General features: G+C 68.7%; 117 protein-coding genes, 3 tRNA genes and 1 pseudogene (1 of these 121 only partly in view). 54 read left to right on the plus strand and 67 right to left on the minus strand.

Annotated features, from left to right (window positions below; genetic code table 11):
- On the plus strand, window positions 1–272 hold a 272-nt coding region (locus FFA01_RS15835), incomplete at its 5' end, for a Pr6Pr family membrane protein (protein ID WP_167627260.1).
- 50 nt (window positions 273–322) lie between these two features.
- Here the strand turns inward: FFA01_RS15835 and FFA01_RS02695 are convergent.
- Window positions 323–895, minus strand: a complete 573-nt coding sequence (locus FFA01_RS02695) for a YdeI/OmpD-associated family protein (protein ID WP_146852747.1) — start codon at window positions 893–895, stop codon at window positions 323–325.
- A 72-nt stretch (window positions 896–967) separates the two neighbouring features.
- Window positions 968–1,606, minus strand: coding sequence for a LysE/ArgO family amino acid transporter (locus tag FFA01_RS02700; RefSeq protein ID WP_244289669.1), 639 nt, complete (start codon window positions 1,604–1,606; stop codon window positions 968–970).
- Window positions 1,607–1,675: 69 nt separating this feature from the next.
- Here FFA01_RS02700 and FFA01_RS02705 point away from each other — a divergent pair, with 69 nt between their 5' ends.
- A complete protein-coding gene (locus FFA01_RS02705) occupies window positions 1,676–2,578 on the plus strand; it encodes a LysR family transcriptional regulator ArgP (protein WP_146852751.1) in 903 nt (300 codons plus the stop codon).
- A gap of 92 nt (window positions 2,579–2,670) precedes the next feature.
- On the opposite strand, the gene FFA01_RS02710 is transcribed toward FFA01_RS02705, so the two are convergent.
- Together FFA01_RS02710 and FFA01_RS02715 are read right to left on the minus strand one after the other, a co-directional pair.
- The gene (locus FFA01_RS02710) at window positions 2,671–4,407 is read right to left on the minus strand and encodes an MDR family MFS transporter (protein ID WP_146852753.1); all 1,737 of its coding nucleotides are present in this window, start codon (window positions 4,405–4,407) and stop codon (window positions 2,671–2,673) included.
- A gap of 7 nt (window positions 4,408–4,414) precedes the next feature.
- Window positions 4,415–5,086, minus strand: a complete 672-nt coding sequence (locus tag FFA01_RS02715) for a TetR/AcrR family transcriptional regulator (RefSeq protein WP_167627261.1) — start codon at window positions 5,084–5,086, stop codon at window positions 4,415–4,417.
- A 156-nt stretch (window positions 5,087–5,242) separates the two neighbouring features.
- Between FFA01_RS02715 and cls the strand changes: the two genes are divergently transcribed.
- Window positions 5,243–6,712 carry a cardiolipin synthase gene (gene cls, locus FFA01_RS02720; protein WP_146852757.1) on the plus strand — a complete coding sequence of 490 codons (1,470 nt, stop codon included), beginning with the start codon at window positions 5,243–5,245 and terminating at the stop codon, window positions 6,710–6,712.
- Between the two features lie 103 nt (window positions 6,713–6,815).
- On the plus strand, window positions 6,816–7,220 hold the full coding sequence (locus FFA01_RS02725; RefSeq protein WP_146852759.1) for a tautomerase family protein: 405 nt from the start codon (window positions 6,816–6,818) through the stop codon (window positions 7,218–7,220).
- Between the two features lie 59 nt (window positions 7,221–7,279).
- Here the strand turns inward: FFA01_RS02725 and FFA01_RS02730 are convergent, their stop codons facing one another.
- Both FFA01_RS02730 and FFA01_RS02735 read right to left on the minus strand, forming a co-directional pair.
- Window positions 7,280–8,239: an alpha/beta hydrolase fold domain-containing protein gene (locus FFA01_RS02730; protein ID WP_244289670.1), complete on the minus strand. Its 960-nt coding sequence runs from the start codon at window positions 8,237–8,239 to the stop codon at window positions 7,280–7,282.
- Window positions 8,240–8,313: 74 nt separating this feature from the next.
- Window positions 8,314–9,189 (minus strand): hypothetical protein, encoded by an 876-nt coding sequence (locus FFA01_RS02735; RefSeq protein ID WP_146852763.1) that lies wholly within the window; start codon window positions 9,187–9,189, stop codon window positions 8,314–8,316.
- A 60-nt stretch (window positions 9,190–9,249) separates the two neighbouring features.
- Between FFA01_RS02735 and FFA01_RS02740 the strand changes: the two genes are divergently transcribed.
- On the plus strand, window positions 9,250–9,927 hold the full coding sequence (locus tag FFA01_RS02740; RefSeq protein WP_146852765.1) for an NUDIX domain-containing protein: 678 nt from the start codon (window positions 9,250–9,252) through the stop codon (window positions 9,925–9,927).
- Between the two features lie 17 nt (window positions 9,928–9,944).
- Here the strand turns inward: FFA01_RS02740 and FFA01_RS02745 are convergent.
- Together FFA01_RS02745 and FFA01_RS02750 are read right to left on the minus strand one after the other, a co-directional pair.
- Window positions 9,945–10,017 (minus strand) — tRNA-Val (locus tag FFA01_RS02745).
- Between the two features lie 80 nt (window positions 10,018–10,097).
- Complete coding sequence (locus tag FFA01_RS02750) at window positions 10,098–10,571, minus strand: peroxiredoxin (RefSeq protein ID WP_146852767.1); 474 nt, start codon at window positions 10,569–10,571, stop codon at window positions 10,098–10,100.
- Window positions 10,572–10,826: 255 nt separating this feature from the next.
- Here FFA01_RS02750 and aceE point away from each other — a divergent pair, with 255 nt between their 5' ends.
- The 6 genes from aceE (at window position 10,827) to FFA01_RS02780 (ending at window position 18,551) form a co-directional block, all read left to right on the plus strand.
- Window positions 10,827–13,571, plus strand: a complete 2,745-nt coding sequence (gene aceE / locus FFA01_RS02755; protein ID WP_146852769.1) for a pyruvate dehydrogenase (acetyl-transferring), homodimeric type — start codon at window positions 10,827–10,829, stop codon at window positions 13,569–13,571.
- Window positions 13,572–13,608: 37 nt separating this feature from the next.
- Window positions 13,609–14,832, plus strand: a complete 1,224-nt coding sequence (locus tag FFA01_RS02760) for a PucR family transcriptional regulator (protein WP_146852771.1) — start codon at window positions 13,609–13,611, stop codon at window positions 14,830–14,832.
- A 110-nt stretch (window positions 14,833–14,942) separates the two neighbouring features.
- Complete coding sequence (locus FFA01_RS02765; RefSeq protein ID WP_146852773.1) at window positions 14,943–15,863, plus strand: ACP S-malonyltransferase; 921 nt, start codon at window positions 14,943–14,945, stop codon at window positions 15,861–15,863.
- On the plus strand, window positions 15,860–16,870 hold the full coding sequence (locus tag FFA01_RS02770; protein ID WP_146852775.1) for a beta-ketoacyl-ACP synthase III: 1,011 nt from the start codon (window positions 15,860–15,862) through the stop codon (window positions 16,868–16,870). The genes FFA01_RS02765 and FFA01_RS02770 overlap by 4 nt, the downstream gene beginning before the upstream one ends.
- Before the next feature lie 79 nt (window positions 16,871–16,949).
- Complete coding sequence (locus FFA01_RS02775; protein WP_055797067.1) at window positions 16,950–17,198, plus strand: acyl carrier protein; 249 nt, start codon at window positions 16,950–16,952, stop codon at window positions 17,196–17,198.
- A 114-nt stretch (window positions 17,199–17,312) separates the two neighbouring features.
- Complete coding sequence (locus FFA01_RS02780; RefSeq protein WP_146852777.1) at window positions 17,313–18,551, plus strand: beta-ketoacyl-[acyl-carrier-protein] synthase family protein; 1,239 nt, start codon at window positions 17,313–17,315, stop codon at window positions 18,549–18,551.
- Window positions 18,552–18,624: 73 nt separating this feature from the next.
- Here FFA01_RS02780 and FFA01_RS02785 read toward each other — a convergent pair whose 3' ends face one another.
- The 9 genes from FFA01_RS02785 to FFA01_RS02825 all read right to left on the minus strand — a co-directional run bounded on the left by FFA01_RS02785 (window position 18,625) and on the right by FFA01_RS02825 (window position 27,102).
- Window positions 18,625–19,116, minus strand: coding sequence for a DUF3145 domain-containing protein (locus FFA01_RS02785; protein WP_146853015.1), 492 nt, complete (start codon window positions 19,114–19,116; stop codon window positions 18,625–18,627).
- A gap of 195 nt (window positions 19,117–19,311) precedes the next feature.
- Window positions 19,312–20,961 carry a bifunctional 3'-5' exonuclease/DNA polymerase gene (locus FFA01_RS02790; RefSeq protein ID WP_146852779.1) on the minus strand — a complete coding sequence of 550 codons (1,650 nt, stop codon included), beginning with the start codon at window positions 20,959–20,961 and terminating at the stop codon, window positions 19,312–19,314.
- Window positions 20,962–21,067: 106 nt separating this feature from the next.
- Window positions 21,068–21,895, minus strand: a complete 828-nt coding sequence (locus FFA01_RS02795; protein ID WP_146852781.1) for a DUF1684 domain-containing protein — start codon at window positions 21,893–21,895, stop codon at window positions 21,068–21,070.
- Window positions 21,896–22,016: 121 nt separating this feature from the next.
- Window positions 22,017–22,649 (minus strand): FMN reductase, encoded by a 633-nt coding sequence (locus FFA01_RS02800; RefSeq protein WP_146852783.1) that lies wholly within the window; start codon window positions 22,647–22,649, stop codon window positions 22,017–22,019.
- Between the two features lie 16 nt (window positions 22,650–22,665).
- Window positions 22,666–23,793 (minus strand): LLM class flavin-dependent oxidoreductase, encoded by a 1,128-nt coding sequence (locus FFA01_RS02805; protein WP_146852785.1) that lies wholly within the window; start codon window positions 23,791–23,793, stop codon window positions 22,666–22,668.
- Window positions 23,794–24,317: 524 nt separating this feature from the next.
- On the minus strand, window positions 24,318–24,680 hold the full coding sequence (locus FFA01_RS02810; RefSeq protein ID WP_146852787.1) for a hypothetical protein: 363 nt from the start codon (window positions 24,678–24,680) through the stop codon (window positions 24,318–24,320).
- A gap of 93 nt (window positions 24,681–24,773) precedes the next feature.
- Window positions 24,774–24,850, minus strand: a tRNA-Ile gene (locus FFA01_RS02815).
- Window positions 24,851–24,867: 17 nt separating this feature from the next.
- On the minus strand, window positions 24,868–26,112 hold the full coding sequence (locus FFA01_RS02820; RefSeq protein WP_146852789.1) for a glycosyltransferase: 1,245 nt from the start codon (window positions 26,110–26,112) through the stop codon (window positions 24,868–24,870).
- Window positions 26,113–26,187: 75 nt separating this feature from the next.
- Window positions 26,188–27,102, minus strand: a complete 915-nt coding sequence (locus FFA01_RS02825) for a DMT family transporter (RefSeq protein WP_146852791.1) — start codon at window positions 27,100–27,102, stop codon at window positions 26,188–26,190.
- A 41-nt stretch (window positions 27,103–27,143) separates the two neighbouring features.
- Here FFA01_RS02825 and def point away from each other — a divergent pair, with 41 nt between their 5' ends.
- Entirely contained in the window at window positions 27,144–27,710 is a 567-nt protein-coding gene (gene def, locus FFA01_RS02830) for a peptide deformylase (protein ID WP_146852793.1), read from the plus strand.
- Between the two features lie 103 nt (window positions 27,711–27,813).
- On the opposite strand, the gene FFA01_RS02835 is transcribed toward def, so the two are convergent.
- From FFA01_RS02835 to dusB, 10 genes are all read right to left on the minus strand, one after another.
- Window positions 27,814–27,886 (minus strand) — tRNA-Asn (locus tag FFA01_RS02835).
- Window positions 27,887–28,021: 135 nt separating this feature from the next.
- Complete coding sequence (locus FFA01_RS02840) at window positions 28,022–29,041, minus strand: NAD(P)-dependent oxidoreductase (protein WP_146852795.1); 1,020 nt, start codon at window positions 29,039–29,041, stop codon at window positions 28,022–28,024.
- The gene (locus FFA01_RS02845; protein WP_146852797.1) at window positions 29,038–29,889 is read right to left on the minus strand and encodes an ATP-binding cassette domain-containing protein; all 852 of its coding nucleotides are present in this window, start codon (window positions 29,887–29,889) and stop codon (window positions 29,038–29,040) included. The genes FFA01_RS02840 and FFA01_RS02845 overlap by 4 nt, the downstream gene beginning before the upstream one ends.
- Window position 29,890: 1 nt before the next feature.
- The gene (locus FFA01_RS02850; protein WP_146853017.1) at window positions 29,891–31,570 is read right to left on the minus strand and encodes a dipeptide ABC transporter ATP-binding protein; all 1,680 of its coding nucleotides are present in this window, start codon (window positions 31,568–31,570) and stop codon (window positions 29,891–29,893) included.
- Between the two features lie 80 nt (window positions 31,571–31,650).
- Window positions 31,651–32,661 (minus strand): ABC transporter permease, encoded by a 1,011-nt coding sequence (locus FFA01_RS02855; RefSeq protein ID WP_146852800.1) that lies wholly within the window; start codon window positions 32,659–32,661, stop codon window positions 31,651–31,653.
- Between the two features lie 2 nt (window positions 32,662–32,663).
- Window positions 32,664–33,761, minus strand: a complete 1,098-nt coding sequence (locus FFA01_RS02860; protein WP_146852802.1) for an ABC transporter permease — start codon at window positions 33,759–33,761, stop codon at window positions 32,664–32,666.
- Between the two features lie 104 nt (window positions 33,762–33,865).
- Entirely contained in the window at window positions 33,866–35,488 is a 1,623-nt protein-coding gene (locus tag FFA01_RS02865; protein WP_146852805.1) for an ABC transporter substrate-binding protein, read from the minus strand.
- A 207-nt stretch (window positions 35,489–35,695) separates the two neighbouring features.
- Complete coding sequence (gene dnaG / locus FFA01_RS02870) at window positions 35,696–37,603, minus strand: DNA primase (protein WP_146852807.1); 1,908 nt, start codon at window positions 37,601–37,603, stop codon at window positions 35,696–35,698.
- Between the two features lie 109 nt (window positions 37,604–37,712).
- A complete protein-coding gene (locus FFA01_RS02875) occupies window positions 37,713–38,981 on the minus strand; it encodes a deoxyguanosinetriphosphate triphosphohydrolase (RefSeq protein ID WP_244289672.1) in 1,269 nt (422 codons plus the stop codon).
- A 128-nt stretch (window positions 38,982–39,109) separates the two neighbouring features.
- The gene (gene dusB / locus FFA01_RS02880; RefSeq protein ID WP_146852809.1) at window positions 39,110–40,267 is read right to left on the minus strand and encodes a tRNA dihydrouridine synthase DusB; all 1,158 of its coding nucleotides are present in this window, start codon (window positions 40,265–40,267) and stop codon (window positions 39,110–39,112) included.
- Window positions 40,268–40,282: 15 nt separating this feature from the next.
- Here dusB and FFA01_RS02885 point away from each other — a divergent pair, with 15 nt between their 5' ends.
- Window positions 40,283–40,822 carry an aminoacyl-tRNA deacylase gene (locus FFA01_RS02885; protein WP_146852811.1) on the plus strand — a complete coding sequence of 180 codons (540 nt, stop codon included), beginning with the start codon at window positions 40,283–40,285 and terminating at the stop codon, window positions 40,820–40,822.
- A 17-nt stretch (window positions 40,823–40,839) separates the two neighbouring features.
- Here the strand turns inward: FFA01_RS02885 and FFA01_RS15840 are convergent, their stop codons facing one another.
- The 5 genes from FFA01_RS15840 to FFA01_RS02905 all read right to left on the minus strand — a co-directional run bounded on the left by FFA01_RS15840 (window position 40,840) and on the right by FFA01_RS02905 (window position 45,819).
- Complete coding sequence (locus FFA01_RS15840) at window positions 40,840–40,992, minus strand: hypothetical protein (RefSeq protein WP_167627263.1); 153 nt, start codon at window positions 40,990–40,992, stop codon at window positions 40,840–40,842.
- A complete protein-coding gene (locus FFA01_RS02890; protein ID WP_146852813.1) occupies window positions 40,989–41,645 on the minus strand; it encodes a DsbA family oxidoreductase in 657 nt (218 codons plus the stop codon). Before FFA01_RS02890 ends, FFA01_RS15840 begins: the two co-directional genes overlap by 4 nt.
- Window positions 41,646–41,831: 186 nt before the next feature.
- Entirely contained in the window at window positions 41,832–42,797 is a 966-nt protein-coding gene (locus tag FFA01_RS02895; protein WP_146852815.1) for a putative endonuclease domain-containing protein, read from the minus strand.
- A 480-nt stretch (window positions 42,798–43,277) separates the two neighbouring features.
- A complete protein-coding gene (locus FFA01_RS02900; RefSeq protein ID WP_146852817.1) occupies window positions 43,278–44,663 on the minus strand; it encodes a glycine--tRNA ligase in 1,386 nt (461 codons plus the stop codon).
- 85 nt (window positions 44,664–44,748) lie between these two features.
- A complete protein-coding gene (locus FFA01_RS02905; protein WP_146852819.1) occupies window positions 44,749–45,819 on the minus strand; it encodes an aminotransferase class V-fold PLP-dependent enzyme in 1,071 nt (356 codons plus the stop codon).
- A gap of 81 nt (window positions 45,820–45,900) precedes the next feature.
- Between FFA01_RS02905 and FFA01_RS02910 the strand changes: the two genes are divergently transcribed.
- Window positions 45,901–46,851 carry a LysR family transcriptional regulator gene (locus FFA01_RS02910; protein WP_146852821.1) on the plus strand — a complete coding sequence of 317 codons (951 nt, stop codon included), beginning with the start codon at window positions 45,901–45,903 and terminating at the stop codon, window positions 46,849–46,851.
- Between the two features lie 34 nt (window positions 46,852–46,885).
- Window positions 46,886–47,539 carry a hypothetical protein gene (locus tag FFA01_RS02915; protein ID WP_146852823.1) on the plus strand — a complete coding sequence of 218 codons (654 nt, stop codon included), beginning with the start codon at window positions 46,886–46,888 and terminating at the stop codon, window positions 47,537–47,539.
- Between the two features lie 125 nt (window positions 47,540–47,664).
- Here the strand turns inward: FFA01_RS02915 and FFA01_RS02920 are convergent, their stop codons facing one another.
- Together FFA01_RS02920 and recO are read right to left on the minus strand one after the other, a co-directional pair.
- Window positions 47,665–48,459: an isoprenyl transferase gene (locus FFA01_RS02920; protein ID WP_146852825.1), complete on the minus strand. Its 795-nt coding sequence runs from the start codon at window positions 48,457–48,459 to the stop codon at window positions 47,665–47,667.
- Complete coding sequence (recO, locus tag FFA01_RS02925) at window positions 48,456–49,277, minus strand: DNA repair protein RecO (protein ID WP_146852827.1); 822 nt, start codon at window positions 49,275–49,277, stop codon at window positions 48,456–48,458. The genes FFA01_RS02920 and recO overlap by 4 nt, the downstream gene beginning before the upstream one ends.
- Before the next feature lie 34 nt (window positions 49,278–49,311).
- Between recO and FFA01_RS02930 the strand changes: the two genes are divergently transcribed.
- The gene (locus FFA01_RS02930; RefSeq protein WP_146852829.1) at window positions 49,312–49,974 is read left to right on the plus strand and encodes a trimeric intracellular cation channel family protein; all 663 of its coding nucleotides are present in this window, start codon (window positions 49,312–49,314) and stop codon (window positions 49,972–49,974) included.
- Between the two features lie 511 nt (window positions 49,975–50,485).
- Here the strand turns inward: FFA01_RS02930 and leuA are convergent.
- The 11 genes from leuA to hrcA form a co-directional block, all read right to left on the minus strand.
- Complete coding sequence (gene leuA / locus FFA01_RS02935) at window positions 50,486–52,246, minus strand: 2-isopropylmalate synthase (protein WP_146852831.1); 1,761 nt, start codon at window positions 52,244–52,246, stop codon at window positions 50,486–50,488.
- Between the two features lie 213 nt (window positions 52,247–52,459).
- Complete coding sequence (locus tag FFA01_RS02940) at window positions 52,460–53,128, minus strand: response regulator (protein WP_146852833.1); 669 nt, start codon at window positions 53,126–53,128, stop codon at window positions 52,460–52,462.
- The gene (locus FFA01_RS02945) at window positions 53,125–54,396 is read right to left on the minus strand and encodes a sensor histidine kinase (protein WP_244289673.1); all 1,272 of its coding nucleotides are present in this window, start codon (window positions 54,394–54,396) and stop codon (window positions 53,125–53,127) included. The genes FFA01_RS02940 and FFA01_RS02945 overlap by 4 nt, the downstream gene beginning before the upstream one ends.
- Before the next feature lie 115 nt (window positions 54,397–54,511).
- Window positions 54,512–55,456, minus strand: a complete 945-nt coding sequence (gene era, locus FFA01_RS02950) for a GTPase Era (protein ID WP_146852835.1) — start codon at window positions 55,454–55,456, stop codon at window positions 54,512–54,514.
- Window positions 55,453–56,793 carry a hemolysin family protein gene (locus tag FFA01_RS02955; RefSeq protein ID WP_182501125.1) on the minus strand — a complete coding sequence of 447 codons (1,341 nt, stop codon included), beginning with the start codon at window positions 56,791–56,793 and terminating at the stop codon, window positions 55,453–55,455. The genes era and FFA01_RS02955 overlap by 4 nt, the downstream gene beginning before the upstream one ends.
- 7 nt (window positions 56,794–56,800) lie before the next feature.
- Window positions 56,801–57,262, minus strand: a complete 462-nt coding sequence (ybeY, locus tag FFA01_RS02960) for an rRNA maturation RNase YbeY (protein ID WP_146852839.1) — start codon at window positions 57,260–57,262, stop codon at window positions 56,801–56,803.
- Window positions 57,259–58,371, minus strand: coding sequence for a PhoH family protein (locus FFA01_RS02965; protein ID WP_371859160.1), 1,113 nt, complete (start codon window positions 58,369–58,371; stop codon window positions 57,259–57,261). Before FFA01_RS02965 ends, ybeY begins: the two co-directional genes overlap by 4 nt.
- Entirely contained in the window at window positions 58,361–58,762 is a 402-nt protein-coding gene (locus FFA01_RS02970; protein ID WP_146852842.1) for a histidine triad nucleotide-binding protein, read from the minus strand. Before FFA01_RS02970 ends, FFA01_RS02965 begins: the two co-directional genes overlap by 11 nt.
- 50 nt (window positions 58,763–58,812) lie before the next feature.
- The gene (locus tag FFA01_RS02975) at window positions 58,813–59,544 is read right to left on the minus strand and encodes a 16S rRNA (uracil(1498)-N(3))-methyltransferase (RefSeq protein WP_146852844.1); all 732 of its coding nucleotides are present in this window, start codon (window positions 59,542–59,544) and stop codon (window positions 58,813–58,815) included.
- A 2-nt stretch (window positions 59,545–59,546) separates the two neighbouring features.
- Window positions 59,547–60,656 (minus strand): molecular chaperone DnaJ, encoded by a 1,110-nt coding sequence (gene dnaJ, locus FFA01_RS02980; RefSeq protein ID WP_146852846.1) that lies wholly within the window; start codon window positions 60,654–60,656, stop codon window positions 59,547–59,549.
- A 73-nt stretch (window positions 60,657–60,729) separates the two neighbouring features.
- Window positions 60,730–61,752: a heat-inducible transcriptional repressor HrcA gene (hrcA, locus tag FFA01_RS02985; protein ID WP_146852848.1), complete on the minus strand. Its 1,023-nt coding sequence runs from the start codon at window positions 61,750–61,752 to the stop codon at window positions 60,730–60,732.
- 255 nt (window positions 61,753–62,007) lie between these two features.
- Here hrcA and FFA01_RS02990 point away from each other — a divergent pair, with 255 nt between their 5' ends.
- Window positions 62,008–62,478, plus strand: coding sequence for a DUF4870 domain-containing protein (locus tag FFA01_RS02990; RefSeq protein ID WP_307725040.1), 471 nt, complete (start codon window positions 62,008–62,010; stop codon window positions 62,476–62,478).
- 5 nt (window positions 62,479–62,483) lie between these two features.
- On the opposite strand, the gene FFA01_RS02995 is transcribed toward FFA01_RS02990, so the two are convergent.
- Complete coding sequence (locus FFA01_RS02995) at window positions 62,484–63,605, minus strand: tyrosine-type recombinase/integrase (RefSeq protein ID WP_146852850.1); 1,122 nt, start codon at window positions 63,603–63,605, stop codon at window positions 62,484–62,486.
- Window positions 63,580–64,077 carry a helix-turn-helix domain-containing protein gene (locus FFA01_RS03000; RefSeq protein ID WP_146852852.1) on the minus strand — a complete coding sequence of 166 codons (498 nt, stop codon included), beginning with the start codon at window positions 64,075–64,077 and terminating at the stop codon, window positions 63,580–63,582. Before FFA01_RS03000 ends, FFA01_RS02995 begins: the two co-directional genes overlap by 26 nt.
- A gap of 134 nt (window positions 64,078–64,211) precedes the next feature.
- Between FFA01_RS03000 and FFA01_RS03005 the strand changes: the two genes are divergently transcribed.
- The 6 genes from FFA01_RS03005 to FFA01_RS03035 all read left to right on the plus strand — a co-directional run bounded on the left by FFA01_RS03005 (window position 64,212) and on the right by FFA01_RS03035 (window position 68,857).
- Window positions 64,212–64,388 carry a helix-turn-helix transcriptional regulator gene (locus FFA01_RS03005; RefSeq protein ID WP_146852854.1) on the plus strand — a complete coding sequence of 59 codons (177 nt, stop codon included), beginning with the start codon at window positions 64,212–64,214 and terminating at the stop codon, window positions 64,386–64,388.
- An 841-nt stretch (window positions 64,389–65,229) separates the two neighbouring features.
- Window positions 65,230–65,505 carry a hypothetical protein gene (locus FFA01_RS03015; RefSeq protein ID WP_146852858.1) on the plus strand — a complete coding sequence of 92 codons (276 nt, stop codon included), beginning with the start codon at window positions 65,230–65,232 and terminating at the stop codon, window positions 65,503–65,505.
- A complete protein-coding gene (locus FFA01_RS03020) occupies window positions 65,502–65,939 on the plus strand; it encodes a hypothetical protein (RefSeq protein WP_146852860.1) in 438 nt (145 codons plus the stop codon). Before FFA01_RS03015 ends, FFA01_RS03020 begins: the two co-directional genes overlap by 4 nt.
- A complete protein-coding gene (locus FFA01_RS03025) occupies window positions 65,929–66,951 on the plus strand; it encodes a hypothetical protein (RefSeq protein ID WP_146852862.1) in 1,023 nt (340 codons plus the stop codon). The genes FFA01_RS03020 and FFA01_RS03025 overlap by 11 nt, the downstream gene beginning before the upstream one ends.
- Entirely contained in the window at window positions 66,884–67,207 is a 324-nt protein-coding gene (locus FFA01_RS03030) for a hypothetical protein (protein WP_146852864.1), read from the plus strand. Before FFA01_RS03025 ends, FFA01_RS03030 begins: the two co-directional genes overlap by 68 nt.
- 150 nt (window positions 67,208–67,357) lie before the next feature.
- Complete coding sequence (locus FFA01_RS03035; protein ID WP_146852866.1) at window positions 67,358–68,857, plus strand: AAA family ATPase; 1,500 nt, start codon at window positions 67,358–67,360, stop codon at window positions 68,855–68,857.
- 108 nt (window positions 68,858–68,965) lie between these two features.
- On the opposite strand, the gene FFA01_RS03040 is transcribed toward FFA01_RS03035, so the two are convergent.
- Complete coding sequence (locus tag FFA01_RS03040; protein WP_146852868.1) at window positions 68,966–69,481, minus strand: hypothetical protein; 516 nt, start codon at window positions 69,479–69,481, stop codon at window positions 68,966–68,968.
- A gap of 79 nt (window positions 69,482–69,560) precedes the next feature.
- Between FFA01_RS03040 and FFA01_RS03045 the strand changes: the two genes are divergently transcribed.
- Window positions 69,561–70,454: a hypothetical protein gene (locus FFA01_RS03045; protein ID WP_146852870.1), complete on the plus strand. Its 894-nt coding sequence runs from the start codon at window positions 69,561–69,563 to the stop codon at window positions 70,452–70,454.
- A 74-nt stretch (window positions 70,455–70,528) separates the two neighbouring features.
- Here the strand turns inward: FFA01_RS03045 and FFA01_RS03050 are convergent, their stop codons facing one another.
- The 5 genes and pseudogenes from FFA01_RS03050 to FFA01_RS03065 form a co-directional block, all read right to left on the minus strand.
- On the minus strand, window positions 70,529–70,750 hold the full coding sequence (locus FFA01_RS03050; protein WP_146852872.1) for a hypothetical protein: 222 nt from the start codon (window positions 70,748–70,750) through the stop codon (window positions 70,529–70,531).
- A gap of 14 nt (window positions 70,751–70,764) precedes the next feature.
- Entirely contained in the window at window positions 70,765–71,358 is a 594-nt protein-coding gene (locus FFA01_RS03055; protein ID WP_146852874.1) for a DUF1275 domain-containing protein, read from the minus strand.
- A gap of 142 nt (window positions 71,359–71,500) precedes the next feature.
- Entirely contained in the window at window positions 71,501–71,815 is a 315-nt protein-coding gene (locus FFA01_RS16205; protein WP_244289674.1) for a hypothetical protein, read from the minus strand.
- A gap of 12 nt (window positions 71,816–71,827) precedes the next feature.
- A pseudogene (locus FFA01_RS16465) lies at window positions 71,828–72,013 on the minus strand (HNH endonuclease signature motif containing protein); the annotation flags it as partial.
- A gap of 417 nt (window positions 72,014–72,430) precedes the next feature.
- Window positions 72,431–72,760, minus strand: coding sequence for a hypothetical protein (locus FFA01_RS03065; RefSeq protein WP_146852878.1), 330 nt, complete (start codon window positions 72,758–72,760; stop codon window positions 72,431–72,433).
- A gap of 264 nt (window positions 72,761–73,024) precedes the next feature.
- Between FFA01_RS03065 and FFA01_RS03070 the strand changes: the two genes are divergently transcribed.
- Both FFA01_RS03070 and FFA01_RS03075 read left to right on the plus strand, forming a co-directional pair.
- Window positions 73,025–73,924 (plus strand): hypothetical protein, encoded by a 900-nt coding sequence (locus FFA01_RS03070; RefSeq protein ID WP_146852880.1) that lies wholly within the window; start codon window positions 73,025–73,027, stop codon window positions 73,922–73,924.
- Window positions 73,925–73,929: 5 nt separating this feature from the next.
- Window positions 73,930–74,484: a hypothetical protein gene (locus tag FFA01_RS03075; RefSeq protein WP_146852882.1), complete on the plus strand. Its 555-nt coding sequence runs from the start codon at window positions 73,930–73,932 to the stop codon at window positions 74,482–74,484.
- A gap of 898 nt (window positions 74,485–75,382) precedes the next feature.
- Here the strand turns inward: FFA01_RS03075 and FFA01_RS03085 are convergent.
- The gene (locus tag FFA01_RS03085; protein ID WP_146852886.1) at window positions 75,383–75,916 is read right to left on the minus strand and encodes a DNA primase; all 534 of its coding nucleotides are present in this window, start codon (window positions 75,914–75,916) and stop codon (window positions 75,383–75,385) included.
- Between the two features lie 86 nt (window positions 75,917–76,002).
- On the opposite strand from FFA01_RS03085, the gene FFA01_RS03090 reads away from it, so the two are divergent.
- From FFA01_RS03090 to FFA01_RS15855, 24 genes are all read left to right on the plus strand, one after another.
- Window positions 76,003–76,485 carry a phage terminase small subunit gene (locus FFA01_RS03090; protein WP_343862109.1) on the plus strand — a complete coding sequence of 161 codons (483 nt, stop codon included), beginning with the start codon at window positions 76,003–76,005 and terminating at the stop codon, window positions 76,483–76,485.
- A complete protein-coding gene (locus FFA01_RS03095; protein ID WP_146852888.1) occupies window positions 76,485–78,134 on the plus strand; it encodes a terminase large subunit domain-containing protein in 1,650 nt (549 codons plus the stop codon). The genes FFA01_RS03090 and FFA01_RS03095 overlap by 1 nt, the downstream gene beginning before the upstream one ends.
- A gap of 11 nt (window positions 78,135–78,145) precedes the next feature.
- Window positions 78,146–79,486, plus strand: a complete 1,341-nt coding sequence (locus FFA01_RS03100; protein WP_167627265.1) for a phage portal protein — start codon at window positions 78,146–78,148, stop codon at window positions 79,484–79,486.
- Window positions 79,467–80,312, plus strand: coding sequence for a VG15 protein (locus tag FFA01_RS03105; protein ID WP_146852892.1), 846 nt, complete (start codon window positions 79,467–79,469; stop codon window positions 80,310–80,312). The genes FFA01_RS03100 and FFA01_RS03105 overlap by 20 nt, the downstream gene beginning before the upstream one ends.
- A 63-nt stretch (window positions 80,313–80,375) precedes the next feature.
- On the plus strand, window positions 80,376–80,870 hold the full coding sequence (locus tag FFA01_RS03110; protein ID WP_146852894.1) for a hypothetical protein: 495 nt from the start codon (window positions 80,376–80,378) through the stop codon (window positions 80,868–80,870).
- A 58-nt stretch (window positions 80,871–80,928) separates the two neighbouring features.
- Complete coding sequence (locus tag FFA01_RS03115; protein ID WP_167627266.1) at window positions 80,929–81,906, plus strand: major capsid protein; 978 nt, start codon at window positions 80,929–80,931, stop codon at window positions 81,904–81,906.
- 15 nt (window positions 81,907–81,921) lie between these two features.
- The gene (locus FFA01_RS03120) at window positions 81,922–82,497 is read left to right on the plus strand and encodes a hypothetical protein (protein ID WP_146852898.1); all 576 of its coding nucleotides are present in this window, start codon (window positions 81,922–81,924) and stop codon (window positions 82,495–82,497) included.
- The gene (locus FFA01_RS03125) at window positions 82,497–82,835 is read left to right on the plus strand and encodes a hypothetical protein (RefSeq protein ID WP_146852900.1); all 339 of its coding nucleotides are present in this window, start codon (window positions 82,497–82,499) and stop codon (window positions 82,833–82,835) included. Before FFA01_RS03120 ends, FFA01_RS03125 begins: the two co-directional genes overlap by 1 nt.
- Window positions 82,836–83,104: 269 nt before the next feature.
- Window positions 83,105–83,518, plus strand: coding sequence for a hypothetical protein (locus FFA01_RS03130; RefSeq protein ID WP_146852902.1), 414 nt, complete (start codon window positions 83,105–83,107; stop codon window positions 83,516–83,518).
- A gap of 128 nt (window positions 83,519–83,646) precedes the next feature.
- Window positions 83,647–84,204: a phage tail tube protein gene (locus FFA01_RS03135; protein WP_146852904.1), complete on the plus strand. Its 558-nt coding sequence runs from the start codon at window positions 83,647–83,649 to the stop codon at window positions 84,202–84,204.
- 2 nt (window positions 84,205–84,206) lie between these two features.
- On the plus strand, window positions 84,207–84,434 hold the full coding sequence (locus FFA01_RS03140) for a hypothetical protein (RefSeq protein WP_146852906.1): 228 nt from the start codon (window positions 84,207–84,209) through the stop codon (window positions 84,432–84,434).
- An 80-nt stretch (window positions 84,435–84,514) separates the two neighbouring features.
- Complete coding sequence (locus FFA01_RS03145) at window positions 84,515–84,853, plus strand: hypothetical protein (RefSeq protein ID WP_146852908.1); 339 nt, start codon at window positions 84,515–84,517, stop codon at window positions 84,851–84,853.
- A 131-nt stretch (window positions 84,854–84,984) separates the two neighbouring features.
- Window positions 84,985–85,197: a hypothetical protein gene (locus FFA01_RS03150; RefSeq protein ID WP_146852910.1), complete on the plus strand. Its 213-nt coding sequence runs from the start codon at window positions 84,985–84,987 to the stop codon at window positions 85,195–85,197.
- Window positions 85,198–85,200: 3 nt separating this feature from the next.
- On the plus strand, window positions 85,201–87,948 hold the full coding sequence (locus FFA01_RS03155; protein WP_146852912.1) for a tape measure protein: 2,748 nt from the start codon (window positions 85,201–85,203) through the stop codon (window positions 87,946–87,948).
- On the plus strand, window positions 87,948–88,724 hold the full coding sequence (locus FFA01_RS03160; RefSeq protein ID WP_146852914.1) for a hypothetical protein: 777 nt from the start codon (window positions 87,948–87,950) through the stop codon (window positions 88,722–88,724). The genes FFA01_RS03155 and FFA01_RS03160 overlap by 1 nt, the downstream gene beginning before the upstream one ends.
- Window positions 88,724–89,827, plus strand: coding sequence for a hypothetical protein (locus FFA01_RS03165; protein WP_146852916.1), 1,104 nt, complete (start codon window positions 88,724–88,726; stop codon window positions 89,825–89,827). The genes FFA01_RS03160 and FFA01_RS03165 overlap by 1 nt, the downstream gene beginning before the upstream one ends.
- Window positions 89,827–90,609 (plus strand): hypothetical protein, encoded by a 783-nt coding sequence (locus FFA01_RS03170; protein ID WP_146852918.1) that lies wholly within the window; start codon window positions 89,827–89,829, stop codon window positions 90,607–90,609. Before FFA01_RS03165 ends, FFA01_RS03170 begins: the two co-directional genes overlap by 1 nt.
- Window positions 90,610–90,618: 9 nt before the next feature.
- Window positions 90,619–91,038, plus strand: a complete 420-nt coding sequence (locus tag FFA01_RS15845; protein ID WP_167627267.1) for a hypothetical protein — start codon at window positions 90,619–90,621, stop codon at window positions 91,036–91,038.
- A gap of 2 nt (window positions 91,039–91,040) precedes the next feature.
- Window positions 91,041–92,990, plus strand: a complete 1,950-nt coding sequence (locus FFA01_RS03175; protein WP_167627268.1) for an SGNH/GDSL hydrolase family protein — start codon at window positions 91,041–91,043, stop codon at window positions 92,988–92,990.
- Between the two features lie 60 nt (window positions 92,991–93,050).
- A complete protein-coding gene (locus FFA01_RS03180; protein WP_146852922.1) occupies window positions 93,051–93,797 on the plus strand; it encodes a M15 family metallopeptidase domain-containing protein in 747 nt (248 codons plus the stop codon).
- Window positions 93,798–93,825: 28 nt separating this feature from the next.
- A complete protein-coding gene (locus FFA01_RS03185) occupies window positions 93,826–94,149 on the plus strand; it encodes a hypothetical protein (protein WP_146852924.1) in 324 nt (107 codons plus the stop codon).
- Between the two features lie 25 nt (window positions 94,150–94,174).
- Entirely contained in the window at window positions 94,175–94,336 is a 162-nt protein-coding gene (locus FFA01_RS15850; protein WP_167627269.1) for a DUF7620 family protein, read from the plus strand.
- Window positions 94,333–94,695, plus strand: coding sequence for a putative phage holin (locus FFA01_RS03190; RefSeq protein WP_146852926.1), 363 nt, complete (start codon window positions 94,333–94,335; stop codon window positions 94,693–94,695). Before FFA01_RS15850 ends, FFA01_RS03190 begins: the two co-directional genes overlap by 4 nt.
- Entirely contained in the window at window positions 94,692–94,832 is a 141-nt protein-coding gene (locus FFA01_RS15855; protein WP_167627270.1) for a hypothetical protein, read from the plus strand. The genes FFA01_RS03190 and FFA01_RS15855 overlap by 4 nt, the downstream gene beginning before the upstream one ends.
- 14 nt (window positions 94,833–94,846) lie before the next feature.
- Here the strand turns inward: FFA01_RS15855 and FFA01_RS03195 are convergent, their stop codons facing one another.
- Window positions 94,847–95,164, minus strand: a complete 318-nt coding sequence (locus tag FFA01_RS03195) for a hypothetical protein (RefSeq protein ID WP_146852928.1) — start codon at window positions 95,162–95,164, stop codon at window positions 94,847–94,849.
- Window positions 95,165–95,394: 230 nt separating this feature from the next.
- On the opposite strand from FFA01_RS03195, the gene FFA01_RS03205 reads away from it, so the two are divergent.
- Window positions 95,395–95,703, plus strand: coding sequence for a hypothetical protein (locus tag FFA01_RS03205; protein WP_146852932.1), 309 nt, complete (start codon window positions 95,395–95,397; stop codon window positions 95,701–95,703).
- A 62-nt stretch (window positions 95,704–95,765) separates the two neighbouring features.
- Here FFA01_RS03205 and FFA01_RS03210 read toward each other — a convergent pair whose 3' ends face one another.
- Complete coding sequence (locus FFA01_RS03210) at window positions 95,766–96,353, minus strand: Rv1352/Rv1906c domain-containing protein (protein ID WP_146852934.1); 588 nt, start codon at window positions 96,351–96,353, stop codon at window positions 95,766–95,768.
- A 47-nt stretch (window positions 96,354–96,400) separates the two neighbouring features.
- Window positions 96,401–96,685: a hypothetical protein gene (locus FFA01_RS03215; protein WP_146852936.1), complete on the minus strand. Its 285-nt coding sequence runs from the start codon at window positions 96,683–96,685 to the stop codon at window positions 96,401–96,403.
- Window positions 96,686–96,729: 44 nt separating this feature from the next.
- Between FFA01_RS03215 and FFA01_RS03220 the strand changes: the two genes are divergently transcribed.
- Window positions 96,730–96,957, plus strand: coding sequence for an Lsr2 dimerization domain-containing protein (locus tag FFA01_RS03220; protein ID WP_146852938.1), 228 nt, complete (start codon window positions 96,730–96,732; stop codon window positions 96,955–96,957).
- A 109-nt stretch (window positions 96,958–97,066) separates the two neighbouring features.
- Here the strand turns inward: FFA01_RS03220 and FFA01_RS03225 are convergent, their stop codons facing one another.
- Entirely contained in the window at window positions 97,067–97,651 is a 585-nt protein-coding gene (locus FFA01_RS03225; RefSeq protein ID WP_146852940.1) for a GntR family transcriptional regulator, read from the minus strand.
- A gap of 252 nt (window positions 97,652–97,903) precedes the next feature.
- On the opposite strand from FFA01_RS03225, the gene FFA01_RS03230 reads away from it, so the two are divergent.
- Window positions 97,904–99,190, plus strand: coding sequence for a tyrosine-type recombinase/integrase (locus FFA01_RS03230; protein ID WP_167627271.1), 1,287 nt, complete (start codon window positions 97,904–97,906; stop codon window positions 99,188–99,190).
- A 333-nt stretch (window positions 99,191–99,523) separates the two neighbouring features.
- Here the strand turns inward: FFA01_RS03230 and hemW are convergent, their stop codons facing one another.
- The 5 genes from hemW to FFA01_RS03255 form a co-directional block, all read right to left on the minus strand.
- A complete protein-coding gene (gene hemW / locus FFA01_RS03235) occupies window positions 99,524–100,750 on the minus strand; it encodes a radical SAM family heme chaperone HemW (protein ID WP_146852944.1) in 1,227 nt (408 codons plus the stop codon).
- Between the two features lie 2 nt (window positions 100,751–100,752).
- Window positions 100,753–101,508: a DUF1990 domain-containing protein gene (locus FFA01_RS03240; RefSeq protein ID WP_146852947.1), complete on the minus strand. Its 756-nt coding sequence runs from the start codon at window positions 101,506–101,508 to the stop codon at window positions 100,753–100,755.
- A 4-nt stretch (window positions 101,509–101,512) separates the two neighbouring features.
- A complete protein-coding gene (gene lepA / locus FFA01_RS03245) occupies window positions 101,513–103,363 on the minus strand; it encodes a translation elongation factor 4 (RefSeq protein WP_146852949.1) in 1,851 nt (616 codons plus the stop codon).
- 286 nt (window positions 103,364–103,649) lie between these two features.
- Window positions 103,650–103,970 (minus strand): DUF4190 domain-containing protein, encoded by a 321-nt coding sequence (locus FFA01_RS03250; RefSeq protein WP_146852951.1) that lies wholly within the window; start codon window positions 103,968–103,970, stop codon window positions 103,650–103,652.
- A gap of 86 nt (window positions 103,971–104,056) precedes the next feature.
- The gene (locus FFA01_RS03255) at window positions 104,057–105,226 is read right to left on the minus strand and encodes a pyridoxal phosphate-dependent aminotransferase (RefSeq protein ID WP_146852953.1); all 1,170 of its coding nucleotides are present in this window, start codon (window positions 105,224–105,226) and stop codon (window positions 104,057–104,059) included.
- Window positions 105,227–105,471: 245 nt separating this feature from the next.
- Here FFA01_RS03255 and rpsT point away from each other — a divergent pair, with 245 nt between their 5' ends.
- Window positions 105,472–105,732, plus strand: a complete 261-nt coding sequence (gene rpsT / locus FFA01_RS03260; RefSeq protein ID WP_146852955.1) for a 30S ribosomal protein S20 — start codon at window positions 105,472–105,474, stop codon at window positions 105,730–105,732.
- Window positions 105,733–105,873: 141 nt separating this feature from the next.
- Here the strand turns inward: rpsT and holA are convergent, their stop codons facing one another.
- The 4 genes from holA to leuS all read right to left on the minus strand — a co-directional run.
- A complete protein-coding gene (gene holA, locus FFA01_RS03265) occupies window positions 105,874–106,908 on the minus strand; it encodes a DNA polymerase III subunit delta (RefSeq protein ID WP_146852957.1) in 1,035 nt (344 codons plus the stop codon).
- A complete protein-coding gene (locus FFA01_RS03270) occupies window positions 106,818–109,322 on the minus strand; it encodes a ComEC/Rec2 family competence protein (RefSeq protein ID WP_146852959.1) in 2,505 nt (834 codons plus the stop codon). Before FFA01_RS03270 ends, holA begins: the two co-directional genes overlap by 91 nt.
- Window positions 109,319–110,011 carry a ComEA family DNA-binding protein gene (locus FFA01_RS03275; protein ID WP_146852961.1) on the minus strand — a complete coding sequence of 231 codons (693 nt, stop codon included), beginning with the start codon at window positions 110,009–110,011 and terminating at the stop codon, window positions 109,319–109,321. Before FFA01_RS03275 ends, FFA01_RS03270 begins: the two co-directional genes overlap by 4 nt.
- Window positions 110,012–110,118: 107 nt before the next feature.
- A protein-coding gene (gene leuS, locus FFA01_RS03280; RefSeq protein WP_146852963.1) for a leucine--tRNA ligase crosses the window boundary here: on the minus strand, window positions 110,119–111,978 show its 3' portion. It continues 735 nt past the right edge of the window; the window shows 1,860 of its 2,595 coding nt (coding positions 736–2,595); its start codon lies beyond the right edge, outside the window — the gene reads right to left on this strand; its stop codon occupies window positions 110,119–110,121.

Genomic DNA, 111,978 nt, shown 5'->3' on the forward strand with positions numbered 1-111,978 from the left:
GGCTCGTGCTGCCCGTCGGACGCCGCCTGCCGTGGGCCGCCGGGACGATCGGCCTGATCGTGCCGGTCGTGTACAGCGTCTACTCCCTCGTCCGCGGCGCGGTGATCGGCTTCTACCCCTACCCGTTCTTCGACCCGGCGGTGCAGGGCGGCTACGGCGGGGTCGCGCTCTACCTCGGAGCGCTGATCCTCGCGCTCGCCGTGCTGGCGTTCGCCCTGCTCGGGCTGGCGCGACTCAGCGCCCGACTGGGGAAGGCTCGCTCAGGGCGCTGACGCGACCCGCGCCTCCTCGGCCCGGTGCCCCCGGCTGGGGAGCGGCGCGCTCAGCGGTAGTGCTGCTCACCGCGGGCGGCCGCCACCACCACGTCGCGGATCCGGGCCGCCCGGTTCTCGGGCCGCTTCAGCGCGGCGAGGCGGAAGAACACGCGGAACCGCTCCGTCTTCGTCAGGGACGCGAAGTACGCGCTCGCCGCGGGGTCGGCGTCGAGCGCGGCCTGGAGGTCGTCGGGGGCGACGGCGTCCTTCTGCCGGTAAGCGGCGTCCCACCGGCCGTCGGCCTTGGCGCGGTCGACCTCCGCCTGACCCGCGGGTGTCATCCGCCCCTCGTCGATCAGCCGGGCGACGTGCTCGCGGTTGATCTGCGACCAGGGGCTGTTCCTCCGGCGGGGCTGGAACGCGGTCAGCATGTGGTCGTCGTCGAGCCTGCTGCCCTGGCCGTCGATCCAGCCGTGACAGAGCGCCACGTCGAGGGCCTCGGACCACGTCATGCCCGGTGCCGTCGAGCGCACCTTCCGCAGGGTGAGCCGGACGCCGCCCGCGTCGGGCTCGCCCTCGAGGTACTCGCGCCACTCGTCGACGGTGACGTCGAGCACGGGCTTGTCCGCGAAGCTGACCATGGCAGCACTGTAGCGACCGGGCCGAGGTCAGGCGGCGGCGCTCGGGAGACGAGCCGGAGCGATGCCGCGCGGCTACGCGCCGAGCAGCAGCCGCAGGCCGAGCAGGGCCATCACCACCGCGATGATCCCGTCGAGCACCCGCCAGGCGAGGGGCCTCGCGAACACCGGACGCAGGAGGCGCGAGCCCAGACCCAGCGCGGAGAACCAGACGACGCTGCCGAGCACCGCTCCCCCGGCGAACCACCAGCGCAGGTCGCCCGCATGCTGGTTCGCCACCGAGCCGAGGAACACGATCGTGTCGAGATACGTGTGCGGATTGAGCCAGGTGAAAGCCAGAGCGGTGAGGACGGCCGAGCGGACGCTCACGGTCGGAGCCACGGCGGAACCGTCCACGACGAGCACCCCCACCGGGCGGATCGCGCGCTTCGCGGCGAACGCCCCGTAGGCCAGGAGGAACGCCGCACCCACCAGCCGCACCACCACGACGACCTCCGGCAGGGCCGTGACCAGGGCGCCGACGCCGGCGACCCCGGCGCTGATCAGCAGCGCGTCGCTGACGGCGCAGACCACGACCACGGGCACGACGATCCGGGTCACGCCGGTCAGCCCGACCCGGAGCACGTAGGCGTTCTGGGCGCCGATGGCGACGATGAGGGCGAGACTCGTGCCGAAGCCGACGAGGGCGGTGGGGAGGACGGAGGTGAGCTGCACGTCGACGACGCTAAGGCCCGGTGGGCCATTCCTCCAGGTCATGATCGCGATGCCGCATAAGCTCTGCTTATGACCCGCTTCACCATGGATCAGCTCGACACGCTGCGGGCGGTCGTCGACGAAGGCGGCTTCGAGGCGGCGGCCCGCCGTCTGCACATGACGCAGTCGGCGGTGTCGCAGCGCATCAAGCAGCTCGAGAGGGCGTCGGGGCAGGTCCTGCTCCGGCGGTCCACGCCGGTCGCCCCGACGGCGGCCGGCGACGTGGTGCTGCGCTACGCCCGACAGGTCGACCTGCTCGCGGCCGAGGCCCTCTCCGAGCTGGGCGGGGCCGAACCCTCGGCGAGCCCCACCACGCTCGCGATCGCGGTCAACGCCGACTCGTCGGCGACGTGGTTCCTGGAGGCGCTGGCCGGGATGCCGCCGCAGCTCCCGGTGGTCTTCGACCTCCGTCGAGCCGACCAGCAGCACACCGCCGCGCTGCTGCGATCGGGGGACGTGCTCGCGGCCGTCACCTCGACGCGGGAGGCCGTGCAGGGCTGCAGCTCGGAGGCGCTGGGCACGATGCGCTACCGCGCCGTGGCCAGCCCCGGCTACCGCGACCGTTGGCTCGGCGGCGTCGCCGACGTCTCGCGCCTCGACGGAGCCCCGATGCTCGTCTTCGATCGGACGGACGAGCTGCAGCACGACTTCGTCCGGTCGGCGGTCGGGTACGACCCCCGCTCGCCGCGCCACCACGTGCCCGCGTCCGCCGACTTCGCACGCGCGGCCGTCCTGGGGCTGGGCTGGGGCATGCTGCCCGAGGCGCAGGCGATGCCCGAGATCGACGCGGGCGGACTGGTCGAGCTCGCGCCGGACCGCCCGGTCGACGTCGCCCTGTTCTGGCAGCGCTGGACCCTCGGCTCCCCCGCGCTCGACGCCCTGACCGAGTCCGTGCGGACCACCGCCCGGACGGCGCTTCACCAGCGCCCCTGACATCGCACCCGCCACGCCCGCCGCACCCGCCACGCGCGACAGGCCGCCCACCGAGACGGTGGGCGGCCTGTCGTGGCGGTCGGACCCTCGGGCTACCGGTTCGCGCCGGAACCGGAGTCCGGCGTGGAGCGGGCGTCGGGCTCGTCCCGGGCCGGGGGCGCCACCGGGGCGCCGGACGCCACCGCGCCCGCCGTGGCCGACTCGCTCGCGACCGAGGTCGCCCGACCGCGGGCGGCGGCCTCGAGCTCGTCCGCCTCGGCGCCCGACACGGCCTCGCCGCGGGCGACCATGCCGGCCACGTCGCTCAACGCGATCTGCGGCAGGAAGATCGCGAGCACCAGGGCGACGGCGATGAACGGCACGAGGTAGAGGAACACCGGGGCGAGCGAGTCCGCGTACGCCTCGACGACCAGACGACGGATCGCCTCGGGCAGCTGGTTGAGCGTCGCCGGGTCGAGCGTCGCCGTGGCCGACGCCGCGTCGCCGGCCGACGCGCCCGCGTCCCGGAACACCGTCGTCAGGTTCTCGGTGAGACGACTCGTGAACATGGCGCCGAACACGGCCACGCCGAGGGCGGCTCCCACCTCGCGGAAGTAGTTGTTGGTGCTGGTCGCCGTGCCGACGTTCGCGGCGTCGACGGAGTTCTGCACGACGAGCACGACCACCTGCATGATCAGGCCGAGCCCCGCGCCGAACACGAACAGGAACACGCAGATCAGCCACAGGGGCGTGTCGGCGGTCAGCGTGGTGAAGAGGAGCATCGCGATGCCGGTGAGGATCGTCCCGACGATCGGGAAGACCCGGTATCGGCCGGTCTTCGAGATCAGGTTCCCCGACAGGATCGAGGTCCCGATCAGACCGACCATCATGGGCACCAGCAGCAGCCCCGACACCGCCGCGGAGGCGCCCGACGACATCTGCAGGAACGTCGGCACGAAGGCGATGGCCGAGAACATGCCGATGCCCAGCACGAAGCCGATCCCCGTCGCGAGGACGAACACCTTGTTGCGGAAGAACGACAGCGGGATGATCGGGTCCTCGGCACGGGACTCGACGACGACGAAGAGACCGACGGCCACGAGCACGCCCGCACCCCAGACCCAGGTCTCGCCCGCACCCCAGCCGTGGTCGGCCTGACCGCCGAACTCGGTGAAGAAGATGAGGCACGTGGTGGCCGCCGAGAGGAGCACCACGCCCAGCACGTCGATCCTCTTGGTGGCCTTCTTGCTCGGCAGGGTCAGCGCCATCCAGGCGATGACGAACGCGGCGACGCCGACGGGGATGTTGATGTAGAACGCCCACTGCCAGGTGAGGTGGTCGACGAAGAACCCGCCGAGCAGCGGTCCGCCGATGGCCGACAGGCCGAACACGGCGCCGAGCGGGCCGAGGTACTTGCCGCGCTCGGAGGCGGGCACGATGTCGGCGATGATCGCCTGAGACAGGATCATGAGCCCGCCGCCGCCGAGGCCCTGGATCGCGCGGAAGACCACGAACATCCAGAAGTCGTCCGCGAAGGCGCAGCCGATGCTGGCGAGCGTGAAGATCGCGATGGCGGCCAGGAACAGGTTCCGTCGGCCGAGCACGTCGCCGAACTTGCCGTAGATCGGCATGACGATCGTCGTCGCGAGGAGGTAGGCCGTGGTGATCCACGCCTGGTGCTCGACCCCGCCGAGCTCGCCGACGATGGTCGGCATGGCCGTCGAGACGATCGTCTGGTCGAGGCTCGACAGGAGCATGCCCGAGATGAGGGCGCCGAAGATGATCCAGATCCGCCTCTTGGTGAGGAGGAACGGCGCATCGCCCTTCGTGGTGGTGGTCGACGTGGTCATGGCGGTGTCAGCGGGCCTCTCGGTCGGTGTCGGTGGTCGGTGGGGAGAAGAGCGTGCGGGCCTGGTCGAACCAGCGCGCGAGCACGTCGTCGAAGCGGGCGGCCGGATCGTCGATCTCGAAGAAGAACTGCTCGACGGCCCGCTGGACGAGGGCCGTCGCGAGCGTGACCGCCGTGTCGACCCGGACGTCGTCGGGGGCGAGTCCCTCGTGTCGGGCGACGGCCGCGAGGATGCGCCGCTTCTGCTCGCCGCCCTCGCGGAGGATCGCGCCGAACAGCCGGGGCTCGCGCTCGAGCGCCTTCTGGAACGCGGTCGCCCGCTCGCGGGTCAGACCGATCTGCTCGATGCGCAGCACCACCAGCACCGAGAGGTCGTCGAAGACGGTCGACAGCGGCGGGAGGCGCGGGTCGCGACGCGACGACGCATACCTCTCGAGGGCGTCGTCCTCGTCGTCGTCGAGCGAGACGCCCATCACGACGTGGTCCTTCGAGGCGAAGTGGTTGAAGAACGTGCGTCGGGAGATGCCGACGGTCGAGCACAGCTGGTCGAGCGTGAAGCCCGCCAGCCCCACGTCGGCCGTGAGCCGCCGGGCCTCGGCGACGAGATCGGCGCGGACGCGGAGGCGTCGGAGCTGGGCCCTGCCGACCGTCTCGGTGTCGTGCGCGGCGGTGCCGGTCATCGCGCGCCTCCTGCTCGATCGTCGCGTCCGTGGTGGTCGGCGACGTCGCCGCGGGCGGTTGCCCGAGATGCATAATTGCACCATTCGGACCAGAGTGCAAGATCGAATCGTCGACCGCCGCGGACGCAGGTCGGTCGGCCCTGCCAGGATCGACCCATGACCTGGCGCAGGATCCTCAAGGCCTTCCCCACCGTCGTCCTCGTGGTCGACATCCTCATCAGGGTGGTGGCCGTCGTGGCGGTGCCCCGCAACCGCCGCCCCAGCTCGGCGATGGCGTGGCTGATGGCGATCTTCGTCGCGCCCATCCCCGGCAGCATCCTCTTCGGGCTGCTCGGATCGTCGAAGCTGCCGCAGGACCGTCGCGACAAGCAGCGCGAGATCAACGACCTCATCCTCGAGAACACCCAGGGCCTCGACAACCGGGCCGCCACGGTCACCCAGCCCCCCTGGTTCGGCACCGTGGTGCAGCTGAACCGCACCCTCGGCGCCATGCCCCTCATCCCCGGCAACACGGCCGCCCTGCTGCCCGACTACGCCGGGTCGATCGCCGCCATGACCGAGGCGGTCGACGCCGCCACCCGCTACGTCCACGTCGAGTTCTACATCTTCACGCGCGACGAATCGACCTTCCTCTTCTTCGACGCCCTCAAGCGGGCGCACGACCGCGGCGTCAAGGTGCGCGTGCTCTACGACCACTGGGCGACCATCCGCAACCCCCAGGGCCGCGTCACCCGGCAGTGGCTCCGCGACTCGGGCATCCGCTTCGAGGAGATGCTGCCGTTCCACCCCACCCAGGGCATGTGGCGCCGGCCCGATCTGCGCAACCACCGCAAGATCGTCGTGGTCGACGGCGACGTCGCGTTCACGGGGTCGCAGAACATGACCGACCCGAGCTACAACAAGCGCGGCAACATGCGTCGCGGACTGCAGTGGAAGGACCTCATGGTCCGCCTCGACGGGCCGGCGGCAATCGGTCTGAACGCCCTCTTCATCACCGACTGGTACAGCGAGACGGACGAGCTGCCGACGGACGCCGAAGCCGAGCCGCTGATCGAGCAGCGCAGCGGAGAGGACGCCCTCGAGTGCCAGGTCGTGCCGAGCGGGCCCGGGTTCGACGGCGAGAACAACCTGCGACTGTTCAACGCCCTGGTCTACGGGGCGCAGGAGCGGTTGATCATCGCCAGCCCCTACTTCGTGCCCGACGACTCCATGCTCTACGCCATCACGACCGCGGCCGAACGCGGGGTCGACGTGCAGCTGTTCGCGTGCGAGGTCGCCGACCAGTTCCTCGTCTATCACGCCCAGCGCTCGTACTACGAGACCCTGCTGCGCTCGGGCGTGCGGATCTTCCTCTACGAGAAGCCGACGGTGCTCCACTCCAAGCACTTCACCGTCGACGACGACGTGGCCGTGATCGGCTCGAGCAACATGGACATGCGCTCGTTCAGCCTCAACTTCGAGGTGTCGCTGATGGTCCGCGGGTCGCGGTTCGTCGACCAGGTGCGCCTGATCGAGAACGACTACCGTTCGCGCTCGCACGAGGTCACCCTCGCGGCCTGGCTGTCGCGACCGGCCGGACTCCAGATCCTCGACAACGTGGCGAGGCTGACGGCCGCCGTGCAGTGACGCCGCGCGCACCCCGACGAGGCTCCCCGGACGCCCGGAGGTCGACGGGCGCATGATGTCCCGGGGCGACGCCCCTCGCCCCGCCCCGCCGGAAAGGACTCCCATGCCGCTCATCCGCATCGATCTCGTCGAAGGCCGCACCGACGAGCAGATCGCCGCCATCGGCGACACGCTGATGGCCACGCTCGTCGAGGTCTACGGCCTCCCCGAGCGCGACCGCTTCCAGATCGTCACCGAGCACCCCGTCGGCCGGCTGACGGCCCTCGACGTCGGGCTCGGCATCGAGCGCTCCGAGCAGGTCGTCGTCATCCAGATCTTCACCCAGGCGGGTCGCACCACCGACGAGAAGCAGGCGTTCTTCGCCGCTCTCGCCTCGGGCCTCGCCGAGGTCGGCGTCGCCGGCGAGGACCTCGTCATCGGCTTCGTCGAGAACACCCCGGTCGACTGGTCGTTCGGCTTCGGACGCGCTCAGTACGTGACGGGCGAACTGGCCAAGCCGGGCAGCTGAGGCGTCCCGGCCCCGGCGGCTCGACGACGTCGGCCGAGACCGACTATCGACCGCCGGGCTCAGGTCGCGAGCGAGCGACGGAGGGTGCGGACGATCTGCGCGCGGGCGGCGCGACCCGATCGGGTGGGCAGCAACGGGTAGGCGTGCACGTCGCCCTCGCCCTCGTGCCACTCGAGCTCGACGCCGGCCTCGGCGGCGCGGTCGCGAAGGAGGTGCGCGTCGGGGTTGAGGACGTCCCGCGTCCCCGTGAACACCGTCACCGGGCCGAGTCCCGCGAACTCGCCGAACAGGGGGCTGACGACGGGATCGCGCAGGTCGAGGTCGCCCCTCCAGTGCTCGGCGAGCACGCGTCCGCCGGGCGTCCCGAGCCATGGATCGGTCGGCTGCACCTCGGGGATGCGGGGGTTGTCCCAGGTCAGGTCGAGCGCGGGGGCGATCAGCACCGTGCGTGCGACGACGACGCCCGCGTCCCGCAGCGACAGGGCGGCCGACAGCACGATCTGACCGCCGGCCGAGTCCCCCGCGAGGGCGACCGGGCCGTCCGCCGAGGCGACCAGGTCGAGGATACCGACCCGCGCCTCCTCGGCCGTGCCGTACGGGACCAGGGGGTAGATCGGCAGGACCACCGTCGTGCGGGCCTCGGCGGCGAGCTGCGCGACGAGGTGCCAGTGCTGCGACACGATCTCGCCGACCCAGCCGCCGCCGTGCGCGTAGACGACGGTGCCGCGCGAGGCGCCGTCGCGCCGCGTGATCGTGTAGACGGGCCAGCCGCCGCGCTGCTCGACGTCGACGCGGACGTCGTCGCGGAGGGCGGCGGGCGGGCCGTAGGGTGCCGGCCGGAGAGACGCCCGTCGGATGCGCCGACGCGCCCCGGCCTCGCTGACGAAGGTCCGGTTCGCCCCCGTCGCCCGCAGGAACACCGGGACCGCCGCCCGCGGAAGGACGAGCCGCGCGGCGAGGGGCACCCGGACGGCGTCCAGGGAGGTGCGGGAGAGGACTCGAGGCAGGCGCGTGGTCACGGCGGCGATGATACCCCGGCTCCGTCCCACGGGCGCGCCGATCGGTCCCCCTCGTGCCGGACCGGCCCCGACCGTCATGGCACCAGGCAGATCGTCGTGATGTCGACCGTCGGGCCGGCCCGCACGTACGACCACCGCTCGAGCCAGTCGACGACGGGGACGACCTGCTCGAAGTCGACCTGGTCCTGCTCGGCCCCGATCCCCTCGCCCGACCAGAGCTCGCGCACGCCGTCGAGGTCGGTGCGCGTGCCCGGCAGCACGTCGACCCCGTCCGGCAGCAGGGGGTCGCCGGACGCGTCGACGAGGCTGTCCGCGTGGTACCAGTAGTTCCACACGACCCCGGGATCGTCGTTGTCGAGGAGGCACTCCTCGCTCCACGCCCGGCCGTTCGAGCCGTCGTTGCCGAAGCCCTCGTCCGGGTCGCCGCCGAGCGCTCGGACGGTGTCGTCGCCGAGGGCGCGCAGCTCGACGCCCGCCTCGTCGCCCGTGTACCGCTGCTCTGCCGCGGTCGGCGGCTGCGCCGTCCGGTACAGGTCCGCCGTCGCCGCGGAGATCTGCACGACGACGACGAGTCCGCAGGTCGCGAGTCCGACCACGAGCACCAGGGTGGCCGCGACGAGGGCCACGCCGGAGAGCGACGGGTCGCGGCGCCGGGCGCGCACCTGCCCGATGAGCACGGCCAGCGGCACCCCGACGCCGATCGCCGCGCCGACGACGAGCCACACGGTGAGGCCGAGCCCGCCCGTCCGCTCCTCGGTCGGCCCGAACTCGCTCGACAGCATGGCCGACAGCTGGACGATCCACGCCACGACGAGGGCGACCGGCAAGGTCAGGGCGACCGCGACGCCGACGCCCCGACCGGTCGTCTTCGTGCGCTCGGCCGCCGCGCTCTCGACCTCCGCGCTCTCGACCTCCGCGCCGTCGCCCGGCGTCCGTGCTCGTCCGTCCATTCCAGCCCCCTGCCGACGTCCTGGCCCCATCCTGGCCCATCGGCGCGTTACGGTCGAGGGATGACCGACTCGCGAGGAGCCTCCCTGCCCGATTCCCGCGGCCGGACCGGCCTCGACCGGACGGGCCGGGAGCTCGACCGGAACCCCGACGTCGTCGTCCGCGACGTCGAGGTCACCTCGGACGGCTGGCACGTCCTCCGCCGCACGACCTTCGACGTGCGCGGGAGCGACGGGCGGTGGTCGACCCAGCAGCGGGAGACGTACGACCGAGGCAACGGCGCGACGATCCTCCTGTACGACCCCGAGCGCCGGACCGTCCTGCTCACCCGGCAGTTCCGGTTCCCCGCCTACGTCAACGACCACCCCGACGGGATGCTCGTCGAGGCCGCCGCGGGTCTGCTCGACGAGGACGACCCCGAGACCGCGATCCGCCGGGAGGCCGGCGAGGAGCTCGGGGTCGAGGTCGGCGCGCTGACCCACGTCTTCGACGCGTACATGAGCCCGGGCTCGGTCACCGAGCGCCTGCACTTCTTCGCGGCCGCCTACTCCCCCGTCGACCGGACCGGAGTGGGCGGCGGTGTCGCCGACGAGGGCGAGGACATCGAGATCCTCGAACTCCCGTTCACCGAGGCGCTCTCGATGATCGCCGACGGACGGATCGTCGACGGCAAGACGATCATGCTGCTCCAGTGGGCGGCGCTGCAGGGTGTCGTGGCCGGCCGGAGCCCGCTCCCATGACCGCATCGGTTCGTCTGTGGGCCCTACCGGGCTCGAACCGATGACATCCACGGTGTAAACGTGGCGCTCTACCAACTGAGCTAAAGGCCCCTGCGCCGGATGGACCGGGCGGGTCGTGACAAGGCTAGCGGTTCAGGAGGCGCGGGTCGCGCCTCCCTGTCGAGGTCGCCTCAGACCGTGACGGGCACCAGGGCGTCGAGGGAGGCGCGGTAGTCGTCGAGCGAGCGGGCCTGGCCGGGCTCGGTGACGAAGTGCTCGCGGATGACGCCGTCGATGTCGATCAGGAACGTGGCCCGCGTCGCGAAGCCCTTGTGCTCGAGGAACACGCCGTACTCCTTCGACACCTCGCCGTGCGGCCAGAAGTCCGCGAGCAGCGTGAAGTCGTAGCCCTTCTCCTCGGCGAAGGCGCGCAGCGTGGCCTTGGAGTCGACCGAGACGACGAGCAGCTCGACACGGTGGTCCTGGAACATCGCGAGGTTGTCGCGCAGGGTGCAGAGCTCCTTCGTGCAGGTGCTCGAGAACGCGAGGGGGAAGAAGACCAGCGCCACGGGCTTGACGCCACGGAAGTCCGAGAGCCGGATGTGCTCTCCGAACTGGTTCGGCAAATCGAAGTCGGGAGCCTGGATGTCGTTCTCCAGTGCCATGGTGCGATCCTTCCGCGTCGGCCCGGGCGGCCGGCGACAAACACGATCAGTGATACTACGCCGCACACGACCCGCCGCAAGCGCGTTCTCCCAGGGCGCGCCGAGCCTCTGTCGGTGATGGTCACTAGACTCGTGTGGTCAGGTGGAGTCTCGCTCGGAACCCGGGCGCGTGAGACCTGGCATCTGTCTGTCCACCACACAGGGTGCGACCCACACACGGTGCTATCAACACCACGAGATTGATTGAGGTCAAGGGTGACGGTAAACGACCAGGACCCGTACACGGTCGACACGACCGATCGCGATCCCGAAGAGACCGCCGAATGGCGGGAGTCGCTCGACTCCCTCGTGGCGGCCCAGGGGCACGAGCGGGCTCGCGAGATCATGAAGAGCCTGCTCACTCGATCGAGTGAGCTGCACCTCGGCGTGCCGATGGTCCCGAAGACGGACTACGTCAACACCATCGCCCCCGAAGACGAACCAGAGTTCCCCGGCGACGAGGAGCTCGAGCGGCGCTACCGCCGCTGGATCCGCTGGAACGCCGCGATCACGGTGCACCGCGCCCAGCGCCCCGGCGTCTCCGTCGGCGGACACATCTCGACGTACGCCTCGTCGGCCGCCCTCTACGAGGTCGGCTACAACCACTTCTTCCGCGGCCAGGACCACTCCGGCGGCGGAGACCAGATCTTCTTCCAGGGCCACGCCTCCCCCGGCATGTACGCCCGCGCCTACCTCGAGGGCCGTCTCGGCACCGACCAGCTCGACGGGTTCCGACAGGAGAAGTCGCACGCGTCGGGCGGGCTCAGCTCGTACCCGCACCCGCGCCTCATGCCGTCGTTCTGGCAGTTCCCGACGGTGTCGATGGGTCTCGGGCCGATCAACGCCATCTACCAGGCCCAGAACGCCAAGTACCTCACCAACCGCGGCATCAAGGACGCCTCCGATCAGCAGGTCTGGGCGTTCCTCGGCGACGGCGAGATGGACGAGGTCGAGAGCCGCGGTCAGCTCCAGGTCGCGGCCAACGAGGGTCTCGACAACCTGAACTTCGTCATCAACTGCAACCTGCAGCGCCTCGACGGACCCGTCCGCGGCAACGGCAAGATCATCCAGGAGCTCGAGTCGTTCTTCCGCGGCGCGGGCTGGAACGTCATCAAGGTCGTCTGGGGCCGCGAGTGGGACACCCTGCTCGCCAACGACACCGAGGGCGCGCTGCTCAACCTGATGAACACGACGCCCGACGGCGACTTCCAGACCTATAAGGCCGAGAACGGCGCCTATGTCCGCGAGAACTTCTTCGGCCGCGACCCGCGCGCCCTCGAGCTCGTCAAGGACTACAGCGACGACGACGTCTGGAACCTCAAGCGCGGCGGCCACGACTACCGCAAGGTGTACGCCGCGTTCAAGGCGGCCGCCGAGCACAAGGGCCAGCCCACCGTCATCCTGGCGAAGACGGTCAAGGGCTACGGCCTCGGCCCGTCGTTCGAGGGCCGCAACGCGACCCACCAGATGAAGAAGCTGACGCTCGACAACCTCAAGCAGTTCCGCGACGAGATGCGCATCCCCGTCTCCGACGCCCAGCTCGACGAGAACCCCTACCTGCCGCCGTACTACCACCCCGGCAACGACGACGAGGCCATCCAGTACCTGCACGAGCGCCGCCGCGCGCTCGGCGGCTACGTGCCCGAGCGCCGCTCGAAGTACACCCAGGTCTCGGTGCCCGAGTCGACGTCGTACGACGTCGTCAAGAAGGGCTCCGGCAAGCAGGAGGTCGCCACCACCATGGCGTTCGCCCGCCTCCTGAAGGACCTCCTCCGCTCGAAGGACTTCGGCCACCGCATCGTGCCGATCATCCCCGACGAGGCGCGCACCTTCGGCATGGACGCCTACTTCCCGACGTCCAAGATCTACAACCCGAACGGTCAGCACTACACCTCGGTCGACCGCGAGCTTCTCCTGGCGTACAAGGAGAGCCCCCAAGGCCAGCTGCTGCACGTCGGCATCAACGAGGCCGGCGCGTTCGCGGCCTTCACCGCCGTCGGCACCTCGTACTCGACGCAGGGCGAGCCGCTCATCCCGGTCTACGTCTTCTACTCGATGTTCGGGTTCCAGCGCACCGGCGACGCCATGTGGGCCGCCGGCGACCAGATGGCCCGTGGGTTCATCATCGGCGCCACCGCCGGTCGCACCACGCTCACCGGCGAGGGCCTCCAGCACGCCGACGGGCACTCGCTCCTGCTCGCCTCGACCAACCCCGCCGTCGTCTCGTACGACCCGGCGTACGGCTACGAGCTCGGGCACATCGTCAAGTCGGGCATGGACCGCATGTACGGCACCGACGAGAACGGCGCACCCACCCACGCCGACCCGAACGTCATGTACTACCTGACGGTCTACAACGAGCCGATGCAGCAGCCCGCCGAGCCCGCCGAGGTCGACGTCGACGGCATCGTCCGCGGCATCTACAAGCTCAAGAGCGCCGAGAACCTGGGCCCCCGCGCCCAGCTGCTCGCCTCGGGCGTCGGGGTGCCGTGGGCCCTCGAGGCCCAGCAGCTGCTCGCCGACGACTGGAACGTGGCCGCCGACGTGTGGAGCGTCACCTCGTGGAACGAGCTGCGCCGCGACGGCCTCCAGGCCGAGGAGTTCAACTTCCTCAACCCCGGTGCCGAGCAGCGCACGCCCTACGTCACCGAGAAGCTCCGCGGCGCCGAGGGTCCCTTCATCGCCACGAGCGACTTCATGGCGGCCGTGCCGGATCAGATCCGCGAGTACGTGCCCGGCGACTACCTGACGCTCGGCGCCGACGGCTTCGGATTCTCGGACACCCGCGCCGCCGCCCGCCGGTTCTTCAAGATCGACGGCCCGTCCGTCGTCGTGCGCACGCTGCAGGCCCTCGCCCGCCGCGGCGACGTCGACCCCGGTGTCGTGCAGCAGGCCATCGACCGGTACCAGCTCCACGACGTCACGGCCGGCACCAGCGGCTCCGCCGGCGGGGAGAGCTGACCCCGTCGTGAGTGCTGAGCGGGTCCCGGCCTCGCCGATGGAACCGTCCGCGGCCACGAAAGAGCGCACGCTCGCGTGGCTGCGGACGGTCTCCGGGGAACTCTCGACGGCGACCATCAAGCGGCTCGAGGAGACGCTGCCCTGGTACGGCGACATGCCCCCGGGGCGGCGCTCCGCCGTCGGTCTCGTCGCGCAGGCCGGGATCACCTCGTTCATCAGCTGGTTCGACGACCCCCGGTCGACCCCGTGGATCGCCGCCGACGTGTTCGGCGCGGCGCCCCGCGAGCTCCTCCGCTCCGTGAGCCTGCAACAGACCCTCCAGCTCATCCGCGTCACCGTCGAGGTCGTCGAGGAGCGCGTCAAAGACGGCGACGACTCGCTCCGCGAGGCGATCCTGCTCTACTCGCGCGAGATCGCCTTCGCCTCGGCGGACGTCTACGCCAGGGCGGCCGAGGCCCGGGGCCTCTGGGACGCCCGACTCGAGGCGCTCGTCGTCGACTCCATCCTCAGCGGCGAGTACGACGACGAACTGCCCAGCCGCATCGCCGCCCTCGGCTGGCACGGCCACGGCGAGGTCTCCGTCCTCGTCGGCACGGCGCCCCGCATGCTCGACGTCGACACGCTCCGGCGCACCGCCCGCCACCTCAGCGCCGACGTGCTCATCGGCGTGCAGGGCAGTCGGCTCGTCCTCGTGATCGGCCGTGCCGAGCAGGCCGCCGACGACGCCACCCCGACGACCGGCGCGAGCGGAGCCGGCACCGCTCCACGACCGACCTTCACCGACATCGCGAAGGCCCTCGAGCCCGGCTTCGGCGACGGGCACCTCGTCCTCGGGCACGAGGTGCCGAGCCTCGTCGACGCGTCCAAGAGCGCCAAGGCCGCACTGGCCGGCTTCGCCGTCGCCCGGTCGTGGCGCAACGCGCCGCGCCCCGCCCTCGCCGACGACCTCTTGCCCGAGCGGGCCCTCGCCGGCGACCCCGTCGCCCGCTCGACCCTCGTCAACCGGGTCTACAAGCCACTCAAGAACCACTCCACCGAGCTGCTCACGACCCTCTGGTGCTACCTCGACAACGGCCGCTCGCTCGAGGCGACGGCACGCGAGCTGTTCGTGCACCCCAACACGGTGCGCTACCGCCTCAAACGCGTCTCGGACGTCATCGGCTGGGACGCCACCGGAGCCCGCGAAGCGCTCATCCTGCAGTCGGCGCTGATCCTCGGTTCGATCGCCGACCACGACGGCCAGGTGGGTCGTCGTCGTTGACCCGGCCCGCACCTCCTCGGCTCCGCGGTTGAGACAACCGACAAGCCTCGACCGGATCTTTGGTCGAGTTGCTACACCGGACAGAGGCGCATGCGCGGCATGATGGATCAGTGATCGTTGTCGTAGCGCCCGGTCAGGGCTCCCAGAAACCCGGATTCCTCGAACCGTGGCTGGCCGACCCCCAGCTCGCCGACCGCCTCGCGTCGCTCTCCGACGCTGCAGGGGTCGACCTCGTCGCCCACGGAACCACGTCCGACGCCGACACCATCCGCGACACCGCCGTCGCGCAGCCGCTCATCGTGGCGGCCGGCATCCTCACCTCCCACGCGCTCTTCTCCCGCGTCGACCGTGCGAAGGTCGCCGGCGTCGCCGGCCACTCCGTCGGCGAGTTCACCGCCGCGGCCGTCGCCCACGTGCTGAGCGACACCGACGCGGTGGCCCTCGTCGCCGAGCGCGGACGCGCCATGGCCGACGCCGCCTCCCTGGTCGAGACCGGCATGAGCGCCGTCCTCGGAGGCGACGAGGCCGAGCTGCTCGCGCGGCTCGACGAGCTGGGCCTCTCGCCCGCCAACCACAACGGCGGCGGCCAGATCGTCGTCGCGGGCGAGCTCGCCGCCCTCGCGGCACTCGCCGAGACGCCGCCCGCCAGGGCCCGGGTCATCCCCCTCCAGGTCGCCGGCGCCTTCCACACGCGGTACATGCAGTCCGCGGTCGAACGCCTGCGGACCGCGGCGTCGGCCGTCCCGGCCGCGGATCCCGACCTGACGCTGTGGACCAACCACGACGGCACGGTCGTGGCCGACGGAGGACGCTTCGTCGATCTGCTCGTCGGCCAGGTCTCGTCGCCGGTCCGCTGGGACGCCACCATGGAGTCGTTCTCGGCCGCCGGCGTCACCGGACTGATCGAGCTCGCGCCGGCCGGCGCCCTGACCGGCCTCGCCAAGCGTGCGCTGAGGGGCGTCCCCTCGGTCGCCGTCACGACACCCGACGACCTCCAGGCCGCCGTCGACCTCATCGAGGGAGCAGCATGACCACCCCCCAGCTCAACCAGAACACGGGCGCGCAGTTCACCCGGATCTACGCGCTCGGCGCCGCCCGAGGCGAGAACGTCGTCCCGAACGCCGACATCATCGAGCCGATCAACTCCTCCGACGAGTGGATCCAGCAGCGTACCGGCGTCATCACCCGGCGTCGCGCCGGGAAGGACGTCAAGGTCGTCGACCTCGCCGAGACCGCCGCGAAGGAGGCCATCGAGAAGTCCGGCATCCGCCCCGACCAGATCGGCGCCGTCCTCGTCTCGACCATCGGCGGAGGCGTCGCCACCCCCTCGGTCGCCTCCCTGCTCGCCGAGCGCGTCGGCGCGAACCCGGCCGCCGCCTACGACATCTCGGCCGCTTGCGCCGGATTCACCTACGGCATCGCCCAGGCCGACTCCTTCGTGAAGTCGGGGCTCGCCGAGTACGTGCTCGTCGTCGGAGCCGAGAAGCTCAGCGACATCATCGACCCGACCGACCGCACCATCTCGTTCCTCCTCGCCGACGGCGCCGGCGCCGCGATCGTCGGCCCCGCAGACAGTGCGGGCATCGGCCCGACCGTCTGGGGTTCCGACGGCTCGAAGTGGGACGCCATCGGCATGACCAGCACGATGGTCGAGTACCGCGAGGGCGCCGGCGACGTCGCCTGGCCGACCCTCCGCCAGGAGGGCCAGACCGTCTTCCGCTGGGCCGTCTGGGAGATGGTCAAGGTCGCCAAGCTCGCTCTCGAGCGCGCGGGCGTCACGCCCGACCAGCTCGCGGCGTTCGTGCCGCACCAGGCCAACATGCGCATCATCGACGAGTTCGCCAAGCAGCTGCGGCTGCCCGAGTCGGTCGTGATCGGCCGCGACATCGCGACCACCGGCAACACGTCGGCGGCGAGCATCCCCCTGGCCACCCACCGCCTGCTCGAGGAGAACCCTGAGCTCAGCGGAGGGCTCGCCCTGCAGATCGGCTTCGGCGCCGGACTCGTCTTCGGCGCCCAGGTCGTCGTGCTCCCGTAGCGCGCCGCCTCGCCCCACCCCCTCGGCCTGTATAGGCTTTACCCCGGTCAACCGACACCCCCTCAAGGAGAACAACACCATGGCACTGTCCACCGAAGAAGTCCTCGCCGGCCTGGCCGAGCTCATCAACGACGAGACCGGCATCGCGACCGACACGGTCGAGATGGGCAAGTCGTTCACCGACGACCTCGACATCGACTCGATCTCGATGATGACCATCGTCGTCAACGCCGAAGAGAAGTTCGACGTCAAGATCCCCGACGAAGAGGTCAAGAACCTCAAGACCGTCGGCGACGCCGTCACCTTCATCACCAAGGCACAGGACTAGACGTCAGCTGCCCGGTCGTGCCCGCGAGGGCCGACCGGGCGCACACGTCCACGGTGCCGTCCGGCTCCCGGGTCACCGACCCGACCGGGCCGTCGCCCCTTCAGGAGAATCGTCATGACCAAGAAGATCGTCGTCACCGGCCTGGGTGCCACCACCCCGCTCGGCGGTACCGCCACCGAGAGCTGGCAGAACCTGCTCGCCGGGCAGTCCGGCATCACCACCCTCGAGCAGGACTGGGTGGCCAAATACGAACTGCCCGTCACCATCGCCGGACAGGCCCGCGTGCCCTCCGCCGACGTGCTCGACCGCCGCGAGACCAAGCGCCTCGACCCCTCGAGCCAGTTCGCCCTCACCGCCGCCCGCGAGGCCTGGGCCGACGCCGGCGCCCCCGAGGTCGTCCCCGAGCGCTTCATCGTCGACTGGGCCACCGGCATCGGCGGTGTATGGACCCTGCTCGACGCCTGGGACACGCTCCGCGAGAAGGGTCCGCGCCGCGTCCTGCCGATGACCGTGCCCATGCTCATGCCGAACGGTCCCGCCGCCGCCATCTCGATGACCCTCGGCGCCCGCGCCGGAGCCCGCACCGTCGTGTCGGCCTGCGCCTCGAGCACCGAGTCGATCGCGATGGCCTACGACCACCTGCAGTCCGGACTCGCCGACATCGCCATCGCCGGCGGCTCCGAGGCCGCCATCCACCCGATGCCGCTCGCCTCGTTCGCCGCCATGCAGGCCCTGTCCAAGCGCAACGACGACCCCGCCACCGCCTCGCGGCCCTACGACGTCACCCGTGACGGCTTCGTGCTGGCCGAAGGAGGCGCGGCGCTCGTCCTCGAGACCGAGGAGCACGCGCTCGCCCGCGGCGCACGCATCTACGCCGAGCTGATCGGCGGAGCGGTCACGAGCGACTCGTACCACATCACCGCTCCCGACCCCGAGGGCAACGGGGCCGCCCGCGCCGTCATCGCGACCCTCGAGAACGCGGGCGTGGACCGCGACCAGGTCGTGCACGTCAACGCGCACGCGACCAGCACCCCGGTGGGCGACATCGCCGAGTACCACGCCATGAAGCGCGTCTTCGGCGAGCACACCCCGAAGCTCGTCGTCTCGGCGACCAAGGCCGCGACCGGGCACCTGCTCGGCGGTGCCGGCGGCATCGAGGCGCTCTTCACGGTGAAGGCCCTGCACGAACGCGTCGCTCCCCCGACGATCAACGTCACCCAGATGGACGACGAGATCGACATGGACGTCGTCGTCGGAGAGCCCCGCGCGCTGCCCGAGGGCGAGATCGTGGCCCTCAGCAACTCGTTCGGCTTCGGCGGCCACAACGCCGTCGTCGGATTCCGCTCCGTCTGAACCACGAAGGAGGCGCGGGTCGGGTGATCACCCGACCCGCGCCTCCTCGTCTCCCGGCGTCGCGGCCGTCCGGTCAGCCGACCTTGTGGAGCCAGACCACCGGGTTGCCCTCGCCGCTGTAGCGGAACGGCTCGAGCTCGTCGTCCCAGGCCTGGCCGAGGGCGAGACGCAGCTCACGGTGCAGCTCGAGTGCGTTCGAACCGGCGATCTCCATCGCGTACCGGATGCGATCCTCCGGGACGACCGTGTTGCCCACGGTGTCGGTCTGCGCGAAGAAGACGCCGAGGTCGGGCGTGTGCATCCACCGACCTCCGTCGTGGCCGGCGTCGGGATCCTCCGTCACCTCGTAGCGGAGGTGCTCCCAGCCGCGGAGGGCCGACGCGATGCGCGCCCCCGCGCCCTCCTCGCCCTGCCACGAGAACTCGGTCCGCTGGGAACCGCCGAGGACGGGCTGGTCGACCCAGGCGAAGTTGACGGCGTGCCCGAGGGCACGACCGACAGCCCACTCGACGTGTGGGCACAGTGCACGAGGGGACGAGTGCACATAGAGCACTCCCCGAGCCATTGCAGCAGCCACGATTCCTCCATTCGGTTAGGTGCGACTTCCCCATCGACCTGGTGAACGAGTGAAACGGTGGCTTCTCGTGCTGTCTGAAATTATGCGCGGACGGGTCCGCTGCCTGAATCATCGCAGACGGACCGGCCGCATCACAACTGTGTAACTCCTGCCAATGGTCCGCGGTGCCGACCGTCGGGCGAGCTACTTCGCCTGGGAGTAGTCGTCGACGACCGCCACCGTCACCGGGAACCGCACCGGGGCCTCGCCGAAGAGCAGCCGCCCGGCCGCCACAGCGCTCTGCTCGACGATCGCGACCACCTCGTCGGCGACGTCCGCCGGACTGTGCACCACGATCTCGTCGTGCAGGAAGAACACCAGGTGCGGGGCGCCCTCGCCGCGCCCGGCGAACCGCTCGTGCAGGGCCGCGCGGGTGGCGCCCATCCAGCACAGCGCCCACTCGGCCGCCGTGCCCTGCACGACGAAGTTGCGCGTGAACCGGCCCCAGGCCCGTGCGTCCCGACCGACCGGGCCGCGATCCATCTCGGGCGGGAGGTCGGCGGCGACCGCCTCGCCCGGTCTCGGCGAGCTGCGGCCGAGGAGGGTGCTCACGACTCCCCCGGCCTCGCCCGTCCGGGCCGCGGCCTCGACGTACTCCATCGCCTTCGGGAACCGCCGCGCGAGGCGCGGCACGAGGCGGCCGCTCTCACCCTGCGTGGCGCCGTACATCGCGCCCAGCATGGCCACCTTGGCCTCGGCCCGGGTGGCCACGGCACCGCTCGCGACGATGCCCTCGTAGAGGTCGCCGTCCCCCGCCGCGGCCATCGCGACGTCGCGCGAGAGCCCCGTCAGGATGCGCGGCTCGAGCTGCGAGGCGTCGGCCACCACGAGGGTCCATCCGGGATCGGCCACGACGGCGGCGCGGACCGCCTTCGGGAGCTGCAGCGCGCCTCCTCCGCTCGTGGCCCATCGCCCGGTGACGACGCCGCCGGGAACGTAGTCGGGTCGGAACCGGCCCTGCCGCACCCACGCGTCGAGCCAGGCCCAGCCGTTCGCGACGAGGAGGCGCTGGCGCCGTTTGTACCGCAGCAGCGGCTCGACCACGGGGTGCTCGTGCCGTCGGAGCTCCCACTTGCTCGTCGAGGCGACGCCCAACCCCGCGCGCTGCAGCACCTTGAGCAGGTCGGCGGGCGAGTCGGGGTTGAGGTCGGGGGCCCCGAGCGCCGCGCGGATCTCGTCGACGTCGTCGCGCATCCGGACGGGACGCTCCCCGCCGCGGGCGGGCCGCGGGCCGAGCGCCTCGGTCAGCAGGCGATCGTGGACGGTCGCGGACCACGGGATGCCCCGGTGATGCATCTCGCAGGCGACGAGCGCACCCGTCGACTCGGCCGTCGTGAGGAGCTCGAGCCCGCCCCGACCGGGGCTCGACTCGATGGCCCGTCGCTGCCGCAGGAACTCGCCGACCGGGTCGGGGAGGGACTCCGGCACCACCTCGAACAGCCCGGCCACGTCGTCGACGCCGGCCTGCGCGACGTCGTAGGGGCCGGCGGCCGCGCCGTGCAGCTCGCTGCCCACGGTCGCCTCCGAGCCGCGCAGGAGCGCGTGGCAGAGGCGCAGGTCGACGCAGCGGGCGACGCGGACCCCGAGGCCGAGGAGGCGCGGGTACCACCGCCGGGTGTCGTCCCACACCCAGCGCGGCGACGTCTCGACCTCGCGCGTGGCGACGGCCATCGCCAGATCGGCCTCGTCCACGACGACGGACTCGCCCACCACCGGAGCCGTCCCGGGCTGGGGCCGGCCCACGGGGGTGAGCTCGGCCCCGCCGTCGGGCAGACGACGGAGGACGATGAACACCAGACGATCATGCCACCGGCGACCGACACCGGAGGACGGTCGCCCGGCCTCGCGCGGGCCCGCCGCGTCGACGCCGTGCCTCCGCGGTCGCTCGGCTCCGGCCCGCTCAGTGCAGCAGGGCGCCGTCCCGATCGAGCACGTTCTTCTCCCCCGCCTCGACGGGCACGGACAGACGGTTCTGCGCGGGCGGGATCGGGCAGTTGAAGTTGTACGAGAAGGCGCACGGAGGCAGCACCGCCCGGTTGAAGTCGAGCTCGATCGTGCCGTCGGAGCCGGGCGTGGGGAACAGGAACCGCCCCACCGAGTAGGTGCTGTCGCCGTTCGTCGTGTCGCCGAAGACGAGCTGGAGTCGATCGCGATCGCCGCTCGGGAACGCCGCGAGCTCGTAGTCGACCCCGTCGCGGCGGAACCGGATCAGTCCCGGCAGGGGCTTCGGGCGACTGAGGTCGAGATCGTTCTGGTGGCGGATGTCGACCTGCGTGCCGGGGGCGGTCGGCACGAACTCCGCCGAGACGACCCAGCTCGGATCGTAGGGGAACGCGTCGATCGAGCCGAAGGCCTCGATGGCCTCCGAGCGGGCGTCCCACACCCGCAGGGCGTACGACGTGTGGTCGTCGTTGGCGATGATCGTGCCGCTCCGACCGTCGGCGAAGCGGATGGAGCTCGGCGTCATCGCGTCGTCGCCCGCGACGAGCACCGACCCGTCGACGGGATCGCCGTCGACCACGATGCCGTCGGAGGGCGTCGCCGTGACGCGGAGGCCGGAGACGCCGACCGGTGTGGGACCCCAGAGGCCCGGGACGCCCCAGATCGGCTGCTCGCCGTCGACCCACTGCGTGTTGACCAGTGCCAACGGCCCGGTCGGCCCGGCGACGCGGTCGTGACGCAGGGCGTGGAAGCGGTCGAGCTCGTCGCTCGCAGTGGTGTCGGTCATGCCGGGGTCCTCTCGGGTGGCGCGGTCACGGGCGGGTCGGACGAGTCGCGCCGACTGGTCGCGCCGACGGATCGCTGAGGAGGTCAACGCGCCGGGCGGGCCGGACATGCCCGCCGCCCGTTCAGAGCGGGTCGTCGCCCGCGAGCCGGCTCAGCTGCTGCTCGAACGACACGACGGACTCGAACGGGTCGACCCGCTCCGTCGCGTGCCGGGACACCAGGGCGGCGAACTCGCCCGCGGCGCGGGTCACCCGCTCGGGCAGACCGGTCGTCGTCTCGTCGCCGCCGCCCCAGTCCTCCGACGCGGCGAACACCGACGTCGGGACGACCACGGCCCGGAGGTACGAGAAGAGCGGTCGGAGCGCGTGGTCGAGCACCAGCGAGTGCCGCGCCGTCCCGGCCGTCGCCCCGACGAGCACCGGGGTGCCGGTCAGGGCGTCGTTGGCGATCACGTCGAAGAACGACTTGAACAGCCCGCTGTACGACGCGGTGAACACCGGGGTCACGGCGATCAGTCCGTCGGCCGCCGTGACCTCCTCGATGACCGCGGCCAGCGCCTCCGAGGGGAACCCCGTCAGCATCGCGTCGGTGATGTCGTGCGCCAGGTCGCGCAGCTCGATCACCTCGAGGTCCGCCGGGACTCCCTCGGTGAGGAGGGTGCGAGCGGTCGCCTCGGCGAGACGGTCGGCCAGGAGGCGGGTCGACGAGGGCTGACCCAGCCCCGCGGACACGACGACGATCTTCTTGGTGCTCATGGCGTGCCTCCTCGGCTCAGCGGGTCGGGGCGGCGAGGGCCGCGTCGGACGTCGTCTCCGCGGGCTGCGAGTCCCGTGCGGCCGCGACGAGCGAGGCGTGCGTCGGGGCGTCGGGCACGTGCGCGGGGCGGTTCGTCGCGAACTCGCGACGGAGGACGGGCACGACCTCCTCGCCGAGGATGTCGAGCTGGTCGAGCACCGTCTGCAGCGGCAGGCCGGCGTGGTCGATGAGGAACAGCTGGCGCTGGTAGTCGCCGACGTAGTCGCGGAACCCGAGGGTGCGGTCGATGACCTCCTGGGGGCTGCCCACGGTGAGCGGGGTCTGGCTGGTGAAGTCCTCCATCGACGGGCCGTGGCCGTACACCGGGGCGTTGTCGAAGTAGGGGCGGAATGTGCGCTTCGCGTCCTGCGAGTTCTTCGCCAGGAAGACCTGACCGCCGAGCCCGACGATCGCCTGGTCGGCGCGGCCGTGGCCGTGGTGCTCGAAACGGCCGCGGTAGAGCTCGACCATCTGCTTCGTGTGCGAGGCGGGCCAGAAGATGTGGTTGGCGAAGAAGCCGTCGCCGTAGTAGGCGGCCTGCTCGGCGATCTCGGGGCTCCGGATCGACCCGTGCCAGACGAAGGGCGCGACACCGTCGAGCGGGCGCGGAGTCGCCGTGAAGCTCTGCAGCGGGGTGCGGAAGTGACCCTTCCAGTCGACGACGTCCTCGCGCCAGAGGCGGTGCAGCAGGGCGTAGTTCTCGATGGCCAGGTTGATGCCCTGACGGATGTCCTTGCCGAACCAGGGGTAGACCGGGCCGGTGTTGCCGCGACCGAGCGTCAGATCGACGCGACCGCCGGCGAGATGCTGCAGCAGGGCGAAGTCCTCGGCGATCTTGACCGGGTCGTTCGTGGTGATGAGCGTCGTGGCCGTGCTGAGCACGATGCGCTCGGTCTGGGCGGCGATGTACGCCAGGAGGGTCGTCGGGCTCGAGTTCACGAAGGGCGGGTTGTGGTGCTCGCCGGCCGCGTAGACGTCGAGGCCGACCTCCTCGGCCTTCTTCGCGATCGTGACCATGGCGTTCAGGCGCTCGTGCTCGGTCGGGGTGCGACCGGTCGTGGGGTCGGTCGTGATGTCGCCGACAGAGAAGATTCCGAACTGCATGGGAACCACCTTAGCTCAAGTGCATACGTTTGCATGCAGTTGGGGGAACGGCGGGGCGCGCGGGAACATTCCCGACGCCGCTGCCCGCTGCGCTCCGCTGCCGGCGCACCCTCGCGCGGCTCCGCGGCGGGACGCGGGCGCCCCTCCGCATGATCCGTTCCGCGAACCGCGCTCTTCCGTCACCCCGCTGGCGGCAACTCCTGCCTGCTGCCGCACGCACGGCGCGACACGCCGGCACCGACGCCCGCGCGCCGCACGAGGGAGGAGTTGCCGACGGGGAATGTCGGCCGCTCCACCGGTCCCCCGGCGCCGCCGACGGACGCACACGGCTATGACGCCGCCTCCCCGGACGGCAACTCCTGGCGGCTGCCGCACGCACGGCGCGACACGCCGGCAGCGACGCCCGCGCGCCGCACGAGGGAGGAGTTGCCGACGGGGGAGGTCAGCCCGAAGGGCGCGCGGTGCGGCCGGAGCAGAGGGACCGGCGGGGCAGAGGGGTCGGCAGAGCGACGGGGCGGAGCGCGCTACTCGACGGGCGGGGCGAGGCGGAGGTACTTCTCCGGCACCGAGGCCGACGTGACCGGGCCGTCGCCGTCGCGGTCGAGCTGCGGCGACGCGAACTCCACCAGCCAGGTGCGCGCCGACCCTCCGATCGCCGACACGCCCTGCCATGCCGAGCCGCCGGCCCGGACGATGACGCCCGTCGGGCCGTACGGCCACGGGCTCCCGGGGTCCTCGTCGGAGTCGAGGACGTAGACCTGCGCGCCGATCCCGAGCCGCGGCGAGACGGCACTGGCGCCGTCGAGGGGGCCCGAGTCCGAGGCCCATCCCCGGTCGTCGTCGCGATCGTCGTCGGCCGGTGTGCCTCGTGTCCGTCGGGTGAACATGCAGACATGGTGACACGACCGGCGTCGGCGCAGGTAGATCCGCGGCCGCCGTGTCGCGCGGCGCACGACAGCGCGGTCGCCGAGTCGCACGGCTGGTAGGGCGGACGGGACTTGAACCCGTGACCGATCGATTATGAGTCGACTGCTCTAACCGGCTGAGCTACCGCCCCTCGTCTCGCCGGCGACCTCAGGAGGCGCGGGTCGGCGGGACGTCGGCGGCCTCGGCCACCGGCTCCCCACGATACAGCGACTCGAAGACGCTCACGGTCCGCTGGATGTCGTGCCCTTCGATGACGGCGAGACTGGCCCGCCGCATGGCGAGGTACTCGTCGTCGCTCGCCTCGAACACGCGGGTGAGCTTCGCGGCGAGGTCGCGGCTGTCGCCCGGTCGGAACAGGTAGCCGTTGACGCCGTCATCGAGCAGGTGCGGCAGCGCCATGGCGTCGGCCACGACGATCGGCAGGCCCGAGGCCATGGCCTCCAGGCTGGCGATGCTCTGCAGCTCGGCGATGGAGGGCATGGCGAAGACGGTCGCGTCGGTGAGTCGCCGTCGGAGCTCGGTGTCGGAGAGATAGCCGGCGAACGTCACCCGGGCGGCGAGGCCGAGGTCGACCGTGAGCTGCTGGAGCTGCTTCATGAGATCGCCGCCGCCGACGATCGTCAACCGCGCGTCGAGTGCCGGGTCGATGAGCGTCATCGCTCGCAGGAGGACGTCGATCTGCTTCTCCGCCGTGACCCGCCCGACGAACACGACCTCGTTGCCGGCGGGACGATCGTCGCGGGCGGTGTAATCGGAGGCGTTGATGCCGCACGAGACCGCCAGCACACCCGTCACATCGACCGAGCGCTCAAGGAACGTCGCCGCCTTCTTCGTCGGGGTGGTGATCGCCGCGACGTGCGTGTAGGTCTTGGCGGCGTCGCGCCAGGCGAGACGCACGGCCGTGGCCCGCAGGGCGTGCGGGAGGCCGGTGTGCTCGAGCAGGTTCTCGGGCATGAAGTGGTTCGTCGCGATCACCCGGATCCCCCGGCGGTTCGCGACCTTGACCACGGCTCGCCCGATCACGATGTGCGACTGGATGTGCACCACGTCGGGGCGGATCCGATCGATGATGCGCTCGGCGTTGGACTCCGCACGCCACGGCGTCGCGAAGCGCAGCCAGTCGTGCAGCGGCCAGCGGGTCGAGTAGAGGCGGTGCACGGTGAGGGTCTGCCCGTCGTGCTCCTCGAGGAAGGTGCCGTGGTGCCGGCTGGCTGCCGGGCAGATGACGTGCACGTCGTGCCCGCGACCGGCGAGACCGACGGCCAGGCGCTCGGCGAAGTTCGCGGCGCCGTTCACGTCGGGCGGGAACGTGTCGGCCGCGATCAGCACCGTGAGGCGGGAGCCGGCGTCGGACGGGCCGGCCGAGCCGGTGGGTTTCGGGGCGGGTGTCACGTCTCGTGGCGTCCTTGTGCTCGTGGTTCTCGGTGGCCTGGACGGTTCGGAACCGCCGCGGGAGACCACGGTAGCTCAGCTTCGCTTGGCGGGCTGGTATTTGGCGAGCTGGAACACGCCGTAGACCGCGATCGCGCCGGCCACGAGGAAGAGCACGGCGGCGACGGGCGGCGCGTTGGCCGCCTCGCCCAGCACGACGATGCCGATCGTGACGGCGACGATGGGGTCGACGACCGTGAGGCCTGCGATGACGAGGTCCGGGGAGCCGGACGAGTACGCGTTCTGCACGAAGTAGCCGCCGAGCGCGGCGGCGGCGATCAGCATGATGATGCAGACGATGCTGAGCCAGTCGAAGTTGCCGGCGAAGACCCGGTTCAGCACGACCTTCGCCAACGTCGCGACGAACCCGTAGAGGACGCCGGCGCCGATGATGTAGAAGAGCGCGCTGCGGCGATGGCGCAGCGCGACGAACGCGACGGCGAGCACGGCTCCGACCACGAGCAGGATGACCAGCACCGTGATCAGCTGCCGCGTCGTGATCTCGGTCTCGATCGCGGTGAAGGCCGCGACGGTGGCGAAGAGCCCGATCCCGCCCACGCAGATGGCGATCGAGCGCTTCACCCGACCGGTGAGACGCCGACCGGTGGACCGGGCGTTCAGCACGGCGGTGATCACGAGGGCGACCGCGCCGAGCGGCTGGACCACGAGCAGCGGAGCGATGCGCAGACTCGTCAGCTGGAAGATGACGGCGAGGCCGAGCATGAGCGTGCCCATGACCCACGACGGCCGACCGATCAGCGCCAGGATCTGCCGGACGCTCATCCCGCTGCGCGAGGCGCCCAACCGGTTCTCGACCTTGGCCACGCCCCGGTGCTGCAGTTGCGCGCCGATCGAGAGGAACACCGCGCCGATCAGCGCGATGGGGATACCGAGGGCCTGGAACGGGGTCAACGAGACCTGCTCGGTCAGATCGCTGAGGTTCGGGCTCACGCCGTCCACGGTAGCGCTCCGCCTCTCGATAGTCTGGACGAATGGCCGTTCGTCCCATCACCATCACGGGAGATCCCGTGCTGCACTCCCCCGCCTCCCCCGTCGTCGAGGTCGACGACGATCTGCGCACCCTGGTCGCCGACATGTTCGAGACCATGGACGCCGCACCCGGGGTCGGTCTCGCCGGCCCGCAGGTCGGCGTCGGCCTGCGTCTGTTCGTCTACTCGTGGACGGACGACGACGGCGAGCAGTGGCGGGGCGTCGCCCTCAACCCGGTTCTCTGGCAGAGCCCCCTCTCGATCGAGCCGCTCGACGACGACGACGAGTCCGAGGGGTGCCTCTCGGTGCCCGGCGAGCGGTTCCCCCTGCGTCGCGCCGAGAGCGTCATCCTGCGGGCGACCGACCTCGACGGCGACGAGTACGAGATCGAGGCGCACGGCTGGCTCGCTCGGATCTTCCAGCACGAGTACGACCACCTCGACGGCGTCCTCTACGCCGACCGTCTCGAGCACCCGTTCCACAAGGCCGCGGCCAAGGCCGTCAAGAAGGCCGGTTGGGGCGCCCCGGGCCGGACCTGGCTGCCGGGCGTCGACCACCCCGAGGGCTGAGACCCGACCCGTCGAGGAGGCGCGCGACCGGTGACCCCGGAGCGCGCCTCCTCGGTATCAGGGCATGAAAAAAGGCCCAGAGGGTGGAGCCTCTGGGCCTTCGCTCCCCGACTTGGACTCGAACCAAGAACCTGCCGGTTAACAGCCGGCTGCTCTGCCAATTGAGCTATCGAGGAATGGCAGCTGCTTCGAACCGAGGTTCTCAACAGCGGGCTCAACTCTAGCAAACATTCCGAGCCGATTCGAACCACCTGCTCGCCCCGGGCGCGCCGCCGGTCCGGAGTCCGGCTCGAGGCGCGCCCGGGGCCGCCTCAGTAGCCCTGCGCGGGGTCGACGACGCCGGCGAAGTCGCCGTCCCCGTTCAACGCCCGCACGTTCCGGCGGATGCGCTCGGCGAGCAGCGGAGCCGTCATCTCGGGGGTGTCGGCCTGATGCGGCGTGACGATCACGCGAGGGTCCCCCCACAGCGGGTGCCCCTCGGGCAGCGGCTCGGGCGACGTGACGTCCACGCCCGCACCCCAGATCCGCTCGGCCCGGACGGCGTCGACGAGCGCGTCCGTGTCGACGAGGTCGCCCCGGGCGACGTTCACGAGGACGGCGGTTGGTCTCAGCAGCGCGAGCCGTCGAGCGTCCAGCAGCTTCGACGTGCCCGGCGTCGCCGCCGCGGCGAGCACGACCACGTCGGCCTCGGGCAGCACCTCGTCGAGACGGTCGACGGTGACGGTGGTCTCGACGCCGTCGACCGGGGTGTTGCCGCGCCGGACGATGGTCACCCGGGTCTCGAAGGGCGCGAGCAGGCGAACGAGCTCGAGGGCGATGCCGCCGGCTCCCACGATGACCACGCGCTTGCCGTACAGCGAGATGCCCCGCTGCTCGGTCTGCCAGGCGCTCGCCTGCACCCGTGAGGGCACCACGCGCAACAGGGCGAGCACGAGCATGAGCGCGTGCTCGGCGACAGGCTCCGAGAAGGCGCCCTTGGCGCTCGTCCAGAGCGGTCGCGGACGATCGGCGTGCCGGGCCAGGATGTCCGCGAAGGCGTCGACGCCCGCGTAGGGCAGTTGGACCCACTCGATGCCGGGGTGCTCGCGCAGAGCGCGGTCGAGCCCGTCGACGTCGGAGTACGACAGCCAGACGAGGCCTCGCGTCTCGTCGCCGAGCGGCACGACGGCGCCCCCGGCGTCCTCCACGGCCGCGACGAACCGCGCGTTCTCGCGGGGCGCGAGGCTCACCGGGCCGGGCGTCGGCCGCCGCTCGGCGTCGAGCGCGGTGGTCGGCGCCGTCGACCGGTGACCGCGCTCGGCGGCGCCCGGCCCGCCCGACGCCGGGCTCACGACCGATCCCGCTCGTCGGGCCGGATGATGTCGATGGGCGTCGTCGTGGAGAGCACCTTGACGTACGGGTCGACCCCGTCGCGGAGCACCGAGTCGATGGTGCCCAGCCCGACCAGTCGGCCCGAGCGCATCACGGCGACGCGGTCGGTGATGGCCCGCGCCTCCGACACCGACGAGGTCACGACCACCGCGGAGAACCGCCGGTCGCTGTGCAGGTTCCGGATGACGTCGAGCACGGCCTGTCGGACGAGGACGTCGACCCCGCGAGCCGGCTCGTCGGCCACGAGGAGGCGCGGCTCGAGCACCAGGGATCGCGCCAGGGCCACCCGCTGCCGCTGTCCGGAGCTGAGCTCCCAGGTCTGCTTGAGCATCGTTCCGAGCGGCAGGTGCACCGCGTCGATGAGGTCGGCCACGAGCCGGCCCGCCTCGGTGCGGTCGAACCGCTTGTCGCGCTGGTAGATCGGCTGCGCGATGGTCTCGCCGACCGTGAGGTCGGGACTCAGCCGTTCGCCGTCGTCCTGGGCGAGGTAGCCGACCGTGCCCGAGAGGCGGTCCCGGCGGCGAGCCGACGACCTCACCAGGTCGAGCCCGAAGACGCGCGCCGCTCCCCCGACGATCCGCGGACGCCCCTCGGTGGGACGCTCGGAGCCCGCGAGCCCGGCCAGGGCCATCGCCAGGGTCGACTTGCCCGAGCCGCTCTCCCCGAGCACCGCGAGGATCTCGCCGGGCGCGACCGAGAGCGTGACGCCGTCGACCGCTCGGACCGCCGCGTGGCCCGTCCGGGCCGGGTACTCGAGCGAGAGATCGTCGGTGACGACGGGCTCGCCCAGGTCGAGGTCGACGGCCATCTCAGGCCGCTCCCTCGGCCGCGGCGCGGTCGAGCTCGGCGAGCTTCTCTCGTCTGGCCGCCTGCTCGACCGGGTCGGGCACGGGCAACGAGGCGAGCAGACGCTGCGTGTACGCATGCCGGGGCGCGCCCAGCACCTGGTCGTTCGGGCCGCTCTCGATGAGGTCGCCGTGGTACAGGACGCCGATCCGGTCGGCGAGCATGTTGACGACGGCCAGATCGTGACTGATGAACAGCGCCGCGAAACCGAGATCGGTCTGCAGTTCACGGAACAGCTCGAGGACGCGCGCCTGGACCGACACGTCGAGCGCGCTGGTCGGCTCGTCGGCGATGAGCAGCGCGGGCTCGAGCGCCAGCGACCGGGCGAGGCTCGCCCGCTGCCGCTGCCCGCCGCTGAGCTCGTGCGGGTAGCGGTCGCCGAACGCCTTCGGCAGCTGGACGGCCTCGAGGAGCTCGTCGACCCGCTTCCGAGCGGCACGCGCATCGCCGGCGCGCCCGTGGACGATCAGCGGCTCCGCCACGCACTCGGCGATCGTCAGCAGGGGGTTGAAGCTCGACGCCGGGTCCTGGAACACGAACCCGATCTCGGCCCGCTTGGGCTTGAAGTCGCGCTCGTGCACGCCGTTCATCTCGATGCCGAGCACGTCGAGCGAGCCGCCGGTCACGGTGGTGAGGCCGGCGATGGCCCGGCCGATCGTGGTCTTGCCGGAGCCGCTCTCGCCGACGAGGCCGAGCACCTCGCCCCGGGCGATCGAGAAGTCCACGCCCTTGACGGCGCGGAATCCGGGTCGCCCCAGCCGGCCCGGGTACTCGATCTCGAGACCCGTCGCCCGGACGACGACGTCGCGGTCCGCCTCGGCGGCCTGCACCTGATCGCCCCGGGGCTCGAGCCGGGGCACCGAGCCCAGCAGCCGACGCGTGTAGTCGTCCTTCGGTGCGGCGAACAGCTCGCCGGACGACGCCTGCTCGACCACCTTGCCGAGGTACATGACCGCCACCCGGTCCGCCAGATCGGCCACCACTCCCATGTTGTGGGTGATGAGGACGATCGCGGTGCCGAACTCGTCGCGCAGGTCTCGGAGCAGATCGAGGATCTCGGCCTGCACCGTGACGTCGAGCGCCGTCGTCGGCTCGTCCGCGACGATGACCGAGGGGTTCAGCACGAGCGCCATGGCGATCACGACCCGCTGCTTCTGACCGCCCGAGAACTGGTGCGGGTAGTAGTCGACGCGCTTCTCGGGTTCGGGGATGCCGACCCGGCGCAGGATGTCGACGGCTCGACGTCGGCCTTCGGCGCGACCGACCTTGCCGTGGGCCCGGAGGCCCTCGAGGATCTGCCACCCCACCGTGTAGACGGGGTTGAGCGCCGTGGAGGGCTCCTGGAAGACCATCGCCACGTCGCGGCCGCGGAGGCCGCGGAGCGCGGCGGGGCTCACCTCGAGCACGTTCTGCCCCGAGAGCAGCACCGCCCCGGACGCCGTGGCGGTCTCGGGCAGCAGACCGAGGATGGTCTTCGCCGTGACGGTCTTGCCGCTGCCGGACTCCCCCACGATCGCGAGGACCTCTCCGGCGCGGACGTCGAGGGTGACCCCCTGCACGGCGGCGACCTCGCCGCCGTCGGTCGCGAACGTGACCTCGAGGTCGGTGATGCCGACCGCGACGTCGCGCTGATCACGGGGCAGACCGTGGCCGGCGTGACGGACCGGGCCCGCGCCTCCTCGGCCGGCCTCGGCGGGCAGTCCGGCGGTGTCAGTCGTGTCGCTCACGCGGGGACCTCCTCGGTGGTGGCCGTCGTGGGCACCGTGTCGTTCGTCTTGCGGCGGGCGCGTCGTCGCGTCCGGAGGCGCGGGTCGGCGAGGTCGTTCAGGCTCTCGCCCACGAGGGTGATGCCGAGCACCATGAGCACGATCGCCGCGCCCGGGAACACGCCCGTCCACCAGATGCCGCTCGCGGTGTCGCTGAGCGCCCGGTTGAGGTCGTAGCCCCACTCGGCCGCGGACGTCGGGCCGATGCCGAACCCGAGGAACCCGAGGGCCGCCAGGGTCAGGATCGCCTCCGACGCGTTCAGCGTCAGGATGAGCGGCAGGCTGCGCGTGGCGTTGCGGAGCACGTGCTTGAACATGATGCGGGGGGTGCTGCTGCCGACGACCTTGGCCGACTCGACGAACGCCTCGCCCTTCAGGCGCACGGCCTCGGCCCGGACCACGCGGAAGTACTGCGGCACGTAGACGACCGTGATCGAGATCCCGGCCGAGACGATGCCGCCCCAGAGGCTGGACTGACCGCCGCTGATGACGATCGAGACGACGATCGCGAGCAGCAGCGACGGGAACGCGTAGACGGCGTCGGCGACGACGACGAGCACGCGGTCGAGCCAGCCGCCGAGGTAGCCCGAGACGAGCCCCAGGGCGACGCCGATGGTGATGGAGAGCACCACGGCGACGACGACGACCGCGATGGCCGTGCGCGTGCCCCAGACGACGCGGCTGAAGACGTCGTAGCCTCCGACGGTCGTGCCCCAGAGGTGCATGGCCGACGGCGGCGCCTGACGCGCGAAGGTGCCCGAGTCGTCGCCGAGCTGGCCGAAGCCGTACGGCGCGATCAGCGGGGCGAAGACGGCGGCGAGCAGGAACACGGCGCAGATGACCACGCCGGCGACGAGCATGCCGCGCTGCAGACCGACGGAGCGGCGCAGCTGGGCGATGATCGGGAGGCGCTTCCAGAGCGGAGCGCGACGGTCGGCGAGCACGCCGGTGCTGGTGGTGGCGCTCATGCTCAGTACCTCACCCTCGGGTCGATCAGGGCCGCGATGACGTCGACCAGGAAGTTCGTGACGGCGACGATCACCGCCAGGACGGCGACGATTCCCTGGACGGCGATGAAGTCGCGCGCCGACAGGTACTGCTGCAGCTGGAAGCCGAGACCGCGCCAGCCGAAGGTCGTCTCGGTCAGCACCGAGCCGCCGAGCAGCATCGCGATCTGCAGCCCCATCACCGTGATGATCGGGATCAGGGCGGGCTTGAGCGCGTGCTTGCGGACGAGGCGGAGCTCCGACACGCCACGCGAGCGGGCCGAGTCGATGTACTCGGAGCCGAGCGTGCCGATCACGTTCGTGCGCACCAGGCGCAGGAAGATCCCGGCGGTCAGCAGTCCGAGGGTCAGCGCGGGGAGGACGGCGTGCGACAGGACGTCGACGATGATCGTGCTGTTGCCCGTCCGCAGGGCGTCGACGAGGTAGATGCCCGTCGGGTCCTCGATCCTCCCGAGGGCGATGCCGACCCGCGTCGAGGCTCGACCGCCCAGCGGGAACCAGCCGAGCCAGACCGAGAAGGTCAGCTTGAGCAGGAGACCCGCGAAGAAGACCGGCGTCGCGTAAGCGAGGATCGCGAGGATGCGCAGCACGGCGTCGGGCCACCGGTCGCGCAGGTAGGCGGCCAGCATGCCGAGCGGGATGCCGATCACCAGCGCGATGATGAGCGCGTAGAACACGAGCTCGACCGTGGCCGTGCCGTACGTCACGATCACTTCGCTGATCTGACGGTTGTCGGTCGCCGTCGTCCCGAAGTCGAGACGCACGATCTGGCCGAGGTACTCGAGGTACTGCACGATGATGGGCCGGTCGTAGCCGGCGGCGGCGAGCCGTTCCTGGAGCTGCGCCTCGGTGAGGCGCCCGCCGACGGAGGCGGTGATGGGGTTGCCGACGACCCGCATCAGGAAGAAGACCAGGGTGACCAGGATGAAGACGGTGGGGATGATGAGGAGCGCGCGGACCACCAGGTAGCGACCGAATCCTCCACCGGGACGACGTCGTCGCGCGGTGGGGTCGGAGGTGGGCGGCTCACTCGCGAGGGGTGCCTCGATGAGCGACGTCACGTCAGGTGCCTTTCAGGGATGGGGCGACGGGCGACGCGCGAAGGGGCGTCCCGCGCATGGCGGGACGCCCCTCGTGCGTCACACGTCGTGGATCACGTTCGTGCTCAGCGGCTCAACGCGGCGTAGCGGAACTTGAAGGACGGGTCGAGCGTGTCGTCGACGCCCTGCACGTCGCTCTGCGAGACGACGACCTGGGTGCCCTGGAGGATCGGCAGCGTCGGCAGGTCGTTCGCGACGACCTCCTGGATCTGACCGATGATCTCGGTGCGGGCAGCCTCGTCGGACTCGGCGATCTCGTCCGCCAGGAGACCCTGGACCTCGGCCGAGTCGTAGTGGTTGCCGACGAAGTTGTCCTTCGTGAAGAACGGCGACAGGTAGTTGTCCGCGTCCGAGAAGTCGGGGAACCATCCGAGCTGGTACACGGGGTACGCGTCTTCACGGCGCTCGGTGCTGTAGGTGTCCCAGAGGGTCGACTGCAGGTTGACCTCGAAGAGACCCGTGGCCTGGAGCTGCGTCTGGATCAGCGCGTACTCCTCGTCGCTCGACGCACCGTAGTGGTCGGGGCTGTACTGCAGGTCGATCGTCACGGGCGTCTCGACGCCGGCGGCCGAGAGGGTCTCGGTGGCCTTGTCGACGTCGGGGCCGCCGTCGCCGTCGCCGTAGAGCGACTCGAGCGGCTTCGTGGCACCGGTGAGGCCGTCGGGGACGACCGAGTACAGCGGCGTGTAGGTGTCGTTGTAGACGTCGCTCGCGAGGGCGTCGCGGTCGATCGTGTCGGCGATCGCCTGGCGGACGGCGAGGGCCTTGTCGGCGTCCGCGTCGGGCTGCGTGGACCCGTAGGGCATCGTGTCGAGGTTGAACACGAGGTAGCGGATCTCTCCGCCGGGTCCGTTGTGCACCGTGAGCGAGTCGTCGGTCGCCAGGTCGGCGAGGTCGGTCGGGCTCAGGCTGCGGTTGGCCACGTCGACGTCGCCCTCCTGGACGGCGAGCTTGAGGTCGGTCTCCTCCGTGTAGTAGGTCGCCGTGATCGAGTCGGTCTTGGCGGCGCCGAGGACGCCGTCGTACGCGTCGTTGGCGGCGTACGCGATGGTCTCGTTCTCGGAGTAGTCGGTGATCGAGTACTGGCCGGAGAAGGCGTCGCCGGAGACGATGTCGTCGGCCGAGGTCAGCTCGGTGGCCGAGAAGACGTCCTCGTCGACGATCGGCGCGGCGGGGCTCGAGAGGATCTGGGGCCAGGTCTGGTCGGCGCCGTTGAGCGTGAACACGACGGTCGTGTCGTCGGGCGCCTCGACGCCGGCGAGGTTCGCCAGCAGCGACGAGGGCCCGTTCGGGTCGGCGATCTGCAGCTGGCGGTCGAACGTGAACTTCACGTCGCTCGATGTCAGCGCGTTGCCGTTCGCGAAGGTCAGGTCGGGCTTCAGCGTGACCGTGTAGGTGGTCGGGTCGGTGAACTCGGCCGACTCGGCGAGGTCGGGCTCGACATCGGGGCTGCCGTAGGGCGAGTTCATGAGGAACCCGAACACCTGGTTCTGCACGGCGAACGAGCCGTTGTCGTACGATCCGGCGGGGTCGAGCGACGTGATGACGTCGGTCGTGCCGATGCTGATGCCGTCGAGGGCGTTCTCGGCGTCACCGCCCGAGGCGCAGCCGGCGAGGATGAGGGTGGTGGCAGCGGCGCCACCGACGACGGCGAGAGCGCGTCGACCGAGCTTGGAGTCGGATGTCATATCCGGTTACCTCTTTCTCTGTGTGCAAGGGACCCCACGGGCGCGGCTGTGTTCACGCCTCATTCGGGGTGGATCCATTGGTAACACACACCGGACTCGCGGCCCTACTCCACGCGGAAGTGTTTACAGGCCCGCAATGAACACTTGCCAGGTGGTCCGTCCCGCCGCGGAACCGCGGAATCGCGGTGCTGCACGGGGTAAGCGCATTCATTCCTGTCGGACGGCCCGGCGCTCGGCCTCGAGCGCGACGATCTGCTGCTGGACCTCGCGATGGCGCTCGGGTTCGGTCTTCGCGTCGGTCCGCCGCAGCTGCCCCATCAGCTCGGCGCGCTCCCGCAGGATGTCGCGCTCGACCAGCGACGACACGATGCCCCGACAGTAGGTGGTGATCTCGCGGCCCGGACGTTCGAGGATCGGCGCGACCGCGAGCTCCTTGGCGAGGGCGTCGAAGGGCGCGGGAGTCTGATCGAGGACCGTGTCGAGCCAGTCGCTGGCCTCGAGCCGCTCGAGGCTGACGCCGATCGCGTCGCGGACGACGCTCAATGCGCTGTTCTCGAGGCGGGCGCGCGCGGCCCGCTGCATGAGCGGGAGCCCGACGGCGGCCGGCTGCTGCAGCATGGCCATGAGGGCGTCGCGCTCGGTGCGGGTGGTCAGATCGGAGGGCAGCGTCAGGAGGCTGGGCCCCTCGGGTTCGTCGGGAACGGGCGGCAGGCTCGTGATCGACTGACGACCGTCCGAGACGTTGGCGGGCTTCGCGCGTTCGATCGAGGCCTGCGACGCCGTGGTCCGGGCCACCTCCTGATAGGCGGCGACGACCTCCTCCGTGTCGACGCCCACCCACTTCGCCAGCATGCGCGCGTAGCCGCGCTGCAGGGACTGCTCGCGCATCGTGGCGAGGACCGGGGCCCCGGCGCGGACGGCACCGGCGCGCCCTTCGACCGTCTCGAGATCGAAGTCGTCGATGACCCGTCGGATCATGAACTCGAACAGCGGTCGCTTCGTCTGGATGAGACGACGGACGGCGTCGTCGCCGCGGTTCAGGCGGAGGTCGCACGGGTCGAGGCCGTCGGGCGCCACCGCGACGAAGGTCTGGGCCGTGAAGCGCTGCTCTTCGGCGAAGGCGCGCGACGCGGCACGCTGACCGGCCTCGTCGGGGTCGAAGGTGAAGACGACCTCGCCGCCGGCCGAGGTGTGGGCGCCGGCGACGTCGCCCAGCATCGGCCGCAGCAGCTTGATGTGGTCGACGCCGAACGACGTGCCGCAGGTCGCGACAGCCGTCGTGACCCCGGCCAGGTGGCAGGCCATGACGTCTGTGTAACCCTCGACGATGACGACCTGCTTGCCCTTCGAGATGTCGCGGCGGGCGAGATCGAGCCCGTAGAGCACCTGCGACTTGTGGTAGATCGGCGTCTCGGGGGTGTTGAGGTACTTCGGGCCCTTGTCGTCGTCGAGGAGCCGTCGGGCGCCGAACCCGATCGTCGAACCGGTCACGTCGCGGATCGGCCAGAGCAGGCGTCCGCGGAAGCGGTCGTAGGGGCTCCGGTCGCCGTGGCTGAGCAGGCCCGCCGTCACGAGCTCGTCGTCGGTGAAGCCCCGGCCCTTGAGGTGGCTGCGCAGCGCGTCGAACGACTTCGGGGCGAAGCCGACGCCGAAGCGCTCGGCCGCAGCCGGGTCGAACCCGCGCTCGCCCAGGAACCGCCGGGCCGGGTCGGCGTCGGCCCCGGTCAGGTGCTCGACGAAGAACTCGCGGGCCGATTCGTGGGCGGCGATCAGCCGGGCGCGGTTGCCGTGGTCGCTCGCCTGACCGCCGTCTTCGTAGTGCAGCTCGAAGCCGAGCCGGGCGGCCAGGCGCTCGACGGCCTCCTGGAAGGTCGTGTGGTCCATCTTCTGCACGAAGCTGAAGACGTCGCCGTCCTCACCGCAGCCGAAGCAGTGGTACCGCCCGACCTGAGGCCGGACGTGGAAGCTGGGACTGCGCTCGTCGTGGAAGGGGCAGAGGCCCTTCATCGAGCCGACGCCCGCGCCCTTGAGCGTGACGTGGTCGGACACCACGTCGGCGATGTTCGTGCGCGACCGGACCTCGTCGATGTCGTCGCGTCTGATCAGGCCGGGCACGGGATGATTCTAGATCGGACCACTGACCGTCCAGGCCGCTCCGCACAGGCGGCACGTGCCTCCTCGGATCGGTCCGCCACGAGCCCGCGGTGGGCGCCGTCGACCGGCCTCACGCGACGACGAGTCGGTCGTGCCAGGCCATCGCGCTCTGATCGGTCAGCGACGCGACCTGGTCGACGACGACGCGACGACGGGCGGTGTCGTCGCCGGCGTCCGCCCAGTCGGCCGCGAAACCCGGGTCGAGCTCGGATGGTCCGGCCGACCAGAGGGCGTCGGCGAGACCGGTGAGCAGCTCGCGCTGCCGCTGGTAGATGGGCTGGCGGGTGCCGTGGGTCATGACGAAGGCCGCGACGATCCCCTTCAGCACGGCGATCTCGCCGATCACCTCGGGCGGGACCACCATGCTCGCGCTGAACCGGGTCAGGCTCGACTGGGAGTAGGACTCCCGCGTCGACTGCGTGGACGCTCCGGCGAAACGGCCGATCAGCTGGCTGGTGAGGTTCTTCAGGCGGGCTTGGTCGAGGCGGCCGCCGTCGTAGGAGTCCACCCAGAACGGCTGGGCGCGGAGGCGGTCGAAGGCCTCGACGAGCTCGTCCCGGCTCAGCTCGCCGCCCACCCACTCGTGCATCGCCGTCACGAGGTCGTCGTGGCCCTCACGCGATCCGAGGGTCGCGACGTCGACGTAACCGTTAACGACGGCGTCCTCGAGGTCGTGGACCGAGTAGGCGATGTCGTCGCTGAGATCCATGACCTGCGCCTCGATGCACCGGCGGCGGCGGGGCGCTCCGGCGCGCAGCCACTCGAAGGCCTCGGTGTCGTCGTCGTAGAAGCCGAACTTCATGCGGCCGCCCGGATCGGGCACGCCCTGCGCCGCGGGCCACGGGTACTTGCAGCTCGCGTCGAGGCTCGCGCGGGTCAGGTTGAGGCCGTAGCTGCGTCCGGTGTCGTCCATGACCTTCGGCTCGATGCGGGTCAGCAGCCGCAGCGTCTGCGCGTTGCCCTCGAAGCCGCCGATGCCGACGGACCAGTCGTTCAGCGCCTTCTCGCCGTTGTGCCCGAAGGGCGGATGCCCCAGGTCGTGCGCGAGACAGGCCGTGTCGACGACGTCGGGGTCGAGACCGAGGCTCGTCGCCAGCTCCCGGCCGACCTGGGCGACCTCGAGGGAGTGCGTCAGACGGTTGCGAGCGAAGTCGAGACCGGCCGTCGGGCTCAGCACCTGGGTCTTCGCCGCGAGTCGGCGCAGCGCGCTGGAGTGCAGCAGCCGCGCCCGGTCGCGGGCGAAGTCGCTGCGACGGTTCGAGTGCTGCTCGGGCAGCCAGCGGTCGGAGTCGGCGGGCTCGTACCCGGCGGAGGTGCTCAGGGCGGTCTCGGTGGGCACCGGGGCCTTTCGGTCGGAGGGGGTGATGGTTCCGCGGCGGCGGTTCGGCGCCGGTGGTTCCGCGGCGATGGTCCGGGAGGCGCGGGTCGGCTCGGCCGCCGGGGTCGCGCCGGTCGGGCGGTGGCCGATCAGCCGCCGCTGTGATGCAGCTCGGCGGCGGCCAGCTCGGCTTTGAAGGCCTCGTCGAGGTCGCGGCTCTCGAGCCAGCGGTCGGGCAGGGCCGGCCGCTTCGGACTCCCGGCCCGGCCCCGGGGACCCTCCGCGGCCTCGCCGGGGTAGAGCTCGTCGGGGTTCATCGTCGCGAGCAGATCGTCAATCTCCTGGAGGGAGTCGGCGAGGGCGAGAGCGGCCCTCACCTCGCCGCCGACCGGGTACCCCTTGAAGTACCAGGCGACGTGCTTGCGCATGTCGCGACACGCCCGCCCCTCGTCGCCCGACCAGAACTCGACCATGAGCTCGGCGTGACGTCGGAACGCGCGGCCCACCTCGCCGAGCGTCGGCTCGGCCTTGAGGTCCTCGCCGCGGAACGCCGCGGCGAGGTCGCCGAAGAGCCAGGGGCGGCCCAGGCAGCCACGGCCGACGACCACACCGTCGCAGCCGGTCTCGTCGACCATGCGGAGGGCGTCGGCCGCCGACCAGATGTCACCGTTCCCGAGGATCGGGACGTCGGAGATGGTCTCCTTCAGCGTCGCGATGGCGGACCAGTCCGCGGTGCCGGAGTAGAAGTCGGCCGCGGTGCGGGCGTGCAGGGCGATGCTCGCGACGCCGGCGCCCTGGGCCGCCCGAGCGGCCTCGAGGTAGGTGAGGTGGTCGGAGTCGATGCCCTTGCGCATCTTGACGGTGAGCGGGACGGCGCCGGCGGCGGCCACGGCGCGCTCGACGATCTCGCGGAACAGCCCGGTCTTCCAGGGGAGGGCCGAACCGCCGCCCTTGCGGGTCACCTTCGGAACCGGGCAGCCGAAGTTCAGGTCGATGTGGTCGGCGCGGTCCTCGGCGACGAGCATCGTGACGGCCTCGGCGACCGTGTTGGGCTCGACGCCGTAGAGCTGGATGCTGCGCGGGGTCTCGGACTCGTGATGCTGGATGAGCCGCATCGACTCGGGGGTGCGCTCGACGAGAGCGCGACTCGTGATCATCTCGCTGACGTAGAGACCGGCGCCGTACTCGCGGCACAGCCGACGGTAGGCCGTGTTCGTGATCCCGGCCATGGGCGCCAGCACGACCGGGGACGCGACGTCGATCGGGCCGATCGAGAGGCCGGGCGAGGGCAGAGTGGAAATGGACATCGATACGATTCTCCCATGAGTGACGGCAGGGTGACAGAGGGCACGGGTCCGGCGGACGACGGCGACGCCGGCCCCCGCCTCGACGGGGTCCGGGCGGCGGGTCTCGACCGGGTCCGGTCGGACGCGGCTGCCCACGGCGTCGAGGTCGAGATCGTCGCCCGGCCGGCCGCCGATTCGCTCGAGGCCGCGGCCGGACTGCTGGGCATCGACCCCTCGTCGATCGTCAAGAGCCTCGTGGTAAAGAGACACGACGGGGCGTTCCTGTTCGCCCTCGTGCCCGGCGACCGGCAGATCTCGTGGCCCAAGCTGCGCGCCGTGGTCGGCGTCAACAGGCTCTCGATGCCCCGCCCCGAGACGGCGCTCGAGGCGACCGGCTACGAACGCGGCACCATCACGCCGATCGGCAGCAGCACCGCCTGGCCCGTCTACGCCGACGACCGCATCGTCGGGCGACGCGTGGCGCTCGGAGCGGGCGAGCACGGCTACAGCGCCTTCGTCTCGGCGGACGAGCTGCTCGCCGGATACGACGCGATCGTGGCCGACATCAGCGACTGACGCCGCGCCTCCTCGGGTCAGGAGCGCGGGGCGGCGGTCTCCGCCGTCCGAGGCCCGTCGGTGGTCGCCGGCCGATCCGCCGTCGACGGCAGGGCGCAGGAGTCGCCGTCGCAGACGACGGCGTCGGCCGAACCCAGCATCGTGAACCCGGGGGCCGGGGCGTCGGTCATCGGTCCGCCTCCGAGCCGACCTGCTCGAGAGCCTGGAGGAACGCCTCGGGGGCCTGCGCACCGGAGATGCCGTATCGGCCGTCGAGCACGAAGAACGGGACACCCGTGATTCCGTAGGCCTGCGCCTGCGCCTGGTCGGCACGCACGTCGGGGAGGTGACGCGCGTCCGTCAGAGCGAGACGCGCCTCCTCGGGATCCAGCCCGACCTCGGCCGCCAGCGCGACGAGATCGTCGATGCGGCCGACGTGGCGACCCTCCTCGAAGTAGGCGGACAGCAGGCGCTCCTTCATCTCGCGCTGACGCCCGTTCGCCTTCGCGAAGTGCAGGAGCTCGTGCGCCTTGACCGTGTTCGTGTGCTGGAGGTGCTCGAAGTCGTAGGCGAGTCCGACCTCGGCGGCGATGCCCGACACCTGGCTCAGCATGCCCTTCACCTGGTCGGCGGGCATCCCCTTGTGCTTGGCGAGGAAGTCGACCTCGTCGCCCTCGAAGTCGACCGGGGTGTCGGGCGAGAGCTCGAACGAGTGGTACTCGATGTCGACGGGGCGGCCGTAGCGCTCGACGGCGTCCTCGAACTTCCGCTTGCCGATGAAGCACCAGGGGCAGGCGATGTCCGACCAGATGTCGACCTTGACGGGGTTCTGCGATTCAGTCACAGCCTCGGCAACCGCGCTCCGGCCCACGGCATTCCCACGCGAGTGGGGCGTACCCGCCGACCGCGCCCGGCCGCCGGCTCCGCTTCGTCCCACCGCCCTGCTTCGCGCGGCTCGACGCGGCGCTGCCGCCCTGCTCCGCCCTGCTCGTCCGGCTCGACGCGGCGCTGCCGCCCACTCAGGCGCGCTCTACACGGCCCCCGGCGACAACTCCTGCACCTTGCGGCGACGCAACACCGACAACCGCCATTTTCGGCGACCGCGCGGCCCGAGCACCCTCGGCCGACCGGAGTTCTCGACGCGCGGCAGGATCCTCGGGCCACCCGCAGTCGCCGTCAGGGCGTCGACGACGGCGAGCACCAACGGCCACTCCTCGCGGACCATCGAGGAGCTCGCCCGAAACGGGACCAGACCCTCCAGCGCGATCCTGGCGTCCTTCCCGCGATCCTTCTCGAAGCGGTGCTCATGATGCTCGCGACCATCGGTCTCGAGACCCACCACGCCACCCACGAGCATGTCGATGCGGTGGCCTCCCGGTCCGACGGGCACCTGACGTTCGATGTGATGCCCGCGCAGCCGCAGGCGGGTACCGGCAGCGCTCTCGAGGATGCTGTCGACACCGACGTCGCTCCAGGCGACGAGTCCCGCTGCATCCGCGCGTCGCCGTGAGAGCACCTCGGCGGCGTCCGTGTCGTCTGCGACGAGTCCGACCGCGCGAGCCCAATCCACGAGGATCACGGCGTCCTCGAGGGACTCGGTCTCCGTGACCGCCCGAGCCAGGGCATCGCGGGGGTCGACCGACCAGGTCGTCCCCCGCTGAGAGAGCTCGCGCGGATCCCAGACGACGCGGACGCCTCTCCGACGTCGCAGTCGTGACGCGGTCTCCGGGACCGACACGGTGATGGGCGGCTCGTGCCACGACCAGGCCCCCCACTGCCGCAGGGCCGACGCCCCGGTGAGTCGACCGCCGACGGCGACGGCGACGAAACGCGGGTCGTCGGGCGGCCAGGTCGAATACCATCCACGTCGCGGTCGCCGGACCCGGCGGGATCGGACGGCGACGGTGAGATGGCGGTCGGTGGCTCCGTGCGCCACGAGATCGCGCTTGTGCAGCAGGCCGCCCGCGGCGAAGACGAGTTCGTCAATCGAGGTCATGACCGACACGATCCCGAGTGGTTCGACAGGAGGGAGGCGCGGTGTGGACGGGACTCGGTCGACGATCGGCTGGGAAGGAGTCGGCCGTCGTCGACGTCCACATCGCGGCCGGCCGGGAACTCCTCACGCGTGGCGCCGAGGGCAGCGACACGCCGCGCGGCAGGGACGTCGCGCCGCAGGAGGGAGGAGTTGCCGACCGGTGCGGACCCGAGGCGCGGCGGATGAGGTCGGCTCGCACGGATGAGAGGCCCGCACCGCCCGTCGGCAGGAACCCATCGGCCGAGTGCGCGTCGGCGCGGGCAACTCAGGGGCCCAGCGCCGCGGCTCACCGACACGCCGGAACCGAGGGGCTGAACTCAGCACGCTGGAGGAGTTGCCGACGGAGCGTGGAGCCGTGCGCCGCGGCCGCTCGCACCTCCGCAGTGCGACGGCGCCGAGGGCGGCAGCGGTGCAAGGCGGCCGCGGCGCGCCTCGGGGCGGCTAGGCGCCGAGGAGCTGCTCGGCGAGGTAGCCGCGCAGCTGCGCCAGCGGCATGCGCTGCTGCTCCATGGTGTCGCGCTCTCGCACCGTCACCGCGTCGTCGTCCAGCGAGTCGAAGTCGACCGTGACGCAGAACGGCGTGCCGATCTCGTCCTGGCGGCGGTACCGCCGGCCGATGGCCCCGGCGTCGTCGAAGTCGATGTTCCAGTACTTGCGCAGGTCGGCGGCGAGCTCGCGAGCCAGCGGCGACAGCCGCTCGTTGCGGCTCAGCGGCAGCACGGCGACCTTGATGGGCGCCAGACGTCGGTCGAGCTTCAGCACCGTGCGCTTGTCGACGCCGCCCTTGGCGTTCGGCGCCTCGTCCTCGGTGTAGGCGTCGACGAGGAAGGCCATGAGCGATCGCGTGAGGCCGGCCGCGGGCTCGATGACGAACGGGGTCCAGCGCTCGTTCTTGGCCTGGTCGAAGTACGAGAGGTCCTTCCCGGACGCCTCGGCGTGCGTCCGCAGGTCGTAGTCCGTGCGGTTGGCGATGCCCTCGAGCTCGCCGAACTCGCCGCCGGCGAAGCGGAAGCGGTACTCGATGTCGACGGTGCGCTTGGAGTAGTGCGAGAGCTTCTCGGCGGCGTGCTCGTACAGACGGAGGTTCTCGGGGTCGATGCCGAGGTCGACGTACCACTGGAAGCGCTGGTCGATCCAGTACTGGTGCCAGTCCTCGTCCGTGCCGGGCTCGACGAAGAACTCCATCTCCATCTGCTCGAACTCGCGGGTGCGGAAGATGAAGTTGCCGGGCGTGATCTCGTTGCGGAAGCTCTTGCCGATCTGGCCGATGCCGAACGGGGGCTTGATGCGCGACGACTGCAGGATGTTGTCGAAGTTCGTGAAGATGCCCTGCGCCGTCTCGGGTCGCAGGTAGGCCATCCCCTGCTCGTTGTCGACCGGACCCAGGAAGGTCTTGAGCAGACCCGAGAAGTTCTGCGGCTCGGTCCACGAACCGGGCTGCCCGGTGTCGGGGTCGCGCACGTCGGCGAGGCCGTTCTCGGGCGGGTGGCCGTGCTTGGCCTCGTACGCCTCGAGCAGGTGGTCGGCGCGGTAGCGCTTGTGGGTGTGCAGGGACTCGACCAGGGGGTCGCTGAACACGTCGACGTGCCCGGATGCCTCCCACACCTGTCGCGGCAGGATGACGGCCGAGTCGAGGCCCACGACGTCGTCGCGACCCTGCACCATGGTCTGCCACCACTGGCGCTTGATGTTCTCCTTCAGAGCGACGCCGAGGGGGCCGTAGTCCCAGGCCGAGCGCGAACCGCCGTAGATCTCTCCCGACTGGAAGACGAAGCCTCGGCGCTTGGCCAGGGCGATGACGGAATCGAGACGGTTGGGTGCTGCCACGTGTGATGCTCCGATTGTGTTGAGGCCCGAGCTGGATGCCCGGTCGGCCGAGGTACCCGGCAACTCTAGCCGGGAGGGCGGCGGGCTACGGGCGCAGCGCCCGCACGACCGCGGCGACGTCGTCCTCGTCGTTCCAGAGGTGGAACGCCACCCGGACCCGCCCGGCGCGACCCGACGCGGTGAGTCCCGCCGCGGCCAGCGAGGGGAGGTCGCCGCCGGTGTCCGGCCAGGTGACGATCGCCTGCCCCTGACGGTCGAGGTCGAGCCCGTCGCAGAGCAGATCCCCCAGCGAGGAGGCGTGGGCCCAGACCTCGGACACGTCCAGCCCCGAGAACGCGGTCAGAGCCGGAAGGGCGCCGACCCAGGCCGGCCAGGCGGGTGAGACGTCGAAGGCGCGGGCGTCGCCGGCGAGATGCATCTCCGGTCCGTAGCACGAGCCCCAGACGGACTCCCCCGCGTACCAGCCCGCCTGGACCGGTCGCAGCCTCGGCGCCGCCGACTCGGCGATCGTCAGGAAGGCCACCCCGCGCGGGCTGCAGAGCCACTTGTAGGCGTGGCACACGGTCAGGTCGTAGCGACCCGCGTCGACCGGCAGGACGCCGGCCGCCTGGGTCAGGTCGCAGAGCGTCAGCGCCCCGTGACGGCGCGACGCGGCGACGATCGCGGCGTCGTCGGCGCACGCCCCGGTCGCCGACTGGACGGTCGACCAGGCCACCAGCCAGGTCGCGTCCGTGACTGACGACGCCAGCTCGCCCAGTGGCACGCTGCGCACGGTGACGCCCCGGTGGGCCTGCTGGGCGAACGGGAACACCATCGAGCTGAAGTCGCCCTCGACGCAGAGGACCTCGGCCCCGTCGGGGACGGCTGCGGCCACGACGGCGACCATGGCCGACGTCTGCGAGCCGATCGCGACCCGGGAGGCGGGGACGCCCACCAGCGTCGCGTACGCGCCCCGTGCCTCCTCGACGACCCCTCCGTAGTCGACCGGCGAGGTCCGGCCCGTTCGCCAGGCCTCGAGATCGAGCCGCTGCGCGTCGAGCGTGGCCTGCATCGGCAGGCCCATCGTGCAGGCGGCCAGATAGCCGGTGCGCGGCGCGAACGACCGGGCGACCTCGTCGAGCGAGGGAGACCAGGAGGCGCGGGTCGAGTCGGACATGCCTCCAGCCTGACGAGACGCTCACCGAACGACAAGCACCAGTGTCGTGGGCTTTCCATAACCGTCGCTTATGGTGTGGGGATGAGCGACGACCTCGACCTCCAGACGCTGCGCGTCGTGCGCGCCCTCGCCGACGCGGGCACGATCACCGCCGCGGCCGCCCGGCTGGGCTACAGCCAGCCCGCCGTGAGCCAGCACCTCCGGCGGGCCGAGGCCCGGATGGGGCATCCCCTGGTCCTGCGGACCGGCCGAGGGGTCCGGCTCACCGAGGCCGGGATGCGTCTGGCCGAGCACGCGGTGCACGTGCAGGCGGCGCTCGACGCCGCGCGGCAGGAGCTCGACCAGCTCGGCGGGGCCGCCTCGGGTCGGGTGCGGCTGACCGGGTTCCCCAGCGCCTCCTCGACGATCGTGCCCGACGTGCTGTCGCGGCTGCGACGCCGGCACCCCGGGCTGCAGGTCGCCTACGTCGAGGCCGAGCCGCCCGAGGCGCTCGCGCTGCTGCGCGACGGCACCGCCGACGTCGCGCTCACCTTCACGCATCCGGGAGCCGGGCTCGCCGAGCGCGTCCCGGAGGGGCTCCACGAAGAACCCGCCTACCTCGACCGCACGGTGCTCGTCGTGCCCGACGACCACGCCTTCAGCGAGGGGTCCGATTTCGCGGACCTCGCGGACGCCCGATGGATCGGCGGCTGCCCCCGGTGCCGCGGGCACCTCCTGGCGAGCTGCGCGGCCTCGGGGTTCGCGCCCGACATCGTCCTCGAGACCGACAACGCGCTGGCCGTGCTCGGGCTCGTCGCGGCCGGGATGGGCGTGGCGCTGCTCCCCCGGCTCTCGCTGCAGGCGGCCGCGATGCCGCAGGGGGTCCGCGTCGTCGAGCTCCCGACGTCGATGGGGCGGCGGATCGGCGTGGTCCACCGCCCGGGAGCGCGCCGGGTGCCGAGCGTCCGTGCCGTGACCGAGGCGATCCGGGCGCTGGACCCGCGCCTCCACGGGCTCACCGCCCTGGGCGGCGGTCCGGAGGACGAGGGTTAGGCTGACCGGACGACTTCGGGAAGGTGTTCGATCCGTGCGCAGAAGAGTGCTCGCCTCGGCGGCGGTGGTCGTGACGACGCTCGTCGGCCTCACGGGCTGCTTCGCGGATCTCGACGCCCTGTCTCCCGTGGACGGCGGGGCGGCGGGAGGTCCCTCCTCCGCTCCCCCGCAGCCCCAGGTGACCGGTGCCCCGGGCACCGGCGGCGGGTCCTCGCCCGACGAGCTCGCCCCGGGCGGGACCCTCCTGAACCAGGTCAACTACAGCGACCTGACCATCTACATCTACGACGTGGGCCGGCTGACGACCACCGAGCCGTCGATCTACGCCCGACCGGACGGGACCGACCCCTTCCCGGTCGGAACGGCCGTCCAGGCGACGGCCTACGTGCTCACCAACAACTCGCAACGACGCCTCGACCTGACCGACCTCAGCGCCGACTACTCGTCGTACGGCAACGACCTCGCGACGCAGGACGTCTTCGCGGGCCGCGACCTGCTCACCTCGCTCGGCTACGAGACGGAGCTCGACGCGCAGTTCCCCGCCGACGCCGCTACCTGGTATCTGCTGCCGGGCGAGTCGGTCGTCTTCGCGAACGCCTGGTTCCACCGCGACACGGACGGGCCGCTCACGCTGCAGTTCCTCTGGCCCGCGGAGCGGATCTTCCTCGGGGCGAACATCCAGTTCTGACCGGGCGCCGCCGACCGGTGGCGGGGCGCCGTCCGCTGGCGACCGGGCGCCGCCGACTTGCGGCGGGGCGCCGTCCGCTGGCGACCGGGCGCCGCCGACCGACGGCCGGGCCCCTCCGTCGAACGCTAGGCGGTGGGGGCGTCGACGGCCCCGCCGAACCGGCGCGAGCGCGCGGCGTAGGTCGTCACCGCCTCCCAGAGGTCGGTGCGCGTGAAGTCGGGCCACAGCCGGTCGAGGAACACCATCTCGGCGTACGCCGACTGCCAGAGCAGGAAGTTGCTCGTGCGCTGCTCGCCCGAGCTGCGCACGAAGAGGTCGACGTCGGGCAGGTCGGCGGTGTAGAGGTGCTTCTGGATCAGCCTCTCGCTCACCCCCGAGGGTTTGAGCCGGCCGGCGGCGACGTCGTCGGCGATGGCCCGCACCGCATCGGCGATCTCGGTGCGGCCTCCGTAGTTGACGCACATCGTCAGGGTCAGGACGTCGTTGCCCTTGGTGAGCTCCTCGGCGAACATCAGCTCCTTGATGACCGATCCCCACAGGCGGGGTCGGCGGCCGGCCCACCGGACACGCACGCCCCAGGCGTTCAGCTGGTCGCGCCTCCGGTGCAGGACGTCCCGGTTGAAGCCCATCAGGAACCGCACCTCGTCGGGCGATCGCTTCCAGTTCTCGGTCGAGAACGCGTAGACGCTGAGGTGCTTGACCCCCATCTGGATCGCTCCGGCGACGACGTCGAGCAGCGACATCTCGCCGGCCTTGTGCCCCTCGACGCGGGTGAGGCCCTTGCCGTTGGCCCAGCGTCCGTTGCCGTCCATGACGATGGCGACGTGACCGGGGACGGCGCCCTTCGGCAGGGCGGGCGGGTAGACGCCCGTCCAGTCGAGGGGACGGAAATCGGCCGCGTCGCGGTGGGTCTTCTTCACGGATGCGCTTTCGGGGGTGAGAGGGGTCCGGCGGGTGTCGCCGAGAGGGACGGCGGCGCAGGAGCCTGCGACGCGGTGAGGGCCCGGGTTCCGGGCTCGCGATCGACATGCTGCAGAGAGCGGAGTCCGCGCTCGAGATGCCACTGGGTGTAGGCGGCGACGACGCCGCTGGCCTGGTTGCGGGTGTGCTCGGGCGCGCTCTCGGCGACCGCCCAGTCTCCGGTCAGCAGCGCCGACAACAGGGCCAGCGCCTCCTTCGAGAGCCTCGGAGCCCCGGGAGGCGCGTGGGAGTCCGCCACCACGCCGCCGAGCTGCACGACGAACGCCGTGTGCGGCCCCGGCGCGCCCGTCACGGCGCAGTCGCCGAAGCTGGGCGACCAGCCCGCCACGCTGAGCGCCCGGAGGAGGTACGAGTCGAGGGTGAGCTGCGGGGCGTGCTCGCCCCGGGACAGCGACCGCAGCGCGCCCACGAGGAGGAGGTACTGCTGCAGGCCCGCCTCGGCCTCCGTGAGCTTGTCGGCCGTCTCGACCATGACGCTGCCGGCGGTGTAGCTCGCGTAGTCGGCGGCGATGACGGCCCCGTACGAACCGAGCGACTCCGCCTGCTGGACGATGTCGAGCGAACGGCCCTCGTAGAGCTGGAGGTCGGCGACCATCATCGGCTCGAGGCGGGCGCCGAACTTCGACGCCGTGCGCCGCACGCCCTTGGCCACCGCACGGATCTTGCCGTGGTTGCGACTGAGCATCGTGAGGATGCGGTCGGCCTCGCCCAGCTTGTGGGTGCGCAGGATGACGCATTCATCACGGTAGACGGGCACTCCCCCAGTATCCCCCGCGTGGTACAAACGTCGGATGCACGCCACAGCCTTCGCCGTACCTCTGTGGGTGGATCTTCTCGCCGTCGGCATCGGCAGCCTGCAAGGGGCGATGTTCGCCTCCGAGTTCAAGGACCGCCGCCTCGACCTCCTCGGCATCGCGATCATCGGCATCGCGACCGGCCTGGGCGGCGGCGTGCTGCGCGACGTCCTGCTGGGCGTCGTGCCGCGGGCGATGACCAGCAACTGGTACCTCACGGTCGCCGTGCTCGCGGCCATCCTCGGCATGGCGCTGCAGCGGGTCTTCGACCGGCTCGCCGGCCTCATCACCGTGCTCGACGCCCTCACCATCGGGCTGCTCGGCGCCATCGGGACGACCAAGGCGCTGTCGCTCGGGCTGCCCGAGATCCCCGCCGTGTTCGTGGGGGTGATCGCCGCGGTGGGCGGCTCCGTCTTACGGGATCTCCTGATGAACCTGACGATCGCGATGATGCACGTGGGGTCGCTCTACGCGGTCGCCGCCGCGGCCGGGACGATCGTCCTCGTGGTCGCGGTCGCCCTCGGTGCACCGGTCGCCGTCGCCGCCATCGTGGGCACCTCCGTGACGCTCGTCATCCGCATGCTCGCGGTGCGCTTCGGGTGGACCCTGCCCGAGCAGCGGGCGCTCAGCCGCCTTCCGCGCTGGCGGCGCCCCCGCTGAGTGCGCACTCGGCCGCCCCGGCGGGCCCGGCGGGCCCGGCGGGCCGCGCCGCCCGCCCGGGTCGGCAACTCCTGGCGTGTGCTGCCCCGCGGCCACCGGAGCCGCATGGAGTCGTCGGCCGCGCAGCACCCGGCAGGACTTGCCGACGATGGCGACGCGGGGAACGATCCGCACGCCCGCCCGCCCCGTCGCCCGTCTCGGTCGGCAACTCCTGGCGCGTGCGGCCCCGCGGCCGCCGGAGCCGCACTACGTCGTCTGCCGCGCAGCACCGGGCAGGACTTGCCGACGACGGCCGCCCGCGGAACGACCCGAACGCCCGCACGCCCCGCTCGGGCTGTCGGGCACTCCGGGTCGACACAGAGCGGCGCGGGGCGGACACGGGTCGGCAACTCCTGGCGCGTGCTGCCCCGCGGCCGCCGGAGCCGCACTACGTCGTCTGCCGCGCAGCACCGGGCAGGAGTTGCCGACGACGGCCGCCCACGTCATGGCGCCGGACGCGGCGGCCTCGTCGTCAGACGGCGGCGAGCCGGCGAGCCCCGCTCGTCGCACGCAGGGCGCGGTTGACTGCCGAGACGATCGCCTTGAGCGACGCCGTCGAGATGTCGGCGTCGATGCCGACGCCCCAGAGACGCGTGCCGTCGACGTCGAGCTCGACGTAGGCGGCAGCCTGGGCGTCGCCGCTGGCGCTCAGCGTGTGCTCGACGTAGTCGTACAGCTTCACCTGCACGCCGTGGTCGGCCAGCACCGCGATGAACGCGGCGATCGGGCCGGTGCCTCGGCCCGAGGTCGACTCCACGTCGTCGCCGATCCTCAGATCGACCTCGAGAGTCGTCTCTCCCGACATGTCGCTCGACGTGCTCGTCCGGGTCAGCTCGAAGCGGCCCCACTTGTCGTCGGTGTCGGCGGCCGGCAGGTACTCGTCCTGGAAGATGGACCAGATGTGCGGGCTCGTCATCTCGCCGCCCTCGGTGTCGGTCCGAGCCTGGACGACCCCGCTGAACTCGATCTGGAGCTTGCGCGGCAGGTCGATCGCATGGTCGGCCTTGAGCAGGTAGGCGACGCCGCCCTTGCCCGACTGCGAGTTGACGCGGATGACGGCCTCGTAGCTCCGACCGAGGTCCTTCGGGTCCACCGGCAGATAGGGGACGGCCCACTCGAGCTCGTCGACGTCGACCCCGCGAGCGGCCGCGGTGCTCGCCATGGCCTCGAAGCCCTTCTTGATGGCGTCCTGGTGGGAGCCGGAGAACGCCGTGTAGACCAGGTCGCCCGCCCACGGGCTGCGCTCGTGCACGGGGAGCTGGTTGCAGTGCTCGGCGGTGCGCTTGACCATGTCGAGATCGCTGAAGTCGATCTGCGGGTCGATCCCCTGCGTGAAGAGGTTGATGCCGAGCGCGACGAGATCGACGTTGCCCGTCCGCTCGCCGTTGCCGAACAGGCACCCTTCGATGCGGTCGGCGCCGGCCAGGTAGCCGAGCTCGGCCGCGGCGATGCCCGTTCCACGGTCGTTGTGCGGGTGCAGCGACAGGATGACGCTGTCGCGCCGGGCCAGATTGCGGTGCATCCATTCGATCGAGTCGGCGTAGACGTTGGGGGTGGCCATCTCGACGGTGGCCGGCAGGTTGATGATGACAGGCCGTTCGGGCGTCGCGTCGAACGCCTCGATGACCTGGTTGCAGATGTCGCGCGCGAACTCGAGCTCGGTCCCCGTGTAGCTCTCGGGCGAGTACTCGTAGAAGACCGCGGTCTCGGGGATCGTCTTCTCCGCCTCGAGACAGAGCCGGACGCCCTCGAGCGCGATGTCGACGATGCCCTGACGGTCCGTGCGGAAGACGACGTCGCGCTGCAGCACGCTGGTGGAGTTGTACAGGTGCACGATCGCCTGCTTGGCTCCGGCGATGGACTCGTAGGTGCGGGTGATCAGGTGCTCGCGCGCCTGCGTGAGCACCTGGATGGTGACGTCGTCGGGAATCGCGCCCTCGTCGATGAGGCTGCGGACGAAGTCGAAGTCGGTCTGCGAGGCGCTCGGGAACCCGACCTCGATCTCCTTGTAGCCCATGCCGACCAAGAGGTCGAACATGATGCGCTTGCGCTCGGGGCTCATCGGGTCGATCAGCGCCTGGTTGCCGTCACGGAGATCGACGGCGCACCAGCGCGGCGCCTCCGTGATGCGCTTCGACGGCCAGGTGCGATCGGGCAGGTCGACGGCGATCTGCTCGTGGTACGGGCGGTACTTGTGGATCGGCATCGCCGACGCGGTCTGGTTGTTCTTCATGGTCTCGAGCTCCTGGGCGGGCTGACGAGTGTCAGCGCGTGGATGGTCAGCCGACGACGAACTCCGCGACGAGGGAGGCCTGGGCTAGGACTCGTCGCGGCAGCTAAGGAGGAGCAGACCGAACAGCACGCACCGAGGCTAGCACCGTCGATGGCGACGGGGCGACCGAGGAGGCGCGCTGCCGGCCTCGATGCGGGCCTCAGACGGTCGCGCTCACTGCGCCAGACCGTGCTCGTACGCGTAGACCACCAGCTGGACGCGGTCGCGGAGCGACAGCTTCGACAGCACGCGGCTGATGTGGGTCTTGACCGTGGCCTCGCTGAGGAACTCGCGTGCGGCGATCTCGGAGTTGCTCAGTCCACGTGCGGCCAGATCGAAGATGTCGCGCTCTCGCGTGGTCAGCGTGCGGAACGCCTCGGGGACCGTGCGTGAACCGCGACCGTCGAAGTGCTCGAAGAGCTCTCGCGTGGCGGAGGCGGCGATCACCGCGTTGCCGGAGTGCACCGTGCGGATGGCCGCCAGGAGGAACTCGGGGTCGGCGTCTTTCAGGACGAAGCCGCTCGCGCCTCCTCGGATGGCTCTCGTGGCGGCCTCGTCGAGGTCGAACGTCGTGAGGACGATGATGCGCGGAGCCCTGCGGGCGGCCGCCTCGGCCTGCGCGAGCACGGCCGAGGTCGCGGCGATGCCATCCATGACGGGCATGCGGATGTCCATCAGGACCACGTCGGGCGTCGTCTCGGCGACCATCGCGACGCCCTCTTCGCCGTTGCTCGCCTCGCCCACGAAGAGGAGGTCGGGCTGCGAGCCGACCAGCATCTTGATGCCGGCTCGGAACAGGGCCTGGTCGTCGACCAGGGCGACGCGGATCGGCGTGGGAGTCATCGGGCGAGACCTACTTCTTGGGTGAGTGCCAGGGTCGGCACGATGGCGTGGACGACGAATCGGCCGTCGGCGTTCTGCGTGGTCAGCGAACCTCCCGCGAGGGTGGCGCGCTCTCTCATGCCGTCGAGACCGTGCCCGCCCCGGCGCTCCTCCGTCGACGACGGTGTCGAGACCGGACGGGTGACGGGTCGGACGATGTTGCTCACGACAACATGCAGGGACTCGTACCGCCAGTCGAAGAGGAGATCGACCGGGTGGTCGGCCGCGCCGTGCCGCAGGACGTTCGTCAGCGACTCCTGCACGATGCGGAAGACCGCCAGCTGACGGTTCGTGCCCAGCTGCTGGGGCTCGCCGACGACGCGACGATCGATGACGAGGCCGGAGGCGCGCATCTGATCGAGCAGACGGTCGAGGTCGCCGAGGGCGGGTTGCGGCGTCTCGCCCTGGCTGTGCCGGAGCTGTCCGAGGAGCACGCGCACGTCGCCGAGGGCCTCACGGGCGGTCGACGCGATCGTGGAGAGGGCCTCGTCGACGCTGGTCGGATCGACCCTCGCGGCGTACCGCGCCCCGTCGGCCTGAGCGATCACCACGGCCAGCGAGTGGGCGACGACGTCGTGCATGTCGCGGGCGATGCGGTTGCGCTCCTGCTCGACGGCGATGTCGCGTTCGGCCCGAGCCGCCTCGCGCTCGGCCCGCGCCGCCTCGCCCTCGGCCCGGATCGTCTCGCGTTCCGCCACCAGGCGGGCCTCTCGGCTGGTGCGCTCGGCCGACCGCGACCGGGCCAGGAGTCCGCCCGCCCAGGGGAGCCCGAGCAGGGCCAGCAGGCCGAGGAACGTGATGCCGACCTGCAGGAGGATCGTGACGACGTCGGTGATGCCGCTCACGTCGTAGGACACGCCGAAGATCGAGCTCTGGACGAACGTCAGGTAGAAGGTGCCCACCGCCGCCCCGAGACCCACCGACACGAGACCGGCCCACTTGACCCGGTCGCTGCCGTAGGCGGCCACCGTGTAGAGGATGGCGCAGATGGCGAGGTTGCTCACGTCGGGCGTGGCACGGGTGACCATCTCGACGATCGCGACGACCCAGGCCAGCGAGAGCGACAGGGTGGGCGACAGCCGTCGGAGCGCCAGGGCGACGGCGAGGCCGAGCGCGATGAGGGCGCTGGAGGAGTCGTAGGCGGCGAGCGTGAAGGCCGCGAGCCAGAGCAGGACGGCCGCCACGACGTCGACGACCACCTGGTAGGGGGCGAGGCGGCGGAAGATCACTCGTCTACCGTAGGGCCCTCGGCAGGGCACGACGAGAGCAGGAGGCGCACCCGCGACGACCGGACGAGGCACCTCATCCTGTGGAGGGACCTCGTCGTCTCGTGTGTCGGACTCGTCAGAAGCCGAGGCGTCCGAGGAGTTTCGGATCCCGCTGCCAGTCCTTCGCGACCTTGACCCTGATCGACAGGAACACCTGCTTGCCCACGAGGGGCTCGATCTGCGCTCGCGCACGCTCTCCGACCTCGCGGAGTCGTTGGCCGCCCTTGCCGATGACGATCGCCTTCTGGCTGTCGCGCTCGACGAAGAGGTTGGCGTAGATCTCGAGCAGGTCCTTGTCGTCGCGTTCGACCATGTCGTCGATGGTCACGGCCAGCGAGTGCGGCAGTTCGTCCTGGACGCCCTCGAGGGCCGCCTCGCGGACGTATTCGGCCACTCGGTCCTCGAGGACCTCCTCGGTCACCGCGTCGGCCGGGTACAGCGGTTGCGACAACGGCATGAGCTTGATGAGCTCCGTCGCGAGGACGTCGAGCTGGACGTCGGTGACGGCCGACAACGGGATGATCGCCTCCCACTCGCGCAGACGGCTGACCGCCAGGATCTGCTCGGCGACGGCCGGACGCGACGTCGTGTCGACCTTCGTGACGATGGCGACCTTCTTCGCGCGAGGGAACGCGTCGAGCTGCTCGTTGATGTACTTGTCGCCGGGCCCGATCTTCTCGTCGGCGGGTACGCAGAAGCCGATCACGTCGACGTCTCCGAGCGTGGTCTGCACCACGTCGTTGAGTCGCTCGCCGAGCAGCGTGCGCGGACGGTGCATGCCCGGAGTGTCGACGAGCACGAGCTGGCCGTCGGCCTGGTGGACGATTCCGCGGATGGCCCGGCGCGTGGTCTGCGGCTTCGAGGACGTGATGGCCACCTTCTGGCCGACGAGCGCGTTGGTCAGGGTGGACTTCCCGACGTTGGGACGCCCGACGAACGAGACGAAGCCGGCCCGGTAGGTCGAACCCGGCGTCGGACGGGAGGGGTCGGCGGGCGACGTCGCGTCGGCTGAGGCGGTCATGCGGTGTCCTTCGTGGAGCGGTTCGCGGCGGAGACGACCGTGCGGTCGTCACGCTCGATGGTGGGGTGGGAGGCCGGGTCGGCGACCGACGGGCTGCGTTCGACGAGGACGGTCATCAGGTCGTGGCGTCGCCCCTCGGTGCGGTCGGCGGTGAGCACCAGCCCCGAGACGGTGACCACCGAGCCCTTCTCGGGCAGGCGACCGAGCGTCTTGGTCAGGAGGCCGCCGACCGAGTCGACGTCGTCGTCGTCGAGCTCGAGGCCGAACAGGTCGCCGAGCTCGTCGACCGGCATCCGCGCGCTCACCCGGAAGACCCCGTCGGAGACCTCGCGGTGGGCGGCGACCTCGCGGTCGTACTCGTCGCTGATGTCGCCGACGAGCTCCTCGATCAGGTCTTCCAGGGTCACGAGCCCGGCGATGCCGCCGTACTCGTCGACGACCATCGCGAGGTGGTTCTTGTCGAGCTGCATCTGCCGCAGGGTCTCGTCCGCCTTCTTCGACTCGGGGACGAAGGCCGCCGGACGCGCCAGCGAACCGACGAGCGCGTCGTCGTCGCCCGCGTGCTCGTGCAGGCGACGCGCGAGATCGCGGAGGTAGACCACGCCCACGACGTCGTCGTTGTCGCGGCCCACGACGGGCACGCGCGAGACGCCCCGACCGAGGAAGAGGCTCATGGCCGACCCGACCGTGGCGGTCGCGTCGATGGTCACCATGTCGGTGCGGGGCACCATGACCTCGCGGACGACCGTGTCGCTGAACTCGAAGATCGAGTGGATCAACTCGCGGTCGTCCTCTTCGAGTACGTCGAGCTCGGTGGCCTCGTCGACCATGCTCAGCAGCTGCTCCTCGGAGGAGAACGACGCGCTGCGCGGACGGCCCGGTGTCACGCGGTTGCCGAGGGCGACGAGCGCGTCCGCGATCGGCCCCAGCACGACCCGGACGAGACGGACCAGGGGCGCCGTCGCGACGACCAGGCCGCGGGCGTGGGCGCGCCCCACGCTGCGCGGGCTGGAGCCGACGAGGACGAACGAGACCACGGTCATGATGAGCGCCGAGAGCAGGAGGGCCACCCACCACCGCTCGACCGCGAAGGCGAACGACAGCGACACGAGGACGGCGGCCGAGGTCTCGGCGACGATCCGGACGAAGTTGACGGCGTTGACGTGGGCGCCGATGTCGGCCGAGACGGCGAGCAGGGCGGCCCTGCTGCGAGGCGACTCGTCGGCCTCTTCGATGAGGTCGGCGCGGCTCAGCACGCCGAGCGCCGAGTCGATGGCCGCGAGCAGCCCTCCGACGATCACGAGCACGACGGCCACGATGACGAACACGGTGACCATCACGGCGTCACCGTCTCTCGTCTGCGCCGGCGAACGCCGCGAGGATCTCGCGCTGCAGGCCGAACATCTCGCGCTCGTCGTCGGGCTCGGCGTGGTCGAAGCCCAGCAGATGGAGGATGCCGTGACAGGTCAGCAGCAGCATCTCGTCGAGCGGACTGTGACCGGCCGTCGCCGCCTGGGCCACGGCCACCTGGGGGCACACGACGATGTCGCCGAGCAGCCCCGCGGGTGTCGGGTCCTCTTCGGTCCCGGGCCGCAGCTCGTCCATCGGGAAGCTCAGGACGTCGGTCGCGCCCGGCTCGTCCATCCACTGGACGTGCAGCTGCTCCATGGCGGCCTCGTCGACGAAGACGATCGCGAGCTCGGCCTCGGGATGGACGTGCATCTGGTCGAGTGCGAAGGTGGCGAGCCGCTGCACGGCGGCCTCGTCGACCTCGACACCGGACTCGTTGTTGACCTCGATGCTCACCGGGTTCCTCTCTTCGGCAGTCGGTCACGCGGGGCCGCGGCTCGCCGGTCGGCTCTGTTGGTCTGCTCGGACGCCGGCGTCGCCTCGTCTCGCGAGTAGCGCTGAGCCTGTCGCTCCGCGTCGTACGTCGTGTAGGCGTCGACGATGCGTCCGACGAGGGTGTGACGGACGACGTCGTCGCTGGTCAGACGCGAGAAGTGGATGTCGTCGATCCGGTCGAGCACGCGGGTCACGAGCTGGAGACCGCTGGCGCCGGTGGGCAGGTCGATCTGCGTCACGTCACCCGTGACGACCATCTTCGAGCCGAAGCCCAGGCGGGTGAGGAACATCTTCATCTGCTCGGGCGTCGTGTTCTGCGCCTCGTCGAGGACGACGAACGCGTCGTTCAACGTGCGGCCTCGCATGTACGCCAGCGGGGCGACCTCGACCGTGCCCGCCGCCAGCAGCTTGGGGACGATCTCGGGATCCATCATCTCGTTGAGGGCGTCGTAGAGCGGCCTCAGGTACGGATCGATCTTGTCGGTCAGCGTGCCGGGCAGGAACCCCAGCCGCTCGCCCGCCTCGACGGCGGGCCGGGTCAGGATGATGCGCTGGACTTCACGGCGCTGGAGGGCCTGCACGGCCTTGGCCATGGCCAGGTACGTCTTGCCGGTGCCCGCCGGGCCGATGCCGAAGGTGATCGTGTGCTCGTCGATGGCGTCGACGTATTCACGCTGGCCCGGTGTCTTCGCCCGGATCGCCTTCCCGCGACCGGAGACGATGGGCTGCCCGAACATCTCGGACGGCGTCTGCTGCCCCGAGTCGAGCAGCCGCGCCGAGGTCTCGACCTCGGACGGTGCGAGGTCGTGCCCGCCCCGCACCATGGCGACCAGTTCGTCGACGAGGCCCCGGGCTCGCCCGACGGACGCCGAGGGACCCTCGAGGACGACCTCGTTGCCCCGGACGAGCACCCGGACGTCGGGGTACTGCTTCTCGACCGTCTTCAGGAGACGGTCTTGCGGTCCGAGCAGCTGGACCATGGCGACCCCGTCGACCTGCAGGTCGACCCGGACGCTGTCGGCGGCGTCGTCGCCGCGGGGATCGGAGGAGCGCGTGTCGCTAGTGGGCAAGGGTGCCTTCCTGGAGGGGACCGCCCAAGACATGGGCGTGGACGTGGAACACGGTCTGACCGGCGGACTCGCCGGTGTTGAAGATCAAACGGAACGACCCGCCGGTGTGTTCCCGGCCGTCGGAGTCGCGGAACACCGCGGGGTCGCGGGCCAGGGTCGAGGCGGTGGCGACCATCTCGGCCATCAGGGCGGGATCGCCGTCGGCCAGCTCGACGACGTCGCGGTAGGCCTGGGTCTTCGGTACGACGAGGAGGTGCACGGGCGCCTTGGGGGCGATGTCGCGGAACGCGATCAGGGTGTCGCTCTCGAACACGATGTCGGCCGGGATCTCGCGTGCGACGATGCGACTGAAGACGGTCGGCTCGGTCTCGGTGCTCTGCTGATCGGACATGCGCACCATGGTACCGGCGACGACCGACACCGCGCCGGGCACCGATCGGCCTACCAGCGCCCCAGCCGCACGCTGAGGACGGCGAGGGCCGCGGGGCCCGCCGTCGACGTGCGGAGCACGGAATCCCCCAACCGGACCGGGGTCGCCCCCGCGGCCTCCAGGGCTTCGAGCTCGCCGGGCGAGACGCCGCCCTCGGGTCCGACGACGATCAGCACCGAGCTGGCGCCTCCGAGGTCGACCGTCGACAGCGGCGTCGACGCCGTGGGCTCGAGGACGAGCATCCGCTCGTCTCGCGCACGCGCCGCGAGCTGCTTGGTGCCGACGAGACCTCCGACGACGGGACCCCACGGACGGACGGCCTGCTTGGTGGCCTCGCGGGTGATGGCACGCCAGCGCGCCAGCCCCTTCTCGACCTTGGCGCCCTCCCACCGCGAGATGCTGCGCGCGGCGGACCACGGGACCACCTCGTCGACGCCGAGCTCCGTCGCCGCCTGGACGGCGAGCTCGTCGCGGTCGCCCTTGGCGAGCGCCTGCACGAGCGCCACCGTCACGTCGGGGCGCGGGTGGCGCGTCACGGAGGAGGCGACCATCACCACCCGGTCGGCCCGCGCCTCCTGAACGGTGCCGTCCACCACCAGGCCCCGGCCGTTGCCCACCCGCAGGGGGTCGCCGACGCGGAGCCGGCTGACCGTCACCGCATGCCGGGCCTCGGCACCGCCGAGCACGACCTCGCCGCCGATCGCGGCGTCGTCGAGGGCCTCGACCAGGTACGAGTGCGCCACGATCAGAAGTTGAGGAACCGGTCGCGGAGCTTGCCGAAGAGACCCTGCTGGAACTGCGACAGCTCGGGACCCTGGTTCTTGCGCCCCGAGGCGAACTTCTCGATCAACTCGCGCTCCTTGTGACTGAGCTTGGTCGGCGTCACGACCTGGACGCCGATCTTGAGGTCGCCTCGGCCGGTTCCGCGGAGCTTGGTGATGCCCCGATCGCGCACCGTGATGACGTCGGCGCTCTGCGTGCCGGGTCTGATCTCGAGCTCGACCTCGCCGTCGATGCCGGTCAGCGTCGTCGACGTGCCGAGGATGGCGTCGGCCATCTGCACCTCGAGGGTCGCCAGCAGATCGTCGCCGTCGCGGCTGTAGGTGTCGTGGTGCTTCACTTTGACCTCGAGGTAGAGATCGCCGTTCGGGCCTCCCGCCTGGCCGACCTCGCCCTGGCCCGGCAGCTGCAGCCGGAGACCGGTGTCGACCCCCGCGGGGATGTCGATCGGGATCGTGCGGCGCGCGCGGACGCGACCCTGACCCTGGCAGGTCGGGCACGGGTTCGGGATGACCGTGCCGTATCCGCGGCAGGTGCCGCAGGGGCTCGAGGTCATGACGTTGCCGAGGAGCGAGCGGACGGTCCGCTGGATCTGACCGGACCCGTTGCAGATGTCGCAGGTCTGGGGCGAGGTGCCGGGCGCGCAGCACGAGCCGTTGCAGGTCTCGCAGAGCACGGCCGTGTCGACCTCGATGTCCCGCTGGGTGCCGAAGACGATGTCGTCGAGCTCCACCTCGAGGCGGAGCAGGGCGTCCTGTCCGCGCTCGCGCCGTGACCGGGGACCCTGGCGCTGTCCGCCTCCGCCCCCGCCGAAGAAGGCGTCGAAGATGTCGCCGAAGCCGGCGCCCCCTCCCCCGCCGCCGAAGCCGGGCTGCGGACCGAGGTCGTAGCGCTCCCGCTGCTGCGGGTCGCTCAGGACGTCGTAGGCGTGGGTGACGTCCTTGAAGCGCTCCGAGGCGTCGGCGCTCGGGTTCACGTCGGGGTGCAGCTCGCGAGCGAGTCTGCGGTACGCCTTCTTGATCTCTTCCGGCGTCGCCGTCCGGTCGACTCCGAGCACGTCGTAATGATCTGCCACTGGTTTCGTCTGCCTCTTGGTGTCGTTCTGGGGGGGTGTCTTGGGGGGAAGGGTCGAGCGGGGCCCGCCGGCGTCAGCGCTCGGCGAGGGTCGACGACAGGTACCGGGCCACAGCCCGCACCGCCGCCATGTTTGAGGAGTAGTCCATCCGCAGCGGGCCGAGCACGCCGATGCGGGCGATCTCGCTGCCCGACGACGTGTATCCGCTGGCGAGCACCGACGTCTGGGCGAGACCGAACGAGGCGTTCTCGCGGCCGATGCTGGCCGCCACGTCGACGGCGTCGAGCTGCATCTCGCCGAAGAGCCGCAGCAGCGCGACCTGTTCTTCGATGGCTTCGAGGACAGGATAGAGGTTGCCGCTGAAGTCGTCTCCGGTGCGGACGAGATTGGCGGCCCCGGCCATGACGAGACGGTCCTGACGCCCGGCGGCGAGCTGCTCGACGAGGCTGGCCACCACCCGCCCCACGACGGCCGCGAGATCGGGGCGGAATCGCGAGGGGAGATCGGCCAGCGACACGGCGGCGTCGCTCAGCGCGGCCCCGCCGACCAGAGCGTTGACCGACGCGCGGAGCTCGGACAGGAAGGCCTCGTCCACCGGCGCGGGCAGCTCGACGAGACGCTGCTCGACCTGGCCGCTGTCGGTGATGAGCACGGTCATGACCCGCGTGGCCGCGAGACTCACCAGCTCGACGTGTCGGACGCGGGCCCGCGAGAACGACGGGTACTGCACGAGCGCCACCTGATTGGTCAGCTGAGCCAGCAGACGGACCGTGCGCGCCAGGACCTCGTCGAGATCGGTCGAGTCGCCCAGAAAGGTCTCGATGGCCTGCCGTTGGGCAGCCGTCAGGGGGCGGAGGTCCGCCAGCTGGTTGACGAAGAGCCGGTAGCCCTTGTCGGTCGGCACGCGCCCCGACGACGTGTGAGGGGCCGTGATCAGCTCCTCCTCTTCGAGGAGGGCCATGTCGTTGCGGATCGTCGCGGCGGAGACGCCGAACTGGTGTCGTTCGACGATCGACTTCGAGCCGACGGGCTCCCGGGACGCGACGTAGTCGTGCACGATGACACGAAGCACCTCGAGTCCGCGTTCGGAGACCACGATGCACCTCTCATCTCGACCGGACCGCACCGGGTGACGACCACCGCCCCGGCACCGGGCCCACTTGGCACTCGACGTGCCGGACTGCCAATCCTACGACACCTCCGACACGGGACCTACTCCCGGCGCGTCCGCCTGCCCTAGGGTGTGGAGGAGCAACGACCGGACCACGCCGTCCGGGTCAGCCGGCCGACGAGCCCAGGAGGCGCGAGGCCGGCCCCCCATCCCTCACGACCCCCCGGAACAGGTGCAGCCATGACCGACACCCCTCCTTCGCAGCCGAACGATCCCCGCGCCGGAGGCCAGCAGCCCTCCGGGCAGCAGGGCTACGGCCAGCCCGGCCACGGACAGCCCGGGTACGGACAGCAGCCCTACGGCGGCCAGCAGCAGGTCCCGCCGATGCGACCCGAGGACGAGAAGCTCTGGGCGACGCTCATCCACCTGGGCGGCATCCTCTTCTGGTTCGTCCCGTCGCTGGTCGGCTACCTCGTGCTGAAGGACCGCGGCCCGTTCATCCGCGAGCACACCCGCGTGGCCCTGAACTTCCAGATCACGATGGCGATCGTCCTCGTGGCCTCGGGCCTGCTGTCGGTCATCGTCATCGGCGCCATCACCGGCTTCGCCGCCGGCGTCGTGGTGGTCATCTTCTCGATCATCGCCGCGGTGGCGGCGAACAGGGGCGAGTACTACAAGTACCCCCTCAGCTTCGAGTTCATCAAGGCGTAGCCCGCCTACTTACTGGCTTCCGCGGCTGCCGCGGACTCGCCGGTCCGCAAGGGGTCCGCAAGAGGCTCGAGCGCGGCCCGCATGAGTCCCGCGGCAGCCGTTCTCGTTCGGTCCTCAGCGGTCGGCCAGAGGTGCGCATAGGTATTGAGCGTGACCGTTGCTTGAGCATGTCCGAGAGCACGCTGCACGGTCACGACGTCACAGCCGGAGGCAATGAGGCCCGAAGCAAAGTAGTGCCGCAGATCGTGCGGGCTGATCCCTGTGACCCCTGCCGCTGCAGCTGCAGCTGCCCTACCAAACCAGTACCGGAGGCTCGCCGGCGTCGGGGGTGCACCGGGGAACAGCCAGCCGTCATCGCCGAACGTGCCTAACCGCTCGAGGTGCTGCGCGATCAGCGTCACCAGCTCGTCGGGAATCGAGACGACGCGCTCGGACCCCGACTTCGGCGGCGACACTTCAGTTACTCCCCCGTTGTTCTGAGCCTGCCTCTGCACATGCAAGGTCCGTCGCAGAAAGTCGATGTCGCCGACCTGAAGACCAGCCGCTTCGCCAATGCGAAGACCCGCGAACGCGCATACAGCGATGAACGGCCTGTAAGCCTCCTCTACGGCATCTAGCAGCCAGCCCACCTGGTCGCTCGTCGGAATGCTCATACGGTGCTCAGCGCGGCGCTGACGTGGCAGAACGACGCCCGCAGACGGATCCGCCGCAAGCACCTGGTCACGGACTGCTCCCCGCAACACCCCACGGATGAACCGCATCCGAGTGGAGATCGTTGACGGCTGCATCGTCAGCGTCATCGCCTTAACCCACGACTCGACGTGGCTCCGGCGCACGCGGTCGAGCGGCACGTCGCGGAACGTGCACCCCTTGACGGCATTGCGGGCCGTGCGCAAGGTTGCAGGTGCCCACACCTGCCGAGAAGACCAGTCTGCGAAGAAGGACTCGAGCGTCACCTTGCCCGACTGCGGGTCAACGTAGGTCCCCGTCAGCAGCGAAGCGGTCACCTTGTCGAGGTGCTGTTGTGCGTCCACTTTCCGGTCGAAGTGCCGCGAGTGCTCCTTGCCCTGCTCATCTCGGTAGCGGGCTCGCCATTTGCCGCTAGGGCGCTTCTGGATGCTTGCCATCTTCAGCCTTGTTGTCATCCCAGAGGGCGTTCTCGGCCTCATTCTGCAGCGCCCTGCGCTTACGGACGTGCTCAACGGTGGCTTCGACCGTGAGGTCGAGCCAGCCACCCATAAGCTCCCGGACGCGATCCGATTCGCCGTCCCCAAGGATGGCGCTGATTTCCTCTTGAGTATCGAGAAAAAGCTCGATCGCTTCCTCGAGAGATTGATGAGCGTCCTTCATCCGACGCGATGCGCTCACGAGGGCCGTGTCGCCGTCGGCAAGGGTCAGTGGCCATGCCGTGCCGATTATCTCTTTGATGTCTTCAGACTCTGCCAGGCGGAGTGGCCGCTTACCCTGCTCGACGGTATGCACCGTGGTCTGAGACCACTTCCACCCACGAGAGGACATTGCTTCCGCGAGTTCTTTCTGGGTCATTTGACCTCGTAGTCGCGCGAGGTTGCGTCCGATCTGAGTGTCACTGATGGCCATGTCCACCAGCATATGGCAAACGACCATAATTTCCAACACGCTCTGAATCGCATGTGGACGGATTACGAAAGCCCATGTATGGTCGATAGTCATCAGCTCGATTTGTTAATCGAATCCAACGCGAGAGGCAAGACATGTCCAAGCTCCTGACGATCGAAGAGGTGGCAGCACTACTTCGACGCACGCCGGCAGCGGTGCGCTATATGCGGCATGCCGGAACCGGTCCAAAATCAGCCAAGGTTGCGGGCCGAGTGATGTTTCGCGAAGACGACGTGACTGCGTACATCGAGGCCGCTTTCCAGGACGCGTAGCAAGTAGCTCTCCCCTATCCCCGAGCGAGCCGCGACGACCCGCCCCACAAGGTCACTAGCTGTCGCGCCCTGGATCGCCTGCCCTTTCACCACTTCAAGGAAGGCAACAGAGTCGACTTCGCCCTGCGCCTAGCGAGGGCGAAGCGACGAAAACACGTCGAGGCCTTAGCCAAGAGGTCGGGATCTGTCGAAGAGCATGACGCACAGATGGCCTGAGAAGCAGGTGCCCGCACACGAGCTAAGCGATCACAACGTGCAACCACCAGAACATACGAATGGCCCCGGTCGGTGTCCTACCACCGCCGAGGCCCTATCCCCGGAGGGATGTCTTCACATGGCCACCATATCCAAATGCAACGCTCGAAACCAAGTTTTGAGCTTCACGACGAGTGCCGCATGAGGTCCGTCGTCATACGAACCGGCGGAGGCATTCCACCGAGGCCCGTCCCGGAGGCTCGAATCCGCAACGACCAACCAGCTAAGAACGGCGGAGACCCCGTCGGTCCCATGCTGCGGCAAGTCCGCGAACAGTACGGGCTCTCTACCCACGACGTTTCCCGAAGCTCTGGGTACACCGTCGCATTCATCGGCGGCGTTGAGACCGCCACTATCGCCCCAAGCGAATTTGTCGTGTTTCGCCTGCTGAGGACGATCCTCACAGCCAGCACGTCGCACGCGCCATGACGTCTCATCTGACGCGAAGCGAACGCCGACAGGCGCACCTCATCAAGCCGCTCACACGCGCCGCTCGTGCAGTGCGTGACCTCTGGACCGTCGTCGGCGTGTTGCTACTCATCAACGCCGCAGCCCCCGCGCTGCTCTCAGCATTTGGAGTCAACCCGTGAACGCACCTACCCCCGCCGCAATCCTCCGTTCCGTCGCCTACCGCCTCACGATCGCCCGCAAGCTGCGCAGAGCCGCCAGAGCGAAGTACCTGCACATCGCCGACCTGCGTGCCATCGAACGTCAGAACGACCTCACCCCCGGTCGCCTGCTGATGGCCCTCGCCGGCTTGCGCCTGTCCACGTGGGATGCCGTGATCCTGCAGCGCGTGCTGGGCCTCAACCTCAGCGACGTGTTCGCCACCGCCGGCACCACGAAGGCAGGTGCAGCATGACCGTCGCAACTACCGCCCACGGCCTGATCGGTGGCCGCATTGCCACCGCCGACGTCCGCGCCGCCGCATGGTGCGACAACGGCTGCACCCAAGAAGCCGACACCGCCAGCGAAGCCATCGCCCTGCTCCCCTGCCTCAGCAGCGAACACGCCAGCCGCGGGAACAAACTGCAGAACGCTGTCCACGCCCTGTCCAAAGTTATCCAGTCCAGCAGCCGCGATTACCTGCCGGGCGACCTCATGGCCGACATCGGCGTCGACACCAGCCGCCACGGCTACCGCATCGCACTCGCCATGCAGAGCGTGCTGCAACTCGCGATGCACGCCGCCGCCGGGCGCATCACTCCCGAGTCCGTCGCGACGCACCTCGAGTACGCCGCCGCCAACCTCGCCAACGCAGTCACCAAGGGAGGTAAGCGAACCGATGCCACGTGACCGCGCCAACATCCGCACCGATATCTGGTCGGACGACGACTGGCGACAGCTCAGCTTCGGTGCGCAGTGGCTCTACAACTACGTCCTGACACACGGAACACTGAACGCCGTTGGAGTGGCTGACTGGCGTCCCCGGCGCATCTTGAGAGTCACCACAACGATGACTGAAGCCGTCCTGCGCGAACTCGTCGCGGAGCTGACTAACTCGTTCTTCCTCGTGCTCGACGAAGACACCGAAGAGGTGTTGGTGCGGTCGTTCTTCCGGCACGACGGGATCCTTACCAACCCGAACATGCTCGCCACGATCAAGCGGGACTATGCCGCGGTGTCGTCTCCGCTGCTACTTGGAGTGATCGCGCACGAGGCGAATCGACTCCGCACTGAGTACCCGGATGGCATCACCAAGAAGTTCAACCCGTGGGATCGAAGCGAGCTGACGACGCTCCTCAAGGGAACGCAGATCGACATACGGACACAGGCACTGAGAGTGCCTAACGAAGAACTCCCGTCGCCCCTGTTCGGAGACGACACCCCCTCCCCCACCCCCTATAGGACCCCCTCCCCTACCCCGTCGGACAGGGGGTCCGGCACAACTACATCTACAGCTACATCTACAGAAAAACCTTTGTCGCCCGATGAATCGGACGACGGAGGGTTTCTGATCCGCCCTAACTGGGCACCGAATCAGAAGCACCGTGACAAAGCGACGTCGCTGCACATCGACGTCGACCGCCAGGCAGCGCGCTTCATCGAGCACGCCAACCGGAACGTCAGACGGCTCAAGAACTGGAACGCCGCATTCACGAACTGGCTGAAACAGGAGGCCGTCTACGCACAGCAACGCAGCGCGTCAGATGCAACCCGTCCCGCCCCCCGCGCACAGAAGCGGACCGCTGCCGATGTCGCTTTCGAAAACTTCACCCGCAAGTACGGAGGATCCCCCAATGAACCACATGGAAACCGAAGCGCTCTTGATCCAGGTAGCAGCCATCGACTCGCGAACGGTCAGTGATCTGACCGTTGCAGCGTGGCAGGCCGTTCTTGCAGACATGAGCTATGCCGATGCCGAACAGGCCCACATCGCGCATCGTCGCAACAACCCTGGCATCTACCTCGAGCCGGGACACCTGATCCAGCAGAAGTGCATCGCTCGACAGCGCCACCAAGAGATTCACGGCGTTCACCCCGCACCGCCCGCGGGCAAGCGCTGGGCGGTCGATGTCATCGAATCCGTGCCGGACACCGACCTGCCGGAGTTGAGGGCGTGAGCCGGGCGCTGAGCGTCGCGCGGGAGGAACGCGACCAGGCGCGCCAGGAGTGCGACCGCCAGAGGAGAGAAGCGGTACGCCTGTCGGGGCTGCTGTTCGAGGCGTTGGACAACGCCGAAGGGAGGCGACATGGGTAAGGCATATGACCGCGTGATCGACGCAGCCAACGGGCTGGGGTTGCGCACGAAGAACAACGGCAAGACAGCACAGATCCAGGCACCCGGCCATTCCAACGCTGACCTGTCCGTCACCCTGACCGACATCGGCGGGCAGGTGCTGCTGTATTCGCACTCTGACCCGACCGACACGGTTCTCGACGCTCTAGGCCTGTCGATGGCTGACCTGTTCGATGAGCCCAAAGGGGTTACGTACACCTACGGCGACAGTAGGCAGGTGCACCGGTCCCCGCTTAAGAAATTTAGCCAGAGCGGGAACACGAAAGGCACCCAGCTCTACCGCGCCGACAAGCTGGCCGCAGCGTCCGTCGTGTTCTTCGTCGAAGGCGAGAAGGACGTCCACGCGCTCGAAGCCGCAGGGGCAACCGCAACGTGCACGGCCATGGGCGCGGGCAAAGCCCACATGTTCGACCTGACGCCGCTGCACGGCAAGCATGTCCGTATCGTGCGTGACCTCGACGATGCCGGCATGAAACACGCCGAGCAGGTCGCCGGGATCCTCATGGGCAAGGCCGCATCCGTCAAGCTGCTCACTGCCGTTGAGGGCAAGGACGCTGCCGACCACATCGGCAGCGGCCACACCCTCGACGAGTTCCACACCGAAGAGTTCCCCGCTCCCGTCGAGACCATCGACCCCGAGTTCGAACGTGAAGTCGAAGGGCTGATCCGATACGAACGAGCAAAGACCGAAGCCCGGAACCGTCAGTCCGCAGCACACGCCGTCGCCCTGAACCCGAAGCTGCTCCGTGACATCCTCGCCATGGACGTCACGTATGACTGGCTCGTCGAGGGGCTGCTCGAGGTACAGGATCGCTTGATCCTCACCGGAGGCGAAGGCGCTGGCAAGTCCTACCTGACTCGCCAGCTCGCCATCAGCATCGCCGCCGGCGTCCATCCGTTCCGCGTCACGGAGCGCATCGAACCCCGACGCGTTCTCGTCATCGACGCAGAAAACACCGAACGGCAGTGGGCACGAAACACCAGGTACGTCACCGCGCTGACCGGCCAACACGGCCGCGGCAAGCCCGGCGAGAACGTGCTCGTCAGCGCCGGCACACGCTTGAACTTCAAACTTCAGGCCGACGTCGACAACGTGCACAAGCTGATGGACGAGTTCAAGCCCTCAGTGCTCTACATCGGACCGCTCTACAAACTGCTCGACGGAGCCGTGAACAACGACGACGACGCAGCACCGCTCATCATGGCGCTCGACAGCTTCCGCGAACGCGGAGTCGCCCTGCTCATGGAAGCGCATGCCGGGCACGCCAAATCACTCGGCGGTGAGCGCGACCTCAGGCCACGCGGATCCTCGCAACTCCTCGGCTGGCCCGAGTTCGGACTCGGGCTCCGCGCCATGGAGGAAGACGACGACATGGCCACCCTTGTCCACTGGCGCGGCGACCGAGACGTCCGGAACTGGCCCACACGCCTCCGGCGCGGCGTCGAGGGCGAAATGCCATGGATGCCGGCATGAGGCGTAGGGGCATAGAGCAAGAAGTTGCGGCAGATCTAATGATCTTTCGTGCAAATCAGAGTCAAAAATCAACCGTTTGAGGACAACGACCGGAAGGACATGCTCTGACTAACTATGTTCTTGCTCATATTCGAGCTCGGTTACTTTGGACGGATCCTTTACCCAAAATCTTAGCGTTAATTGTGCGCGATTCCGCGCCACGAGGGCTCCGCCGAGTGCGTCCATCGAGCTGGATCCCGCCTCGGCGAATGGTCTCTGCACGGCTGCCACAAGCAGCAACGCATTCGGGCTCTCGATGGCAAAGGCCTTCGCCGTCAGCGTCGCCGCTTTGTCGGCGCTCGACGAAGCCAACTGATTCGCGGCCCGTTCCCGGTAGGCCCGAAAGATGTAGTCGCTCACATCTTCGGCGAAATCCTGCCGCTCCGCGCGAAGACGAGCCGCTTCGCTCTCTTCACGCATCTGCCTCGCAAGAGCATGCGACTGACGAGCCACTCGCCACGCACCAAAACCGATAGCCAACGACGCCATACCGACAATGGCCGGAACCATGACAAGCGAGACCCAGTCGAACCAACTCGGTTGCTGTTCCAGCTGACGCGAAACCTCTTCCAACGCGCGAACCAAGCGCGAACTATCACACCCCATCCTTCAACCCTATTGGGCAGATCCGACTCGAGATGCCCCGCAAGGAGTCACTTACCCGATGAACCAGCCAGACGCACTTGAGCTCACACCCGACCAGTACCTCCACCTCGCCACCGCCCGCGCTCGCCGCAGCCTCGTCGAGGCCCCGGGACTCATCGCCTACGTCCGCACACTCATCACACCCGGACTCGGCGGGGCCAGCGACGGGATGCCTCGACCGGCTTCAAGGACAGCACCACTTCCCCTAAGAGCCGACGCAGTCGACGACACCGACGACGTCTTTGCGCGACTCCTGCACTGGGTCAGCTACTGGGCGGGCGTCTACCAGACCGCCCCGCCCTCGACCATGCAGGTCCACTGGGCACAAGACGGCGAGATCACTGGCTTCCGCGCATCCACGACCCCCGAAGGTGCCGGAGCGCTCACCCAGCAGGCCACCCTCTGGCTGCTCGCCCGACACGACCTCATCACCACACACGACACCGGCATGACCTACTTCGAAGACGTCGCCGACATGATGCGCGACCTCCGCGGCCGGTTCCCCCGCGCACCCCGTCCACCCCGTGGTGTCCTCGATCGCCCCTGCCCCGTCTGCGACCAGTACGCATTCGGCGCTACCTGGACCGGCAACAGCGTCGAACAGTTCGAGCTCCGGTGCTCCAAGTGCGAACACACCGAAGACGCAGCGTCGTTTATCAAGGCCGGCCGCGTTCGCGAACTGCTCCACGAACTACGCGAGGAACACGCTGAGCCCAAGTCCGAATGGTGGTCGAAACGACAGTCAGCACTCGAACTTGGCATCACACCGCAAACACTGAACCGATACATCGCCGAGGGACTTAGAACAGTCACGCTCGCAGGTGGCGTCTACGTCAAGACCGACGATCTCCTCGACCTCTGGCGAGAAAAAAGGCTGCGCATGAAGACACGCGGTGCGACACGGACCGCATAAACTAGGGCCTGTTCAAATATCTGTTAAGCTTTGCTCAAGCAAGAGGTCCGCCCGCGGTACTTACCTCGGGCGGGCTACTGCTTTCCGGACAATGCCGGCTCCTCTGACTGCGCCGGAACCGTTGCTTCGGCAAGGAAGTTGAACAACTCGTCAGCCAGCGCTTCCTCGCTGCCATACCCTTCCCCGAGCCGATGCACCACTCCCATCAGCAGGTAATGCCAGCCGACCTCGTCGGTTGATTCCTTACCCTGTGCCTCGATTAACGCGGCCAGCAGATCATACTTTGTGAATGCCATGACGGCTCCCCTTGCTATCGGTCGAATTGTTTCTCGTATTCGGTGAGTGCCTCACGGCAGAAGTCCGCGCCAGTGCTGAGATCGTTCGAGAGCACCTCATCCGACTGCTCCTCATTCAGATACCCAGCCACGACCGTCCGCATTTTTTGCAACACATCAACGTGCAGCGACTGTATGGAATCACCAGACCAGAGCAGATCGATCGTGGCCTGGCTCCCATAGAAGATGTCGAGGCCATTTCTAAGATCCTTCCGGACCTGCGGGCTTGGAATTCGTTCGAGCAGGCCACCAATCAGACGGTTGAGACTTGTTGATGACAACGGATAAGTGGCCTGGTGGCCGTTCACGATAGCCAAGAAGTTGTCGAGGATGTCAAAGACCTCTTGCGCAATACGCGAACCGCTTGACCGCTGACGTTCGGCACGCGCAATCTCTTGTTGTCGTCGCCGCTCAGCGTCCTCTTCCGCTGCAACGAGGGCTCTTCTGGCTGCCTCGTCTTTTTTGGCGAAGTGGCGAGCGATTGCAGCCCTTAGCGGCTCGACGATAACACCAGCGACGAACGTGGCCACTGGCAGCAGCGCAAGCACCCAGGGCAGCCAATCGTTCATTCACTGAGCATAGGGGTCGCCGCGGACGAGCTGCACCATCGTCCGGAGGCTGTGGGTTTGCAAGCGCCCACCGGCTCATCCTCGTGCTGCCTTCCATCCATCCGGCAGGCTGCATTACCTGCCGTCGAGGGGCACAGGGCAGCTAGCTCAGTGGCGAGCCAGCCTTCATGCGTTTGACGAGAGCCTGGCCGCTCGATGTCAACGAATAGGTCACGAGTTGAGCAACCGGCATCCCACCGATGAACATGCCCCCACTGTCGGCTCTTGCCGTGAGATGACCATCGCGTAGCAAGTAGTAAAGGTCTAGCTCGCGGCCCGTATTGAGTTGGACCGAGCTTGAGTTGGTCTGAGCGAACTGTTCTAAAAGCCGACGCTCGAACTCCCCGTAGCGACCATGAAGCAATGCCAAGTTTGCCTTGTACTGCTGGATCGATTTGCGGGGAATCTTGCCTTCCAAGTCGTACATGGTGTGGCACACAGAGCACAGGGTTATCAAGTTCTCGAACTCGTGAGTTCGAACCTCCACCCACGGAACGATGTGGGCTATCTCGAGCGCGGACGTCCCCTTACATGTCGGAATCGCGCAGCGATAGCCGGACTCCTCCTTGACCGCTCGCTGCAACGCCAATGGGATGGACGGCCTTCTCTCAGCCATTGGAGTCTCCCATGTACTCTTTCCGTTTCCTTGGAATCAGGTTCCATCGAGTGGGCGATGGCTGGGTATATGCGGACGACGGCGGTTGGATACCAGGACGTCGCCGTGCACTTCTCCCGGCGATCCTGGCCGCTCTTGCGTACCGAAGCAACCCCCTCGAGAGGCAGATGATGTCAAGCGCGTCCCTCGATGGCCGAGATACTGATAGCCAGCGCCCTGCGCAGGGCTTCTGAAACCCAGCAGGACGCACTTGCTGATGAGGGGCACGGCACGGGTAGCCGTCATTGAGAGCGCTGCATCAAGAACCCCGAACGCAGCCGTCACGCCCACGACACGGGCGCTCAGCTTGGTCTGATGGCTCGAGGCAATGAGCGTTTTCACATAACGGAGACGTCGTCGGTTCGCCGAACCTGCCGCCTAGTACCGGTCAGGGGCCAGATCGTTTGCTACGTCCTGCGCCGCATCCCGTAGCTCGAGGCTCTGCGGGAACAACCTCGACCGGTTCGCGCGCCCCTGGTCGAGAAGTAGGGCAAGAGCCTTGTGGATAGCCTCCCGTTCCTCATGCGCTCGCCAGGCTTCAACGCGGACAGCAACTAGAAAGATTGCTCCGGCCAGCGCCACCGCGACGAGAACGATGCCCGGGATGATCGTATTGCTCGGCCACGCAAGGGCTACGGCCGACAACATGAACGCCGCTAGGCCAACAAAGAAGGCTGCGGTAACCGAGTCCCCGAGCCAGCCGTACATCCGAAACATAATTCGCCACGGTTTCTTCGGGGCGTTGGCACTAGTCATACCTCTCATATTGGTGCAACTTGCCCGCCCGCATCACCACACACTTCCCCGCGACCGAGCGACATACACTCTTACTGCGCTGAGAGCCCGGGGAACCTCGTCATCATCGCTACCTGCTCTGGTCACGGCGCGGCGAGGACCCCAAAGTTGAGACCGAGCGCTCTTCCGAAAGCGATGCTGTGTCATGCTGAGTCCTCATTAACATGGGGTGGGGCAATGGCAGGCAAGGCACGCACGGTCTTCTTCTACAGCGCGGTAGAAATCGATAAGGACGGGAGAGCACACCAGTTCGGGAAGGACTGGTGGGGTAACTTCCTCGCACACGTTGCGTCGCTGGACGAACCAGACAGGCAGACCTACTACCACCGTCGTCACTTCACAGGCGAAGTGGCCGAAACCATCTCGCCGGCCGTCAGATACCTCCGGGTGGGCAAGCAACGCCCTGGGGCTGACTGGCCAGACATCGAGTTTGACGAGGGCGACGAGGGAGCCAGGATCGCCGCGATCGTCGAACCTCTTTACATCGTCCCAGTGACGGGCACAGCGTATGTCGCGATCGTACGTACCTCAGGCGCGGCCACCTGGGAAGCACTCACTGACTGGATCTCAACCGTGGGCAAGTTCATCGAGGGCGATACCGCATTCGCTCTCGAGCCGTACACCAACCGTGACCAGCTCGACAGGTTGGCGAGCGCAGTCGGCGCATCCAAGGTTTATCTCAAGGTTGATCCAGAGGGGCTAGACCGCCTGCCGGGAAAGTCCGAACTCGGCCAGGCCGTCGCGCGCGCTGCAGGCGCTGGTGCAGGCGCAGTCTCCGTCGAGATCACCGTGAGCTTTGGCCGAAGTCGCGCCGAGGAGGCAGGAGCCGAAAGCCTCATCGAGGGAGTCCGCGAGGTCATCTCGTCGGGGAGCTACACGCACGCGAAAGCGACGCTGCTCCAACCGTCTGACGACGGGGCCGGCGTATCAAAAGATCCGATTGATTTCGTGATGGACCGAGTCACTTTCCGAGAAGCAGTCGGAGACTCCGAGGACGAAGTTCTCACTCCGGATGACGTTATCGGCGCAATGTCCGACGCCATCACTAGGTTCAGGGAACGACTTCCGAAGGGGTAACACAGATGCGCAGCCAGCTGAACGTGGTCGATCACCCCATCCTCGTGGACGGCGCGCTCTTCGTCCTGGTCCTGGCCCACGCCGTCTTCACATGGCTGACACCAGTCCCCAACATATGGGAACCGATGATTCAGTATGATGCCGGGGTCCAGTCAGCGCTCTACCTGGCGTTCTTCGGTGCCGCTGCTTTAGTGAGCAGCTTCGCTGGAGTCGTCATCATTTTCGGACTCACACCGCAGAGCATCCGGTGGCAACGCTTCCGAGTTGAGGCGGGCGAAACCCTTGCGCGAAACTGGACTTCGACATCAGCCTCCGGATTTGTCGGTGCAGGACTGGCGCTGGCAGCCGGCGTGGCAGCACTAAGCGGAGGCACATGGCTCGCGCCTTGGCTCTTCGAATTGGCCATCGGTCTCGTGGCTCACAGCTCCGTTCGTTTAATCCTCCTGATGCGCAAGCTCATCGACGTGATTCGTGGTGACGACGTGGAGGCGGTACGCAAGGCCGATGATCGCCCCGCGTCGGACGCGCCTTGGAACCGGAATGCGAGCGCGAACGACTGAGGCGGCAAGTGAACCCCGGACGAGGGATCCACGACAACGCGCACCCAGTTGCGCCACAGTGCAGCGCCGCCGCGGACGCACCGTCGTGGCCCCCCGTCGACAGGTTGACCGAGACTCCCTAACAACCCGGATGGGCACACACCCGGACTCCCCGGCTAACCGGATACCCCCGTAACACACCGATGCCGGGAGGGCAGCCCGTGGGGCAGCAATGGTCAGGATCCACCCGCAAGGAACGCCTACCCGACGACTGGCAAGAGCGACGAGCGGCCACCCGCGACCGTGCAGGCGGACGATGCCAAGCCACCATGCGCGACGGCACACGCTGCGTCGAAGCCGGCACTGACTGCGACCACATCGTGCACGGCGACAACCACGCCCTCTCGAACCTGCAATGGCTGTGTCGCTGGCACCACGACAAGAAGACCGCACGCGAAGCACTCGAAGCACGACGGTTCATGCCACGACCATCAGCACGCAAGCCACAAGAGAAACACTTCGGCCTTCGATAGGTGCCACACCCACAGGCCACGTCAACCGCACCCGCCACCGACTGCCAGCCACCTGAACCGGCCGGCAATCACGCAGCCTGCGAGCACGTCAACGACGACACGCTCAGCCGCCGCCTAAGGCATTGAAGAGCCAGGCCACACGGCGGGTCACACGCTCGTCACGATCTGCCCGCACGCGCCGACACAGCCACGCACAAGGGTGCTCCACCCCCTCCCCCGGGCTGGCTTGGCGCGTAGAGGTGCTGTGGCTAAGGCTGTGTACGGGTCTGGGGATTTCACCCCCTCACCGCTCGCACGCCCGCTTCTCGCAGCCGAAGGTCGTCAGCGCAGGCGTTGGCGAGCCGCAGCGAGATCGGCCCGCAGATCGCGCTTGACGGCGTAAACCGTTACAGCGGCAGGAGCTGCCCGCGCTGGAAGACCTGGCCGGTGACAGTGATGTAGCGCGCGTGACTGTACCGCTCGACGTGCAATCCGTCCGGCTGGGTGACCTTCCGGCCAGGCCCGGGCTCGGCAGTTCCCCAGATGTGCAGCCCGTCGCCGGAGGGTGAGACCTCGACGTGGTGCCGCGGATATTGCTCGAGGAAGACCTTCGCTGCTTCGGTCGGGACGCCGTCGACGAGACAGTGGTCGAGGTCAATGCACGCGAACCCGTCACCGAGCACGAATCCGAGGCCGACGCCGGCGCTCGATGCTGCAGCTTCGGCATGCGTCGACCACGTCGCCGGGTCCGTGCTACTCGCCGAGGTCCCGGTAGTCGTCAGAGGCACCTTCCGGGCATCGCGCCGAACCCAGCGGCCGGCGGAAGTCATCGCCTGCGGGAGCGGGTTGCGGTGCGCGTAGACGCGGCACTTGCTCGAGCAGAACCGGGCTTGCCGGTTCTTCGCGACGATCGACCGACCGCACCACTCACACGTTCTCACCTGCCCATTGTAACGGTTTAAGCCGCCTGATTAGAGGCATCCGGGAAGTTTCGGCGTCGGTGCCTTGCTCACTTCCGGAGGTCATGATGCCTGGTCGTGGACCCGCACCGAAGGCCGCGAACAAGCGAGCCCGACGCAACGCCGAGCCCGTCACGATGCGGATCCTGCCAGCGATCATCGCCGAGCAGCCCGAGCTGCCGACCCGATACAAGGCGAAGGACGACGAGGACGGCACCTGGCGCGACGAGGTCGACTGGCCGATGGTCACCGTGCGCTGGTGGGCGATGTGGCGGGACTCTCCGCTCGCCGCCGCGTTCACGTTCAACGACTGGTCCTTCCTCATGGACACAGCACTCCTACACGCCGAGTTCTGGGAGGGCAACGTCAAGCTCGCTCCCGAGCTCCGGCTGCGCGAAGCGAAGTTCGGCGCAACCCCCGAGGACCGTGCCCGCCTGCGGATCACGTTCGCGCAGGCCGAGGAAGCCGAGACGAAGACCGCCACCCGCCGCTCGAGCTCGCGCGATCGGTTCGGCGGCGTTGCTCTGCCGCAGGAAGCGACGGGAGACTGATGCCCTGGCGACCGCTCGACGGCGAGACGTTCCCCACGCTCGGCTACCACGTCGCCGACCAGATGGCCGAGTACCTGGAATACGTCGTCTCGCGCGAACAACTCGAGTTCCTGGTGCGTCTGTACGAGATCGACCCGGCGACCGACCGTCGTGTGAAGGCCCGCGCCGTGATCCAGCGCCCCCGAGGGTGGGGCAAGTCCCCGCTCCTCGCGTCGATCGGGATCAGCGAAGCACTGTTCGAGGTCGTCCCCGACGGCTGGGATTCCGATGGGCAGCCCGTCGCGCGCCCCTGGGCCGACTTCAAGAGCATCATCAACGTCCCGATCACCGCGACCTCCGACGACCAGGTGCAGAACACGTGGGCCCCGATGCTCGAGATGGCGCGCACAGACGCGCTCGTCAACGAGTTCGACGTCGACCCGATGGACACTTTCATTGGGATCCCCGGCGGCAAGATCGAGCCCCGCACGTCGTCGGGACGCTCGATCAAGGGCCTCCCGGGCCAGGTCGCGGCGATCATGGACCAGACCGAGGAGTGGGTCCGCGGCAACGGCGGCATCCGCCTCGCCCAGAACATCCGCGACAACTCGACGAAGGCGTCCGGCGTCGTGATCGAGTCGCCGAACGCGTTCACCCCGGGTGAGAACTCGGTCGCTGAGGCATCGGCGCGGGACTGGGACCTGATCAAGTCGAAGAAGTACGTCGACCTCAGCAAGGCGCGGCAGATCCACTACGACCACCGCGAAGCGCCCGCCGACATCGATCCGACGGACTCCGCGTCGCTCGAGTACGGCTTGCGGTACGCGTACGGTGACAGCTCGGATCACCCCGACGGCTGCGTCATCCACGAGCCACCGTGCGAGCCCGGTTGGGCCCCGATCGAGCGGCAGATGCTGGCGTTCCTCGACACGTCCAACGATCCCCAGTCGCTCCGCGCGAACTTCCTCAACCAGATCACCCACGCGACGAACTCGTTCGTCTCGCAGCCCGAACTTCGCGCGATTCAGAACCTCGACAAGGTCATCACGAAGACCGAACCGGTCACGCTCGGCTTCGACGGCTCCGAAGGGCGCAAGCCCGGCCGCGGCACCGCCGACTCGACGGTCCTGGTCGGCTACTCCGTCACCCAGAAGCACCTCTTCAAGATCGGCATTTGGGAACAGCCCGACGGGCCCAAGGGCGAGGGCTGGCGACCGCCTGTCCTCGATGTCGAGGCGGTCGTCCGGCAGGCGTTCAAGGACTACAACGTTGTCGGGTTCTACGCGGACCCGTCCGCGGGCTGGGCGGGCCACGTGAAGACGTGGGAGGCCGAGTACGGGAAGCGACTCAAGGTCCGGATGTCCCGCGACGAACCGATCCGGTGGCGGCAGAAGGACCTAGCCCGCACGACGGGCACCTTCGACCAGCTCGAGTCGGCCATCAGCGCCGGAGACATCTCCTACGACGGCTCGCCTGAGCTCACCTCCCACTTCCTCAACGCGCGTCGCGACCCGCGCCGGTCCGGCTACGTGCTGAAGAAGCCAGACGAGGACCAGGACGGCTCGAAGATCGACGCGACCTGGGGCGCGATGTTCGCCTACGCGGCCGGCATCGACGCCCTCGGCGCGAAGCTCACAAAGAAGAAGACGGGCGCGCGGCGCATCTACTGAGAAGGGGTCTTGTGGCTACCACACCTGCCGAATGGCTCCCGATACTGGCGGCACGTCTCGACGCCCGCCAGGCACGCATCGCGAAGAACCGGTCGTACTCAAACGGTCACGCACCGCTGCCCGAGATGGGTGCGAACACGAAGGCCACGTGGAAGGCGTTCCAGAAGAAGGCACGCACCAACTACGGCGGTCTGGCGTGTGAGTCGCTGGGTGGCCGCATGGTCCCTAACGGTGTCCGTGTGGGTACGTCGATGACGAGCCCGGGCGTTCTCGCTGCACGGCGTGTGTGGCGGGACAACCGCCTCGACGTGGTGTTCGGCGATGCGATCTCGAACATGCTGACCACGAGTGTCGGGTACCTGGTGACAGGTGTTCTCAACGGTGACCCGGTGATCACGTCGGAGATGCCTGAGCAGGTCATCACCGCACCGGATCCGACGCAGCCGTGGCGTGCTCGGGCGGCGCTCAAGGCGTGGCGTGACCAGGATGCTGGCAAGGACTACGCACTCGTGTGGCTGCCGGGCCAACGACAGTTGTTCGTGCGTGACTCGAAGACCATCAGTGGCACCCTCATCGGCCTCGTTGCCGGCGACTGGGAGCCCCTGGGTACGGTCGAGACGTACGCGGGCGGTGTCCCGGTGTACGTCCTCGAGAACAAAGACGGTGTGGCTGAGTTCGAGCCACACATCGACGTCATCGACCGCATCAACCTCGGCAAGCTGCAGCGTCTCGTCGTGACCGCGATGCAGGCGTTCAAGCAGCGCGCCATGAAGGGTGGCCTGCCCGAGCAGGACGAAGACGGCAACGACATCAACTGGGCGAAGGTCTTCGAGCCCGCTCCGGGTGCGCTGTGGGACCTGCCTGAGGGCATCGACGTGTGGGAGTCGGAACAGACCGACATCCGCCCGCTGCTCGAGGGCGAGAAGGCCGATGCGCGCGACTTCGCAGGTGCGATTCGCACGCCGATCTCGGTGTTCATCCCGTCTGGTGAGAACCAGTCGGTTGAGGGTGCCGCGAACGCGAAGGAAGGCGAGATCCAGAAGGCGAAGAACCGTATCGCCCGGGTGACTGCCCCCATGTCGGCCGCGCTACTCGAGGCGCTCCGGATTCTGGGCATCGACGACGGTGAGACCGTCGAGGTGCTGTGGATGCCGCCCGAGCACGTCTCCTTCACGGAGAAGACGCAGGCGGCAAAGCAGGCCAAGGATGCAGGCATGTCGGCTCGGTGGATCAAGCAGAACATCATGGGCACGTCGCCGGACGAGATCGCTCAGGACGAGACGGATGCTGCGACCGACCAGCTGTTGGCGGCGACGCTGATAGGGGCTGGTAGTGGCAACGGCAACGCTTGAGCAGCTGACGGCAGCACACCAGCAGACCACGGCGCAGATCCGTGACCGGACTCTTGCCTTGACGGCTGCACGGTGGGATGCGTCGCCGGCGTACCGAGATGCAGACATCGACCGGCTGATCGCACAGATCATGCCTCAGGTGCAGGCGGGCCAGATCGCTACGGCGACGCTGACGAACGCGTATATCGGTCAGGCTGCAGCGCTCACGGGGACACCGTGGGGCGCGACGGTCGACCGTGACGCAATCCTCGGCTACCGGGGTGTCGACTCGCGTGACGTGTACCGGCGAAGCGCGGTGACGCTGTACACCGCACTGTCGAACGGGTCGGCGTTCGATGCCGCCGTGGCGTACGGGCTTGACCGGATGGTCAGCATCGTGTCAACCGAGCTGCAGCAGGCGAAGAACAGGCAGGCTCAACGGTCGCTCGAGGATTCAGGCTTCTACGGCTACCGACGGGTCATCACCGGCCTCGAGAACTGCGCCCTGTGCGTGATTGCCTCTACGCAGCGGTACCACAAGTCGGAACTCATGCCAATCCATCCTGGCTGCGACTGTGGTGTCCAACCGATCCGTGGACCTAAGGACCCCGGGCAGGTCATCGACCCCGACCTGCTCGAGCGCACACACGCGCTGATCGACCGGAAACTCGGCGGCACTGACCGTGGCGCACGAGACCTCGTCCTCGACAAGACGTCATCGGCCGGCAAACCGATCAGTGACTTCACGGACCTCATCGTGGTGAACAACCACGGCGAGCTCGGACCGACCCTCGCCTGGCGGTCCGACAAGTTCACCAGCGCCCCGGACATCGCAGCGCTCAATTAGCTTCCCCGCATCCGTGGGGATTGACCGAAACGGTCAACTATCAACCCGAAACGGGAGATAACGATGCCAGACGACGACACGCAGCAGCAGCAAGCCGCTGAGAGCGCAACGCTAGAAGAGCAGCTGAAGGCGGCACTCGCCGAGGTCGAGAAGTGGAAGGGCCTGTCTCGTAAGAACGAGGCACGGGCCGAGTCGAACGCCGACAAGGCCAAGAAGTTCGACGAACACGAAGAGGCCAATAAGTCCGAGATCGAGAAGATCACGGCACGTGCTGAGGCAGCCGAGAAGGCCATCGCGGAACGCGAGACCAAGGAAGCCGCCGCCAAGCTCCGCGAGGAGATCGCCACTGAGAAGGGCTTCGCCGATCGCAAGATCAAGGCGTCCGCACTCCGTGGCTCCACTCGCGAAGAGCTCGAAGCACACGCCGACGAACTGCTCGAGCTGGTCCCCGCACCGCCCGCTGCACCCTCTGCTGAGGGTCAGGGCCAGGTCGGTGCGGCCATCAAGGACGGCGAGATGTCGGCAGACGACATCGTCGCGGCGGCAACCACGCCGTAATCCCCGCTGGCGTTCGCCACGAACCCAAGCGGCCACAACACACCACTAAGGAGGAATCGTGGCGGACAACATCTTCACGAAGGGCACGAAGTTCGCGCAGACCGCGCTGGCTCTGCTCCGCAAGACCATCAAGGCCCCCGGCCTGTTCACCACCCGGTACAGCGTCGCGGACTTCCGCGGTGCCGAGGGCGACACCATCGGTGTCAAGCGCCCCGCCGTCCTCGTCGCTCGCGAGAAGGAGTGGCGCGGCGACGACGCGATCGTCATCGACAAGCTCGTCAACACCAAGATCCAGATCGCCCTGAACCGGCACATCTACAGTGCCGTGGCGCTCTCGCCCGAGGAAGAGACCCTCGACGAGGTCAACTACGTGCGGGACGTGCAGGCACCGCAGGTCGACGCGGTCGGCAACGCGATCGCAGCGGTCACGGTCTCGGCGCTCACGAGTGCGAGCTTCGTCAACACGGTGAAGTTCAACCCAAACAGTGCCGACCCCTTCGAGTCCGACCCCCGCAAGGTCGCGATCCGCGCCCGCAAGCTCTTCCAGAAGGCGCACGTGCCGACCACCGGGCGGTACTGGATCGTCGGTGCGGACATCTCCGAGGCCATCGCCTCGAACGACAAACTGCTCGACGTCGACACGTCCGGGCTGCCGGAGGCGCTGCGCGACGGAGTCGTGGGTCGCCTCGGCGGCTTCATCATCGTGGAGCTCGACGAGCTCGACCCGACCGCGTCGTACTTCATCCACGAGTCGGCGATCGCATGGGTGGTCGTCGCCCCGGTGGTCCCGAACGGTGTCGCCAAGGGTGGTGGTGTCGCGGCCGGCAACGGTCTCGCCGTCACGCAGCTGTGGGACTACGACAGCGACCACCTCCGGGACCGCTCGATCGTCCACGCCTTCACTGGCGCGGCACCGGTCACTGACCCGAAGGTCAACGCGGATGGCTCACTCGTCCTCGACGGCGACAACCAGCCGACGCTGCAGTTCGTCCGCGCCATCAAGGTCACCTACAGCACCACCGCGCCCACCGCGTAAGGAAGGAGCGAGGTCATGGCCGAAGCACTAGCAACGACCGACGATGTCTCGGCGGCTCTCGGCCGTGACCTCACCGCCTCCGAGGTAGCTTCCGTTGAGGAGCACCTTGACAAGACCTCTGAGCTGTTCCGCCTCGAGGCCCGTCAGCAGTTCACTGCTGGCGAGTCCAGGAACCGTCTCAGGGTCACGGACGGTGCCGTCACCTTGCCCCAGAAGCCCGTTGCCGAGGTCATCTCGGTGACGGGTGACTGGGCGCAGGCTCAGCCCGTCCCCCATGAACTCTTCGGCCAGCGACTCAACATCGCTGGCCTCACCACGGGCGATTACATCCGTGTCCACTACAGCCACGGCGGCCCCGTCCCGGACCTGGCCCGCCTCACGGTTGCCGGCATCGTTGCGCAGCTGCTTGAGGCCGACCCGCGCGCCAAGGCCGGTGTCACGCAGCGTGGCGAGACCCGCGGCCCGTTCAGCGTCCAGGAGACTTACGCAGCTTGGGCACAGGGTTCAGCCCCGCGCCTGGCACCGGATGACGTCAAAGTCGCCCGGTCGTTCCGGGTCCGCTCGTACGGCTCGATCATCCAGGGGTACTGATGGCTGGCGAGACCGTCACGTGGCACCACCGGGTAGCGACTGCCGAGCTCGACAGGTACGGCAAGCCTGTCTTCGAGCTCATCGACGACCCGATCAATTCGGTTCTCGTCGCACCGAACCTAGGCGACGAGGTCACCGGCACGGACGCCGACACCTCGAGCACGCGCATCACGCTCTACTTCAACGAGCAGGTGGGCATCGGCGCTGACGACCAGTTCACGGTTCGCGGCACCCGCTACGAGGTGAACGGCGGCGAGGCGGACTGGTCGTCGGGCTTCTCGAACTGGGATCCCGGTTCCGTCGTGCAGCTCTCCCGGACGGAGTACGTCGATGGCTAAGTCTCGTGTGGTTCTGAACCGGCGCGGGTTCGGTGAGCAGGTCATGGCGTCACCTGGCATGGAAGCCGAGCTCACTCGTCACGCCTCCCAGATCGCAGCGCAGGTCCCTGGCGCATCGGTGCGTGCGATCCGGACGACAGCGGCCGGCGGTGGATCCCGTGTTCGCGTCCGTGTCGAGGCGGAGAACAGCTTCGAGCATCAGACCCGTGCAGCCCTCGTCGCTGCGATGCGCGCCGTCATGGGTAGCGCCACTCCCCGTTAGGAGCCCCGTGGACGGCATCATCTACATTGACGTGCTCGCTGCCCTCATCCGCCGCGTCACCTTCATGTTGAGCGAGAGAGACGAACCGTTCGCATCCGACGTCGAGGTCTCGAACCGCAAGTCATCCGAACTCAGTCGAGCGGTCGTCCTGACGGTCGCACCTGGCGGCGGCACAGCGGACACGCTGCGGACCAGCTACGTCACTGTCGACGTCATCTGCCGTGACGAGTTCGAAGCGGTCGACCTGATCAACCTGGTCCTGGCCCTGGCTACCAGCCGAGGGAACGGCGGGATGGTCGACGGGAAGCCATTCACACGCGCTGCCGTCAACGGAGGTCCGAACGAGGATTACGCGGCGGATGGCTGGTTTAAGCAGACCGCTCAGCTCGAGGTTGGGCATCGCGGCCGCAACCTCGTCTGACCCACCACTCACTTCGGCCCTGCCGTCTGGCGGGGCCTTTCGCATGCCCGGAACACCGGGACTCTTCCCACCGAGCCGGGAACGCAAGGGGCACATGCCCGCCACTCAACTACTGGAAGGGGGGCCTCGTGGCCCTGAACTCAGAGAACGTCCGCGTCGCGGTCACGGGGGCGTGGTACGTCGGCCCCACGACGGCGACCGCACCCACCAGCGCGACCAGTCAGCTGCCCGTCACCATGGCCGACCTCGGCTACCTGTCCGAGGACGGTCTGACCGAGACTCGCGACCGGTCCACGAACCAGATCCGTGCATGGCAGAACTCGGCCCTCGTCCGTGAGAACGTGACCGAGTCGTCGATCCAATACACCGGCACCCTCATCGAGACGAAGAAGGAGACGGTCGAGGCGTACTACGGCACCGCGGTCGCCGCCGACGGGTCGATCAAGATCGATCCCGGCAAGACCGGTGGCCGCAAGTCCTACGTCGTCGACGTCATCGACGGGGACGACCTCATCCGCATCTGGGTCCCGTCGGGTGAAGTCACCGAAGTCGGAGACCAGGTCTACGCGAACGGCGAGCCGATTGGCTACGAGATCACGGTCACTGGCTACTCGGTCACCATCGCCGGCGAGACCTACTCCGCCGTCAAGTGGTACTCCGCCCTCGACACCACCGACGGGGAGTGAGCATGTACACCCGCCACGTGCAGACGGACGAGATCCGCGAGGTCACCGCAGAACAGCGAGCGGCTCAGGACAAGAACTTCTGGGTCCCCGTCACCGGTGACAACGTCACGGCTACCGAGCCGACCGTCGAGCCCACCCCCGCCGGCGAGCAGTCCGACGAGGGCGCTCCGGCCGGCGAACCGGTGGCCGTGCCCAAGACCACTCGGAAAGCGTCCGCGCCCACCAAGTGAACCACCGGCATGCCGGGGCGCTCGGGTCCCGGCATGCCGCCACACCCACCGAGCATCTTCTACCGAGCCAGGAGAACACCATGACCGACGTCGCACCCGCGAACGCACCTGTCCAGATCAAGCCGAAGTCCCGCCCGCCGCTCGTCGTCGAGTACGGGGGCCCCACATACACCCTGACGGGCCGCATCCCGTCGGAGATCATGACCATCCAGGCGCAGTCGAAGGCCCCGCGCAACCCCGCGAAGGACGCGCAGGACGCGTACAAGCGCGAGGTCGGCATCGCGGTCATCGACAAGTTCTACGACCTCGTCGTCCCCGACGACTTCAAGGCCGTGCTCGACATGGAAGACCTCGCGCCCGTCTTCGAAGCATGGTCGGGGCACGTCGGCCTGGGGGAATCGAAGGACTCCGGCAACTAGCGGAGTCCTACCCCGACGAGCTCCTCTGGGAGCTCCACAAGCTCGGGATCCGCGTTGAGGACATTGGTGAGGCGGTCGACCACGTACAGGTCGACCGCCTTCTGCGTGTAGCCACGCGGAACCCATCCTCGGTGCTTTACGCGGCCCGCGCCGGCTGGGACTACCCCGTCAGCCGCGAATGGATGGCCGTCGCCGACTTCATCGACGCCTTCTATTCCGCGAACAGCAAGCGGAAACCGAAGCCGTACCCACGCCCCTGGAAAGACAACAACACGAGCCGCTTGGGCAAGACGTCCCTCTCCCCTGCCGAAGCGCGGGAGGTGTTGCGGAAGAACAGGGGATGACGCATGTCGACCGAATCTGCCGTCGCCTACGTGAGTGTCGTCCCGGTCGCCAAGGGTGCCGGGAAGCTGATCGAGAAGGAGATCGACCCGGCGAGCCTCGGCACGTCAGTCGGTTCCAAGATGTCGGGCGGGTTCCTCAAGTCCGTCGGGTCGATGGCCGTGAAAACGACCGCTGTAATCGGCGGTGCCGTCACGGCCATCGGTGCGACCATCGCCGGCGTCGCCGCTAAGAAGGGCATCGACCGGCTCCTCGACATCGATGATGCCCAGGGCAAGCTCAAGGGCCTCGGTCACAACGTCGATGGCATCGCGAAGATCATGGACAGCGCTCTAGCGTCCGTGAAGGGCACCGCGTTCGGTCTCGGTGACGCAGCCACCGTCGCAGCTTCCGCGGTCGCCGCCGGTATCAAGCCCGGCACCGACCTGACGAAGTACCTGTCTCTGACAGCCGACGCCGCCACCATCGCGGGCGTCTCGCTTGACGAGATGGGCTCCATCATCAACAAGACCACGACGAGCGGCAAGGTCTACACCGACAGCCTGAACCAGCTCGCCGACCGTGGCATCCCGATCTTCCAATGGCTACAGGATGAGTACGGCGTCAGCGCCGAGAAGCTCTCCGAGATGGTCCAGAAGGGCGAGGTCGACTCGGCCACGTTCCGCAAGGTCATCGAGGACAACATCGGCGGCGCAGCCCTCGCCTCAGGCCAGACCGTCCGCGGCGCTTGGGCAAACGTCGGAGCCGCTCTCGGCCGTCTCGGAGCCATGTTCCTCAAGGGCGGCGTCGCAGGCGCTCCGGCCCTGTTCACGTCCATCATGAACGCCGTCGACCGGGCCGCGACTGCACTGCAGCCCTACGCCGACACCTTCAACACCAAGATCGTCGACGGCATGGCAGCCCTCGCAGGCTGGATCGACCGCATCGACTTCGGAAAAGTCGTCGGCGGCGTCCAAGGCCTCTACGACTTGATCGTCAAGGGCGACTTCACCGGCCAGCTCGGGTCGGCATTCAGCATCACCGAGGACTCCGGATTCGTCGACTTCATCCTCACCGTCCGAGACGCCATCACCGACCTTTTCTCGTCAGCCCAGTCCGGAGACTTCTCCGGAATGTCGACGTCACTGACCAGCATCGGCGGCGCAGTCAAGCCGCTCCTGCCGTTCTTCGCGCAGGTCGGTAAAGGCTTCTCGCAGATCGCCGGCGCGGCTGGTGAAGTCGTCGCGAGCGGGCTCCCGCTGCTGGTGCCGATCCTCGAGTCGTTCTCGGAGATCCTCGGCTACCTCGGCGACAACACGCAGCTGCTCACACCTCTGATCCTCGCGCTCGCCGCCGGGTTCGTCGTGTACCGGTCAGCGCAGGTAGCGGCGACAGCCGCGGCCGTCATCGGCCTTCCCATCAAGATCGCTTCCATCGCGGCCGACATCGCGCGCACGCAAGCCCTGAATCGCAGCAGCGCTGCCACGATCCGACAGATGGGTCTCGAACGGGCGTCGACTGCTACGAGGATTGCCGCGACTGGGTCCATCACGGCATCCACGATCGGACTGACCGCTCAGGCGGTCGCTCAGAAAGCTGTCACGGCGGCGCAGAAGGTCGGCATCGTCGTCACGAAGGCATTCAACGCCGTCCTTCGCGCGAACCCTATCGGCATCATCATCACGCTGATCGCGGGACTCGTGGCCGGCCTTATCTGGTTCTTCACCCAGACCGAGGTTGGGCAGGACGCATGGGCCTCGTTCATGTCGTTCCTCGGAACCGCGTGGACGTGGATCCAGAACGCGTTCTCGATCGGCATCGACTTAATCGTCAACGCGTGGCAGACCTTCTGGGCCGGCCTTGTGTCGATCGTGACGGTCGTGTGGACGGCCATCGTCTTCGCGGTGACTACCTACATCAACATGGTCGTGACCGTCATCTCCACAGTGGTCGCATTCGTGGTCGGGTTGTGGAACGCCTTCTGGACTGGGCTCAGCCTGATCGTGTCCACGGTGTGGTCGGCAATCGTGTTCGTAGTCACCACCTACATCACCATGGTGCAGACGATCATCACCACGATCGTGACGACGATCATGACGGTCTGGTCCACAGTCTGGGGCGGCATCAGTGCCTTCTTCGCGCTCGTCTGGGCCGGGATCGTCTTCGCCGTCACCGCCTACATCACGACGGTCCGGACAGTGATCACCACAGTCATCACGGCGATCAGTGGAGTCTGGAACAGCATCTGGTCCGGCGTCAGTTCGTTCTTCGCCGGCATCTGGTCGGGCATCGTCTCCACGGTCAGCACCGTCGGGGCGGTCTTCGCGTCAGCATTCGGTGGAATCGCCGACACTGTCCGCAATGCCTTCGACGGCGTCGTGGGGATCATCCGGACGTCCATCAATGGCGTGATCGGACTGGCGAACAGTGCCATCAATTCTCTGAACGGCATCTCGGTCGCCATCCCGGACTGGGTGCCAGGCATCGGCGGCGGCAGCTTCGGCTTCGCCATCCCTAACATCCCGATGCTCGCCGAGGGCGGGATCGTATCCCGCCGACCCGGTGGGATCCCAGCGATCGTCGGCGAGGGACGTTACGACGAGGCCGTGGTGCCGCTGTCGCCGAGGAACCTCGAGCAGCTGTCCGGCGGACGTTCTGGGCCGACGACACAGACCACCGTTCAGGTCGATGTCCACGCTGTGGACGGCATGGACGCGGCGACCGTCGGGCAGATCGCTGGCGACACCATCAATTGGCAGCTCCGGAGGGCCTGATGCTTCTGATCGACATCGCAGGCTTGACCTTCCACGGGCAAGAGTCAACGGCACCGGCGAGTGACTACTTGCTCATCGAGCCGGATGGTTTCACCGGGTGGGATGACGGGGTCGACATACGCCGAACGGAAGTCGAACGGGCCAACGCACACGGTTCGTTCGACGCGTTCGGCTTCCTCTCCGCCCGGGTCGCGTCAGTGTCCGGTGTATGCATCGGCTCGAGCCAAGCGAGCACAGAGCAGATAGGCAGTCGGCTGACTGGTCTGCTGGCCGGTGGTGGAGCCGGCCGCATGCTGGTGCAACGTGACAGCGGGAACCAGTTCGCTACAGGCCGTCTGGCCGCAAGGACCCGGTTCGCACCGCGATCTTCGAACCCTGAGCTTGCCGACTTCCAGATCCAGATGTGGTTCCACAACCCGCGAAAGTACGGCGGGGCCCAGGAGTTCACATCCGCCGCCGATGGCCGGTGGACGGCCTACCACCGAGGGAACTTCGACGCCTCTCCTTTCATCACGGTGACGGGCAATGCGCCGAGCTACACCATCGGCGGGCCCAACAGCACCGTCTACAAAGTGCAGGAGCCCGTCACCCCCGCCGCGCCACACGTGATCGACCTAGGAAGTGGACAGATCACGGTCGGCGGGGAGCTTCGTTTCGGGATTGCCTCACAGGCCGACACGTGGGTCATTCCGTCCGGACAGCAGATCGCACAGCGGATCGTGCCTGACGGCGGCACCATCCAAGCAACCGAGCTCGTAAGGGACACCTTTATCTGATGTGGACTTTCGACATCTGTGACACCGTCACCGGTGAACGCTTGGACTCGCTCTACCCCAGCGCAGGATCGTTCTCACGAGTCCTCAACGGCATCGGAAGCGGCACCCACACATTCGTCACTCGTGAGATCGGTGTGACGGGTGACCGGGCTAGCTTCCAGCGGCAGAGGAAAGCGCTGACAGCGCCGTGGGCTCGAACGCTTGTCCAGTCATGGGACGCTGTTCCACGCTACGCAGGACTGATCACCCAGCGCACCATGAACGAGCAGGCCGGGACCGTTGTCGTCCAGCACTCCGAGGTACGCGAGATCCTCAAACGTCGGTTCACTTTCGGCGAGAACGGCTACCAAGGTGAGGGCGGTGGCCGATTCACCATCGGGAACAACACGCTGGAATCGCTCGTCTCTTGGCTCATCTGGCAAGGCATGCAGGGCATCAGAGGCAACTGGGGTCTCCCCGTCCGTGTCCCACCCCGCAATGTCGTAGGCCGCCACACTCGGACCTGGTGGGACTACAACTTTCCAGTCATCGAGACCGAGATGACGGAGCTGCAAAACGCCTACGGCGGACCCGATATCGACTTCCAGCAGCAATGGTCAGCAAGCAAGACACTCGAGTGGCAAGCCCGTGTCGGGGCTCTCACCGACGGCAAGACCCTTGAGTGGAATCTCACAGCTGACGAGCGTCCACGGGTGACCGACTTCGAGATCGTCCATGACGGGTCCAAGACAGCGAACATGGTCTACACGATCGGCGACGGTCAGGAACGCGACATGCTCGTACGCAAAGCCCTTGCAGAGACCGCGCAGCCCGCACTTGAGCGCATCGAGCCTTATGGGCAGATGAAACGCCTCGACTGGTTGCAGGAGCATGCCGATGCTGACCTACAGACGTTCCGCGTGCCCACGGAGCAGATGAGTTTCAGCATCATGGCCGGCGACAAGCCGGGCGTGAACGACCTCGTTTTGGGGCAGACCCTCCGGCTGTACACGAAGAACCACATCTGGATCGAAGACGGCTGGCACGACTACCGACTAATCGGGTACTCCGGCGACCTCACCGACAAGATCGCCCTCCAAGTTCAACTCAAGCAGGGGGTCTGATGGGACGCATCGACAACACGAACGCGTCGGAGATCCCTGACATTCTCCGTCGACTTCGACAGCTCGAGACCCGTTCACCGGGCGGAAACACATCCGTCACGGAAGGACGTCTACGCATCGCGGGTCAGGACTCGCTCCTACTCGAGGGCAGCGGCCGGGTTTCCGGCCAGCTGTACGTAGAAGGTCTCGAGGAGGTCTCCGGTCAGCTCCGCGTCACAGGCAGCTTGGTTCTATCGGGCAATGCGGACTTCACCGGCCCCATGTCGGTTTCGGGCAACCTCGACATCCGCGGCAACACAACCATCATCGGTCCACTTCGCGTTGAGGGCGAGACCACGGTCGTCGGCACGATGGTCATCGAGGGGGCGCTGAACATCAAGGGCAAGACCACCGTCACCGGCGAGCTCATCGTTCAAGGTGACGTGACCTTTACCGGCGTCACGAAGCTGAACGGGCAGACGGATATCCGAGGCGATACGACCATCACCGGCGACGTCGAGATCAAGGGCCAGGGCGGTATCCGCGCCGGCGTTCTGCACTTCGGGCCGTCGTACAACGGCGGCAACGGCGGCCTCTACTCCGACCAGTCGATGTCTCTTACTGCCGCGGGGCTGATCGACCTCGTCACGATCGCGAATGTGAACGTCACGACAGGCGACGGATTCGTGATCCGAGCCGGCGGCATCCGGGTCCTCGCCATGCAGCAGGTAGCCGCCAACGCATCGGGCTACAGCCAAGTCCTCGTCCACAACGCCACGGGCGCGCTCGTCCGCGTCACCTAGGAGGCCCCCATGGCAACCGTCACCGGCACGCTCTCCGACTTCGGGTACGCGTCCCTTGCGCCCTTACGCCCCGAGATTGCCTTCATCCCCTCGGGAGCTGGCGTCTTCGGGGGTCGCCTCATGGCCACACGCCCAGTCACAGTCACTCCTGGGACCAGCGGGTACTTCGAGGTCGACCTCGTACCCGCGGACGACAGATGGTTCCAGATCCGGATCGCATGGCTGGACCCGGTGTCGGGAGCACCCGACAACGACTACGTCGAGCCGCGCCTCTACGTTCCAGAGCTCGGCGGACCTATCGGGCATCTCCTCAAGGCCCCGTCCACACCATCAACAGATGTTGCCTGGCAACCCACTGCACCCAAGCCCTGGCCAGTCGGCCTGGTGTGGGTCAACTCGATCACTGGCAGAGTCCAGAGGCAGGTGTAGATATGCCCATCGTCGACCTCGGTTCCATCCGCGGCCCCGAAGGCCCTCAAGGTGCTCGCGGCTTGCCCGGGCTGACCGCCGTTCCCACGGACCAGGGCCTCGCCGACTACATCCGCGCTGGCAAGGACTCGAAGACCGGGCAGGCGCTGGACCTCGCGCCGCTGCTCGACAAGCCCACCATCCTGTCGAACTCGCGCCGCGTCTACACGATCAACAACGGGCCCTGGGGTGCCGCCCTCGGCGCTGTCCGCGACGGTATCCGTGACGCCCGGATCTTGGTCGTCAGCGACAGCACGGGGCAGGGCGTCGGCGGGTCCAGCATGGACTCGTTCCCGCAGCGCACGTCGTGGCCCTCGTTCCTGGCGCAGCTCATGGACGACCTCGTCGTGCCGACTGCGCACGGGCTCGGCATCCCGAAGTCGAACAGCTCCGCGCAGCCGTACGACACCCGGTGGACGCTCGGCGCGGGGTGGGCCGCCGGCGCGACCTACGTCGGGTTCGGCGGCAAGCAGACGAACTACGTCGCCGCCCCCGGGTCGGGTGCGCTGGTCTACAACGACCCGCGCGTGTACGCGAACACGTACGACATCTACTACGCCGTGTCGAACAACGCCACGTACGGACAGCTCACCGCCGTCGCGACCGGCGGCGGTACGAACACGGTGCAGACCGGGTCGCAGTCCGTCCGCGAGATCCGCAAGATGACCGTCGTCGCGGGGTCGGCGTCGGGGAACAACGTCGTGCAGATCACGAACTCCGGCTCGGCCGGCAACGTCACGATCGTCGGTATCGAGCCGCGGCTGTCGTCTCAGAAGAAGGTCATCGTCGGCAACGCGTCGGTGTCCGGGTCGACGACAAGCGACTGGGTCGCGTATCACGACAACACCGTGACGAACGGGTGGAACGCGTTCTCGTACATGTCCGCCTACCAGCCGGACCTCGTCATCATCGACCTCGGCATCAACGACGCGATCCCGTCCGCGCAGGCATCGGTCGAGACGTACACCGCGAACATCCGGCAGCTCATCACGGCAGCCGAGTCCGCGGGCGCATCGGTCGTCCTCAAGTCCATGATCCCGTCGGTCGCTGCTCGAGCGGCCCGGGAGGCGCAGTACGTCGCCGCCCTCGATTCGCTGCGGTACCCGTTCGTCGACCTGTTCAACCGGTACGGGTCGTACGAGAAGACCTCGGCCGAGGGGTGGATGGCGGACGACGTCCACGGCAACGACCGCATCTACCAAGACGAGGGCCGGTACATGCTGCAGGCGCTCATCATGTCGCCCATGTCTCTGGCGGCGAAGAGCGTCACTATCCCCGCGCTGCCGGCGCTGCCGGTGGAGGGATGGTCGGAGCGGTGGCGGGCCGACCAGATCCCGCTCACCGTCGGGTCCGACGTCCGCGCGTTCATGAGCGTCGCACGCACCGCGCTCAAGCCCGAGTCGACCTGGACGCCGCCAACGCTCGCGATCGGCGACGGCGGCCGGAAGGTGGTCCGCTTCAACGGGACCACCGACGGACTGTCCCTTGCCGCGACGCGGACGCAGCCGCACACGGTTGTCGTGCTCGGACGCCTGCGGGCGATCAGCACGGCGGCCAACAACGGCATCGTCGGTGCGGGGCAGTCCGCGGGCTCCCGGTCGTCGCTGTTCGTCAGCACCGACGGAAAGCTCGTCATCAACGCGGGCGTGTCCCTGACGAACCCGGCGGCGGTGCCGACGACGACCCAGGTCTTCATCGGCGTCTTCAACGGCAACAACTCCGTGGCCGGCCTCACCGGCGCGGACACGGCCGGTGCTGCCGGGTCCGAGGGTGCGACCGCGATGTACGTCGGTCGTCTCGGTAACACGGGCATGGCGCAGCTCGACGTGGAGGAGATCATCATCTACCCCCGCGGGCTGTCGTCCGCCGAGCGCACGTCCCTCACCGCTGCGCTGGCCGCCCTGGCCAAGTAGCACCCCGCCAGAAGGGCCCCACCGGTTGGTGGGGCCCTTCGTCGTTCCCGAAGGAGCACCATGAGCGACGCACCCGATCTCGTTCTCATCCCGAACACCGCCGACGTCATCACCAACGGCCCGCAGTACATCGCCCGGTCGCTGCTCGCGCCGTTCCAGGCCGCCGCAGCAGAGTTCCGTGCTGAGGCCGGCCGCCCGGTCTACGTCGCCGAGGCATACCGGTCGGACACCGAGCAGCGCCGCATCTTCCTTGAGCGCTACTACCGCGTCGACTACCCGACCAGCGTCCTGTACGAGGGCAGCTACTGGGTCAAGCGCACAGGAGTCGCGACGGCCGCCGTGCCGGGCAGCATCTACGCCCGCCACCGTCTGGGCGAGGCCCTCGACCTGTGGTCGGGCATCGACACGTCGTTCCTGTCGCCCAACCACCTCATCTGGGTGCGCGTTGCAAAAAAGCACGGCTGGGACAACACCGGTCGCGGCTTCGGCGAACCCTGGCACCAGCAAGGCACACCGGTCACATCACCCGCACCAGCCCCCATCCCAGAGTCCCAGGAGGACGACGACATGACCGAAGACGACCGCAAGATCCTCAAGCAGGCTGCCGCAGATGCGAAGGCTGCACGCGACCACGCGGACACGGCCAAGCAGGCCGTCGCCCGCCTCGAGGCCGCAACGATCGGGACCGGTAAGTACACGATCGTGAACAACCTCGAGACGATCAAGAAGTCGCAGGCTCGGGTCGAAGTTCTTGCTAACACCATCAGCAACGGTGTCGGCAAACGCATTGCCAAGCTCAAAGCCTGACCTTTCCACCTAACCCTGGGGAGGGCAAATGGATCTGTTGACCTTTCTCAGCGACTACTCCGAAGTCGGCTTCGGTTCGATTGTTGTCGCCGTGGTGGTACTCATCATCACGGGCAGGCTCGTGCCGATCACAACTCATAGGCGCGAACTGGAACGTGAACGTGCCCGCGGCGACGAGTGGAAAGAAGCACACGGCACCTCAGAGCAAGGCCGGAAAGCGGCGCTCGAGCAGAACGGTGCACTTCTCGCGGGCGTCAGGATTGCGGACAAGTTTTACCGCGACTTCCTGCCACCCGTACCCGACGAACACACGATCCCGCACATGACGGGAGGTTCAGATGTGGCCGTTTAGACGCAAGGCACCACCCCGCACTGACGTGTTCGAGGCGCAAGAAGCGAAGCGCGCCGCGACCACAGACCTCGAGAAGGTCGAGTCGCAGACGGAGGAAGTGCGCCAGATCGTGAACTCTCTTGAACGCCGCCGCATCAAGAACAACTTCGGTGACGCACTCGTCATCGCCATGGAGGCACGCAAGTGAGACCAATCAGCAACGGCATCGCTTGGCTCGACGTCATCCCAAACGCGATCGCTGGTGCGGCCTGTGTCGCAGCCATCCTCTTCGTAATCATCTACGCCTCCTTCTCCAACTGGCGCAAGACCAGTCCAGGCCGGTCCCTCATGTACGCGGTGCTCGCCCTGGCCGCTGTTCTCGCCATGAACACACTCCACCTCGCCTTCGCCCCGTATCCCGGCGTCGAGTTCGTCCGAATCGCCGTCTACTCAGGCCTCCTCATAGCGATTGTTCGCCTCGTCATCGCGCTCGTCGCCATCCTTCGGGACACCGAGGACGTCGACCTCAACTCGTTCATCCACCACGAGCACAAGGAGCCCCAGTGACCCACATTGACACCAGCAACATCCAGGAGATTTGGTTCAAAACGCAGCGCGTGCAGCACGCCCTCGATTCCGAGGTCGAAGCGCTCGCGGTAGGCAATTCGGTCGAAACGACTGGTTCGAAGGACGGCGTCGCGTGACGCCCGTGCAGCGACTACTGATTGCTGGAGTCAGTCTGGTCGTCTTCGGCGTTCTCAGCGGCCATGTTCGCGAAGATTTCAGCAACGTTGGGCGTCATCGACGGAATGAAGACCCCTCCAGTCTCCGCGCCGACGTGGGCGGAGAATTGCGTTGCCGCGTTGACGAGAACCATCTGACGGATGTCACGACCATCTTGGTCCGTCCCCTCAATGACAAGGATCTGCGTGATGTTCTTGCGCGCGAGATAGGCAATTACCGTCGTGAGCTGCACGATGGTCCTGGCGTTCGAGCGAATTTTTTCGCCGTTGATAAGAATCCAGCTGTCGTTCATAAGACTTCTCCCTCAGTTGTGGCTCCGGTGCTCGTTACACAGGATGCCGATGACGCAACTGTAGGGGCCGTCGTCGACAGGGCAGGGGAAATGTCTTCCCTTGGTACCGGTGACAGAGGCCTTGACGACAAGACCCAGGAACTGCTGAACAAGCAGGCCGAGATCCTCGCGATGTCCTACCCGCACGCTGCCGTTCAGGACATCCGACGCGACATGAAGGAGAGCAACTCATGACACACGTTGACACCATCCGCGTACAGGAAATCTGGTTCAAGACACAGCGGGCCCTGCGGACAGGCGCACAGGTCCTCGTCTCGGGTGCGCTTCTGCTCGCCGGCGTATCCGCCGTGGCTCCCGCTGTTCTCGAAGCCGTGCAGGATGTGCTGCCAGGACCGGCCGTCGTCTGGTTGACCGGCTCTATTGCGACACTTGCCGCCGTCAGTACGGCCCTGGCCCGTGTCATGGCTATCCCTGCCGTCAACCAGTGGCTGACAAAGGTCGGCCTGGGGTCAGTGCCCCGCTCCAGCGTCGAAAGCTGACAAGAAACAGCATCGCCCCCGCACTACCTTCTACGGGTAGTGCGGGGGCTTACTCCTTTGGGCTAGCTAGCTTTCGACCATTCTCCACAACCACGTGTCTCAAAAATGTCACCATCTACCAAGGTGACAGTTGCAGGGCCATTGACAATGTTGTTGTCAATGATGTCGGCATCTGCACCAGTGCTTGTCTTCCAGACGTAGTAGCAGTCGGAGCTGTCCGCAAGAGAGTAGACGCCCGCAGCAACGTTGGTGCCGACGAGATGGATGCCATCTGAAAACTTGCTGTCCGCTACTACCTGCTCAGCAGCATCCAATGCGGCGTCGCGTGCGTCAAGTTCAGCTTCCTTCTCCTTGGCAGCAATCTCTTGCGCCTTAACAGCTTCGGCAGCCTCTTCCAGTTCACGGATCTGTTTGCTTTGGTCGGTAATTTTGGCGCTAGTTGAGTCAGCAGTGCGCCCCATACGCTCTTGAAGAGCGACGTATTCGCTTGTCTCTGTTGCCGCAGGGACGACAGCAAATGCCCCACCTGCGCCAGCTAACACCCCAACAACGAGGCTTCCACCCACAAGAAATACGCTTGATTTGCGGTTGCCATGTTGAAGCCAACGCGGACGGCTACGTCCTGGCTTCTCTTCACCCTGATCCTTCATAGGTGGATCTTAGGGAACGGGGTGTCTTCTCCGGTAGTGAACGATGGCTATCCGTGTCGTCGTGCGAACCACTCAAGGCATGCCAGCGGTCCGATACGTGTAGCGAACCGTTGGTCACCGTCGTACACAACCCACCCGTCGTGCGCGTCGTAGGAGACGCCGTAACCACGTGGGAAACCTGGCCGGTCGCAGCGGATCTCGTAACCGCGCGGGTTCGTGTACATCGCCATCGCCTGCAACGTGTAGACGCCCACCCGGTACCGCTCGGTCAGGTTGTGGCCGTCCGCTTCGAGTCGTGCTTGCCGGGAACGTTTGTCGGGTTGAACTGCCACGACACGAAGGGTAAGGCCGCCCTCTGACATGAGAGCCTGGACGCATGTCGCAACGAACCATCACCCAGCTCATCGACGACCTCGACGGCTCAGTCATTCCAGGAGGGATGGGCCGCACGGTCTTGTTTGAGCTCGACGCCACCACCTACGAACTAGATTTGACGGACGCCCACTTGGACGATCTCAGGGCCGTCCTGGCTCCTTACGTTCGCGCTGGGCGTCGAACATCGAAAAGCCTGGCTACGAAGCAGCGAAAAAAGAGGGCCGCCTGATCTCTCCTGGCAGTGACCCAGGGTTGCGAAGTATCCGGTGAACAAGATGAGGACCTAGGCACGAACCAGCTTTTCACCCGACCCTCGGCAGGCAGTTCCCGTTCCAGTGCTAGCTGATGATGGCGACTGCTAGCTCATCCGCGGCAGCACTCAGGGCGTCCCAATCGTAGGCGTCGGCGTCTCGTGGGCGGAGAAAGTTCACGCGGATCCGCAGCGGCTCTTCGGTGCCAGCTAGCAATGCATTGCCAGACGCTTTCGCCAGCTCACCCTGCGCATCCAGAAGAGTCCCGGGGCCAGCGAGATCATGCGCGACTAGCTGCTTCCGGGCCGTCTCGACTATCTTCGTCAAGTTTTTGCGTGCTGCAGCATCGAGGTTGTGTGTGCCCCACTCTCTCGCAAGCGAATGCAGCCCGGCGAGGAACTGGGCGGCCTCAGCGTGGACGACATCGTCCCGGGCGGCGACGCGAGTGTACCGGTTCGCCTCGATCTCGACCAGACCGTAGGTGTGGAGCTGCGCGATCGCCTCCCGGACGGGTGTCCGTGAGACGCCGAGCCAGTTGCACAATTCATCGTCGTTGAGCCGTTCGCCAGGCTCGAGCGTGCCGTCGACGATCGCAGCGAGCATCTTGTCGAAGACGACATCGCGTAGAAGTCGGCGCGGACCAGTAGATGAGTCGGAAGGAGGGATAGGCATGTCCTGACGATACATGAGTTCGTGTCTGATATGTCAAGCGCGCCGGATTGTGACGAGGGCGCTAGATAGTCTCAGAGATGGCGACAGTCGGCCAGGACCATCTCCTCAGAAAGGCTGGCGCGCGTAACCTCAATACTCTGCAGAGGGCAGATGTGGTGACGCACAGATCAGACTTGACAGATTCGGCGTCTTCATCTCGTCGACTGAAGTAACAAAGCACCTGTGCAAGGCCTCATGAACCAGCCTGCTGCAATGAGAAGAACGAGCAGAGCAACAGTTCGACGTGTACCTAAAGACGAAACCCAGCCGCTGCTGTATTGGCAGGCGTCTATCGAGACAGACCCAGATCGGTATGGCAAACGGCGTCGCCGAGTCGTCCGTTCTAAAGACCCCGACGAATGCCAACGAAAGCTGTACGCCGCCCTCGCAGAGGAAGCCCGCAAAGTACGCCGCCCAGTTCAGCCGCTTCTTCCTCCGATGCCAGCTCTCCACACGAGCGGCAGCACGGGCGAGTGGGTCCAATACTGGTACGAGGCCATCGCAAAAATGGAAGTTGCGCCAAAAACCGCTGCGACCTACAAGAGCATGATTCAAGGGCAGATTCTCCCAACGCTAGGTGACGTCCCTCTCATCGAGCTCAGTGCAGCTGACGTTAGGTCTCTTAGCGCCGCCGTCCGCGACAAAGGCCTGTCAGGAGCAACGGCACTGCAGGCGCATCGCGTCCTCTCGGCTTCACTCACCCAGGCATACCGCGAGGGCTACGTGCACCGAAACGTTGCACGGCTGACCAAGCCACCCAAGAAAGACGCGAATCGACTTGCAACGTTGACCGTCTACGACGCCCAACAAATTCTGAAAGAGGCAATCAGGGAACGGCTCGGTTCACGGTGGGCCGCAGCACTCCTGACCGGCGCGCGCCAGGGAGAGCTCCTCGGTCTCGAGCTTGACCGAATTAGCGACACACTCGACCTCTCCTGGCAACTACAGCGCCTCACCTGGGTGCACGGCTGCAAGTCATTTTGCGGCTGGCAACGCGGGGCGGAATGCCCCGAACGGTTCGTAGATGCACCTGCCGGTCATGAGCGTCGCGAACTCGCAGGTGGACTATGGCTCACCCGCCCGAAGTCCGCTGCCGGGTGGCGCGTCATCCCCCTTGTAGAACCACTTCGAACTCTGATCGACGCGAGGATTGAGGCTGCTCAACAGGAGCACAACCCCCACGGCCTTCTGTGGACGATGGACACCGGCCGTCGGCGACGCGACACCCAGGGACGACCTATCGATCCAGGGATAGACAGCAAGAACTGGCACCGACTTCTCGACCAGGTTGGTGTCCCGCACGTGCGCCTGCACGACGCTCGTCATGCCGCGATCGACCTGCTCTACGAAGCTGGGGCACCCGAAATAGTGATCAAGGACATCGTCGGGCACGCAAGCATCGACATGTCTCGCCGGTATCGAGGAAGACGCTCGATGACTCCCATGCAAGACGCGCTCAAGGCCATGGCCCAGATCCTCGAGTCACGGCACGGTGCATAGCTAGCACCTAGCACGACGACTATGTCCCGCGCTCACGTCTTTCCACAGCCTGTCCCAGCTCGGCCAGTGCCGTGCAAGGCTGCGCAGTCCGCACAGAGTCCGCAGAAAGTACCAATCAGTACCTCTACCGACCACTACCTACCGACATCAGAAGCCTGCATTTCCGGGCTTCGCGCACACCAACAACATCCCACATAGGTAGCGGGCGAGTACTACAAGTACCCCCTCAGCTTCGAGTTCATCAAGAACTGACGGCGGTCCCGTCACGCTGGGCGCGCCTCCTCGGGGAGACGCGCCCTTCGTCGTCCCCGCTCCGGACCGGAGGAGAGGGACCTAGGACGGGAGGAGGCGGCGGACCACCGCGTCCGCCATCAGCCGGCCCTCGCGCGTGAGGACGACACGCCCCTGCAGCGCGGGCCGACCCTCGACCCAGCCGTCGGCGATGAGCCCGGCCACGGCACGACGGCCGTCGTCGTCGAGCTCGGAGGTCGGCAGGCCCTCGCGGATGCGCACGCCGAGGAGGACCCGCTCGACACGGCGGGTCTCGTCGTCGAGGGTCTCGCGCCCGGCCCCGGGAGACTCGCCCGCGACCATGCGCTGCTGATACGCGGCCGGGTGCTTGACGTTCCACCAGCGCACTCCGCCGACGTGACTGTGCGCGCCCGGTCCGACGCCCCACCAGTCGTGTCCCTGCCAGTAGGCCAGGTTGTGGCGCGACCGGTGGTCGACGCCGCGCGACCAGTTGCTGACCTCGTACCAGTCGTAGCCGGCGGCGGCCAGACGGTCGTCCGCCAGCTCGTACATGTCGGCGGCCACGTCGTCGTCGGGGGTCGCGACCTCGCCACGGCGGATCTGCCGGGCGAGCTTGGTGCCCTCCTCGACGATCAGGGCGTAGGCCGAGAGGTGGTCGGGCTCCTGGGCGAGGGCGGCGTCGAGGGATCGCTCCCAGTCGTCGAGGGTCTCACCGGGGGTGCCGTAGATGAGGTCGAGGCTGACGTCCAGGCCGGCGGCGCGAGCCCACTCGACCACGAGCGGGATGCGTGCGGGGTCGTGAGTGCGTTCGAGCGTGGCGAGCACGCTCGGCACGGCGGACTGCATGCCGAAGCTGACCCGGGTGAAACCGGCGTCGGCCAGGGCGAGGAGGTACTCGGCGTCGACGGAGTCGGGGTTCGCCTCGGTGGTCACCTCCGCGCCGGGGGCGAGGCCCCAGGTGTCGCGGACGGCGTGCAGCATGCTGGTCAGGTCGGAGTGCGGGAGCATCGTCGGGGTGCCCCCGCCGAAGAAGACGGTGGATGCGAGGCGCGAGGGCAGCCCGACGCCCGACAGCACCCGGCCGCCGAGAGCCACCTCCTCGATCGCCTGGGAGGCGTAGTCGTCGCGACGCGCCCCGCGGAGCTCGTCGCCCGTGTACGTGTTGAAGTCGCAGTACCCGCATCGGACCCGGCAGAACGGCACGTGCAGGTAGACGCCGAAGTTGCGGTCGTCAGCGCCGGCGACGACCGACGAGGGCAGCTCGCCGTCCGCGGGAGCCGGATCACCGAGCGGGAGGGTGCTCGGCACCGTCAGTCGTCCGTCCGGCGGAGGGTCGGATCCTCGGGCGCCGTCTCGGGCGACTCGGCGGCCGTGACGGCGGCCGCACCGAGGTCGGTCTCCGGCTCCGGACCCGGCTCGTTCAGGCTCAGCGCCCGCAGGTAGCGGCGCGTGTAGAGGGCCTGCGTGCGGCGCATGAAGGGCTCGACCAGCTTCCAGCGGAAGGAGGACGGGCGCGAGAACGACCGGATCGAGAGCCAGACCGAGCCGTCGTCGGTCTGGTCGACGATCCAGGACTCCTCCCCGCTCTCGGGGTGACCGTCGAGGGTGCCGTAGGCGAATCCCTTGCGCTTGGGCTCGTCGATCACGTACACGACGCGGACGGGCGCCTCGACCCGACGCCCGTAGGCCTCGATCGTCAGCGTGGCCGTGGTGCCCGCGGTGAGGAACGGCGTGCCGTCGGGGGCGAAACGGGACTCGTCGGGCGAGCGCGTCCAGTGGGCGGGATCGACCGGCGCGCCGTTCTCGTCGAAGGTGACCGGCGTGTACCCGCCCTCCTCCACGGAGGGGACGTCGTCGACGCGCACCTCGATGCCGCTGCGCTTCTGGATCTGCCAGGTCATCGTGGCGGTCCACGCGGCCTCGAACCGGGCGTCGCCGTGCCCGACCCGGGTCCGGTACTCGGCGGGGGTGAATCCGCTCGGCGGGTACTGCATCAGGTCGGGCGCCTGGGTGGCCCCCACCTCGCCGTACGTGGTGCGGGTCTCGGTGTGCGTCGCGCGCCTCATCGGTCTACTTCTTGTCCTTCTTCTCGACGTCGCCGCTCAGGGCGGCGATGAAGGCCTCTTGAGGGACCTCCACGCGACCGATGGTCTTCATGCGCTTCTTGCCCTCCTTCTGCTTCTCGAGCAGCTTGCGCTTCCGGGAGATGTCGCCTCCGTAGCACTTCGCGAGGACGTCCTTCCGCATCGCACGGATGCTCTCGCGGGCGATGATCCGCGCGCCGATGGCGGCCTGGATCGGCACCTCGAACTGCTGGCGAGGGATCAGCTCGCGCAGACGTCCGGTCATCAGGACGCCGTAGGCGTACGCCTTGTCGCGGTGCACGATGGCGCTGAACGCGTCGACGGTCTCGCCCTGCAGCAGGATGTCCACCTTGACGAGGTCGGCCTCCTGGTCGCCGATGGGCTCGTAGTCGAGGCTCGCGTAGCCCGCGGTCTTCGACTTGAGGCTGTCGAAGAAGTCGAACACGATCTCTCCGAGCGGGATCGAGTAGCGGATCTCGACGCGGTCCTCGCCGAGGTACTCCATGCCGAGCAGGTTGCCGCGACGCTGCTGGCAGAGCTCCATGATGACGCCGACGTAGTCCTTCGGGGCGAGGATCGCGGCCTTGACCATGGGCTCGCTCACGCTGGCGATCTTCCCGCCGGGGAACTCGCTCGGGTTCGTGACCGTCACGGTCTTCTTGTCGTCCGTGGTGACCTCGTAGACCACGCTGGGAGCGGTCGTGATGAGGTCGAGCCCGAACTCGCGCTCCAGGCGCTCGGTGATGATCTCGAGGTGCAGCAGGCCGAGGAATCCGCAGCGGAAGCCGAAGCCGAGGGCGACGGAGGTCTCGGGCTCGTAGACCAGCGCGGCGTCGGACAGCTTGAGCTTGTCGAGCGCCTCGCGGAGATCGGGGTAGTCGCTGCCGTCGATGGGGTACAGGCCCGAGTAGACCATCGGGAGGGGCTCAACGTAGCCGGCCAGCGCCTCCGTGGCGGGCTTCGCCGACGTCGTGACCGTGTCACCCACCTTGGACAGCCGCACGTCCTTGACACCGGTGATGAGGTATCCGACCTCACCGACGGAGAGCCCCTTGCTGGGCGTCGGCTCGGGCGACGAGACGCCGATCTCGAGGATCTCGTGCGTCGACTTGGTCGACATCATCTGCACCTTCTCGCGAGGGTGCAGGGTGCCGTCGATCATGCGGATGTAGGTGACGACCCCGCGGTAGCTGTCGTAGACGGAGTCGAAGATCATCGCGCGAGGCGAGGCGTCGAAGTCGCCGACGGGCGAGGGGATGCGGTCGACGACCCGGTCGAGGAGCTCCTCGACGCCCATGCCGGTCTTGCCGCTCACCCGGAGGACGTCGTCGGGGTCGCCGCCGATGAGACCGGCCAGCTCGGCCGCGTACTTCTCGGGATCGGCGGCGGGGAGGTCGATCTTGTTCAGGACCGGGATGATCTCGAGGTCGTTCTCGAGCGCCAGGTAGAGGTTCGCCAGGGTCTGCGCCTCGATGCCCTGCGCGGCGTCGACCAGGAGGATGGCGCCCTCGCACGCGGCGAGCGAGCGGCTGACCTCGTAGCTGAAGTCGACGTGGCCGGGGGTGTCGATCATGTTGAGCGCGAAGGTCTTCCCGTCGCGCTCCCACGGCATGCGCACGGCCTGGCTCTTGATCGTGATGCCGCGCTCGCGCTCGATGTCCATGCGATCGAGGTACTGAGCCCGCATCGCACGGTCCTCGACGACGCCGGTGATGCCCAGCATGCGGTCGGCGAGGGTCGACTTGCCGTGGTCGATGTGCGCGATGATGCAGAAGTTGCGGAGGGACTCGGGCGGCGTCGACGCCGGCTCGAGTGCTCGAGATGCTAGGGGGCTCACACGATCCTCTGGGGGTGACGGGCGGGGGTTCCGTCGATTCTCCCACGGCTGCGCCCCGGGTCGGGTCCGAGCGGAGCGCTGCGAGTGACTCCGGCCCCGGGAGCGCGGACGCCGGAGTCGGCAACTCCTGCCCCCTGCGGGCGACGGGGCCGCACCACCGCGGGGCCGCGGCGCCACCGCGACAGGGGTGAGGAGTTGCCGACGCGGCGGCGGGCGCGGGGTGCGGGGGGCGGGGGCGGGCGCGGGGTGCGGAGCGCGGGGTGCGGTCAGCCGGGGCGGGATGCGGTCAGCCGGCGAGGCCGTGGAGCAGGCCGAGCACGCCGGCGGGCACGACGACCGCCAGTCCGATCGCGAGGGCGACGACGGAGCCGAGCAGCATCACGGCGGATGAGATCAGACCGACGAGGGCCATCGTCCGACCCTCGGGCTCACGGCGACGGGAGAGCACGCCGAGCACGATTCCGGCGATGGGGACGAAGAGGGTGAAGCCGAAGGCGATGGACGAGAGCCCGAGCACGAGGCTCCAGACGGCGAGGGGCGATCGGATGCCCGTCTCGACCGGGCGGTAGGACGAGGTGGTGTGGACGTTGTCGTTGACGTTGGACATGTCCTCGAGCCTAGGAACGCCTCGTCGGCGGTGACAGGGGGTTGTCCCCCCGATCCCGGCGGGGGCGGACCGCTCCGCCGGGCCGATCAGACGGCGGGTGCGGTCGCGTCCATCGTCGCGGGGGCGGGGAGCTTCGACAGCCCGCGGGTGATGACCTCGGGCGACGACGCCAGACAGACGCGGATCCACCCCTCGCCGCTCCGACCGAAGGCGCTGCCCGGTGCCACGGCGACGCGCTCGGACAGCAGGAACCCCTCGGCCCAGGCGGCGACGTCCCCACCCGTCGCGTAGCCGACGTCGATCCAGAGGTAGAAGGCGCCGGTCGGCTCGAGGTAGCGGATGCCCCGCCGGTCGAGCAGCGACGTCGCGAGCTCGAGGTTGCGACGGTAGTGGTCGCGTGCGTCGGCCACCGGCTGGTGGTCGCCCAGGATCGCGGCGAGGGCCGCATGCTGGTCGGGCTCGGCCACGCAGCTGATGGCGGCCTCCTGGACGGTGCGCATCGTGTCGGCGAGCCCGCGCGGCGTGACGAGGTAGCCCACCCGCACCCCGGTCATGGCGTAGGTCTTGCTGAGGGAGAAGACGCTGAACACGCGGTCGTCGTCGTCGAGCGACGCGAGGCTGACGTGCGCCGGGCCGTAGGTGAAGTACTCGTAGACCTCGTCGCTGATCACCCAGAGGTCGTGGCGACGGGCGAAGTCGAGCAGACCCCGGAGAGTCTCCTCGTCGTAGACCACGCCGAGCGGGTTGGAGGGCGAGTTGACGATGATGGCGCGGGTGCGCTCGCCGACGAGGTTCTCGAGCTCCGCCAGGTCGGGGACGAACCGGGCCGCCGGGGCCAGCGTGTAGGGCACCGGCACGGCATCGAGCATGTGGGCGTTCATGGTGAACGTCGTGTAGCCGGGATCGGGCACCAGGATCTCGTCGCCCGCGGCCAGCAGCAGCCCCATGGTCTGGTGGAGGGCCTGCGTCCCGCCGACGGTGACCCAGACCTGCTCGACGTCGACGTGGACGTCGTTCTCCCGGGCCAGCTTGGCGACGAGAGCCTCACGCAGCGGAGCGATGCCGCCGTTCGGGGTGTAGTTGGTGAGGTCGTCCGCCCACGCCCGACGCGCCGCATCGCTGATGTGCCGGGCCACGGGGACGTCCGGCTCGCCGACGACGAGCATGTCGACGTCGTCGAGCTTCGCGGCGATCTCGAAGACGCGGCGGATTCCCGAGGCGGGCACAGTGGTCATGTGCGGGGCGAGCTGCGGCATGATGGCACGGTACTACGGGCGACGCGACGCGCCGACCAGCCGCCGCTCGTTGAGAGTCGCGCGACCTGCTGGTAACGTTGCCTGTTGGCTTGCGCGTTACGTCTAGCAGTGGCGGAACGCGAACGCAGCCGAGAGCCGCTCCGGTGGCCATCACCGGCGGCAGCACCGGGTCGATCGACGCACGTCGCTCGAACGCTCGGCTGGCGCACATCCGTCCGAGACACAGAATCCAGAAAGTAGTTCACGTGGCAAACATCAAGTCGCAGATCAAGCGCATCGGAACCAACAAGAAGGCTCAGGACCGCAACCGCGCCGTCAAGAGCGAGCTGAAGACCGCCATCCGCGCCACGCGCGAGGCGATCACCGCCGGCGACAAGGACAAGGCCACCTCGGCTCTCCTCCTCGCGTCGAAGAAGCTCGACAAGGCCGCCAGCAAGGGCGTCATCCACCAGAACCAGGCCGCGAACCGCAAGTCGTCGATCGCGAAGCAGGTCGGCGCCCTCTGAGCCCGCCCCCGTACGAAGGCCCCGTCTCGATCGAGACGGGGCCTTCGTCGTCCCCTCGGAGCGACGGTGGAACCGCAGGACATCAGGAGGCGCGCCGCAGCCCGGGCGGGAACGACCCCGCCACCCGAGAGCGGGCCGGTGTCAGCGCGGGTCCGAGCCGCGCAAGGACACGGTCGTCACCATGCGCTCGAGCGCGTACACCGCGTCGCGCTCCGCTCCCTTGACCGCGGCGTCGGTGGCGGCGACCACCTCGATGCACCGCCCCAGCCCCTCCTCGCTCCAGCCCCGGACCTCGCGCTGGGCCCTCTCGACCTGCCACGGAGCCATGCCGAAGCGCGAGGCGAGCTGACCGGAGGGGCCGTAGGCGCCCTGCACCTTCGCCATGCCGCGGATCTTCATCGCGAACGCGGCCACCACCGGCACGGGGTCCGCTCCGGACGCGAGCGCGTGGCGCAGCAGCACCAGGGCCTCGCCCTGCCTCCCCGCCACGGCGGCGTCGGCGACCTTGAACGCGTTGGTCTCGACGCGACCCGCGTAGTACTTCTCGACGGTGGCCTCGGTGATCTCCTCGGCCGCGTCGGAGATGAGCTGCTGGCACGCGCTCGCCAGCTCGGCGAGGTCGTCGTTGAAGGCGGTCACGAGGGCGCGCAGGGCACCGGAGGTGATCCGGCGACGTTCGCTCGCGAACTCGGCCGCCGCGAAGTCGAGCTTCTCGGTGTCCTTCTTGAGTTCGGCGCAGACGACCTCGAGCCCCCCGCCCGCTCCGGAGCGCACCGTGTCGAGCAGCTTCTTGCCCCGCACTCCCCCGCCGTGCCGGAGCACCAGATAGGTGTCGTCGGCGGGCGACTCCAGGTAGCGGAGGGTCTCGGTCAGGAAGGCGTCGGTGCACTTCTCGACGTTGGCCACGCGGATCAGCCGCGGCTCGGCGAAGAGCGACGGGCTGGCGAGCGTGATGAGCTCGCCCGGCTGGTAGTGGTCGGCCTCGAGGTCGTTGACCTCGAGGCTGGGGTCCTCGGCCACCAGCTGGTCGCGGAGCTGCCGGACGGCGCGGTCGGCGAGGAACTGCTCGGGCCCGCTGACGAGGATCACGGCGGCGGGCCGGATCTGCTCCCACCCGACCTGGTCGATGACGACGCCGGTCTTCTTCGCCGGTCTCCCGGTCGCCCGTGCGGCCACGATCCTCCTCCGGCGACCGGATGCGGAACGGGCGCCGCGACCAGCGTAGACGAGGCGTCGGGTGCCGTGTCCCGCTGACGCCAGAGCCGCATCCTGGACTCGCCGACGACGACCGCCGCCGCACCGTCGAGGTCCGTCCGGGTGACGGCCGCCCCCGTCTCGCCGAGCACGTCGAGCAGACTCCGGCTCGGGTGCCCGTAGGTGTTCCCGGCCCCCACTCCGATCAGGGCCACGCCCGCCCCGATCTCGCGGTAGAGCGCGGCGTCCTGATCGGCGGAGCCGTGATGGGCCACCTTGACGACGTCGACCCCGGTCAGCGCCCCGGAGACCGCGCCCCGGAACCGTCGCTGCGCGGTCTCGCCCAGGTCGCCGAGCGCGAGCAGGTCGAGACACCCCTCTCGGCACGACGCCCCCGGAGAGAAGCGCAGGACGAGGCTGGCGTCGTTGCCGGCCGCGGGAGCCAAACCCTCGCCCGGAGGCCAGAGGACCTCCCACGACAGCTCGCCGAGTCCCCCCGACGTGCCTGCCCGTGCGTCGACCACCGACGCCCCCGCGGTCTGCAGACCGTCGATCACAGCCCGGTCGCGGTCGCGTCCCGGCGGCCCGACGAGGACCACCTCGGTGCGACCCTCCACGACGCTCACGGCCCCCACGTGGTCGGAGTCGAAGTGGGTCAGGACGAGGAGGTGCACCTCCCCCACCCCGAACAGCTCCAGACAGTCTCGGAGCGCGTCGACGTCGTCGCCCACGTCGATCAGGGCCACGTCGTCTCCGCTGCGGACCAGCACGGCGTCTCCCTGCCCCACGTCGCACTGGGCGATCGTCCAGTCCCGGGGAACGCCGACGCGGGCCCCCAGGCGGGTGCCCGCCACCGCCCCGGCGGAGAGCACGACGACGGCGACGAGCGACACGGCCGCGGCCCGCCGGACGCGCCCTCCCCGGGCCGCCAGCACGAGGACGACGATCAGCGCCGTCAGGAGCACGAGGAGCCCGACCGCCGCCGCGCTCCGCCCCCACTCGAGACGAGCCGCGGGCCACGTCGAGACCGACCGGGCCACGGCGGCCACCCACGACGCCGGGCCCCACGCGATGCCCGCGACGAACGCCGCCGGACCCGGCGCCCACCCGGCGGTGGCGCACACCACGAGCCCGAGCACGGTGGCCAGGGGCGCGGCGGGCTCGGCGAGCACGTTCGCGACCACGCCGTGCACGGGCAGCCCCGGGTCGAGCAGCAGCAGGACGGGCCCGCAGGCGAGCTGCGCCGCGATCGGCACCGCGAGGATCAGGGCGAGGGGTTCGGGGAGCACACGCGCCAGGAGCCGGGCGACGGGCGCGGCGAGCACGACGAGGCCGGCGGTCGCGAGCACGGAGAGCGCGAACCCGACGTCGCGGGAGATCCAGGGATCGGCGATGAGCATCACGCTGACGGCGACCGCCACGACGGGCAGCCCGGACACCGGTCGCGAGCCGGCGAGATGCCCCAGCACGAGCAACGCCATGATCGTCGCGCGCACGATGCTGGCGTCGGGGGTGACGAGCACGAGGAACGCCGCGAGGACCCCGGACGCCGCGACGACCCGCACGACCCGGCGGAGCCGCAGCACTCCGCCGATCATCATCGTCAGGGCCACCAGGACGGCGCAGTTCGAGCCCGACACCGCGGTGAGGTGCGAGAGCGAGGAGGTGCGCATCGCGTCGCGCAGGTCGTCGGGCACTGCCGACGTGTCGCCGATCGTCAGGCCCGGCAGCAGGGCGCCGCCGTCGCCCGGCAGCCCTTCGGCGACATCCCGGAAGGAGGCGCGCATCGCCTCGGTGCGCCCGGCGAGACCCGCTGCCGGGGCACCCGCTCGCAGGACGCCCCGGGCCGCGACGACGAACGCCGCGTCTCCCCCGGGCTCGACGGGCAGGACGGTGGCTCGGAACGTGATCGCCTGCCCCACGCCGACCGGCTGATCGACCCGCGGACCCAGGACGAGCATCGACGCGGCGCCCTGCCAGACCCGCTGACCGCTGCGCACCGTCCGCGCCTCGACGGCCGCCGCCGACGAGTCGGCGGTGATGCGCTCCCCCGCCACGGCCTCGATCTCGACGGTGTGCGCGACGGACGCCACGAGGTCGGGCGGATAGCGCACGTCGTGGCGCAGGGCCGCCCCGCCCAGCAGGAGCCCCGTCAGCCCGGTCACCAGCGCCACGACCGGGGCCAGCCCCGAGACGGCGGACCGGCCGCGGGTCGATCGACCGGGCGAGCGGCGGCCGATGAGCTCGACCACGAGCGATGCGAGCGAGAGGGCCGCCAGAGCGGCCGCGGTCGGCCCGACGAGCGGCGGCTGGGGCAGCGCCAGCACGAGGCCGAGCCAGCCGACCCCGACCGGAAGGGCCCAGCGCAGGTCGAGCGGGGCGGGCCCGTCGTTCACACCGTCACCTGCGGACGCAGCTTCTCGAGCGTCTTCTCGCCGATGCCGGACACCCCGAGCAGGTCGTCGACCGAGCGGAAGGTCCCGTTCTGCTGGCGCCAGTCGAGGATGGCGCCAGCCGTCGCCGGCCCCACACCGGGCAGGGTCTGCAACGCGGCGTCGTCGGCCGTGTTGAGGTTCACCAGCGACCCGGCACCGCCCCCACCGGCGGCACCTCCGTCTCCGTCGACCGCACCTCCGCCGACCGCGCCCCCGCCGTCCGCCCCGGAGTCCGCGACGACCTCGCCCACCGCCGGCACCTTCAGCTGCTCGCCGTCGACGAGGGGCCGCGCGAGGTTGACCCCGGCAGGATCGGCCTCGTCGCCGAACCCGCCGGCCGCGGCGATCACGTCGACCACCCGGGCCCCCGCGGCCAGCTCGTAGAGCCCGGGCGAGACGACCGCGCCGTGGACGTGGACGAACAGCACGCCGCCCACCGACGACGGCTCGGACGTGGCCGCCCACGACGACGCGTCCGCAGACGGCGCCGACGTGACCGTGGTCGACCCCGCACCCTGCGCCGTCGACAGCGCCGAGACCGCGATGGTCACGGCGAGAGCGGCGAGCACGAGGACGACGGCGGCCCCCGCACCCGTCCGCCAGCGCGGACCGCGCGACGGATCGGGAGCGGAGCGGAAGGCGACGGTCATGGAGGCACGCTACGAGCCGCCCACCGACCCGCCGGAACGACCGCGGCCGCCCTGGGGATCCAGGACGGCCGCGGTGATCCGGGGAGGACTCATCCCCCTCGGGCGGGCTACTTCACGGCGATGTTCACCAGACGCGGGGCGCGCACGATCACGTTGACTATCTCCTTGTCGCCGATCGAGCGCTGCACGGCGGCCGATGCCCGGGCCAGCGCCTCGAGCTCGTCGGACGAGATCTTCGGCGACACCTCGAGCCGGTCGCGCACCTTGCCGTTGACCTGGACGACCGCGGTGACGCTCGTCTCGACCAGCAGGGTCGAATCGGCCTTGCGCCAGCCGTGGGTCGCCACGGAGACGCCCTCGTAGCCCAGCTTCTCCCACATCTCGGACGCGGTGTACGGCGCGAAGAGCGACAGTCCGAGGGCGACGGTCTCGACCGCCTCGCGCACGGCGGGGTCGCCCGCACCGGCGCCGCTGTCGACGACCTTGCGGATCGCGTTGACGAGCTCCATCAGACGGGCGACGACCACGTTGAACTTGAACGCCTCGGTCAGCCCGGGGGCCTCGGCCAGGAACCGGTGCGTGACCCGCCGGAGGGCCTGGTCGCCGTCGGCCCAGACCACGTCGGGCGAGCTCGAGACCTCGCCCGACAGGCGGAACGCCCGTGCGAGGAACTTCGCCGAGCCCGCGGCCGAGACGTCGGCCCAGTCGATGTCGTCCTCCGGCGGGCCGGCGAACGCCATGGTGAGGCGGATCGCGTCGACGCCGTGCTTCTCGATCTCCTCGGAGAGCGTGACGAGGTTCCCCTTGCTCTTGCTCATCTTCGCGCCGTCCTGCAGCACCATGCCCTGGTTCAGCAGCGCGCTGAACGGCTCGGTGAAGTCGAGGTGGCCGAGGTCGAAGAGCACCTTCGTGATGAAGCGCGCGTAGAGCAGGTGCAGGATCGCGTGCTCGACCCCGCCGACGTACTGGTCGACGGGCGCCCAGCGGTTGACCACGGCCGGGTCGAACGCCTTGTCGGCGTCGTTCGGGCTGAGGAACCGCAGGAAGTACCACGAGCTGTCGACGAAGGTGTCCATCGTGTCGGCGTCGCGCCGGGCCGGCGAGCCGTCGCGCGGGTCGGGCACGTTGACCCAGTCGGCGGCGGCGCCGAGCGGCGAGCTGCCCTTCGGCTTGAGGTCGAGACCCTCGGTGGGCGGCAGCAGCACCGGCAGCTGGTCGAGCGGGACCGGCACCTCGGCTCCGTCGGCGCCGTGCACGATCGGGATGGGAGTGCCCCAGAAGCGCTGGCGCGAGATGAGCCAGTCGCGCAGACGGTAGGTCTTGGCGGCCTTGCCGTCACCCGAGGCCTCGAGCAGCTCGATGACGCGCTTGATCGCGTTCGACTTGCTCAGACCGGTCAGCGGACCGGAGTTCATCAGGCGGCCCTCGCCGGTCAGCGCGACGCCGGTCGCGAGGGGGTTCAGCTCGGGCAGGTCGTCGGGCAGGATCGCCTGGCCGTCCTCGTCGAGCTCGAGCTTGGGGATGACGCCGGTCACGGCCGCGTTCGTGTCGACGACCACCCGCACGGGGAGGTCGTAGGCGCGGGCGAAGTCGAGGTCGCGCTGATCGTGGGCCGGGACGGCCATGACCGCGCCGTGGCCGTAGTCGGCGAGCACGTAGTCGGCGGCCCAGACCGGCATGGGGTCGCCGGTCAGCGGGTTGACGGCGACGCGGCCGAGCGGCACGCCGGTCTTCGGCCGATCGCTCGACTGACGCTCGATCTCGGTCGCCTTCTGCACCTGGGTCAGGTACTCGGCGAAGCGCTCGCGGACGTCGTCGGTGGCCTCGGCCACGAGCTCGGCGGCGAGGTCGGAGTCGGGGGCGACCACCATGAACGTCGCCCCGTAGAGCGTGTCGGGGCGGGTGGTGAAGACCGTGACCTTCTCGTCACGCCCCTCGATCGTGAAGTGCACGTCGGCGCCGATGGA

It is taken from the genome of Frigoribacterium faeni, from assembly GCF_007988805.1.
Taxonomy (GTDB): Bacteria; Actinomycetota; Actinomycetes; order Actinomycetales; family Microbacteriaceae; genus Frigoribacterium; species Frigoribacterium faeni.

Bases quoted from the DNA above. Each gene is read 5' to 3' on its own strand.
- FFA01_RS02695 (WP_146852747.1), bottom strand. From the start codon at position 895: ATGGTCAGCTTCGCGGACAAGCCCGTGCTCGACGTCACCGTCGACGAG.
- FFA01_RS02705 (WP_146852751.1), top strand. From the start codon at position 1,676: ATGACCCGCTTCACCATGGATCAGCTCGACACGCTGCGGGCGGTCGTC.
- FFA01_RS02710 (WP_146852753.1), bottom strand. From the start codon at position 4,407: ATGACCACGTCGACCACCACCACGAAGGGCGATGCGCCGTTCCTCCTC.
- FFA01_RS02715 (WP_167627261.1), bottom strand. From the start codon at position 5,086: ATGACCGGCACCGCCGCGCACGACACCGAGACGGTCGGCAGGGCCCAG.
- cls (WP_146852757.1), top strand. From the start codon at position 5,243: ATGACCTGGCGCAGGATCCTCAAGGCCTTCCCCACCGTCGTCCTCGTG.
- FFA01_RS02725 (WP_146852759.1), top strand. From the start codon at position 6,816: ATGCCGCTCATCCGCATCGATCTCGTCGAAGGCCGCACCGACGAGCAG.
- FFA01_RS02735 (WP_146852763.1), bottom strand. From the start codon at position 9,189: ATGGACGGACGAGCACGGACGCCGGGCGACGGCGCGGAGGTCGAGAGC.
- FFA01_RS02740 (WP_146852765.1), top strand. From the start codon at position 9,250: ATGACCGACTCGCGAGGAGCCTCCCTGCCCGATTCCCGCGGCCGGACC.
- FFA01_RS02750 (WP_146852767.1), bottom strand. From the start codon at position 10,571: ATGGCACTGGAGAACGACATCCAGGCTCCCGACTTCGATTTGCCGAAC.
- FFA01_RS02760 (WP_146852771.1), top strand. From the start codon at position 13,609: ATGGAACCGTCCGCGGCCACGAAAGAGCGCACGCTCGCGTGGCTGCGG.
- FFA01_RS02770 (WP_146852775.1), top strand. From the start codon at position 15,860: ATGACCACCCCCCAGCTCAACCAGAACACGGGCGCGCAGTTCACCCGG.
- FFA01_RS02775 (WP_055797067.1), top strand. From the start codon at position 16,950: ATGGCACTGTCCACCGAAGAAGTCCTCGCCGGCCTGGCCGAGCTCATC.
- FFA01_RS02780 (WP_146852777.1), top strand. From the start codon at position 17,313: ATGACCAAGAAGATCGTCGTCACCGGCCTGGGTGCCACCACCCCGCTC.
- FFA01_RS02785 (WP_146853015.1), bottom strand. From the start codon at position 19,116: ATGGCTCGGGGAGTGCTCTATGTGCACTCGTCCCCTCGTGCACTGTGC.
- FFA01_RS02795 (WP_146852781.1), bottom strand. From the start codon at position 21,895: ATGACCGACACCACTGCGAGCGACGAGCTCGACCGCTTCCACGCCCTG.
- FFA01_RS02800 (WP_146852783.1), bottom strand. From the start codon at position 22,649: ATGAGCACCAAGAAGATCGTCGTCGTGTCCGCGGGGCTGGGTCAGCCC.
- FFA01_RS02805 (WP_146852785.1), bottom strand. From the start codon at position 23,793: ATGCAGTTCGGAATCTTCTCTGTCGGCGACATCACGACCGACCCCACG.
- FFA01_RS02810 (WP_146852787.1), bottom strand. From the start codon at position 24,680: ATGTTCACCCGACGGACACGAGGCACACCGGCCGACGACGATCGCGAC.
- def (WP_146852793.1), top strand. From the start codon at position 27,144: ATGGCCGTTCGTCCCATCACCATCACGGGAGATCCCGTGCTGCACTCC.
- FFA01_RS02845 (WP_146852797.1), bottom strand. From the start codon at position 29,889: ATGGCCGTCGACCTCGACCTGGGCGAGCCCGTCGTCACCGACGATCTC.
- FFA01_RS02855 (WP_146852800.1), bottom strand. From the start codon at position 32,661: ATGAGCGCCACCACCAGCACCGGCGTGCTCGCCGACCGTCGCGCTCCG.
- FFA01_RS02865 (WP_146852805.1), bottom strand. From the start codon at position 35,488: ATGACATCCGACTCCAAGCTCGGTCGACGCGCTCTCGCCGTCGTCGGT.
- dusB (WP_146852809.1), bottom strand. From the start codon at position 40,267: ATGTCCATTTCCACTCTGCCCTCGCCCGGCCTCTCGATCGGCCCGATC.
- FFA01_RS02885 (WP_146852811.1), top strand. From the start codon at position 40,283: ATGAGTGACGGCAGGGTGACAGAGGGCACGGGTCCGGCGGACGACGGC.
- FFA01_RS15840 (WP_167627263.1), bottom strand. From the start codon at position 40,992: ATGACCGACGCCCCGGCCCCCGGGTTCACGATGCTGGGTTCGGCCGAC.
- FFA01_RS02895 (WP_146852815.1), bottom strand. From the start codon at position 42,797: ATGACCTCGATTGACGAACTCGTCTTCGCCGCGGGCGGCCTGCTGCAC.
- FFA01_RS02905 (WP_146852819.1), bottom strand. From the start codon at position 45,819: ATGTCCGACTCGACCCGCGCCTCCTGGTCTCCCTCGCTCGACGAGGTC.
- FFA01_RS02910 (WP_146852821.1), top strand. From the start codon at position 45,901: ATGAGCGACGACCTCGACCTCCAGACGCTGCGCGTCGTGCGCGCCCTC.
- FFA01_RS02930 (WP_146852829.1), top strand. From the start codon at position 49,312: ATGCACGCCACAGCCTTCGCCGTACCTCTGTGGGTGGATCTTCTCGCC.
- leuA (WP_146852831.1), bottom strand. From the start codon at position 52,246: ATGAAGAACAACCAGACCGCGTCGGCGATGCCGATCCACAAGTACCGC.
- FFA01_RS02940 (WP_146852833.1), bottom strand. From the start codon at position 53,128: ATGACTCCCACGCCGATCCGCGTCGCCCTGGTCGACGACCAGGCCCTG.
- era (WP_146852835.1), bottom strand. From the start codon at position 55,456: ATGACCGCCTCAGCCGACGCGACGTCGCCCGCCGACCCCTCCCGTCCG.
- FFA01_RS02955 (WP_182501125.1), bottom strand. From the start codon at position 56,793: ATGGTCACCGTGTTCGTCATCGTGGCCGTCGTGCTCGTGATCGTCGGA.
- FFA01_RS02970 (WP_146852842.1), bottom strand. From the start codon at position 58,762: ATGTCCGATCAGCAGAGCACCGAGACCGAGCCGACCGTCTTCAGTCGC.
- FFA01_RS02990 (WP_307725040.1), top strand. From the start codon at position 62,008: ATGACCGACACCCCTCCTTCGCAGCCGAACGATCCCCGCGCCGGAGGC.
- FFA01_RS02995 (WP_146852850.1), bottom strand. From the start codon at position 63,605: ATGGCAAGCATCCAGAAGCGCCCTAGCGGCAAATGGCGAGCCCGCTAC.
- FFA01_RS03000 (WP_146852852.1), bottom strand. From the start codon at position 64,077: ATGGCCATCAGTGACACTCAGATCGGACGCAACCTCGCGCGACTACGA.
- FFA01_RS03005 (WP_146852854.1), top strand. From the start codon at position 64,212: ATGTCCAAGCTCCTGACGATCGAAGAGGTGGCAGCACTACTTCGACGC.
- FFA01_RS03020 (WP_146852860.1), top strand. From the start codon at position 65,502: ATGACCGTCGCAACTACCGCCCACGGCCTGATCGGTGGCCGCATTGCC.
- FFA01_RS03025 (WP_146852862.1), top strand. From the start codon at position 65,929: ATGCCACGTGACCGCGCCAACATCCGCACCGATATCTGGTCGGACGAC.
- FFA01_RS03030 (WP_146852864.1), top strand. From the start codon at position 66,884: ATGAACCACATGGAAACCGAAGCGCTCTTGATCCAGGTAGCAGCCATC.
- FFA01_RS03045 (WP_146852870.1), top strand. From the start codon at position 69,561: ATGAACCAGCCAGACGCACTTGAGCTCACACCCGACCAGTACCTCCAC.
- FFA01_RS03050 (WP_146852872.1), bottom strand. From the start codon at position 70,750: ATGGCATTCACAAAGTATGATCTGCTGGCCGCGTTAATCGAGGCACAG.
- FFA01_RS03055 (WP_146852874.1), bottom strand. From the start codon at position 71,358: ATGAACGATTGGCTGCCCTGGGTGCTTGCGCTGCTGCCAGTGGCCACG.
- FFA01_RS03065 (WP_146852878.1), bottom strand. From the start codon at position 72,760: ATGTACGGCTGGCTCGGGGACTCGGTTACCGCAGCCTTCTTTGTTGGC.
- FFA01_RS03070 (WP_146852880.1), top strand. From the start codon at position 73,025: ATGGCAGGCAAGGCACGCACGGTCTTCTTCTACAGCGCGGTAGAAATC.
- FFA01_RS03075 (WP_146852882.1), top strand. From the start codon at position 73,930: ATGCGCAGCCAGCTGAACGTGGTCGATCACCCCATCCTCGTGGACGGC.
- FFA01_RS03090 (WP_343862109.1), top strand. From the start codon at position 76,003: ATGCCTGGTCGTGGACCCGCACCGAAGGCCGCGAACAAGCGAGCCCGA.
- FFA01_RS03095 (WP_146852888.1), top strand. From the start codon at position 76,485: ATGCCCTGGCGACCGCTCGACGGCGAGACGTTCCCCACGCTCGGCTAC.
- FFA01_RS03110 (WP_146852894.1), top strand. From the start codon at position 80,376: ATGCCAGACGACGACACGCAGCAGCAGCAAGCCGCTGAGAGCGCAACG.
- FFA01_RS03120 (WP_146852898.1), top strand. From the start codon at position 81,922: ATGGCCGAAGCACTAGCAACGACCGACGATGTCTCGGCGGCTCTCGGC.
- FFA01_RS03125 (WP_146852900.1), top strand. From the start codon at position 82,497: ATGGCTGGCGAGACCGTCACGTGGCACCACCGGGTAGCGACTGCCGAG.
- FFA01_RS03140 (WP_146852906.1), top strand. From the start codon at position 84,207: ATGTACACCCGCCACGTGCAGACGGACGAGATCCGCGAGGTCACCGCA.
- FFA01_RS03145 (WP_146852908.1), top strand. From the start codon at position 84,515: ATGACCGACGTCGCACCCGCGAACGCACCTGTCCAGATCAAGCCGAAG.
- FFA01_RS03155 (WP_146852912.1), top strand. From the start codon at position 85,201: ATGTCGACCGAATCTGCCGTCGCCTACGTGAGTGTCGTCCCGGTCGCC.
- FFA01_RS03160 (WP_146852914.1), top strand. From the start codon at position 87,948: ATGCTTCTGATCGACATCGCAGGCTTGACCTTCCACGGGCAAGAGTCA.
- FFA01_RS03165 (WP_146852916.1), top strand. From the start codon at position 88,724: ATGTGGACTTTCGACATCTGTGACACCGTCACCGGTGAACGCTTGGAC.
- FFA01_RS03170 (WP_146852918.1), top strand. From the start codon at position 89,827: ATGGGACGCATCGACAACACGAACGCGTCGGAGATCCCTGACATTCTC.
- FFA01_RS15845 (WP_167627267.1), top strand. From the start codon at position 90,619: ATGGCAACCGTCACCGGCACGCTCTCCGACTTCGGGTACGCGTCCCTT.
- FFA01_RS03175 (WP_167627268.1), top strand. From the start codon at position 91,041: ATGCCCATCGTCGACCTCGGTTCCATCCGCGGCCCCGAAGGCCCTCAA.
- FFA01_RS03180 (WP_146852922.1), top strand. From the start codon at position 93,051: ATGAGCGACGCACCCGATCTCGTTCTCATCCCGAACACCGCCGACGTC.
- FFA01_RS03185 (WP_146852924.1), top strand. From the start codon at position 93,826: ATGGATCTGTTGACCTTTCTCAGCGACTACTCCGAAGTCGGCTTCGGT.
- FFA01_RS03195 (WP_146852928.1), bottom strand. From the start codon at position 95,164: ATGAACGACAGCTGGATTCTTATCAACGGCGAAAAAATTCGCTCGAAC.
- FFA01_RS03205 (WP_146852932.1), top strand. From the start codon at position 95,395: ATGACACACGTTGACACCATCCGCGTACAGGAAATCTGGTTCAAGACA.
- FFA01_RS03210 (WP_146852934.1), bottom strand. From the start codon at position 96,353: ATGAAGGATCAGGGTGAAGAGAAGCCAGGACGTAGCCGTCCGCGTTGG.
- FFA01_RS03220 (WP_146852938.1), top strand. From the start codon at position 96,730: ATGTCGCAACGAACCATCACCCAGCTCATCGACGACCTCGACGGCTCA.
- FFA01_RS03225 (WP_146852940.1), bottom strand. From the start codon at position 97,651: ATGCCTATCCCTCCTTCCGACTCATCTACTGGTCCGCGCCGACTTCTA.
- FFA01_RS03230 (WP_167627271.1), top strand. From the start codon at position 97,904: ATGAGAAGAACGAGCAGAGCAACAGTTCGACGTGTACCTAAAGACGAA.
- FFA01_RS03240 (WP_146852947.1), bottom strand. From the start codon at position 101,508: ATGAGGCGCGCGACGCACACCGAGACCCGCACCACGTACGGCGAGGTG.
- FFA01_RS03250 (WP_146852951.1), bottom strand. From the start codon at position 103,970: ATGTCCAACGTCAACGACAACGTCCACACCACCTCGTCCTACCGCCCG.
- FFA01_RS03255 (WP_146852953.1), bottom strand. From the start codon at position 105,226: ATGCCGCAGCTCGCCCCGCACATGACCACTGTGCCCGCCTCGGGAATC.
- FFA01_RS03275 (WP_146852961.1), bottom strand. From the start codon at position 110,011: ATGACCGTCGCCTTCCGCTCCGCTCCCGATCCGTCGCGCGGTCCGCGC.